Below are 115,343 nucleotides of genomic sequence, written 5' to 3' on the forward strand. Positions count from 1 at the left end.
AAGCCCTTTTCCAAGACTCGGAAAAGGGCTTTCTGTTGCTTATATTTATATGCGGATAGATAAAGGATAAATACTCCTTATACTATCAATCGGGTTTATATTTCCAGTTCGGGAACTTCGTCTTTCAGTTCCGTCGTTTTACCGTTGTCGCGTACCACCGTTGCACCGTAATCTTTATAGCTTACGCTTGCATCGCATCCTTTGCGTGTGTTCCGCACCTCGAAAGAGGGTTTCCCGCCGGTGGAGATATTCGCTTTGATATTCCAGTCACCTATCTGAATGCTACCGTCTTTCAGTCTTTTGGGGGCAACCTGTCCGGCTTCCGCATTCTTGTCTTTGGCATGCGTATACACAATCGTTGCGAAACGATACACCTTTTGCTTATCCGATGTGGCGGTGAAGTGCCAATGGTTGGGATAGGGCTTGAACCGGCCTTTCTCGTCTGCACGCAGCCAGTTGACGGCAGGCACGAAGAATTGGTCGGTGGTATCCGTCTTTACGGTTCCGGCCGAAAAGAGATAAGCGTCCGATACGCCGTCTTTGCTGGTGGCCTGTACGTGTACATACTCTTTGGTTTTATCTACATTCATCGGATTGGTGACAGTATGCAGCAAGTAACTCCAAGTTACGGGCTCGGCAGCTTCCAGTTCATCGTATATGAAAGAATACCCGCTTTTGCCCAGCGTTACGATGTGGCGGCGGAACGTTTTCAGTCCTGTATCGTCCCAACCGTTTTCCGGAGAATATTCCAGGTTACTTTGCTTGCCGCGCAGCAGCCATAGCGGAGAGATAACCTTTCCGTAAGCATTGGAAGCATCCCCCGCTACATAGCTGATATTGTCACTGACATAGTAGCGTGGAATCCAGCCGTAACCTTCCGTTCCTATACGTTGTCCCATGCCATTTACCAAGATAGTATTGTGGGCGCGGGTACCGCGATGGCAATAAATGCTGTGCTTATCGGTGAAACTGATGTGATGTCCGCTGCTGTAAAAGAGCGACTGACCGTTCCAGAAAGTATTGAAGGCATTCTGGTTGGCTATGGCGTGCGAAGTACTGCCGTAAGGGCTGCTGCGGAAACTGAGCATGGCGCTTTTGCCGGTGTCGTCCAAATCGGTGGAGAACGAAGCCAGGCCGCTTTGCGGGAATACATGTCCCATGGGCAGGTCTTTCAAGCCCGGTCCGTTTGGCAAAGGTTTGTCGCATTGCAGGCGGAACCATGCGAGGCCACCGGCTTTCGAGGTGCTTCCTTGTTCGAGTATATCGGGCTGACGGGCGCTGATATGGCGCACATAGTCTGCAGCATACGTATTTCCCGTCATACGTGCCAAAGCGTCGGCGTAGCCTACACGCGTACCGCCCGGAGTCAGGATGTTCTGATGCGAACTGCCGTTACCGCCCGATTTGGAGAATGGCGGTTGCTGGTAGATGACATACAGCGCATTTCCCTGATACCACGGATCGGAGAAGTAGTTATAACCGGTAAGACGGGTATAGAAATAAGGCACTTCTACGAGTGTACGGAGATTGACATGGAAGTATGAATCGCCGTTGTGCCAGGCTCCGTCCTTGTTCAGACCGGGGAAACGGGCGAGCCACAGGTTATAGCAGTAGTTCGTCCACTCGTCGGCTTCGGGCAATTCACCGTAAACGGTAAAGGCTGCCATGGTCAGGATACGGAAAGTCATTTGCCACACATGGTTGTCGGCAATGTGATTTTCCAGACGGTTGATGTCGTGCTTGTACATGCTGCTGCCGAAATCTTTTATTTCATTCAGCAGAAACTGGCGTGTGGCATCGTCCAAGACATCATACAGCGCATCGTATGCCATGGAGCAGAGAGACAGCAGGGTAGCCTCGTTGAAGTCGCCCACCACATTCTTGTTGTCTCCCCACGTAGCCATTTCCTTGACACGCTTCACGGCTTCATCGGCGTAGCGGCGGTCTTTGGTGAGCAGATAGGCTCGAATCAATACGTCTGTGTTGGCTTCTTCGCTGTCGATGATGCGGCGGCTTTCACGAGTGAGCATGGCATTCTTCTGCACTTCGTTGGTCAGTCCTTTCGCCAAGTCCGAATTGATGTCGTTTACGGACTTCATCGGCGTAGCGAGTACCCTGTCGGCACGTTTGAGGTAAGTCTTGCGTTCAATCTTTCCCTCGCTGCGCTTTATGAAACCGTCCCATTCATCCTTGTCGAGCCATACGCGGGGATGGTGGGCGGGTAGGTTTTTAAGTACGACTTTCAGAGCGGGCGGACAGAATTTATGCGGATTGGCTTCTACCGTAAATTGTAACGTATCGCTCCATTCGGTCTTTCCGTCCGTAACGTAGCCGTATTGCCAGTACCATGTACCCGGAGCCAAATCTTGTTCGGGATTGAAGAAAGGCCAGCGTGTTTCCGTTTGCACGGTATTTTCCTGTCCGAATGCCGGGCTTTGTGAGTAACGCAGGAAGTAGCGCAACTTACTCTTGTCTATTTCCTTTTTGGGAGTATTCTCTTCCGCGCCGTCCAATCCGCTTCGCAGAATGTTGAGGCTTGCGGGCAACGGCCATTGAAAAGATACGGCGCGATCACTGACCGTAGCGCCGTTCAGCGGTGAGGGAGTTGCGCGCATTTCGTGCATCAGCGTCGTGTCGGAGAGTTTGATTGTGGCCTTTCCGGCAGTTTGCGCCTGTGCGCAGAGGGGCAGAAAGGAGAGGAGAGTAATGGATAGAGTCTTGTTCATATAATCGGGTATTGCAAAAATGAGATGAGTGAAAGAAAATGTATGTTCTCTGTCATTCAGGGAAAACGCTGTGTCTCCGTGTCTCGCCATACGAACCATTATTTATACGCCGTCTGGTAATTGGCTGTTTTGGGAAGCACCTTTCCCGGTACGTCATGCAATTTGGGACGTGTCGGTCTGATTTTATACGTATTCATATACTTCTCGAGAATGTCACGATGTTGCTGCGCCACTTTCTCGTAAGCGTTTTCCATCATCAGGTTTCTTGTTTCGCCTCTGTCGTTCTTCATGTCGAACAACTGCTCGCGGTGTCTTCCCTTATCGTACAGTACATATTTGTAGCGCTCGGTACGTACCATCCAGCCTCGTGTTTTGCTTCCGTCGAAACGTGTTTCGGTAATGACATAATCCTGATGGGGAGCTTGCGGATTACCTTCTTCGGCTATTTTGCGGAATGATTTTCCGGCAGCGCTTTTGGGTAGTTTGGCTCCTGTCCAGTCGCAGATGGTGGCGAAGAAGTCGACGCCGTTGCTGATAAGTTGCGGCAACTTCCCGCCTGCGTGCTTCTTGCCGGGCAGGGTTACGATGAACGGAATGTTGACCACTTCTTCGTATAAGGCCGATTTCTGATTCCAGTGGTGAGCGCCTATGCCGTCTCCGTGGTCGCTGGAGAAGATAACGACGGTATTTTCCCACAGGTTGTTTTTGTCGATGGCATCGACAATCTTACCGATTTCACGGTCTACTTTCTCTACCAGGCGGTAGTACGTATAGCGGTACATACGCCAGTCTTCGGGAGTAAAGGTAGCGGTGGGGTACACGTTGAAGTTGTTGGCTCTTTCGTTTTCGATGACATCGGCGTCGTACGGATTCTTGGCGAAGTTGGGCGGAAGTCCCGGACAGTTACGCAGTTCCGGTGTGTCTGTATTGCCGTAAGGCAGGTTCTGGCTGCGCGCATATTCGCAGATGTTGTGCGGGTTATCGTACGACGCTACCAGAAAGAAGGGCTTGTTGTGCTTCTTGGACAGGAATTTCACGCAAGCTTCGGCCAGTCCGTCGTCGCTGTGCTTGTATATCTGGTCGAAACCGTATTGCTTGTCGGGAATATCGAGTTCGGGCACATGCCATTTGCCGCCGTATGCACACTCGTATCCGGCATTCTTGACGAGCGTACCCAGTGTCTGTGTCTTGAGAGAGTCGGGAAGCGGAGAGCCGTTAACCGACAAACCTACTGCATCGGGATAATGCCCCGTAAACATGGAGCCGCGTGAAGGACCGCTCAGCGGTGCGGTACAGTAAGCGTTCTGGAACATGATGCCGGCGGCAGCCAGTCTGTCCAGGTTGGGCGTGTGCAAATCCGGATTTCCGGCGCAGCTCATGGCGTTTGCCGTATGCTGGTCGGTAAAGATGTAAATGATGTTGGGACGTTCGGCAGCGTATGCCATTGATGAGCTGAGCAGGGATAGGCAGGCTATGTGCTTCATTGAGATTTGTTTTACCATATTATTAGTTTTATAATTGATTTCGGAGATTGTTTCCTCGATTGCTAAATTACGCCTTTTTCCATGTATCTGCGAACTCTAATGTTTTTTTTATGATGCGGAATGTTTATTTGATTGTCAATTTTGTACAGTCAGCTTTTAAATTTGTGCTAAATGCTCTTACAACCGCTTGAATCCGTCTCGTGAGATGGTTTTTTTCGTCTTGCGGGACGGTTTTATTCATCTCACGGGATGGATTTATTTATCTCGTGAGACGAATTTATTTGTCCCGCGGGATGATTTCATTTGCTTCTGCTCTCGGTTTGCATTATCTTTGCCGCACCTAAAAAGAAAAGTGAATGATAGTTTGTATTGCCGAAAAGCCTTCTGTGGCGCGTGACATAGCCGATGTACTCGGAGCGAAAGATAAGAGAGACGGATACATCGAAGGAAACGGATACCAGGTGACCTGGACGTTCGGCCACCTCTGCACCCTTAAGGAGCCGCACGAATACACGCCCAACTGGAAATCGTGGAGCTTGGGCAGCCTGCCTATGGTTCCGCCCCGTTTCGGTATCAAGCTTATCAGCAACCCTACGTACGAACGCCAGTTTCACGTGATTGAGAACCTCATGCAGCATGCCGACATGATTATAAACTGCGGTGATGCCGGACAAGAGGGAGAGCTGATTCAGCGTTGGGTGATGCAGAAAGCCGGTGCGCGTTGTCCGGTGAAGCGTCTGTGGATTTCCTCGCTGACGGAAGAAGCCATCCGCGAGGGATTTGCCAAGCTGAGGGATGCGTCCGATTTCCAGCCGTTGTACGAGGCAGGGCTTTCGCGTGCCATCGGCGACTGGCTGCTGGGTATGAATGCCACCCGCCTGTACACCATGAAGTACGGTCAGAACCGGCAAGTGCTTTCTATCGGACGTGTACAGACGCCTACGCTTGCGCTAATCGTAAACCGTCAGCTCGAAATACAGAACTTTGTTCCCAAACAATACTGGGAGCTGAAGACAGTGTATCGGGATACCACTTTCTCCGCCATTCTCCGCAAAAGTGATGAAGAACTGGTATTGGAAGCGGAAAAGCAGAAAGAGGGAACCGCCGCCAAAGCCGCAAAACCCGAAGAAAACCGGGGGATAGAACCCCTCACCGACCGGGAGCGCGGAATGGCTCTGCTGGAGCAGATAAAGGATTCTCCTTTTACCATAACGAACGTCACCCGTAAGAACGGCAAAGAGGCTCCGCCCCGTTTGTTCGACCTGACGTCCCTGCAGGTGGAGTGCAACAAGAAGTTTGCTTTCTCCGCCGACGAAACGTTGAAAACCATACAGTCGCTTTACGAGAAGAAAGTAACGACCTACCCGCGTGTCGATACTACTTTCCTCAGTGACGACATCTATCCCAAATGCCCCGGCATACTGAAAGGTTTGCGTGATTATCAGACATTGACCGCCCCGCTGGATGGAGCTACGCTGCCGAAGTCGAAGAAAGTGTTCGACAATTCGAAGGTTACAGACCACCATGCCATCATTCCTACCGGCCAGCCCCCTCAGAACCTGACGGATATGGAACGTCGCGTATTCGACCTGATTGCACGCCGTTTCATTGCCGTATTCTATCCGGACTGCCTGTTTGCGACGACTGCCGTAATAGGTGAGGTGGAACAGATTGAGTTCAAAGTTTCGGGTAAGCAGATATTGGAGCCCGGCTGGCGTGTGGTGTTCGGTACACTCTCGGAACGGTCGCAAGAAGAAAAAGAGGAGAAAGGCGGAGAAGATGAAAACGTGCTCCCTGCGTTTGTGGTGGGAGAGAGCGGCCCTCATCTGCCGGATTTGTACGAAAAGTGGACGCAACCGCCACGCCCTTATACCGAGGCTACCTTGCTGCGTGCCATGGAAACCGCCGGTAAACTGGTGGATAACGACGAACTGCGCGACGCTTTGAAAGAAAACGGCATCGGCCGTCCTTCCACGCGTGCCGCCATTATCGAAACGCTCTTCAAGCGTAACTATATCCGTAAGGAGAAAAAGAACCTGATAGCCACCCCTACGGGTGTGGAGCTGATTCAGATTATTCACGAGGAACTGTTGAAATCTGCCGAGCTGACCGGTATGTGGGAAAAGAAATTGCGTGAAATAGAAAAGCGTACCTACAACGCTTCGCAGTTTCTGGAAGAACTGAAGCAAATGGTATCGGAGATTGTGATGAGCGTCCTTTCCGATAACAGCAACCGCCATATCACCATACAAGCCCCTGCGTCGGAAAAGGGTGAAAAGACATCTGCCGCATCAGCTTCCGCTGCCGGTAAACCGAAAAAAGAGCCAAAGAAAAGAGCGCCGCGAAAGTCCGCGGCAAAGAAAACGGAACAAACGGCTGGTGAGAATCAGCCTGCCGATGCATTGGTTGGCACACCTTGTCCGCTTTGCGGAAAAGGAACGATTATTAAAGGAAAAACGGCTTACGGCTGTTCCGAATGGAAAGGCGGCTGTACATTCCGCAAGCCGTTTGAGTAGAGCGGTAGCCGGATTATAGTCCTTTCTCGGCTATATATTTCCACAATGGAGCGGCCATCAGCGCTTGCTTTATCTCTCCTTTTTGCAGCAGCTCCTTTACTTCTGCAAGCGTAAGCAGATGTACGCTGAGGCTTTCCGTATCTTCCAAATGCTGCTCCGAAATCTTTTCCACATCGGTAGCCAAAAAGCAATACGTAATATTGGTATGGGTACTCGGGTTGGGGGAGATTTGCATGTATTCCTGCCACGTACCGTTGCCGTAGCCGGTTTCTTCAAGCAGCTCCCGCTGTGCGGAAATCAGCGGAGAGGCATCTTCTTCCTCACATACGCCGGCACAAAGTTCATAGGATGTCTCTTGCAGGCCATGTCGGTACTGGCGGATAAAAACGAATTGCCCGTCGCGCGTGATGGCGATGGTATTTACCCAATCGGGATATTCCAATATGTAATAGGAAGGGATATGATTACCGTTCGGCAATACTACATGGTCTTTGCGTACGGTGAGCCACGGGGCTTTATGCAGGTACTCGCTGGAAATGATTTCCCAGGGGCTGTCGGAATCGTTCATAGGTTTCATGATTTTTATACTTTGAATAACATTCCGCCTATATTGTCCATCGACGCTCCGGTGACGAATGCAAGGCAGCCGGGTTCGTCTGCCATGTAGAGCGCACCGAGAAAGGCGAATATCAATGCTTCTTTATATTCTATAATCTGTCGGCCGGGGATTACGATTTGGCAGGGGCATAAGGCTTCAATCCGTTCTACGAGGAATTTATTGAATGCTCCGCCGCCTGTAATCAGCAGTTTGCCATTACCCGCTGAAGACGGATGGGCGTTGATGATGCGGAATATCTGGAAAGTGGCGTGCTCGTAGAAAGTACGCAGCTTGTCTTCCAAACTCAGTCCGTATCGTTCCAGCATGGGGTAGACTTGTGTTTCCACCCACTCGCGTCCCAATGATTTAGGGCCGGACTGGTGGTAGAATTCCATTCCGTTCAGTTCGTCCAGCAGCGGTCGGCAGATAGCGCCACGGCGGGCAATCTCTCCGTCACGGTCGAACTCCAGACCGATTTGGCGGCAATAGTGGTTGATTACGTAATTCACCGGGCTTATATCGAAAGCGATACGTTTGCCGTCTTGCTCGAACGAGATATTGGAAAATCCTCCGATGTTCAGGCAGTAGTCATAGTCGGCGAAGAGCAGGCGGTCGCCGATGGGTACGAGCGGGGCGCCTTGCCCGCCCAGCATGATGTCCAGCCTGCGGAAGTCGGATACCGTGGGAATACGGGTTTCGGCGGCAATGGCCGCACCGTCTCCAATCTGGTACATGATTTTCCTTTGCGGTTCGTGGAAGATGGTATGCCCGTGCGATGCGATGATGTCCGGCCGTACGCCGAACTCCTGCATGAACTCGTTGACGCGCTTCCCGAGAAATGAGCCATAGGCGCTGTGAAAGGTGATGAATTCAAGCGCGCTCATATTTTGCGCGCCTGTACCCAGTTTGTATTTCAGTTCTTCCGGATAGCCGTAACCTTGGGCGCAGTCGATGTGAAATGACCATTTGCCCGCTTTGCGGCGGAAGGTACAGCAGCAAACGTCCAGCCCGTCGAGTGACGTGCCGGACATAAGACCGATAGCTTGTATCTGAAAGTCGTCCATATCAATAGTTCAGGTGAAATTCAACAACTGCTTCAATGCCTTTGCGCAGAATATCCAACGGGATATTTTCGTTGGGAGAGTGAATGGCGTTGGATTCCAGGCCGAAGCCCATCAGTATGGTTTTAATTCCCAATACCTGCTCGAATGTGGAGATGATAGGAATACTGCCGCCGCGACGTACTGCCAACGGTTTCTTGCCGAAAGCTTTGGTGAAGCCTTTCTCCGCCGCCTGGTATGCGGGGAGCGTGATGGGGCATACATAGCCTTGTCCGCCATGCATGGGAGTGACTTTTACCTGTACGGTGTCGGGAGCGATAGCCATGATATAATCGGCAAACAGTTGCGAAATTTTATGGTGTTCCTGATGCGGAACCAGCCGGCACGATACTTTGGCATAGGCTTTGGAAGGGAGTACGGTTTTGGAACCTTCGCCCGTATAGCCGCCCCAGATGCCGCATACATCGAAAGACGGACGGCAACTGTTACGCTCCAGCGTGCTGTACCCTTTTTCTCCGAAAAGGGCGTTTACGCCGATGGCTTTTTTGTATTTCTCCTCGTCGAACGGGATGTGCGCTATCATTTCACGTTCTGCCTGCGGTACTTCTTCCACATCATCGTAGAAGCCGGGAACGGTGATGCGTCCGTCGGCGTCCGTTACTTTGCTTATCATCCGGCAAAGTACGTTGATAGGATTGGCTACCGCACCACCGAAGTGTCCGGAGTGCAGGTCGCGGTTCGGGCCGGTCACTTCTATTTCCCAATAGGCAAGTCCGCGCAGGCCGGTAGTCAGTGAGGGGAGGTCTGCGCCCAGCATGCTGGTGTCGGAAACGAGGACTACATCGGCTTTCAACAGCTCTTTATGCTCTTGGCAGAAGCCCTCGAGGCTGGGTGAACCAATCTCTTCCTCTCCTTCAAAGATAAACTTTACGTTGTGTGTCAGCAGGTTGTTCCTTACCAGATATTCAAACGCTTTTACCTGAATGAAAGACTGTCCTTTATCATCGTCCGCGCCACGTGCCCAGATATGGCCGTCACGTACTTCCGGTTCAAAGGGGTTGCTTGTCCAAAGCTCCAGCGGTTCGGCGGGCATCACGTCGTAATGTGCGTATATTAATACTGTTTTAGCTTCCGGGTCTACAATCTTCTGTCCGAATACGATAGGATTGCCCGCAGAAGGCATTACCAACGCTTCGTCCGCGCCCGCTGCGAGCAGCAGTTGGGCCCAGCGTTCTGCGCATGCCAGCATATCGTCGTGATGTTCGGGTTTGGCACTGATACTGGGAATACGGATAAGGCTGAACAGGTCTTCCAACATCCTGGACTCGTTCTCTGCAATATATTTCTTTATTTCCATATATAATGTAAAGCGGTATTTATTATAATTGCGTAGTACGGTCAATCAAGTAGAAATCGAGCAGGGTCATGGCGGCCATGGCTTCTACGATAGGCACGGCACGGGGCAATACACAGGGGTCGTGGCGTCCGCGGGCTTTGAGTGTGGTGTCTATGCCGTTCATATTTACGGTATGCTGCTCCATGAGTACGGTGGCCACAGGTTTGAAAGCTACGCGGAAGTAGATGTCCTGTCCGTTACTGATGCCGCCTTGAATACCGCCGGAGTGGTTGGTATGCGTTTCGATGCGTCCGTTGTTATTAAAGAACACGTCGTTTTGTTCGGAACCTTTCATCTTCAAACCCTTGAATCCTTCGCCGTATTCAAATGCCTTTGCGGCATTGATACTGAGCATGCCGGCAGCAAGGGCTGATTGCAGTTTACCGTAAATGGGTTGTCCCAGTCCGATGGGGCATCCTTTGATTACGCAAGTCACCACGCCGCCAATGGTATCGCCTTCGCCCTTTATCTTGAAGATAAGCTCTTCCATTTCTTTCGCTTTCTCCGGGTCGGGGCAGCGTACCGGATTGGTTTCAATCAGGTCGAGATCGTAAGCGGTATAATTTTCTTCCAGCTTGATGGGGCCTACCTGTGAAGTATATGCTGTGATGCGGATGCCAAGCTGTTTTAAAGCCAACTTGGCCAAAGCTCCCGCTACAACACGCGAAATGGTCTCGCGCGCCGATGAACGTCCGCCGCCACGGTGGTCGCGTATTCCGTATTTTACATTATATGTATAGTCGGCGTGCGAGGGACGGTATACTTCTTTCAGATTGTTATAATCGTTAGAGTGCTGGTTCTCGTTCCATACGATGAATCCGATGGGACATCCGGTAGATTTACCTTCGAAAATGCCGGAAAGGAATTCTACTTTATCAGATTCTTTTCGTGAGGTAGTGATACGTGATTGTCCCGGACGGCGACGGTCGAGCTCCGATTGCACGAAGTCCATATCGATGGTAATTCCTGCGGGGAATCCATCTATTACGCCGCCTATGCCTTTACCATGTGATTCTCCGAAACTGGTAAGACGGAGAATATTGCCGAATGAGTTGAACATATCAATTGCTTTAAGAGTTTATAATGAGGTTAATGCGCCAATTTGCCTTGCTATAAGAGGCTTTGACTTTTTAAAGGTAACAATTTTTTTTGTAAAACGTTTCAAAAATGACAATAAATCTTTTATTTCCGGGCTTTTGGTTACGCCGATTATCGGTTCAAAGCATGGATTCCGCCTTAAAATACATAGAAGTATTTAAGAATGTGAAGAAACTTTATAATTGTTCCTATCTGAAAAAAGGAACATCTATTTTATAGAAAAGACCTTGTTTAAAGGTTTTAAAAACTGTTATTTTGTGCCCTTGATAAAAAAGAGAGTATTATGTATCCCCTAACTATATGGGGAATTTATTAACTAAACAAGTACTTAGTATGAAGAAAAATTTGTTTTATTTATTTGCATTGATCTGTTCAATGAGTTTGTTTACTGCTTGTAGCGACGATGATGACGCACCGGATTACTCTAAAGCCATCGAAAGCGAAATAGCAGGTGATTATAAAGGTACATTGGATATTAAACTGGAAGGCACAACAATTGCTTCTGGCCTACCGAAAAATATTACTATTTCTAAGGCTGGCAATTCTACTATAAACTTGCTGTTGGCGAATTTTAGTTTGATGGGTATGGATTTGGGTGATATTGAACTGAAAGACTGCCAACTAAGTCAAAAAGATAATTTATATTCTTTCACTGGAACTCAATCTTTAAATTTAGCAAAGTATCAACTTACAGCGGATGTGAAAGCTGTGGGTACAATTGTGGAGGGTGAAATTTCTGTTCAGTTAGATATAGCTGCTAAGCTTAATGGTGCATCTCAGAATGTACAAGTGACTTATACAGGTACTAAGATGTCTGGTAATGAAAGTTCAGAAGCTTTAATTAAAACTTTTATTTTTGATAGCGAATTAGTAACAGAACAACCGATTATTAATAATGAAACAGGTATCATTACTTTTAGAGTGAGTGATGTGGCTACAGACAATGATTTAAAAGCTTTGAAACCTATATTTACAATTTCTGATAAAGCTACGGTGTCCCCTGCAAGTGGTGTGGAACAGAATTTTTCTGGTACTAATAAGGTAACTTATACAGTGATTGCAGAAAATGGGGCAGTTACAACATATTCTGTTTTTGTAGTAGGAAAGAATACTGTTTTATCTTATGATTTTGAGGAATGGGAAACTGTGGCTGGTTCAATGTACACAGATCAAATATATAAGTTGCCTATTGGTGGCCCTTGGGGGTCTACAAATGATGGTGTGACTTCAATAAAAGGTCTGATGGGGTATTCAGTGCCAGATTGGGCTCAATCTCTAAAATATGCTGTTGAACCAGATACTGATGCCAAATCTGGTAATACTTCTGTTGTAATTAGAACATTAGATACTGTGCTACCTGGTAATGCATCAGGAGTACAAGATATGTTCGGTATTCCTCGTAATACTGCAGGAAGTCTATTTTTGGGAACTTTTAGCACTGATATGGATGATAAGCTTGCTAGTACGAAATTTGGAATAGAGTATACTGGTGGTAAACCGTTGAAATTTTCAGGTTGGTATAAATATGTAGCAGGAGAAACTTATAGAAATGATAGGGGAGAAATTGTTGCAGATAAGATAGATAAGTGCGATATTTATGCGGTATTATATGAAGCTGTTGATGAAAATGGACAGGAGATAACTTTAATAGGTGGTTCTAGTAAAGAAGAAAACAAGAATTATGTAATAACAGATTCTCCATATGTTGTTTTGAAAGCTCAATTAGATGATAAGGGAGAACGAGCTGATTGGACATATTTTGAGATTCCTTTTTCAGAAATGAATAATAAGTCTTTTGAGACAAATAAGCAGTACAAGATTACTTTTGTTTGTACGTCAAGTGAGGAAGGGGCTACTTATAATGGCGCTCCGGGAAGCACACTATTAATAGATGATTTTAAAATATTGACAGATGTGAAATAATTGATTAGTATTGTCGTTTATTGAGGCTGAATGACTATCAATAGTTATTCAGCCTCTTTTTATTTATAGCACTTATTCTCTTTATTTTTGTTGTTATGGTACTTAGTGCTGTGTATTGACAAAAAGGATAATATCTCTCATTGTTTAGAACGCATATCCAAACCCTAAATTCAGATAAATGGGGTACATGTTAAACGTTATTGTATCAAAATCTTTCTGGAAGATATTATTCAGTCCCCATGTCAGGTCGGCATGGACGGTAAGGTGTTTGAATGCTTTCCATTCTCCACCGAGTTGTAAGCCCCATTGAAATTTTCTTAAATCATTGGAGAAGTCATAAGTCGCAATACTTTCACCTGTGAATTCCACTTTTGAACCTGTCTGGTCGGGAGTACGCAGATGTCCTTCGTAAACGTGTCCGGAGAAGTTACCTTCCAGCAGATAGGAGAAATAGGGGCCGGCGGACAATATCCAGCGTTTGCTGATGTGGTAGTTTGCCAGAATAGGAATCGTCAGATAAGAGTTTTTCACTTTGGTCTTGACACCGCCTGTCCAAAGACCTGCCAATTCTCCACCGTTGGTGTTGATGATTTTCATACCGTAGTTCTTTACGGTGGCTTCGGTAGTCATATTTTTATTCTCTAACCGCAGGCCTAATGTAAGTCCCCACTTCTTGTCTTTGTCAAACCACTTGGTGGCATTACCCTCGATGGCAATGGCTATACCCGGTGCGTAACTGTCTATTTTACGTATCTCTTTAGGCAGAGGGATGGGGGATGTACCGCCGATGTTGAATCCGGCCTTTATACCGTATTCCCAACCATGCAGATAGGAGTTGATAAGACTTTTGTTTCTTTCTTCTTGTGCCTGTACGCCGGTAACCATTGCCAGCAGAACGGCTATAATGCAAATAAAATGATACTTTTTCATACTTTATATTAGTTGTCTTGGCTTATAAGTTCTAATTCGTCTACATACAATGTACTGCCAACAGCTCCTTTGAAGTAAGCGCCGTCTACACTGGAAGAAAGGACAATACTTAATTTGTATTTACCATTCTGCAATTTGCCGGTATCGATACTTTTACCGTTTACCGCTTCAAAAGGCAAGTCGAATGCTGTCCATGTATCGGTTTCTTTAGCATCTGCTTCTTTGATACGGGCGATAGACACAAGTTTGCCGGAAGTCAAATCTAAGCTATTACCGCCATCCAGCATGAAAGTGTTATCATCAGCTTCATATAGTATGGCATAAATATCGAAACGGTCTTTTTTGTCTTTCTGGACGACGCCTTCATCGGTATAAACCTCTCCGGCTTTGAACTTATAGTAGCCTTTTAAAGATACGGGACGCTTATAATATTGTATACCGAATTTAGTGGCGCGTAACGGGTCTTTTAAAGCATTCGCCAAGTCGAAAGAACCGATAAACAGGTTCCCTGCCGCGATATACATTTTCACCATGGCACCGAAACTGCCGGTGTCGCAGGTTGTCAGCTTTAATCCTTTGCCACGATAGCCGTCGGTGATTTGCTGGGTAGGATAACCGGTACGGCCGCCGGCCATGCTGGTTAGCTTGAAACCGGGGTTGCCGCTTGACCATTGCAGAACGCGTGACACGCTGGTTGAAGTTCCGGGTTCGAACTCATAAAGAATATCGTATTCGGTATTGTTCGATGGAAGTAATTCCTCAAAATGAAAAGAACCGGGAACCTCGGTTGGTATAATCTTTACGGTATAAGTAGAATGCCATTCGCCGTCTTCGGAAGTTACGGTAAAGGTACGTGAACGCGACTCGTTGCTGAAGTCATAGGTATTCATTATGTCGTCCGGATAATGTTGGTCTGCGCTGAGCGTCGCACCGGCAGGCAATGTAAACGACAGTTGTTGTTTCGATAAATTCGCTCCTTTGTGCACATATATATTTATTTCTTTCGAGTCACTGTTGATGTGAGCTAATTGTACATCCGCGCCCGTACAGGCATCAATGGCTGCTTCGGAGTTAAGCGCTTCATCCTGTATACAGGACGAGACGGCTAAGGCAAGCATGAGGGCAGTAGTCCACTTCTTAAAGTTCATATACTTCTTTTTTGAAAGTTGATAATTTGATATAGTTTAGTGAGTTGCAAAAATACGCTATTATTTTGTAATAACAGATTCAAGATGAAAAAAGTGCGATAAAGTCTGTTATTTATTTGTTATTCCGTCTATCTTTGCATAAATATCGAATAAAATATATGTCTATAATATGACTGAAACAGAAAGGAAACAGATTATTGCCTTGGTGCAGCGTGAAGTAGTTCCTGCCATTGGATGTACGGAACCTATCGCCGTTGCTTTATGTGTGGCAAAAGCAACCGAAACCTTGGGCGCAAAGCCGGAAAAGATAGATGTCCTGTTGAGCGCCAATATTCTGAAAAACGCAATGGGTGTCGGGATTCCCGGTACGGGCATGATCGGGTTGCCTATCGCCGTAGCTTTGGGAGCGTTAATCGGTAAATCGGAATATCAACTGGAAGTGCTGAAAGACAGTAACCCTGATGCCGTGAACGAGGGAAAGCGGTTTATCGGTGAAAAGCGTATCAATATATCCCTGAAAGAGGATATCACGGAGAAACTCTATATCGAAGTCTGTTGCGAGGCAGCGGGTAACAAGGCTACCGCCATTATAGCCGGAGGTCATACCACCTTTATATATATAGCCCGTAACGATGATGTCTTTTTAAACAAGCAAAATACAAGTTGCGGAGAGACGGAAGAGCAAACCGTAGATTTGACCTTGAGAAAAGTGTACGACTTTGCCATGAATGCTCCATTGGACGAAATTCGCTTCATTCTCGAGACTGCCCGTTTGAATAAAGCTGCTGCCGAACGGTCTTTCGACGGGAATTACGGTCACGGACTGGGCAGGATGCTGCGTGGTACTTATGAACATAAGATATTGGGTGATAGCGTGTTCTCCCATATCCTCTCGTATACGTCCGGTGCATGCGATGCCCGTATGGCAGGTGCCATGATACCGGTAATGAGTAATTCGGGAAGTGGAAATCAGGGTATCTCCGCTACATTACCCGTTCTTGTCTATGCCGAGGAGAACGGTAAATCGGAAGAAGAACTGATTCGCGCCCTGATGCTTAGTCATCTGACCGTGATTTATATCAAACAAAGTCTGGGACGCCTGTCCGCCCTGTGCGGTTGCGTGGTAGCTGCCACAGGCTCCAGTTGCGGTATTACCTGGCTGATGGGCGGTACTTACGAACAGGTAGCCTTTGCTGTTCAGAATATGATTGCCAACCTTACCGGAATGATTTGTGACGGCGCCAAGCCCAGTTGCGCTTTGAAAGTAACTACCGGTGTTTCTACCGCCGTTCTTTCCGCCATCATGGCAATGGAAAATCGTTGTGTCACTTCCGTTGAAGGAATTATTGATGAAGATGTAGACCAAAGTATCCGTAACCTGACAAAGATAGGTTCTAAAGGAATGGATGAAACGGATAGACTGGTACTGGAGATAATGACGAATAAAAATTGAGAATTGAGAATTAAAAATTGAGAAATACTATGCAGCATATAGCGCAGCATTTATTTCTCAATTTTTAATTCTCAATTCTCAATTTATCAATGGCAGCATCCGTCTCCACATTCATGGTCGCCGCATCCGCCGCCGCAGTCTCCACAGTCGCATCCGCCACTGCATCCGCCGCCACTCATCATGCGTGCCATTTCTGACAATTCATCGTTGGTAGCCGGACGGTTTTCTGTGATTTCACCTACAAAGTTCAAATCGCAACCTGCCAAGGGATGATTCATGTCCATTACTACTACATCGTCTTTTACTTCTACTACACTTCCGTTGATGCGTTGACCTTCTGAGGTCATCAAAGGAATTACAGCGCCTTCTACTACACGTTCGCTATCGAACTTACCTTCTATCTCGAAAATATTCTTCGGGAGATCGATAACGTGCTCGTCGTCATATTCGCCGTAAGCCTCTTCGGCTTTGATTGTAAAGTCGAACTTGTCGCCTTTCTTCAAATCTTTCACTTGGTTCTCGAAAGACTCCAATGTCAGGCCTAAACCGGAGATGAATTGAAACGGATGTTCTGCAGGAGCTTCTTCTGTGAATTCTTTTTCTCCGTTTTCGATTGTGTACAACTTATATGCTAAGGTGATGTACTTGTTTTCTACTGTTTCCATTAATTTTGTTATTTCTATTGGTAAATACTGTTTTTGTCTTTACAGTGTGCAAAGATACGAATATTTTGCTTCGAGAGGGGGAAGCGTCCCGGTAATTTTCAGATTATTAAGTGCTTTGTAATTGATTAATACCTTCCTCTGAAAGCGTCCGAATGGTTTTATCTGAAACTAATAAGTGATAAAATAAGATTTTAAGGCACGGTTTCCTTACGATTATTCATGTTTATATCTTTTTTTTCTTCAATTTGTTTGGAGTTTATAAAAAAGCACTTACCTTTGCAGCATATTTATATGAAATAACAAATAAAAGAACAATAAAGATACTTTAGTTATGAATTTGCATACATCTATTAACCTGGCAGTCCTGCATATTATTCGCGTCGTGGTGGTGGCATCAAGAGCGTGAGAAAGGTTGTGTATGTATTCGTACGGTAAAGATATTTATAATAAGCCTTTCTCATTACGGTGAGAAAGGCTTTTTTCATAAAAGGAGACAGATAAGATGAAACATCAGTTACGCAGTTCGTTCAGTACACAAGGCCGCCGTATGGCAGGTGCCCGCGCATTGTGGGTAGCCAACGGTATGAAGAAAGAACAGATGGGTAAGCCCATAATCGCGATAGTCAATTCTTTTACCCAGTTTGTACCGGGGCATGTGCATCTGCATGAAATAGGCCAGTTTGTAAAGGCAGAGATAGAAAAGCAAGGTTGCTTTGCCGCCGAATTCAATACGATTGCCATTGATGACGGTATTGCGATGGGGCATGACGGTATGCTGTATTCATTGCCTTCACGCGATATTATAGCCGACAGTGTGGAGTATATGGTGAATGCGCATAAGGCGGATGCCATGGTCTGCATCAGCAATTGCGACAAGATTACTCCGGGTATGCTCATGGCTGCGATGAGGCTGAACATCCCTACGGTATTCGTTTCCGGAGGTCCTATGGAAGCCGGAGAATGGAACGGACAGCACCTCGATTTGATTGATGCTATGATTAAGTCGGCTGATGAGAGCGTGAGTGACAATGAGGTTGCCAAGATTGAACAGCACGCTTGTCCCACTTGCGGATGTTGCTCGGGTATGTTTACCGCCAATTCCATGAACTGTCTGAACGAAGCTATCGGGTTGGCGCTTCCGGGTAATGGTACAATTGTGGCTACTCATGAAAATCGTAAGGAACTGTTTAAAGATGCCGCCAAACTGATTGTTGAAAACGCTTATAAGTATTACGAGGAAGGAGATGAAAGCGTACTTCCCCGCAGCATTGCCACTCGTGAAGCTTTTCTGAATGCCATGACATTGGATATTGCAATGGGCGGTTCTACCAATACGGTGCTTCATTTGCTGGCGGTAGCCCATGAAGCCGGAGCGGATTTCACGATGGATGATATCGATATGTTGTCTCGTAAGACTCCTTGTTTGTGTAAAGTAGCTCCCAATACCCAGAAATATCATGTACAGGATGTAAATCGTGCCGGCGGTATCGTTGCCATTATGGGCGAACTTGCCAAAGGCGGCTTGGTGGATACGAATGTACGCCGTGTAGACGGAATGACGTTGGCTGAGGAAATAGACCGGTATTGCATCACCGGCCTGAATGTTTGTAAGGAAGCAATCAAGAAATATTCCAGTGCCGCTGCCGGAAAGTTCAATCTGGTACTCGGTTCGCAGGATGCTTATTATAAGGAATTGGACACAGACCGTGCCGAAGGTTGTATCCGTGACCTGCAGCATGCTTATAGCAAGGACGGCGGATTGGCTGTACTGAAAGGAAATATAGCGCAGGACGGTTGCGTGGTCAAGACTGCCGGAGTGGACGAAAGTATATGGAAGTTTACCGGTCCTGCCAAAGTTTTTGATTCACAGGAAGCTGCCTGTGATGGTATTTTGGGTGGAAAGGTTGTCAGCGGCGATGTTGTCGTTATCACTCATGAAGGTCCGAAAGGCGGTCCGGGTATGCAGGAAATGCTTTATCCTACTTCTTATATCAAATCCCGTCATTTAGGTAAGGAGTGCGCGTTGATTACCGACGGACGCTTTAGTGGCGGTACTTCCGGGCTGAGTATCGGACATATCTCTCCTGAAGCTGCTGCGGGTGGTAATATCGGTAAGATTCAAGACGGTGACATCATCGAAATAGATATACCGAACCGCTCTATTAATGTGAAGCTGACGGATGAAGAGTTGGCTGCCCGTTCTATGACACCGGTAACCCGAGACCGCCAAGTGTCGAAAGCGTTGAAAGCGTATGCCAGTATGGTAAGTTCGGCAGATAAAGGGGCTGTAAGGCTGATAGAATAATTTAGGAATCCGTGCCCGAAAACAATAATAAATAGATATGGAAAACTTAATAACAGGCGCAGAAGCGTTGATGTGCTCTCTGGAACATCAGGGAGTAAAGACCATTTTCGGTTATCCGGGTGGCAGCATCATGCCGGTATTCGATGCCTTATACGACCACCGAGAGAATCTGAATCATATCCTTGTTCGCCATGAACAGGGGGCTACTCATGCAGCACAAGGCTTTGCACGTGTATCGGGCGAGGTCGGTGTATGTCTGGTCACCAGCGGTCCGGGCGCAACAAATACCATTACAGGTATTGCGGATGCCATGATAGACAGTACACCGATCGTTGTCATTGCCGGACAGGTCGCTACGGGATTTCTCGGAACAGACGCCTTTCAAGAGGTGGATTTGGTAGGCATTACACAACCTATCACGAAGTGGAGTTACCAGATTCGTCGTGCGGAAGACGTTGCATGGGCTGTGGCCCGCGCTTTCTATATTGCACAGAGCGGACGTCCCGGTCCGGTTGTACTGGACTTTGCCAAAAATGCCCAAGTGGATAAGACGGAATATACTCCTACCAAAGTGGATTATGTACGCAGTTATCTTCCGGTACCCGAAATGGAACAGGAAGCCATACAACAGGCTGCAGATTTGATAAATGAGGCGGAGCGTCCGTTGGTGTTGGTGGGACAAGGTGTAGAGCTCGGCAATGCGCAGAACGAATTACGCGCTTTCATTGAAAAAGCGGGTATGCCTGCCGGTTGTACTTTGCTGGGACTTTCCGCATTACCTACGGACCATCCACTGAATAAAGGTATGTTGGGCATGCACGGTAATCTGGGTCCGAATATCAATACCAATAAATGCGATGTGCTGATTGCGGTGGGTATGCGCTTTGATGACCGTGTTACGGGTAAAATATCTACTTATGCGTCACAAGCAAAAGTAATTCATTTCGATATCGATCCTGCGGAGATAGATAAGAATGTAAAAACGGATGTGGCTGTATTGGGTGACTGTAAAGATACTCTTGCCGCAGTAACCGAATTGCTGAAACCCGCCGAACATAAAGAGTGGTTGGAAAGTTTCCTGCCCTACGAACAGATGGAGGAGGAGAAAGTAATCCGTCCCGAGCTGCATCCGACAGGTGATACATTGAGCATGGGAGAAGTAGTGCGTGCCGTTAGTGAGGCCACGAATAACGAGGCTGTTTTGGTAACGGATGTAGGCCAGAACCAGATGATGTCCGCTCGCTATTTTAAATATAGCAGGGAACGCAGTATTGTCACTTCCGGTGGTTTGGGCACAATGGGCTTCGGTCTTCCTGCCGCTATCGGTGCAACTTTCGGACGCCCCGACCGTACGGTTTGCGTCTTTATGGGTGATGGCGGTTTGCAGATGAACTTGCAGGAACTGGGTACGGTAATGGAGCAGAAAGCTCCCGTTAAGATGATTTTGCTGAACAATAACTTCCTCGGTAATGTTCGTCAATGGCAGGCTATGTTCTTCAATCACCGTTATTCATTTACTCCAATGATGAACCCTGACTATATGAAGATCGCTTCCGCATACGAAATTCCGGCACGTCGGGTATTTACCCGCGAAGAGCTGATGAAAGCCATTGATGAGATGATTGCGGCAGACGGCCCGTTCCTGTTGGAAGCTTGCGTAGAAGAAGAAGGAAATGTTATGCCGATGACACCTCCGGGTGGCTCTGTGAATCAGATGTTGCTGGAATGCTAATATAAATGAAGAATTGAGAATTAAGAATGAAGAATTCCGGGATGTATCTCTTTTATTCTACATTCTTCATTAAGGAGATATATACAAAATGTAATTCTTCATTTTTCATTCTTAATTAAAAAAGGTATGGACAAGACATTATATACAATTATCGTTCATTCGGAGAACTTTGCAGGTTTGCTGAATCAGGTAACGGCGGTATTTACCCGCCGACAAATCAATATCGAGAGTTTGAACGTTTCGGCATCCTCCATCAAGGGGGTACATAAATATACCATTACAGCTTGGACGGACAAGGATACTATCGAGAAGGTGACAAAACAAATCACCAAAAAGATAGATGTGCTGCAGGCGCACTATTTTACGGATGATGAAATCTATCAGCATGAGATCGCGCTTTACAAGATAACGACTCCCACCTTGGAGGAGAAGCCGGAAGTATCTAAAATTATCCGTAAATACAATGCGCGTATCGTGGAGGTAAATTCCGTATTCTCTATTGTAGAGAAGAACGGCATGAGTGAAGAGATAACCAATCTCTATGAGGAGCTTCGTGCGTTGGAGTGTGTGCTCCAGTTTGTACGTTCCGGCCGTGTGGCTATCACAACAAGTTGCTTTGAACGTGTAAACGAATATTTGGCGGATCGTGAAGCGAAATATCGCCGGAGTAAAGAACAACAAGAATAATGAGTGAGAATAACAAAATAGGAACTTATAGGTTTGTTGCGGAACCGTTTCATGTGGACTTTACCGGGCGCCTGACAATGGGTGTGCTTGGTAACCATCTGTTGAACTGTGCAGGGTTTCATGCTACGGAACGCGGTTTCGGTATCGCAACCTTGAATGAGGATAATTATACGTGGGTGTTGTCGCGTTTGGCTATCGAGTTGGACGAGATGCCGTATCAATACGAGGATTTCTCTATCCAGACTTGGGTGGAGAATGTATACCGCCTTTTTACCGACCGTAACTTTGCCATTATCAATAAAGATGGAAAGAAAATAGGGTATGCTCGTTCCGTATGGGCGATGATTAGTCTCAATACCCGTAAGCCTGCCGATTTGCTGGCTTTGCATGGCGGCAGTATCGTGGACTATGTGTGCGACGAACCTTGCCCCATCGAAAAACCTTCGCGCATAAAAGTGACTTCTATGGAACCGGCTTCTTCCCTGAATGCCAGATATAGCGATATTGATATTAACGGGCACGTAAACAGCATCCGTTATATCGAGCATATTCTTGATTTATTTCCGATAGAGTTGTATAAGGAGAGCCGTATCCGTCGTTTTGAAATGGCGTATGTAGCCGAGAGTTATTACGATGACGAGCTTACTTTTTATAAGGATTATGTCGGTGACGGCACGTATGATGTGGAAGTTAGAAAGAATGGTAACGAAGTGGTTTGTCGTTCTAAAGTGATATTTGTAGGAAAATAATTTATTAATCAATTAGTTGGCGTAAGCCATAAATAAAAATTAAAACAAAAAATGGCACAATTGAATTTTGGCGGTGTTATTGAAAATGTAATGACCCGCGAAGAATTTCCTTTGGAAAAAGCACGTGAGATTTTAAAGGATGAAACAATCGCAGTTATCGGTTACGGTGTACAAGGTCCCGGTCAGGCTTGTAACCTGCGCGACAATGGTTTCAATGTAATCGTAGGCCAGCGTCAGGGTAAGACTTATGAAAAAGCTGTTGCAGACGGATGGGTTCCGGGTGAAACTCTGTTCAGCATTGAAGATGCTTGCCAAAAAGGTACTATTATTATGTGTCTTTTGTCTGATGCAGCCGTAATGTCTGTATGGCCTACCATGAAACCGTTCTTGACACCCGGAAAGGCTCTTTACTTCTCTCATGGTTTCGCTATTACATGGAGCGATCGTACCGGTGTAGTTCCTCCTACGGATATCGATGTTATCATGGTTGCTCCTAAAGGTTCGGGTACGTCATTGCGTACAATGTTCCTCGAAGGCCGCGGCTTGAATTCTTCTTACGCTATCTATCAGGATGCTACCGGCAAGGCTTTGGACAGAACGCTTGCGTTGGGTATCGGTATCGGTTCCGGTTATTTGTTTGAAACTACTTTCATCCGTGAAGCTACTTCAGACTTGACAGGTGAACGCGGCTCTTTGATGGGCGCTATCCAGGGATTACTGTTGGCTCAATACGAGGTTTTGCGTGAAAACGGCCATACTCCGTCGGAAGCTTTCAATGAAACGGTTGAAGAACTGACTCAGTCATTGATGCCGTTGTTTGCAAAGAACGGTATGGACTGGATGTACGCCAACTGTTCTACTACAGCTCAACGCGGTGCGTTGGATTGGATGACTCCGTTCCACGATGCTATCAAACCGGTTGTACAGAAATTGTATCAGAGCGTTAAGTCCGGTAACGAAGCTCAGATTTCTATTGACAGTAACTCTAAGCCTGATTATCGTGAGAAACTGAACGAAGAACTAAAAGCGTTGCGTGAAAGTGAAATGTGGCAGACTGCCGTAACGGTTCGTAAACTCCGTCCGGAAAATAACTGATTCCTGATATAAATCAGAGAATAATAAAAACCTCTTTCAATTTATGTTGAGAGAGGTTTTTTCATTACTTGTCATTAATGGTTCTTACATATTCAAGCAGCCTCTTATAGAAAGTGTGGTGGCTTAGCGTCGTTGCTTCTCCCAGGATAACCAACTTCATGCGCGCCCTTGTTATCGCTACATTCATTCTGCGTAAATCGTTCAGGAAACCGATTTGTCCTTCTTCATTGGCACGTACCAAACTGATAAAGATAACGTCACGTTCCTGCCCTTGAAACCCGTCAACGGTATTGACTGTTATCAAACTGCGGTAAGGACGTAATGAAGCGCTGCTTTTTATTTTTCCCCGCAAGTATTGTACTTGTGCCTTGTAGGGCGAGATTAGTCCGAAGTCGATTCGCTCCTCGAGAATGCGGCTACCGCCTATTCGTTGAATGTAAGCTTCCAGTTCTTTTAGTAATAAGTGGGCTTCCTCTTTGTTGATACGTCCGAATGTTTCTCCGACAAATTCTTCCTTGAAATCCATTTCGGAGGTGTCAAGCCAAGTAATGGGTGTGTCCCAATCTAATATTCCCCGGTGGCGTATTTCGGGAGCCGCTTCCAGTGCTCCGTCATAAAACCAATCTGAGGAGAAACGCATGATATCCTCATGCATGCGATACTGCACTTTCAGTAAAGATACGACAGACGGTTTGTTGGCTACCACCTTTTCCATTAAAGTTTGTTCCAGTCCACTACGTGCGGCTTCATAACATTTGATGGTAGGAGGGAGCTGGCAGTGGTCTCCTGCCAACACTACCCGGTCTGACTTACGGATGGCTATCCAACAAGCGGCTTCCAAAGCCTGGGCGGCTTCATCAATGAACAGTGTACCGAAACGGCGCCCGTTTAAAAGGCGATGATTGCTGCTTACAAGCGTAGAAGCGATGACATGGGCGCTATCAAACAGTTCGGCATTGATTTGTATTTCCAGTGTTGTGGCACGGTCGCGCAGACGGCTCATGCGGCTGCGTATTCCTTCGCGTTCATCGTAACTGCCGTGGCGGGCTTTACCGCCCAATTGCCGTAGTTCTTTACGGATACTCCATAATTCAGGATAAAGCGGATGGTTTTCAAAACGGCGTTCGTACGTAAAAGACAGCATTTTGTCATTGACACGTGTGGGGTTGCCGATTCGTAGAACGTTTACGCCTCTGTCCACCAACTTTTCGGAAATCCAATCGACAGCCATATTGCTTTGGGCGCATACCAATACTTGAGGTTCACGATGTAGAGTTTCGTAGATAGCTTCTACAAGCGTAGTGGTTTTTCCTGTTCCCGGGGGACCGTGTACGATGGCTGTATCGCGAGCGCATAATACTTTGTTTACGGCAGTTTCTTGAGTAGAATTCAACCAAGGGAAACGTTCCGGGTAAAGTTCACGGAATCCGGCTCTGACCGTACCCAACAGAATATCCCGCAATTCTGCAAGACGATTGCCTTTTGCACGAAGGACATCTTCCAGCGCTTCGAACATCGTGCGGTAAGAGGTTTCGTCGAAATAAAGCTGAACTCCGAGATTATCGGCGGATTGTATATCCATGATAGTTCCCGCACCGGGCATAATCACTACCATGTGTGCCTCGTCTGCATAACTGACGGTGGCTGTAAAATTAAAGTAAGTGATTTTTCCATCGGCGGATTGGCGGAAGAAACAGACGGGACGTCCGAATTCAAAGTTATGTTCTATATCGGTATTCTTGGTATGTGTAATTTCTATTACTAATTGATTCAACGAATTATAGTAACTTCGACCCGGTGAGGCAGGATACCAGCAAAGTCCCCGTTTGATTTTTCGGGCGACACCCATATTCTCTGTCTGTCGTTTGAATTCTTCTTTTTCGTATTCGTATTCCATACGTAGCAGGAGCTGCTGCCGTTGGAGATGTATAATGGGACTGTTTGTATCTTGTTCTTTCATATCTGCAAAGGTAATAAATCTCAGTCTTTAGGGGAAGAAATGCTTTATTTTGTTAAACTTTTCCTTATTTTAATTTGTTTATTATATTAATTTGTAATCTTTACAATATTGAAAAACTAAAAAATAAGAGTGGTTATGGTATATGATTTAACAATGCTCAAAACGTTTTATGCACTTTATGAGAGGAAAATAGAACGTATTCGGACTATATTGCAACGTCCGTTGACTTTAGCGGAAAAAATTTTGTATGCTCATTTGTATGATGAGAAGAATGTGAAGAACTATAAACGCGGCGAAGACTATGTAAACTTTCGTCCCGATCGTGTGGCTATGCAGGATGCAACTGCGCAGATGGCTTTATTGCAGTTTATGAATGCTGGTCGTGATGAGGCGGCGGTTCCTTCGACCGTACATTGTGACCATTTGATTCAGGCTTACAAAGGGGCAAAAGAAGATATTGCCACTGCAACCAAAACGAACGAGGAAGTGTATAAGTTCCTTCGGGATGTTTCTTCCCGTTACGGTATCGGTTTCTGGCAACCCGGAGCAGGTATCATTCATCAAGTTGTGTTGGAAAACTATGCTTTTCCCGGTGGTATGATGGTAGGTACCGATTCTCATACTCCGAATGCCGGCGGTTTGGGTATGGTGGCTATCGGTGTAGGCGGTGCTGATGCGGTGGATGTAATGACCGGTATGGAATGGGAACTGAAAATGCCCCGCTTGATCGGTGTCCGTCTTACAGGAACATTAAACGGATGGGCGGCTCCTAAAGATGTTATTCTGAAGTTAGCGGGAATTCTGACAGTCAAAGGCGGAACGAATGCCATTATCGAATATTTCGGGCCGGGTACCGTCTCGCTTTCGGCTACCGGAAAGGCTACGATTTGTAATATGGGTGCGGAAGTAGGTGCCACTACCTCTCTTTTTCCTTATGACGATCGTATGGCTGCTTATCTGAAAGCTACCGGACGTGCGGAAGTGGCGGATATGGCTACTGCCGTTGCCGCAGGGCTTCGTGCCGATGACGAGGTGGTTGCAAATCCGGAGAAGTACTATGACCGTATTATCGACATAGACCTTTCTACATTGGAACCTTATATCAACGGACCGTTTACTCCGGATGCGGCTACGCCTATTTCTGAATTTTCCGAGAAAGTTTTAAAGAACGGTTATCCTCGTAAGATGGAAGTGGGGCTCATTGGTTCCTGTACCAATTCATCTTATCAGGATTTGAGTCGTGCGGTATCTTTGGCGCGTCAGGTAACGGCGAAACATTTACATGTGGCCGCTCCTTTGATTGTCAATCCGGGTTCGGAACGCATACGTGCGACAGCAGAGCGTGACGGTATGATTGACGCTTTTGAAAAAATAGGCGCTACAATTATGGCAAATGCCTGCGGACCTTGTATCGGACAGTGGAAGCGTGTGACCGATGATCCTACCCGCAAGAATTCTATCGTAACTTCTTTCAATCGGAATTTTGCCAAACGGGCGGACGGTAATCCGAATACATATGCGTTTGTAGCCTCTCCCGAACTGACCATGGCGTTGACTATTGCCGGGGATTTGTGTTTTAATCCGCTGAAAGATACATTGGTGAATGCCGACGGTGAAAGGGTTAAGCTCTCCGAACCCGTAGGCGAAGAACTGCCTCTAAAGGGATTTACGGCAGGAAGTGAGGGATATACCGCACCTTCCAATGTAAAGGCGGATATTGTGGTAGAGCCTCAGTCACAGCGCTTACAACTCCTTACTCCTTTCCCTGCCTGGGATGGCGCAGACTTATTGAATATGCCTCTGTTGATTAAGACGCAGGGCAAGTGTACTACCGATCATATATCGATGGCAGGTCCGTGGCTCCGTTTTCGCGGACACTTGGAGAATATCTCGGATAATATGTTAATGGGTGCTGTCAATGCTTTCAACGGAGAAACAAATAAAGTATGGAACCACTCTACAAACACGTACGGAACAGTTTCCGGTACGGCTAAATTGTATAAATCGGAAGGGATTCCTTCCATTGTCGTTGCCGAAGAAAACTATGGTGAGGGTTCCAGTCGTGAGCATGCTGCTATGGAACCTCGTTTTCTGAATGTACGTACTATCTTGGCTAAAAGCTTCGCGCGTATTCACGAGACGAATTTGAAGAAACAAGGCATGCTGGCGCTGACTTTTATTGATAAGGCGGATTATGATAAGATTCAGGAGCATGATTTACTGTCTGTTGTGGGCTTGAAAGATTTTGCTCCGGAACGTAACTTGACGGTGGTACTCCATCACGAGGACGGAAGTCAAGAAAGTTTTGAAGTACAACATACGTATAATGAACAGCAGATAGGCTGGTTTCGTGCCGGTTCTGCATTAAATGCACGATAGAATATGGAAAAGATTACTGTACCTTTTATTACAGGTGACGGAGTCGGGGCGGAGATAACCCCGTCTATGCAGGCTGTTGTGAATACAGCTCTGAAAAAAGCTTATGGAGACAGCCGGAGTATCGAATGGAAAGAAGTGTTGGCGGGTGAGCGGGCATTTAATGAAACGGGTTCCTGGTTACCAGAAGAAACGATGGAAGCATTCCGAACTTATAAGGTTGGTATTAAAGGTCCGCTGACTACCCCTATCGGCGGAGGCATCCGTTCGCTGAACGTGGCATTACGCCAAACGCTCGATTTGTATGTTTGTTTGCGTCCTGTGCGTTGGTATAAAGGCGTAGTCTCTCCGGTGAAAGAACCGCAGAAGGTAAATATGTGTGTATTTCGTGAGAATACAGAAGATATTTATGCAGGTATCGAATGGGAAGCCGGAACACCGGAAGCCGATAAGTTCTACCGTTTCTTGCATGATGAAATGGGTGTGACTAAAGTACGTTTTCCCGAAACTTCTTCTTTTGGTGTAAAACCTGTGTCTAAAGAAGGTACGGAGCGGTTGGTACGCGCGGCTTGCCTGTACGCACTCGAAAATAATCTGCCTTCTGTGACATTGGTGCACAAAGGCAACATTATGAAATTCACCGAAGGCGGTTTCAAGAAATGGGGGTACGAAGTGGCAGAACGTGAATTTGGCAAAGAAATAGAGGACGGGCGTCTTGTTATCAAAGATTGTATAGCTGATGCTTTTTTGCAGAATACGCTGCTTATTCCCGAAGAATACTCGGTCATTGCAACACTGAACCTGAACGGTGATTACGTTTCCGACCAACTGGCTGCCATGGTGGGCGGTATCGGTATCGCTCCGGGCGCCAATATCAATTATAAGACAGGTCACGCTATTTTTGAAGCTACTCATGGTACGGCTCCAAATATTGCCGGAAAAGATGTTGTAAATCCATGTTCTATCATTCTTTCAGCGGTGATGATGCTTGAACATCTGGGCTGGAAAGAAGCGGCTTTGCTAATAGAGAAAGCATTGGAGAATAGTTTTACGGAAGGTCGTGCCACTGCCGATTTAGCTCGCTTTATGCAGGGTGGTGTCTCATTGTCTACATCTGCTTTTACACGGGAAATTGTGGAAAGAATCGAAAAATAATAAAAAACATACATAATTATGAAGAAGGAATATTTGATTTACAAGCTCTCTGAGGACCTGAAAGAAGCGACCAGGATTGAGAACGAACTGTTCAAGAAGTTTGATGTAAAACGCGGCTTGCGTAATGAGGATGGAACGGGGGTATTGGTCGGATTGACCAAAATTGGTAATGTAGTAGGCTACGAACGTATTCCGGGCGGTGGGTTAAAGCCTATTCCGGGTAAATTATTCTATCGTGGTTACGACCTTGAGGATTTGGCGCATGCCATTCTTAAAGAAAAACGTTTTGGCTTTGAAGAGGTAGCCTATCTGTTGCTTTCCGGTCGTCTTCCCGATAAGGAAGAGTTGATTTCCTTTCGCGAACTGATAAACGATAATATGCCGTTGGAACAGAAAACGAAGATGAATATCATTGAACTCGAGGGAAACAATATTATGAACATTCTGGCACGTAGTGTGCTTGAGATGTATCGTTTTGACCCGAATGCCGATGATACTTCCCGCGATAACCTGATGCGCCAAAGCATCGAACTGATTTCAAAGTTCCCAACTATCATAGCCTACGCCTTCAATATGCTTCGCCATGCCACTCATGGCCGTTCGTTGCACATCCGTCATCCACAGGAAAATCTTTCTCTCGCAGAAAACTTCTTGTATATGCTGAAAAAGGATTATACGGAACTGGATGCTCGTACTCTCGACCTGTTGCTGGTGTTGCAGGCAGAGCATGGCGGCGGTAACAACTCTACGTTTACTGTACGTGTAACTTCTTCTACCGGGACGGATACTTATTCTTCTATTGCAGCGGGTATCGGTTCTTTGAAAGGGCCGCTTCACGGCGGTGCCAATATTCAGGTTGCCGATATGTTCCACCATTTGCAGGAGAACATTCAGGATTGGACAAATGTGGACGAGATTGATACTTACTTTACCCGTATGTTGAACAAGGAGGTTTACAACAAGACAGGGCTGATATATGGTATCGGTCATGCCGTTTATACCATTTCCGATCCGCGTGCCATACTGTTGAAGGAACTTGCCCGTGACCTTGCCCGCGAGAAAGGTAAGGAACGTGAGTTCGCGTTCCTGGAACTGCTGGAAGAACGTGCTATCGAAGTCTTTGGACGTGTGAAGAATAACGGAAAGACCGTTTCGAGCAATGTTGATTTCTATTCCGGTTTTGTATATGAGATGATTGGCTTGCCGCAGGAAATCTTTACACCGCTGTTTGCTATGGCTCGTATCGTAGGTTGGTGTGCACACCGTAATGAGGAACTGAACTTCGAGGGTAAACGTATCATCCGCCCGGCGTACAAGAATGTATTGGATGATGTGACTTATATTCCTATCAAGAAACGTTAGAGAATAACAGTGTTCGTAATCATTTGAAGATGGTTATGTATTTCATTCCTTTTTTCCTACGGGGAATTTGTCAGTGGTATAATTGACAAGTTCCCCGTAGAAAGTATAAGGCGGAAAGTTAGTGTATTTTGTTTGTAAATTATAAGCCTTCGGTTTCGATTATCAAAACTTTTGTTTCCGATTGGTGCAGATAATGCAATATTTCCTATTTGCTATCTGTTCTTTTCTATATTCAAGACATCTTCTTGCGGTAATAGTATAATTAGTTGTCTATCCATATTTCCATTGTCTATATCAGAAATGGATATAATTCATTCTCTTCTTTAATTCAACGATATTTGTGATATGAGATTCGAGTTGGTCTCATGTTACAAAATATGTTGAACTATGATGGTACAGAAATCTATAATAAATAAGAGTGTGATATTCATTTTATTGCTGGCGGCTTTGTCCTCCTGCATAGATGAAATACATACTCATGGTATAGACGTCTCATCTATTTCTGTGAGAGGGATGGAACTTATGAATACTACACATCCGGGTGAAGCGGATGATAATGTAGTCCGTTCTCTCCGTATCTTATCCTTTGAACGTTCCACAGGTAATCTTACTACTAATATTCGTTATAATGCATGGTTGGGTGATATCGTTCATCATGCGATTTCTCCGGGAGGCTACGATTTTGTGTTTTTGGTAAACGAGCCTGTACATCAGGATATTGTGAATACCTTGAACGGTATTGAGAAATATGCTGATTTGGATAGGATTGCTTATCCAGCGGAGTATTTCTCTTCGGAACAGATAATTCCAATGATACAGGAACTTAAAAATGTAACTGTCTTGTCCGGTAGAAAAGGAATCCGGTTGAGTGATGGAACGGAATTTTCCGTATTGGAACTGGCTCTTGACAGACTTGGAGTGCGGGTCGATGTTACAGTGGAATCTGCAGATAATTTCGATGAAACATTTAATGGTATCATTTTCAGTAATGTACCGAATTCAGTTCCTCTCACTGCCGGATATAGCGGTCCTGCAATTGAACGGACAGTAATACGCGCATTTACTAAAAATGAAGATGGAAATTATTTTTCGGATGCTGTACCTGTTACAGAGGGAGCCAATTGGGCTAAGAAAGTGAATCGTATCATACTGCCTTCCAGTGGACTGATGGAACAGGATGATAAGGGAAAGGCTGTGAACTTTATTATTGATATGGGGGACAATTACAGCCCTTCTTGTGAGTTGAAGATTAGTAAAGAACCACTTGATTACAGATTGCCGCTCAATACCAAACTGGATTTGACAGCGATTATCAAGGAACCGCTTGAAGTGAATATAAAAGCCTCCGAATGGGATTACATCGCCAATGATTGGGAGATAGCGGGAAATAGGATGTTGAATGTTTCGCATACGGAAGTCAGCATAACCGATTTTAATGGGGCACGTATTTCATTTTGGTCAAATATGCCGGTAGTGAGAGTTCTGGAAACCGTAAAAGTGAGAAGCTCCAATCGGCAGGAAGATACGAATGTAGTATTTAATGCATTGGCATCTCAAAGTTGGAATGTGAATAATGACGAGAGATTCTTATACAATCCTCAAACGGGAGCAGGTTATATGGACATTCTGTTGGACTGGCCTAATGAAATAGGGGAGGAAACTTATGAAATAACGTTGATGGCTGCGGAAGATTATGATGGAAAGAATAAGCTTTTAAAGACTGTTACCGTACATGTAAAGCAAGAGGGGAAACGCTTTGATTTTATTGCAAACTCGGAGAAATATCCCTGGTCCCAGCCTTATGTAGGCGCTTTCTATAAGAATAATGAAACGGGAGAGAGAGTGATTAGCGGCCTGAGATATACATACTGGCATCAGTGGACGGCAAAAGTTCCTGACGCTTATAAGGATTTTATTGTATTGAGCTCTACACCCAGTTTTGATCCGGGTATAGGTACGGCTTTACCGGGCGACCCGGAGAAATATCCGGTTATTCCCAATGAATATAGAGGTGAAACCGGAGACTTTGTACATGGAAAAGGGAGAATTTATTTCCGGATAGGACTCAAAAGTAGGAATACCGATATCGATAAACCGAGATACGGAGTCGTAGAACTTACCTATGAGGGTAATGACGATAGTGGAAACTTTCTTACCTACAAGACTAAAGTCTATGTACGTCAGGGGGAGGCTCCGGATTATCTGATGCGAAGCGGAAGTTCGGGGAGTTCTTTCGGAAGAAAGTTTTCTCCATATAACTTGACGGCTAAAGCATATAAAAACAACCCGGGCAGTATTGCCGAATGGTATGGAGTCGATATATCCAATCTCGGAAATGAAGTGGCGTTTGTGGATTATCCCACTCAAGCCGGCGCACATTTTCAATGGGGGCTTGCCAAAGGACATACCCGATTGGCTAATAGAGCCTATCATCCTACGAATAAGAACGTATCATCCGGTTGGAGCATACCCGATTGGCCGAAATTCTATACGGATAGTCCGCCTCTTTGGGATCCTGCTACAGGATTCAAGTATAAAGATTCGTTGGAAATATGCCCTCCGGGGTATTATCGCCCCACGGATGGTCCGATAAATAAAATCGCAACTAATAGTTTTGGCTACGATCAAGTGTATCAGTCCGAATGGAGAATGTCTTTGTTTAATGAGCCGATGAAGGGAGACGGAAGCCCTACGACTGTATATCAGCCTATCGATCCGACTGTAAAGACGGAACTGTACGTCCCTAAAATCCTGAATGAAGTGATGTATGGATTCTATGCGGATGGTTTTTTTGACAGACGTCCTATAAAAACGGAAGCAATGATAGATGGGCTGGATAGGGCGAACGGTACTGTTACCCGATATAAGGGAGTGGCTCTGAATAGTGCCGATGCGGCTTATGGCGGAACGCTTATCGTCAATTCGGCAACTGATGCGTCATTGTTTTTTCCATCGGCAGGAAGAAGATGGCATGATGACGGCAGTTTGGAGTTTGCCGGTGAAACAGGTTATTACTGGTCTTCTTCGGTAGCTCCGGGATGGGTGGGAAAAGATAATGAAGGTAATACGATAGGTACGCCTTATGCTAATATTTGGACTATGGAGTTCAATTATGTGGCTACCCAGGCCAAATCGGTTATAAATCAGTTTGCTCATTCAATTCGATGTGTAAAAAGATGAAGAAAGTTATGATACATATAATCCGTTTGCTCAGTCTGACTTTTCTCATGCTGACGGCATCATGTGAACATGAGACGCTTTTGGTGGAGAACCCGGAAAGGGAGACGGTTTCGGAAGAAAAGGTACAGATTGAAATCTTTACCCGTGTCAACTCATATCGACTTCCGGCGACAAGAGGATTGGAAGATGAGGAAACCGTTGGCAAAACCCCGTGGGTATTTGTGTTTAAGGGAGCAGGCGGAAATGCCCGGCTGATAGAAGTTGTACAAGCTTTTGAGATGATAAAGAAAAGATATGTACTCTTGACGAAACAAGCTGATGATAGTAAATATCAACTATTGATATTGGCTAATCCCCAGGTGGAGTTTTATTATGGTGATGCGGTGAACGGTTATGAGTTTAATATGGAAAAACTGTTAGGAAAGATGAAGCCGGGTGTTGTGACCTTGTCTGAGGTTTGTGAGAATCTGCTGACAGAACCATTGGCAACTCCTGCGCTTGCGGTTATGCCGTTTAATTATAGTGGCGCAACTATTCCGATGAGCTATTTACTGGAAGTAGACCGAGTGGATAATACGACCCAAATAGCCAATGCTGACGGAAGTCCGTTATTGCTTGTTCGTTCTATCGCTAAAATGACAGTTACCAATAAGGCCGTTAATTTTGAACTGAAAGGAATTACCGCAGTGGTCAATGTTCCCCGACAAGGGCAACTTCATAATTGGGGAAATTCTATAATGGACAATACTTCTAATCTGACCGAATACAGAGCTGATGCCGGCTACTCGGCTCCTTTGATAACGCCGGAAACGGTTAACGATTGGCAACATACGGAAAACAGTCCTGTTTATTTGTACGAGTCAGGTATACAAAATAATACTTATCTCATTCTTCAAGGGACTTACGAAGGTAAAGATTACTATTATAAAATGGCATTGATCGGTAGCGGCAAACATATGCTGGATATACTGCGTAATCATGCTTATGCATTCACAATTAATACAGTGAACGGACCGGGATATGATACGGTAGCGGACGCCAAGGCATCGAAAGCATCCAATGTCGATATTGATTATAGCATCTTGATAGATGATAGTAATACGTATGAGGTAGTTGCCAATAACGATTACTATTTGGGAGTAAGCAATTCGGTGTTCATTGCCTATACGGATGAGAATAAAGACCATGAGGCCTTCGAGTTTATCACTGATTGTAAAACTGATTTTCCGGAGGCAAAAACAATTCGTGATAATGAGAATATGCTGGCCGGCGGTGTATTCGGCTTGAGAAAACCGATTGACGGGCTTATACCTATCGTGAATCAAGAAACAACCGATCCGCGTAAAACGGCAGTGGAAGTATATGTTTCCAATTGGTTAAAATGGTATGAAGATACCCAATATTATCAAGGTGTGAGAAGAGATAACGCATATATAACGCTTAAGTTGGGTAATCTTGTAAAATCCGTTCATATCAGACAAAGGGATGCCCTTCCGGCAGGGGGAACGACCTTGAAATATATGCCGACCGGAAATACGGATGTTGCCGTGCATGAAATGAATTATTATTGTCTTTCAGCCTTTGTGGAGAAGGGTAGTGATAATCCGCCGGCTTGGATAAAACTCCGTCCTTCCACCGGAGCGGCAAGGGATGATACGGAAAGTATAACGGTGGATGACGGGAAGATACATATTGAAGTATTACCCAATGTAGCCTCTGCGCCGCGAACGGGTATTATATACTTGGTTACAATAAGAGATCCTGACGGATCGGTTGGAAGCCATGTTACTCAACGGATTAAAGTAAGTGTCACCCAATTAGGGAAAAGCATTTCATAACCTAATAAAAATATAAATGAAGAAAGTATTGATATTCATATTGTTGATGTCGGGATGCTTTATCTCGGAGGGTCAAGCGCAGAAAATTGCTTTGAAGAGTAATCTTCTATATGACTTTACCGGAACTCTGAATTTGGGAGTAGAGATAGGCTTGGGACGTAAATGGACATTAGAAGTGCCGGTTAATTATAATCCGTGGAAGCCGGATAGCGGTAGACGCCTGCGGCATTGGGGGATACAACCGGAAGCCCGTTATTGGTTCTGTGAACGTTTCAACCGCACTTTTGTAGGACTGCACGGACATTATGCCGATTTCAATGTCGGTGGCTGGCCGGACTGGTCTTTCATAAGCAAGAATATGCAACGTAACCGTTATCAGGGACATTTGTACGGTGGCGGTATCTCGATAGGACATTCTTGGATATTGAAGAAACGTTGGAGTATAGAGGCTTCTTTGGGGTTGGGATATGCGCATATTGTATACGAGAAATATCCGTGTGCTACATGTGGCACGAAGTTGAAAGATGGCAATAAAAATTATTTCGGGCCTACTAAGGCAAGTGTGGCATTGATTTATGTAATTAAATAGAATAAAAAAATGAAGAGAAATATACAATTTATCCTATTCGTATTCTTTGCTTTATGCTTGAGCCAAGCTGCAGCTCAGAAACGTCCTTACAGTGGAACTATAAATATAGAACCGGTGAGGTTTGAGCAGCATGGCGATTTTCTTCATATAGAAATAAATTTTATTACGAATGGTATGAAAGTGAAATCCGTACGCAGTGTGAATTTTACTCCCCGGTTGATTTCTTCGTCGGATACTTGTAATCTTCCGGAAGTCTCTTTTAAAGGGCGGAATGAGTTTTTGGCCTATGAGCGTACACTCGCCATATCGGCTAAAAAAAATGCGGACTTAAAGAAACCTTATGCTGTGCAAAGGGGCTATGGAATACGAAACGATACGCTTCGCTACCGATACGCGATACCTTATGAACCCTGGATGGCTGACGCCCGCCTTGACATCCGGAGTGAAGAATGCGGTTGCGGAGAAACAGTATTTATGAATATGCAGACGGTTACCGATAAAGTTGTGCTTGAGCGTTTGTTGACTCCGTATGTTGTAGTTCCTCATTTGACTTATGTGGAACCGGTAACGGAGAAAGTGAAAAACAGAGAAATACAAGTAGAGTGTTTCTTGGATTTTGAGGTGAACAAAGTGGACATCCGTCCCGAATATATGAATAATCCTGTGGAACTGACTAAGATTCATACGGCAATTGATGACTTGAAATCAGATAAAAGTATTGAAGTACAGCGTTTGGAGATAATCGGCTATGCTTCTCCTGAAGGGACATTGGCTGTAAACAAGCGGTTATCCGAGGGACGGGCGATGGCATTACGCCGTTATCTGACTGCCCGATATGATTTTCCACGAAATCTGTATCATATCGTTTTTGGCGGTGAAAACTGGGAGGGTTTGGTCAAAGCGCTCCATACCATTGACATGGATTATAAGGATGAGGTGCTGGAGATTATAAAGAATACGTCTGTCGAAGAAGGGCGGGAAACGAAATTGATGCGGCTGCATGGTGGAGTACCCTATCGGTATCTCCTGAAGAACATATTTCCAGGCCTTCGTGTAGCCATTTGTAAAGTGAATTATGATATTAGGAATTTCAGTATGGATGAAGCGAAAGATATGATAAAAAAACGTCCGCAGAATCTGAGTCTGAATGAATTGTTCTTGGTAGCTGATAGTTACCCTAAAGGTTCGCAGGAATTTATAGAGGTCTTTGAAACGGCTGTAAGGCTATATCCGGAAGATGAAGTTGCCAATATTAACGCAGCTTCTGCATGCCTTCTGCGTGGTGATACGCTTTCCGCGGAGCGTTATTTGAAAAAAGTGAAATCGAATAAGTATTTACCGGAGTATAACAATGCCGTGGGAGTACTTGCATTATTGAAAGGAGATTATGAACGGGCGGAAAAACATTTAAGGATGGCTGTAAAGCTGGGAATGGCGATAGCCGAAGAGAATTTAAAGGAATTGGCGGAGAAAAAGGCTAATGCCATTGAGATTGAATCCCGGAGAGGGAACAGATAGAATAAACGTAGATTGAATAGTATTAATTAAAATGTAGAAGAAATGAGAAAAAGAAATTATTTTTTGTTGGCACTTGCATCGATGGCATTTGCTGCATGTAGTAATGATGATTTTGTAGCGGATGTAGACAATGGAATCATTACTGAACCGACCGGTGATGCATGGGTGGCATTGAATGTCAGACCGCCGTCTTTGGCGTCTACTCGTGGATTGCACGTACCCGACCATGAAAATGGTACACCTGCCGAAACAGAGATTAAATCTGTTAGAGCCATATTTTTCACATCAGGAGCAAGCCCTACCGTGACTGCCGATATTGAACTTACTTTGTCGCAGGCGGGAGCAAACGCTTCGGGACAGCCCACCGGAAATGCCGGGGAAGCATTCAAAGTTCCGGCTGCTTCCAAACGTGTTTTGATTGTAGCCAACGCTTCCAAAGAGTTTAAAGACAAAGCGCCAAGCGGCTGGAGCGGTGGTACTCCTTACGCTACGGTTAACGATGCACTCGTTCTTAGCACCGGGAACGGAGTTTTAAGCTTTACCGATGGTTTTATGATGTCTAATGCCAAAGGAGGCTTGGAACCTTCCAAGACCGAAGAACCGGGATTGGGCGACCCGGTAGACCTGACCCTCTATAAAAATGCGACGGGAGCGGTAGCCAATCCGTTGGTTATTAATATAGACCGTGTGGTTGCAAAAGTCCGTGTTTTCATCACTAAAGCAAGTGATGTGGCTTCCATTGAAAATGAAGGTTGGCTTTTGAACGCTACCAATACGAAGTTCTATCCGACATCGGAAAGAATCTCCACTTGGTTTGAACTGAATCCGGCCGGTGGTTTCCGTGCGCCGTTCGACCAGTATAAAAAAGGTTCTTATAGGAAAGACCCTAATTATGACGCTCCGCATTCCGGAGTGGATTATACTTACATTACTACCGACCCCGGTACTTGGAATGTATCGAACACCAGTGAATACTGTCTTGAAAATACCCAGGATAAAGCAGGAAATGTACATGCTTATACCACCCACGTATTGTTGAGAGCCAAGTTTATACCTAAGAAATATAAGAAAGCTGATATGACGGACACCGATGTCCAGGATGCAACGGGAGACTGGATGCTGATTGATGGCGGTTACTACACTTTTGCCACTTTAACGGAATGGATTGAAGCCGAATTGAAATATAAATATAGCAAGGCTGTTCCAACCTCGATAACTACTCCGCTTACTACTGCATATAACAAGTATTTAGGAGCGGATGGAGTAAATGTCGGTGAGGTTACTTTGCCGGATGCCGCTGATGATACTGAAATAGGAGACTTGGTGAATAAGTTTACCGGAAAAAGGGCTTCGGTTATTGGCGTTGAGGACAGAGGAAAAACTGTAGGCAGCCTTACGTATTATAAAAATGCCTTCAATTATTACAAGATTATGATTAAGCATGATGACACCGACCTGGCGGTGAATGAGCTGGGAGAGTTTGGCGTTGTCCGTAACTCGGTTTACGATATTAATGTCAGCAAATTCAATAATCCTGGCTATCCCGACGTGCCCAAACCGGATCCGGGTGAGGAAGATGAAGACGAGGACGGTTGGCTGTCAATCAAGATTAATGTGAATCCTTGGACTTGGTATACTCAGACAGAGGAACTGTGACGACAGCTTGGTAAAGCAATCTTCATACTGTATAAAGGTAGGGAGGAGAGAACTTCTCCCATACTTTTATCTTGATGGGAAGGTTCTCGGAAGATTCTCAAGAAATTTGAAAATGGTAAAAAAGGAAAATATGAAACAGGGAATACTTGTGCGTTACATGGTTACCGGGATGCTTATCGTTACTTCGTGGATGATAACTTCTTGCAATAGCTTCAATGAACATTTGCCGGAATGCCGTTTGTTTGTCAAATTCAAATATGATTATAATATGCTTTTTACAGATGCGTTTCATACGCAGGTGGATAAAGTGGAGCTTTATGTGTTTGACAAGGAGGGGTTGTTCTTATTTAAGCAGATGGAAGAAGGTGATGCTCTGTCAACGGGTAATTACCGGATGGAAGTAGAACTGTCTGTCGGTGAGTACCAATTTATGGCATGGGCAGGCGCACGTGGTTCGTATGATATCGTTTCTTTGATTCCGGGAGTCTCTTCTATTACAGAGTTGAGATTACAATTAAAACGGGAAGAATCCTTGATTGTTCTGCATGAGTTGGAGCCGCTTTGGTATGGTGAGATTCATAATATTGCGTTTACAGGAACAGATAATCAGGTGGAGACTATTAATTTGATAAAGGATACCAATAAAGTAAGGTTTATATTCCAGGGGTACTCGGATGATAGCTGGAAACTGAATGTGGAGGATTATGATTACGAAATCATAGAATCCAACGGGCATTTGGGACATGATAATTCATTGTTGGATGATGATGTCCTGAGCTTCCGTCCGTATCATATGGAGCAAAGAAACCCTTCGGCGGCCGCTGTTGAGTTGAATACGATGCGATTGATGTCGGATCGTCAAACCCGTTTTGTCGTGACTGAAAAAAATACAAGGAAAAAGGTGTTTAACATAAATCTGATTGATTATCTGGCAATGACGGATATGGAAGGCAACAATTGGGGAGTGCAAGAATATCTTGACCGTCAGGATGAGTATAAAATAGTCTTTTTCTTTTCCGAACCATGGCATGCCGTCCAAATTAATATCAATGGCTGGACTCATTATATTCAGCCGGAGGAAGAGATGTAGATATGGGACAAGATGACTTATTGCTCAAAAGGGTAAACCGGCATATCCCGGTTTACCCTTTTGAATGTTTATTCGAGTGCAGCTATAAAGTTTCGATTATCCTCCTTTGCCTTTCAAGGAAAGCGATGCGTTGTGCTTCTCCGCTTCCAGAAATAAGTGTGGAATGCCTTTTCAAAGATTGTATCCAGTCCTTTTGCATTTGGCAGATATGCGGATTTTGCGAATCCATGAAATTGATGGAATATACTCTGAAGAGACTGATTTGGAAATCTTTTTTCGTTATATAGCTGTATGTTGCCTCAAAATTTATATTTGATAAATAGATGGAGGCTTCATGACCGTTGTTGAATTGTCCCTTGACGGACAGCCTTTCCAGTTCGGTGAGCAACTGTAACAGTTCCTCCTTTAGATGGATGCCGTCATTGGCGGAGATTAGGTTTAGTTCGGCAAAGTACTTTATTTCTTTCACGAGTGAATGGAATATGTCCGTATCCCATATGAAATAGGTCTTTCCGCATCTTTTCATGCTGTTGCTTAACTCATTATGAGCGGCCACGATTTTTTCCTGAACCTGCATTTCCGCTAAGGAATTCGGCGTTTTTATCTTTTCATACTGATACATCCAGCGGCATAACCTGAATTTGGAAAGATATTCATAGGAAGAGTAGAGAGTGAAAGGAATCGTGTTGGAAGCTGTATATATTTCGGTACTGCTATCTCCTTTTACGAAGTTGAAAACCTGCAGGTAATGTTCTATAATTTCATTATAGCTCTTAAACAGGTCCGGTGAGAGTAACAGGTTTACATCGAATGTGGCGCGGTTAGGAAGGTGATTTCCTATTATCTGGTCGATGGAAATCCCGAAATTACAGGAAATCATTGCTATCTCATCGAAAGTGAACGCGACTTCTCCGCGCAGCCTGCGGTAAACGGACTCTTTTCCCATACATAGGGTATCTGCCAGATAATTGGCCAAATTCTGTCCGTGGGGCATTCTCTCTTTCATTTCATCAATCAGGTTTGTTACAATATAGTTCTTATTCATAATTCACTTCCCATATTTAGTTATTAATTCAAGACTTGGCATAAAGATTTGTGGCATCTGCAAATATAGAATTAGATGATGAAACATTGGTGAACTATATCATGTATGGAGGATGGTGTCTTTTTCTATTTGAAAGGATTGGAAGGATAAAACATTGTCGAATGAAAAAGACAGGTAGAAATTCTATCTGTCTTTCATTATCAGACACATTTGAGGTTTGGTTTTTCAGATTTCGGCAAACAGGGAATTAAAGCGCGTTGATAATTTCCCTTTGCTTTTTAAAAAACAGGATACGCTGCATCTCACCGCTTTCCGATATCAGGGTGGAGAACTTCTTTAATGATTGAATCCATTCTTTGAAATCGCCGAACATTTCATTGTCTTGCGTTGTGATAGAATTGATGGCATATACTCTAATCATACTTAAGTGCATGGAAGTTGTTTCCAGATAACTGTAAGTCGCTTCAAAGTTTATATTGGATATATAGATTCTTATATCATTACCGGTCTCGGATTTTCCCCGGCCGGCGAGTTCTTCCAGTTCGTCAATCAATAAAAGCGTCTCTTCTTTGATGTTGTCTTTATTTTCCTCTGACAGTAAATGGATATCCGAGAAATACTGAATATCGTTTACCAGATTACTGAAAATCATTTTATCCCAGATGTAATCTCTGGAATGTATGTGAGATGTCATTCGGGTAAATTCTCTTTGTACGTTGATGAGCTTTTGGGGTATTTCCAGTTCATCGAAATGCTTGCATCTCATGCTTTCGTTTTGGTACATCCATTTGAATAGCCTGAATTTGGAAAGTATATCGTGCTTCATTGAAAGAGTCAGTGGAATGATGTTCGATGAAGTTCCCATTTCCGAACTCGTATCCCCTTTTATGGTATGGAACAGTTTCACGTATCGGTCGAGAATTGTGAAATAAGTCTCGAAAGGGTTCTGATAGTCTACGATATTCATGTCGAATACGGCATTTTCCCGGAAACTCGTTCCTATAATAGTATCCAGGGATATACCTAATTTCCTTGATAGGATAGCCGCTTCGGCCAACGTAAAGGGTACTTCGCCTCTTAAACGGCGATAGGTGGCTTCTTTCCCTATATAAAGAATATCCATTAAAGTGTTTGCCAAATTATCTTTTTGCGGAAGTTTGGTTTTGACAGCTTCAATGATTCCTGTGCTTAGCTCGTCTGTAATCATGATTTTTGTGAGTTATATATTTATATGATTATCCCTGTTTATACCTCTGGATGAGAACCGGTATGATTTAGGATGTTTCCTTTGCTGCATCTGCCAAGCTCTTCCCTATGGTGATTGACTGTTAAAAGGCTTTTAGATTGATATTAAAAGGCTTTCAATACTATATTATAAGGCTTTTAATATCATATTATAAGGCTTCTAATAATATCTCAGCCGTAAATGTATCTTATCTTCCATCTGCCTTTTTCTCGTTTAAGGGGTATTTACTGCGGAGAATCATATATGATTTATCTATTTAACACTTATCTCATCAGTCTTGTTTCGAAATATGCAACATATCTATTAAGTCTGACGAATTAATGAACTCCGGAATCAATATTCATGGAATGTTCGCTATCAGAAAAAAGAGAGGCTGGAAAGACATTCTTTTAGCCATAGAACTTTATCGGCTGTGGAGTAATTTTGCCATGCAGTCCGGAAGACCGTATAGGTGGGATGGGTATGGAAAATATCATTAAAGAGTGTGGTAAATATGGAAAAGATACTGAATACACCGTTTATAAAAGATATATATGATCCTTTGACAGGTTCTCACGACGGTACTATTACCCCGAGTGCGCCTATTGTAGTGACCGGTGAGAATTTGCGTTTATCCGCTTTGGAGGAAACTGTGTTAGGACTTGCCCCGCTTGAAAATAGCGGTTGTCTGATACAAATCAGTCATGTCTGTAAATATACGGATACGCAATTGTTGGTAGTTCTTCCCAATTTGGATCCGGGTACATATTCTCCGGTGTTACAAGTATATGAGGCGGGGAAGCTAGTGCTTGTTTATGTTTTTCCGGTGGTATGGAGAGTTTGCAGGGAGGGTGATGTTGATTATTCGATTAGATATTACCGCAATAAGATTATTTGAACGGCATTGATACCGGTTTCGTGAGTTTTCCGTATATTTGTTGCACTTAAATTGAATAATATGAGTCAACAAACATTTCAAGTGTTCCTATGTGCGATGGGCTTAACGGCTCTTTTCGTTTTTATTGCGCTTTATTTCATTAAGGCCGGTTATGGAATGTTTCGTACAGCTTCGTGGGGTGTATCTATTGATAACAAGTTAGCCTGGATATTGATGGAGTCTCCCGTTTTCTTTGTGATGTTGATTCTTTGGGCGTATAGTGGAACGGGTACTGCCGTACCGGAATTTATTTTTCTGTTGTTATTTTTGCTGCACTATTTTCAGCGTTCGTTTATCTTTCCGCTATTATTAAAAGGTAAGTCCCGCATGCCGGTCGCCATCATGGCGATGGGTATTGTTTTTAATCTGCTGAACGGGATAATGCAGGCGGGCGGAATTTTCTATTTCACCGTAGAAGGGCAGCAATATGCTGCCGGCTGGCACTATTTCCTTTCTTTTCGGGGGATTGGGGGATTATTGCTGTTTTTCATAGGAATGGGGATAAACCTGCATTCCGATTATGTGATACGCCATTTGCGTAAGCCCGGTGATACAAGACATTATCTTCCGAATAAAGGCCTTTATCGATATATCACGTCCGCCAACTATTTCGGTGAGTTGGTGGAATGGGTGGGATTTGCAGTGCTGACGGCTTCTCCGGCTGCCTGGGTTTTTGTGTGGTGGACATTTGCCAATTTGGTACCCCGTGCAGATGCGATTAATAAACGCTATCGTGCGGAATTTGGTGTTGAGGCCGTAGGAAAAAGAAAATGTATTATACCTTTTGTATATTAAAGATAAGGAATAATGGGAAACTCAAAATTATTCACACCGGTCACTTTCGGACCGCTGACTTTACGCAACCGTACCATCCGTTCGGCCGCTTTTGAGAGTATGTGTCCGGGCAATGCGCCTTCGGATATGCTGCTCGACTATCATCGCTCGGTCGCGGCGGGCGGTATCGGTATGACTACCGTGGCTTATGCCGCCGTTACCCGGAGCGGCCTTTCTTTTGACCGCCAGTTGTGGATGCGTCCTGAAATCATTCCGGGACTTCGCAAACTGACTGATGCGATACACGCGGAGGGCGCTGCTGCCGGCATTCAGTTGGGGCATTGCGGGAATATGTCGCATAAAAGTATTTGCGGATGTACTCCTGTCGGTGCAAGCGGTGGCTTTAACCTGTATTCACCCACTTTTGTACGAGGGCTGCGTGCCGATGAATTGCCGGAGATGGCGCGTGCCTACGGGCGTTCGGTGAATCTGGCGCGTGAGGCGGGGTTTGATGCTGTGGAAATCCATGCGGGGCATGGTTATCTTATCAGCCAGTTCCTTTCACCCTCTACCAATCATCGTAAAGATGAATTCGGCGGTTCGTTGCAGAACCGTATGCGTTTTATGGATATGGTAATGGAGGAGGTGATAAAGGCTGCCGGCAGTGATATGGCGGTACTTGTGAAGATGAACATGCGTGATGGATTCCGGGGTGGCATGGAGATGGACGAAACGATGCAGGTGGCCAAGCGTCTCGAACAGTCGGGAGCGCACGGGCTGGTGCTGAGTGGCGGGTTTGTAAGCAAAGCCCCTATGTATGTGATGCGTGGGGAAATGCCGATTCGCAGCATGACGCATTATATGACGTGCTGGTGGTTGAAGTACGGAGTACGCATGGCAGGTAAGTGGATGATACCCGCTGTGCCGTTTAAAGAAGCCTATTTCCTGGAAGATGCCTTGAAGTTCCGTGCGGAGTTGAAGATGCCGTTGATATACGTAGGCGGACTGGTGTCGCGTTCCAAAATAGACGAGGTTTTGGATGATGGTTTTGATGCCGTACAAATGGCGCGCGCGCTACTTAATGAACCGGGCTTTGTGAACCGTATGCGTGATGAGGAGAATGCGCGTTGTAATTGCAGGCATAGCAACTATTGTATAGCACGGATGTACTCCATTGAAATGGCTTGTCATCAGCATTTGGGCGAGGAGCTTCCGGCTTGCTTGAAGCGGGAGATTGAGAGAATTGAAGCGAAAGGATGATTACTGTCTTCTTGGATTTTGTAATTTATAATTTGTAACAGATAAACGTGAAACTTGCTATCATAACCGGTGCAGACGGCGGTATGGGAACGGAAATAACGCGCGCTGTGGCTAAGGCCGGATATAAGATTATTATGGCTTGTTACCGTCCGGAAAAGGCGGAGAAGGTGAGGGAAATGTTGGTGCGAGATACGGGCAATCCGCATCTTGAGGTATTGGGCGTAGACTTGTCTTCGCTTGCGTCTGTGGCGGCTTTTGCCGAAACAGTTTTGAAACGTGGCGATGCTGTCAGTCTGCTGATGAATAATGCGGGGACGATGGAAACGTGCCGCCGTATCACGGAGGATGGTTTGGAACGTACGGTAAGCGTTAATTATGTTGCCCCTTATTTATTGACACGCAAGCTTCTTCCTCTGATGGGAGAGGGAAGCCGTATCGTTAATATGGTATCTTGTACCTATGCTGTCGGATGTCTCGACTTTCCCGATTTCTTTCTTCGGGGAAGGAAAGGAGGCTTCTGGCGTATTCCTGTGTACAGTAATACGAAACTGGCGCTGACTTTGTTTACTCTTAATCTGGCTGCCCGTCTTAAAGAAAAAGGTATTGTGGTTAATGCGGCTGACCCGGGCATTGTTTCCACCAATATCATAACGATGCACATGTGGTTCGACCCGTTGACGGATATTCTTTTCCGTCCTTTCATCCGTACTCCCGGGAAAGGGGCCGCAACGGCTGTTCATCTGCTGCTGGATGAGGATGCGGGAAAACGTACGGGTACTCTGAATGTAAGTTGCCGTCCGAAACCGCTTTCCGGAAAGTTCACCGACCATGTGCAGATGCAGGAGTTGTGGGACAGTACGGAGAGGATTGTGGAGAAGTGGTTATAATGCAAAAGGCGCAAGAGTGGAATCTTGCGCCTTTTGCATTATATTTTACAGGTCTTTGTCAAATAGAAAGTGCTCTCAATACATTGACCAAGTCTTTCTTGATAGGCTTGTCGTTCTTGATGGCTTTTGTGAAAGGTACGTAAACCACTTCATCATGGTCTATGCCTATCATGACATTGCGCTGTCCTTCCATAATGGCATCTACTGCCGCCGCACCCAAACGGCTGGCAAGGATACGGTCGTGCGCCGTAGGACTGCCGCCGCGTTGTAGATGGCCGAGAATTGTAACACGTACGTCGTATTGAGGATATTCGTTTTTCACACGTTCGGCATAGTGCATGGCGCCGCCGGTTAATTCGCTTTCGGCAACGAGTACGATACTGCTGTTCTTGGATTTGCGGAAACCGTTCTTGATGAACTCTTCCAGTTGGTCTACTTCGGTGCTGAATTCCGGGATAATGGCTGCCTCTGCTCCGGATGCGATGGCGCCGTTCAGGGCGAGGAAACCGGCGTCACGTCCCATAACTTCAACGAAGAAAAGACGTTCGTGTGAAGTTGCCGTATCGCGAATCTTGTCCACAGCACCCAGAATCGTATTCAAGGCGGTGTCATAGCCGATGGTTGTATCTGTGCCGTAAAGGTCGTTGTCGATTGTTCCCGGTAAGCCGATGCATGGTACATCGAATTCCTGCGCGAAGATACGTGCGCCTGTCAAAGAACCGTCTCCACCGATAACTACCAAGGCGTCAATGCCTTCTTTCTTCATGTTGTCGTATGCAATCTGACGCCCTTCGGGAGTGGTGAATTCCTTGCAACGCGCTGTTTTCAGGATAGTACCGCCCAATTGGATGATATTGCTTACATTCTGGCTTTTGAATTCTTTGATTTCACCGGTTACCAAACCTTTGTAACCTCTATATATGCCTTTTACTTGAAGTCCGTTGTAAATAGCTGCGCGTGTCACCGCACGAATCGCCGCATTCATTCCCGGAGCGTCACCGCCCGATGTTAAAATACCGATACACTTAATTGTTCCCATAACAATCTCCTTGTTTAGTGTTAATAATTACCTTGAAAATCTGCTGGCAAAGATAACAAAAGCTTTTTAAATTCGTGATTTTATTGCCTTGGATATTTCTTCCATTAACCATTTGGGCGTGGAAGTCGCTCCACAGATGCCAATGGACTCTGCACCAATGAGTAACTGGTTGTCTATCTCTTCTGCACTGTCAATCAGATGTGAGTTCGGATTGACTTTCCTGCATTCGTTGAACAGGATTTTTCCATTGGAACTTTTCTTTCCGCTGACAAAAAACACCAAGTCGTGGGAAGCGGCGAATTTTCGAATATGAGGAATGCGGTTGGCAACTTGCCTGCATATGGTATCGTAATATTCGAAAGTAACGTCCGGAGATATATGTTCCTTTATATATTCCACTATCTTTTGGAACTCATCCAGTGATTTGGTGGTTTGGGAATAAAGACGGATGCTCTTGTTGAAATTTAAGCTTTTGGTTTCTTCGAGTTTCTCGATAACGATTGCTTTCCCTGTGGTTTGCCCTACCAATCCCAATACCTCGGCATGCCCGTTTTTCCCGTATATGACGATTTGTTTTTCTTCATTATCTTCCTGAGTATACTCCTGCTTGATTTTCTTTTGCAAGCGAAGAACTACCGGACAGGTGGCGTCGATTATTTCAATATTGTTACGTTTAGCGGTTATGTAGGTTTCGGGGGGCTCACCATGCGCCCGTAATAATACTTTAGCGTCGTGCAGGTGATTGAACTCCTCATGGTTGATGGTGATCAGCCCCATTGCTTTCAAACGTTCCACTTCACGGCTGTTATGTACAATGTCTCCCAAACAGTATAATGTTCCGCCTTTGGCCAATTCTTCTTCCGCTTTATTGATTGCGGTAACTACTCCGAAGCAGAAACCGGAACCTTCATCTATTTCAACTTTTGCCATATTGCAGGTTTTAGGATTATGATTTGCAAACCTTGTCGAATTGCTCGGCCAGCCATTCTTTTTGTTGAGAAATGGTCATGTGACTATTGTCCAGCAACAGCGCGTCATCTGCTTTGCGAAGCGGACTTACTTCTCTATTCTGGTCTATATAATCCCGTTGTCTCACATTTTCCAGAATTTCATCGAAACCTGCCTCTTCTCCTTTGGCTTTTAGCTCATCGTATCTGCGCTGTGCACGGATTTCGGGGGAGGCCGTTACAAAAATCTTAAGTTCGGCATCCGGAAATACGGTTGTGCCGATGTCGCGGCCGTCCATTACAATGCCTTTGGCTTTTCCCATCGCCTGCTGCCGGGCCACCATCGCTTCACGTACAAAGTCGAGAGCGGCAATGGGGCTGACGCGGGAAGACACTTCCATTGTACGAATCTTTTTTTCTACATTGGCTCCGTTCAGATATGTGTCCGGGCGTCCCGTCTCCGGGTTCAGTTGGAAAGATATATGAATATCCTTAATTTGCTTTTTCAGTTTCTCCGTATCGATGTCGTTACCTGTGAATATACCGTTCTCTATACTATATAAAGTAACGGCACGATACATGGCTCCGCTGTCTATGTAAATATAACCTATTTCACGGGCAAGGTCTTTGGCCATGGTACTTTTTCCGCATGATGAAAAGCCGTCGATTGCGATTGTTATCTTTTTCATATGAAATGATTTTATACTATATTTATATAGAAAAACTCTTCCTTATAGAAAATTTTGAATGTTTCATCTAAAATTCTTGCCAAAGATACGGTATTTTTAAAATATCTCGTTACATTTGTGGCACAAAAGCTGATGAGGGCTTTTGAAGAATTAAAAAAATGAAAATGCACTGCTTATTGTGTAAAAAAACACAGCTAAGCAAGAACAATCGTGGGAAAAGTACTATATTTGCCACAAATGAGAAACACTAAAATTATATTATAAATTATGGAAATTAAAAAAACACCTAAGGCAGACTTGGAGAACAAAAAGTCAACTTGGCTGCTCGTCGGTTACGTGATTGTGCTCGCGTTTATGTTCATCGCATTCGAATGGACCAAACGTGATATCAAGATTGATACGAGCCAGGCTATTACCGACCTTGTATTTGAAGAGGAAATCATTCCTATTACGGAACAACCCGAGCAGGTAGCTCCTCCCCCTCCCGAAGCTCCTTCGATTGCAGAAACTTTGACAATCGTGGATGATGATGCCGATGTGGAAGAAACTACTATCGCTACATCCGAGGAAACCAATCAGGCTGTAGAAATCAAGTATGTTCCCGTAGCTGTTGAAGAGGAAGAACCGGAAGAACAGACTATCTTCGAGGTAGTAGAGCAGATGCCGGAATTCCCTAACGGTGGCATGGCTGGCTTGATGCAGTATTTGAGCAAGAACATCAAATATCCTACTATCGCTCAGGAAAACGGAACTCAAGGCCGTGTGACCGTACAGTTCGTTGTTAACAGAGACGGTAGTATCGTAGATGCTAAAGTGCTTAGAGGTGTTGACCCGTATTTGGATAAGGAAGCTATCCGCGTGATTAGCTCAATGCCGAAATGGAAACCGGGTATGCAACGTGGTAAGGCAGTACGTGTGAAGTATACGGTGCCTGTAATGTTCCGATTGCAGTAATAAAATTATTTATAGCGTAAAGAGGCTGCCTAAAAGCAGCCTCTTTTCATTCTCCACCACTCCTAAATTGAAATACTTATGTTTACAGCTTCCGAGCTTCTCGAAAAAATAAATTCTCATATTGCGGATTTGCGATTTGTTCGCAGCCCGAAGGGCTTGTATGATCCTATCACCTATGTTTTGTCAATGGGTGGGAAAAGAATTCGTCCCGTACTGATGTTGATGGCTTATAATCTTTATAAGGAAAATGTTGAACCTGCGTTCTCATCGGCAACAGGTATTGAAGTATATCATAATTATACATTGCTACATGATGACTTGATGGATCGTGCCGATAAACGTCGTGGAAAAGAAACCGTACATAAGGTATGGAATGATAATGCGGCTATTCTTTCGGGGGATGCAATGTTGGTATTGGCCTATCAGTTCATGGCGCAGTGTCCGGTAGAGCATTTGAAAGAAGTAATGGATTTATTCAGTCTGACTGCTCTTGAAATATGCGAAGGACAGCAAATGGATATGGAGTTTGAACAACGGAATGATGTAAAAGAGGAGGAATATCTGGAGATGATTCGCCTGAAAACATCCGTGTTGTTGGCTGCGAGCTTGAAAATCGGTGCATTGTTGGGAGGAGCTTCTGCGGATGACGCGGCACGTTTGTATGATTTCGGAATGAATATGGGAGTGGCTTTTCAGCTGAAAGATGACTTGTTGGATGTGTACGGTGATGCTGCTGTCTTTGGGAAAAATATCGGTGGAGATATTCTGTGTAATAAGAAAACCTATATGTTGATTAAAGCTTTGGAGCATGCGAGTCAGGAGCAGGCAAGCCGGTTACAACACTGGATAACTGTTGTGGATTTTAATCCGGCCGAGAAGATTACAGCTGTAACCGATTTGTATAATCAGATAGGGGTTAAAACTCTTTGTGAGAATAAAATAACGGAATACAGCAATAGGGCGATGGATAGTCTGGTGGCTGTGAATGTAGCGGATGAAAAGAAAAAAGAGCTTGAGAAGCTTATAAAAGAGCTGATGTACCGGGAAGTGTAACTGATATTAATCCGATTAGCAAATGCCTTATAGGAGATTACCAAATACAGACCAAGCAAGAATACGGGCGTTAAAGGCCGTAGTTGCGAAAGGTGATATATATAACGTATATGATTTGGCAGTGTCTTTAAAGACTCTTACGGATGCCCGGAACTTCTTGATGAAATTTGAAGCTGCACAGGCTTATTATGCGGAATGTTTTGAACGTCAGGCAAAGGCGGGACGTAAGCATCAGTCGAATGTAAAGATTGCCCGTCTTTATATTTCGCATTTCATTCAAGTCCTGAACCTGGCCGTGATTCGTTCGGAAGTGCGTACCGCTCATAAAGAATATTACGGATTGGATATTAAAAATCATAATGTTCCGGATTTATCTACAGAGACAGCTTTGGCGGAATGGGGACGTAAGGTCGTTGACGGTGAGAATAGACGTACTTCTCAAGGGGGGATTCCTATCTATAATCCTACCATTGCTAAAGTCAGAGTTCATTATGATATTTTTATGGAGAGTTATGAGAAACAGAAGAATTTGCAGGCTTTGACAGCTCGCAGTCTGGAAACTCTTGCTTCCATGCGAGACGAGGCCGATACTCTGATTTTAGATATCTGGAATCAGGTAGAACGGAAGTATGCCGAGGTGATGCCGAATGAAAAACGCTTGGATTTGTGTCGCGGCTATGGTTTGATTTATTATTACCGTACCGGTGAAAAAACGAAAGAAGAGATAGCGAAATGAGGTTAGTAGATTCACATTCCCACCTTTTCCTGGAAGAATTTCAATCTGATTTGCCGCAAGTAATGGAGCGTGCTCAGGCAGCGGGAGTAAGTCATATCTTTATGCCTAATATCGATAGTACGACCATAGAGCCGATGCTTCGTGTTTGTTCGGACTATAAAGGTTATTGCTACCCGATGATGGGATTGCATCCGACATCTGTGAATGCCGATTATGAGAAAGAATTGGCCGTTGTGTCCGAATATTTGGTAATGCCGAATGACTATGTGGCAATTGGTGAAATCGGAATGGATCTGTATTGGGATAAAACATTTTTGAAGGAACAACAAATCGTTTTTGAGCAGCAGATACAATGGGCCTTGGAGTATAAGTTACCTGTAGTCATTCATTGTCGTGAGGCATTCGATTATATATATAATGTGTTGAAACCTTATAAGGCCTCTCCTTTGGCAGGCGTCTTTCATAGCTTTACGGGAACATTGGAGGAGGCCCTTCGAATATTGGAGTTTTCTAATTTCTTTATTGGTATCAATGGTGTGGTAACATTCAAAAAAACGGGCTTACCGGAAGTTTTGCGAAATATTCCTTTGGAACGGATTGTTCTCGAAACCGATTCTCCCTATCTTACTCCTGTGCCGAATCGGGGGAAGAGAAACGAGAGCGCAAATGTAAAGGATACTCTGTTAAAAGTAGCGGAAATATACGGTAAGTCGCCTGAGGAAGTAGGTTGTATCACTTCTGAAAATGCCTTAAAAGTGTTTGGAATACTCAAATAACGTTCCAAAGATTTTAAAGTTTATTAATTTTGAGATTTTATTGAGGATAAAACTTTGAGAATGCTGTGGAAGAACAAAAAAAAGAATACATTTGTAGCTGAAAACGCTTGTGGTTCGCATTTTTTTTGTAATTTGCACCCGATTTCAAGGAAGGCGTAGATTGGAGAGATGCTCGAGTGGTTGAAGAGGCACGCCTGGAAAGCGTGTATACTCCTAAAGGGTATCCGGGGTTCGAATCCCCGTCTCTCCGCAAGATTTAAGATAAGAGAAAAACAATAAATAAACATAATAAGTAATTTAATTAATTAATCTTAAAAATTAGACACACAATGAAAAAGTTATTTGCAATTGTTGCTGTGATGGGAGTCTTAACATTTGGCTCAACTCAACTTGCTCAGGCTCAAGATGCTCCTGCTGCTGAACAAACAGAACAAGCTGCTCCTGCAGCACAAGCAGCTCCTGCTGACGAAGCTGCAGCTCCTGCTACTATTGAAGAGGCAGAAGGTGGTATCCACAAAGAGTTGAAAACAAAGTTTATTGAAGGTTCTGCTTTCTTTATGAGTTTCGTTGCCATAGCATTGGTCATCGGTCTTGCTTTCTGTATTGAACGTATCATTTATCTGAGCTTGGCTGAAATCAATACTAAAAAGTTCATTGCTGCTGTTGAAGCTGCTTTGGAAAAAGGTGATGTTGAAGCTGCTAAAGACATCGCACGTAACACAAGAGGTCCTATCGCTTCCATCTACTACCAAGGTTTGATGAGAATTGATCAAGGTATTGACGTTGTTGAAAAATCAGTTGTTTCTTATGGTGGTGTACAAGCCGGTTACTTGGAAAAAGGATGTTCTTGGATTACACTGTTCATCGCAATGGCTCCGTCATTAGGATTCTTGGGTACTGTAATCGGTATGGTGCAGGCATTCGACAAAATCCAACAAGTAGGTGATATCTCTCCGACGGTTGTAGCAGGTGGTATGAAAGTTGCCTTGATTACAACTATCTTCGGTTTGATCGTTGCCTTGATTTTGCAGGTATTCTATAACTATATTCTGTCTAAGATTGAAGCTTTGACCAGTGATATGGAAGACTCTTCTATCACTTTGTTGGATATGGTTATTAAATATGATTTGAAATACAAAAAATAATTTATCTGCGATATGAAAGTAAGAATTCAAAAAGTTTCAGGTACTGTACTGTATGTGATGCTTGCCATTACATTGGTCATTCTGGGTATGTTCTTCTTTGGTGGAGAAACCCCGCTTGATCAGCGTTTGGTCGCAGATACTGCAATGGAGGAGCCTGCACAAACAGATGCTTTGATATACTGGATGTATATCCTGTTTGGAATAGCTGTTATTATTACAATCGCAGCTGCTATTTATCAATTTGTAACAGGATTCATTGATTCTCCTATGACTGCAATTAAATCATTGTTAGGCTTGATTCTCATTATCGTGGTATTGGTTATATCATGGGCTATGGGAAGCGATCAACCTTTGGTAATGCCTGGCTATGATGGTGCAGAAAATGTTCCGTTCTGGTTGAAGTTGACAGATATGTTCTTGTACACTATCTATATTATGATGGGTGCAATGATTCTGTTGATATTTGGTTTTGGTATAGCTAAAAAGTTTAAATAATAAAAGGAAACTGAGATGGCTAAAAAGAAAAGAGAAGTACCTGAAATCAACTCTAGTTCTACAGCGGACATTGCTTTCTTGTTGCTCATTTTCTTCTTGATTACAACGTCAATGGATACTGACCGTGGTTTGGCAAGACGTTTGCCGCCACCACCGGAGCAGAATCAGAAAAACAATGACGATGTTAAGTTGAAAGAACGCAACGTTTTGCAGGTCTTTGTTAATATGAACGACCAGTTGATGTGTGGTAACGATTATATTGGTGTAGACCAATTGCGTCAAAAGGCAAAAGAATTTATTGCTAATCCGTATAACGATGAAACAAAGCCTGAAAAGCACGCTAAAGATGTGCCGTTCTTTGGCAATATGATGGTTACGGAAAAGCATGTAGTATCTTTGCGATGTGACCGCGGTACCTCTTATAAAACGTATATAGCTGTGCAGAATGAGTTGGTTGCGGCGTACAATGAATTGCGCGACGAATTGGCTCAGGAAAAATGGCAGAAGAAATATGCGGATTTAGACGAGGCACAACAAGAAGCAATTCGTGATATTTATCCTCAGAAGATTTCTGAGGCAGAACCTAAAAAGTACGGAGAAAAGAAGTAATGGGAAAATTTAATAAAACCGGAAAGCGCGGAATGCCTGCGTTGAACACTTCTTCTCTGCCTGACCTTATCTTCACTCTGTTGTTCTTCTTTATGATTGTAACAACTATGCGTGAGGTAACATTAAAGGTTGAGTTTAAGGTTCCGCAAGGTACAGAATTGGAAAAACTTGAAAAGAAGTCTTTGGTTACGTTTATCTATGTAGGAAAACCTACTGCTGAATTCCGTAAGAAATTAGGTAATGAAAGCCGTATCCAGTTGAATGACAGCTATGCTGAAGTTGCTGCTATCCAAGACTATATTATTGGTGAACGTGCCAGTATGAAAGAAGAGGATCAGCCGCAAATGACAGTGTCTTTGAAAGTTGACCAAGATACAAAGATGGGTATCGTAACAGATATCAAAGAGGCTCTTCGTAAAGCTTATGCATTGAAGATTAACTATTCTGCGCAACCGCGCCAGTAAGAAGTTGATTCAGACTATATAAATAAAGGCCGCTTGCTACAAGCGGCCTTTATTTTTTACTGTACATTGTATACTTCCCGATAAATACGTTCTTTTACGTATTCAAAATCCTTTTCACACTCCAGATTGCCATAAGCCATTAACAGCATGGGAAGATAGCCATCTCCGGGCTTATAGGGAGGTTGCATATACGGTTTCTCCCATAAGGTAAAGCCATGCCGTTTATAGAAATTAATACGGCGTATTGCCATTTCCTCTTCCGGTGCCTCTACTTCCAAAATGATAGGTTTGTTTATCTGTTGGCACAAATGGCTTAGAACATTCTTGCCATGACCGCCATTGCGTTGGGACGGATCGATAGCAAAGTGCTCTACATAATAGAAATGTCCGAAATCCCAGTATGTAATCAAACCGATTGGATTGTCATCATGGAGAATGATATTGCAATAAAAATGCGGTTTGGCATCTGTATAATTACGTAGTTCTGCCAATGAGCGATATTCTTCCGGCGGAAAAGAGGTTGTCATCAGTTTTTCCATGTAATCATACAAGGCTGTATCCGAAGTTGCGATACGTTGAAATTTAATCATAGGGTCAGTCTTTTGAAGTTTGATTATTGTTATTCGGTATAAAATTCGATTATTCTACGCAGGGCACGTTGGCACACGGGACAGAAAGCAGGGTATTCGTTGGTACGCATGCGGCAATCATCGGCAGGACGGTAAATGCCCTTTGCCGAATAGCCGCCACCCTCATACACTCCAACCGGATATTTCTCACTGTTACCGGTTGGAGTAGGGATGGGAGTATCTTTGGCAAGCATATCCTTCCATTTTGATGTAAAATTCACTTGCGTACTGATATTTTGTTCCCATGGTTCTACATCCAGAGGATAAGTATCTGTCATAACATCATTGTCGTAGAAGTATTCATCGGCAAGTCCGCCGAAGCTATGTCCGAATTCATGTACCACTACCGGGCGGAACATCGGATGATGGGCCGTAGTGAGGGTATATGAGTTATAGATACCGCCACCGCCATATTCTTTTGTGTTGGCCAATATGATAATGTGTTCATAGGGTATTCCGGCTAAAGCATCATGAATTGTTTTTACGCGCGATGTAGTTAAATAACGATCGGAATAGAACGTACTGAAATGAGAACCGAAGGCGGTGTGTTTCCATTCGTTCAGCCTTGGTACGCTGACTCCGCTGTCGATGGAAGAGCTGGCTACAGCTACGATATTGAATCGCTCTTTCATAGATTTGAAAGGCTCATGCGCAAAAAGACTTTCACAGGCAATGCCGGCGTCTTCATAGAATGTCTGCATTTCTTGAGGAGTATATCCCTCTGCAAGAATGGCTACGTCAATACATTTTCCCGGGTTGCCATTTTGTAGCAGATACTTGTGCGGAGTGATATGCGAGATACCTTTTTGCGCTATTAAGACATCATCCGGGCGCACAATGTGCTTCATAGAGGCACGAACATTACGGCGTGGGTCGAGTAGGGTTATTTCTATTTCCACCGGCTGAAGCGGATAGGGAAGAAGGAACGTATTTTCAAATCCCTTGGTTATACTTTTGGCTTCATCGGTTTCCAGCCATTCCTGAAAGAGCGAAGAGAAGGATGTGGTATAAATAATCTTTCCATCGGCTATATTACGCATAACAATCTGTCCGTTGCCTTGCAATGGAAGCTCTGCCAGATGATGCTTTCGTCCTGCCCAGGCGGGAAGAGAAGATAATCCGTCCAGGCAGATACTTTGTTCGGATGCATTGCCGTTAAAGATATAATCTATACGAAGAGTTTTATCTGCAAAAAGGTCGGTGAAGACCTGTGCATAAATGGGCACGACAGTTATTAAACAGAGTAAGAGTACAATATACTTTTTCATATCCATTATAATTTAATCATTTCACAAAGATACGATTTTTGTCTGTATAACCCGGTATATGCGATTATTCTCTTTTTAGCAAGAAAAGTTATAATTCGTATTTTTATTGGAGAAAAAATGGCTAACTTTGCACATTGCCGTAGCGGAATACGGTGAAATCATTCATTTAATTAATTATTGAGATTAGAAATGGGACATCATCAATTGGATACTTTAGACGAGCAAATACTGCAGTTGATCGCCGATAATGCGCGCATTCCTTTCCTTGAAGTAGCCAGAGCCTGCAATGTCTCTGGAGCGGCTATTCACCAGCGCATCCAGAAACTCACCAATCTGGGAATATTGAAAGGCTCGGAATACGTTATAGATCCGGAGAAGATAGGATATGAAACTTGTGCATATATCGGAATCTATTTAAAAGATCCCGCTACTTTTGATGCCGTAACAAAAGCGTTGGAGGCTATTCCCGAAATCGTGGAGTGCCACTTTACTACAGGTAAGTACGATATGTTTATTAAACTGTATGCACGGAATAATCATCACCTGTTGAGCATTATTCATGATAAGCTGCAACCGTTGGGATTATCACGTACGGAAACGCTGATTTCATTCCATGAAGCGATTAAACGTCAGATGCCGATAGTAATAGACGATGAGGAAGAATAATCCTATCGGCGGATATAATCGACAAAAGCATAAGGGCAGGGATGCTTCTCGTCTATCGGATGAGCATCCCTGCTTTTTTCTTGCCAGATTTCGAGGTCTACGTCCGGGAAGTAAGCGTCTGCCCGGGGAGCTTCAGCATCTATTTCAGTAAGACAGAGTGCATCTGCCAGAGGGAGCGCCTGACGGTACACGCTGGCTCCGCCCATGATATAGACTTGCTCATCCTGCTCGCAGTTTTTCAAGGCTTCCTCAAGAGAGGGGAACACTTCTGCTCCCGGACATTGGGTGTCGGGATGCGTAGACAAGACGATATTGCGGCGGTTTGGCAAGGCGCCTTTGGGGAGTGACTCAAACGTTTTTCGTCCCATGATGATTGTATTTCCCGTGGTAAGCGCTTTGAAGCGTTTCAGGTCATTGGGGAGCCAGAATAATAACTTGTTTTCATAACCGATACCCATGCGGCGGTCTACTGCGGCAATAATGCTAATCATATATCTAATATAATCAAATGGTTTTCAATGATAAAGGACATCTTTTTATACCGCTACCTTTCCGGCGATATGCGGATGCGGGTCATAATTTACTAATTCGAAGTCCTCATACGTAAAGTCGAAGATACTCTTCACATCTGGATTGATTCTCATTTGCGGGAGCGTTCTCGGCTCACGGCTCAGTTGGAGTTTCACTTGTTCCAAATGGTTCAGATAGATATGCGCATCTCCTAAAGTATGTACGAAATCCCCTGCTTTCAGTCCGGTCACTTGCGCCACCATTTGCAGGAGCAATGCGTACGATGCGATATTGAAAGGCACTCCCAAGAAAATATCAGCGCTGCGCTGGTAAAGTTGCAGGCTGAGCCGTCCGTTGGCTACATAAAACTGGAAGAATGCGTGGCAGGGCGGCAGATTCATGTTGTCCAAATCACCGACGTTCCAGGCGCTCACTATAATACGGCGTGAGTCTGGATTGTGTTTGATTGTTTCCACCGCTTCACTGATTTGGTCAATTGTTCCGCCTTTGTAATCCGGCCACGAACGCCATTGGTAACCGTAGATATGTCCCAAATCCCCATTTTCATCAGCCCATTCATTCCAGATGCGTACCCCGTTCTCTTGCAGGTACTTTACATTCGTATCCCCCTTTAAGAACCATAGCAGTTCATGGATAATAGATTTCAAATGGAGTTTTTTGGTTGTCAGACAAGGAAAACCTTCGTCCATATTAAAACGCATCTGATGTCCGAATACGCTGATGGTACCCGTACCCGTGCGGTCGCTTTTCTCTATGCCTTCAGTCAGCACGCGGTTGAGCAAGTCTAAATATTGTTTCATGGGTTATTTATTAAACGCTTTGCCAAAGGTAGACAAAGTTCTCGGGAAATTAAAGATTCGGGATTAAAAAATAGTGGAACGGCTTATAGGAACGGGGTCAGCAAATTACCCACCCAACCGATAAACTTTTTCCAGCCGGAACGCTTCTTCCATATTTCGGGAGTAAGCAGGGTACTGTTCTTCTTGTCCCTTTCGAACATGCCGTTCAGTTGATACGTTGTCAGCGGGTCGAAGATGAAAGCGTTTGTCTCATAGTCGTAGCGTAAACTGCGGCTGTTGAGGTTTGCCGTGCCTACTGTGCAGAAAGAGCTGTCCACCATCATTACTTTGGAATGGTGGAATCCGTCCTTGAACAAGTAGATTTTTGCTCCTCGTTTCATCAGTTTGTGTGCGATGTAGAACGAAGCTTCGGGAGTAAAAGGAATGTCCGATACTGCCGGTATCATTATCTCCACTTCCGTACCTTTCTTTAACGCTTTCTTGATGGCTTTACGAATGGATTTCGTCGGCACGAAATAAGGATTTACTATCTGGATGTTTTTCCGGGCGGCTTCTATTGAAACGGCGTAGGCATGGCTGATGGAACGGGGCGTCTCCCGCGGAGTACGGTCTACTATCGAAATCTCCTCGGCTATGCTGTCCGGAAATTGGGGCAGGTCAGGGAAGTAGGCCGGACCGCCTATGTGTTGTCCGGTTTCCTGATTCCACATCGTCAGGAAGATACCTTGCAGATAGCGTACTGCATCTCCTTCTATGTGCATGTGTATATCGTGCCATTTACCGATTTTGGGCAGACCGTTGATGTAATAGTCGGCAATGTTCATTCCGCCTGTATAACCGATTTTCCCGTCGATGACGACAATCTTGCGGTGGTCGCGGTGCATGGCGTGATTGATATAAGGAAAGGTGATAGGGTCGAACTTGACAATTTCGATGCCGCGTGCCTTTATCGCTTGCAAATGACGCTTTTTCAGCGGTTGGTTGTTCGACCAGTTACCGAACGCATCGAACATGGCACGCACTTCTACACCCTCTTTTACCTTTTCCGCCAGTAAGTCAAAGAGAGCGTTGGCGATAGAGTCGTTACGGAAATTGAAATATTCCAGGTGGATGTGATGCCGGGCATGGCGAATCGTTTCAAATAAATCGGTGAATTTGTCACGGCCGGTCATTAACAGTTCAACTTTATTGTTGCAGGTTAGGGGGATTCCCATTTCCCGCATATAGCCCATTACAAGAGAGTCGCTGGTACTTTGCGCCCGGATGCTTCCAAAGAATAAAGTAAATAATATGATGAATAGAACCTGTCTCAAAACTTTGTAAGTTTATTTAGTTTTATGAGTTGGCAAATATACAATATATCATTGAGATATGTTCATTCGTTTATAAAAAATTAGCCCTTGCCTTACTGTAAATAAGGTAGGGGCTAAGTACATTATCCTGCGGGGAAGTTTATTTATCCTGCGAGGAAAATACGGTTCGCAATAACCGCGGCGTTTAAGCCAGCGAACATATTTTGCGATAGAGCAGGAAAAGCAACACTATGCCTGCGACCAATAGAGATTTGGGGCTGGCTTCGGTAACTCCGCTTTGGGTGGCAACGGTAAATGTTTCACGGAGCGTGCCCAGTACCAGTTGCAGACCGTCGAAAGCAAAGAACAGCACTAACGCCAGTGTGAAACAAAACGTTACCCATAATTGTGAAATCCGTCGGGTACGGTCGGGCAGATGGCGCATCACACGGCGGGTGAAACCATTGTCCGGTATTTCCTGCCGGTTTTCGTCAAAGAAAGCAACTAAGAGTTTATCATCGTTTTCCATCATAACCATTTTGTTTTAAGTAGGTAGCCATTTTTTCTTTGGCCCGTGACAGGTGGCTTTTTACAGTTCCTGCGGGGCAACCGGTAATACCTGCAATTTTCTCGATACTCTGGTCTTCCATGTAAAAGAGAGTGATGCAGGTTCGTTCCATTTCTTTCAGCATACTCAGCGCACGGTAAATATCCATGCGCCGTCCTATGTCGTTTTGCAGCGTACTGCATTGAGCATCCACTTGGCGCGTTTCCAGGCAGTCTGTCTCTTTACGGGTGCGAAGATAATCATAAAATACATTATAAGCAATACGGTAGAGCCAGGTAGAGAAACTGGATAAGTTTTTGAACGAGGCCAGGTTGGTGTACGCTTTAATGAATGTATCCTGCGCCAAGTCATCGCTCAATTCGCTGTCGCCGCAGGTCAGGTGCAGAAAGAATCGCCGTACGGACGACTGGTACTTTCCTACCAACTGGTCGAAGGCCCTGGTGTTGCGAAACACCACGACCTGTGCGACTAACGATATATCATTGAGCTGACTCATTTTTCTTCAATCTTTTCCGGAAAGGCAGTCCTCTCAGTATCGGCTTTCTCCTTGTTTTTAGGCGCTCTGTCCTGCTGCGTGTAGTAGATAACGAGCTGTCCGAAGCCTGTGAACATTATAAGCAGACCGATGCAGCCCAGTCCGAATTCGTCGGTAATGGCCCAAAGGAAGATGAACAGTCCGATACCGACAAACACGTTTTTGATTCCCTTGCTGCGGATATCTATCGAGTCGGTCTCTTTAAACAGGTTTTCCGGTAGCGGTTGCCCACTGGCCAGCGCTTGCTCTACCAGGCGGTACTTGGCTTTCCGGTTTTTATAGCGGAAGAAGAATATGATGAATACAATCACCAGAGGGAATCCGAATACGAACACGATGGCCGTAATGGCGATAGCCGCCTCTTTGGCGTCATGACCAAGGTTCCAGCCGAAATCGTAAGCACTGCTGTGGTGCTTGTAATCCTTATGGTTTTCCGTGCCGCTGCTTGGGCTGTTTTCGTAAGTCATGACGCTAAGGGTGTCCGTAACGGCTTTTCCGTCAATCATGGTGTCCCTCAGTTCTATAACTCTCTGCTTGTTTCCCAGACTGTCGTTTTCCGTAACGGTTCTGTTCTTTCCCTGTGCCAACGTGCAGAGCATCATGGCTGTCATTAATGCGAAGATGATACGTTTCATAATCATGTTATTTTTGTTTTTATTGGTTTCTTTATGTGTTAGACGCATCCGGATATCCGGAAAGTTGCAAAGAGACGATATTTTTTTTAGAATAGCTACTATCGGCCGCAAAATATTTATGTTACCTTTGCCGGCATAAAACAGTACGACACATGGAACTACCCGCTTCTTTCATAGACTATACCCGTTCCCTGCTGGGAGATGAGGAGTATACGGAATTAGTAACCGCTTTGGAGTCGGAGCAACCCGTCAGCATCCGGTTGAACCCGTTAAAGCCTTTTGGCTTTCAGTCCGGGGAGAGCGCGGTTCCCTGGTGTACTTCCGGCTTTTATCTTAAAGAGCGCCTGACGTTTACCTTCGACCCCTTGTTTCATGCAGGATGCTATTATGTGCAGGAAGCCTCGTCCATGTTTGTGGAACAGGCCTTAAGACAATATGCGGGCGAAGAACCGGCAGTGATGCTCGACCTCTGTGCCGCTCCGGGCGGTAAGTCGACGCATGTCCGCGGTATCCTTCCGGAAAATAGCTTGTTGGTAGCGAACGAGGTTATTCGCAACCGTTCCCAAATACTTGCCGAGAACCTGACTAAGTGGGGACATCCCGACGTTGTGGTTACTAACAGCGATCCGTCGGACTTTACACCGTTGGAAGAGTTCTTTGATGTGATATTGACGGATGTACCCTGTTCCGGTGAAGGCATGTTCCGTAAAGACCCTGTCGCCGTGAGCGAGTGGAGTTCGGAGAATGTGGAAATCTGCCGGCAGCGGCAACAGAGAATTATTTCGGACATCTGGCCTTGTCTGAAACCGGGTGGGATATTGATATATAGCACCTGCACGTATAATACGAAAGAGAATGAAGAAAACGTCCGTTGGATAAAGGACGAATTCGGCGCGGAAGTACTCCCACTCGATGTGGCGGAAGATTGGAATATAACGGGTAACTTATTGCAGGGAGAGCGGTTTCCGGTTTACCGCTTTTTGCCTCATAAGACAAAGGGTGAAGGCTTCTTTCTGGCTGTTCTCCGCAAGCCGGGGGCGAGCGTCCGTAAGCCCGGGGCTGAACAGGCGTTTGCCCTGGGCAAAGCTTCTGAAACTCCGGCTGTGAGAGAAGAAAACCCCAGGGGAAAGGGAAGGAAACCCCAGGGGAAAGGGATGAAAACTCCGGGGTTTTCTAAAGAGCAGCTTTCGGTATTGGAGGAATGGCTTCTTGCTCCGGATATATATGAGTTTATTCAAAAAGGCGGTAGTGTCAGCGCTTTCCCTAAACGCTATCTTCCGGAACTATCGGCATTGCAGTCGTCTGTGCGCATTGTGCAGGCCGGATTGGAGATTGCCGGACAGAAAGGTAAAGACTGGATTCCCGCTCATGCGCTGGCTGTGAGCCATGCATTGGCACCGGATGCTTTCCCTCGCGAAGAAATATCCTATGAACAGGCCATTGCCTATTTACGAAAAGAGGCTGTCACCCTTTCGGATGCAGCCCCTCGCGGAGTGGTTTTACTCACGTATAAGAATATGCCTCTTGGTTTTGTCAAGAATATCGGTAACCGTGCCAATAATCTTTATCCGCAGGAATGGCGCATTCGCAGCGGCCACTTGCCGGAAAAACCAAAAATAGTTATAAGTTATGAGTTATAAGTTACGAATCATAACTTATAACTCATAACTCCTACAACCTGCTCTTATATATCCGTGCCATTGCTTTTTGGTATTGATTTTCCAATTGCAAAAGGTTGGTTTTGCTTTGGAAAACAACGGAAACCTCTACGAAATACTCTATCATGCTGATTTGTCCGCCTGTAAGAGCCTGTTTCAGCAACGTCAAATCCTGTTGGTCTTGGAAGGTCTGTTTGTATTCTTGCATGGAGGCGTCCAGGTTGCGGGCTTCTTCATAGAGCTGCCATAGTTCGGAGCTTGCTTTTACTTTTGCGTTGTCTTTCTGGAAGTCGATGTTCATAGCCTGCGCTTTGGCTATCTTTACCTTTCCTTTATTTGCAAACAGAGGGAAGGAAAAGCCTACGACAACGCCGTTCAGCGGATGTCCTGACTCTGTATTGCGGCGATAGCCCAACTCCAGTTTCGGTAACCAGCCCTGCTTGCTTGCCGAAATAAGTTTGCGGGCTGCCGCACTCTCGTTGTCGAACGATTGCAGGGAAGGGTCGGCTGCCAATAGTTCATCGCATACCTGATGGAAATCGGCCGGCAATGGAATGGCGGGATACTCTGTCAGGCCGAGGGCTTGGGCGGTAGGTGTTGCCGTGCCGTCGGGAAAGGGGCGGCCGGGAGTAAGCGGCCGGTTGCCGTTAAGCACCAGCAATTCCTTGATTTTATTGTTCAGGGCTGTGCTGTTCGTACGGGATTCGGTACGGACATTCAGCAATTCCAGATTGATTTTATTTGTTTCCAGCGCATTGGCATCTCCTGTCGCCAATCGTTTGGCATACATGGCGGCCAGTTCCTCGGCGTTCTTCAATCGGGCGTCGAGCAGTTCCTGCTGATGTTGCAGCATGATGATGTCCAGGCACACCTCTTTGGCTTGCAGCAATATCTGTTGGCGTACGGTTGCTGCCTGTGCGTCCAGCGCTCCGGTTTTGAGACGGTTCATCTTTCCCCTTGTTACATACAACGTAGGGAAATCGAAACTCTGGGAAACAACCATTTCGCCTACGGTCTCACTGCTGTTCTTGGAGTCCCAAAGATGGGCGTACGAGAGGGTAGGGTCAGGCAGATTGTTCTCTGTCTTGTTTTCCAGCTTCTGTGAGGAGATAAGTTGTGCATTGGCTTGCAACTCCTTGTTGTTCGCCTCTATCTGGCGAAGTACGGAGTCGATGCCTGTATTTTGCGCCCTCATCCCTATGCAGGAGAGGAGGGCGGCGGCTATAAGTATATGTTTCATACATTCTGTTATTAAGTTATTTACTCGTTATCGTGTCCACCTGTAATTGCCGGTTTCTTGTGCATCATCAGATAAACAATCGGAATAATGAAACCGTTCAGGAAAGTGGAAGTCAGCAATCCGCCCAGAATAACTTTTGCCATGGGGCTTTGTATCTCGTTGCCGGGCAGGTCGCCGCTGAGTGCCAACGGAATCAATGCAAGCGCACTGGACAGGGCGGTCATCAGGATCGGATTTAATCTGTCCAACGAACCGCGTATCACGCTGTCGTACACTCCGTACCCTTCTTCCTGTTGCAAATGGTTGTAATGGCTTATCAGCAGCATACCGTTTCGGGTGGCGATACCGAATAGCGAGATAAAGCCGATGATGGCGGGAATGCTGACTTCACCCGTTGTGATGAGCAGGGCGAATACACCGCCAATCAATGCCAAAGGCAGGTTGATAAGGATAATCGCACTTTCCTTTACGCTACGGAACTCATGATACAGCAGCAGGAATATCACCACGATGGACATGAATGAAGTTAAAGCCAGCGTGCGGCTTGCGGCCTGTTCGCTTTCAAACTGACCGCCGTATTCGATGTGATAACCTTCCGGCAGTTTCACCGAGGCGTCCACACGTTCCTGTATGTCGTTTACCACGCTGCGCAGGTCACGGTCGGCCACGTTGGCGGAGATTACGATTTTCCGTTTCACGTTCTCGCGGCTGATGGTGTTCGGACCCATTGCCGAGCGGACTTCCGCTACATAGTTCAGCGGTATTTTCTGTCCGTTGCCGGTATCAATCATCAGGTTGCGTATCTTTTCCATTTCATCCCGCAAGTCGTCCTTTACGCGTACGGTCAGGTCGAAGCTTTTTCCTTTCTCATATACCTGGGATACGGACTCACCGGCAAGGCATACATTGACAAACTCCGAGAACTCCGGCAAGGAAATGCCATATTTGGCAAGCACTTCCCGCTTGGGAGCGATGATGAGCTGCGGACGTTCGATCTGTTGTTCCACGTTCAGGTCGGCAATGCCGGGAATGTCCTGAATGGTGTTCTTGATTTCATTACCCAAAGAGAACATACGGTTCAAATCGTCGCCGAACAGCTTGATGGCTATGTTGGCTTTCGTACCGGACAGCATGGCGTCGATACGGTGGCTGATAGGTTGCCCGATTTCTACATTGGCGCCCACAATCGTGCCCAGCTTTTCGCGCACGTCGGCCACCAGCTCGCTGCGCGAACGGTCTTTCAGTTCGAACGGAGCTTCTATTTCGGAGACATTCACGCCTAAGGCATGCTCGTCCAGTTCGGCACGTCCGGTTTTACGGGCTACGGTCTGTATTTCGGGGATGGAAAGCAGCAGCTCTTCGGCACGATGTCCTATCTTGTCACTTTCTTCCAGCGAGATACCCGGCAGGGACGATATGTTGATTGTGAACGAACCTTCATTAAACGGCGGCAGGAACGAACGTCCCAATGTGAAGAAGCAGGCAAGCGCCACCACAAACAGGCCGATGGTTCCGCCCAATACGCTCTTCTTATGCCCCAGCACAAAGGTAAGAGCCGTGCCGTACCATTCTTTCATTTTGCGCGCTACCGGCGAGTCACCGGTGGAACGTTTTTCATCTTTTATCTTTTCTCTTCCCAGCAGATAGGAACACAGTACAGGCGTCACTGTCAGCGCCACGACCGTGGAAGCAGCCAGCGCCACGATGAACGCGATACCCAGAGGTGCGAGCATCCGGCCTTCCATGCCGCTCAGGAAGAATAACGGAACGAAACTTACCACAATGATAAGCGTGGAGTTCAGGATAGGCATGCGTACTTCTTTGGAAGCGTTGAACACGACTTCCAGTATCGACAGGCGTTCCGCTTCCGGTTTCAGCCGGTTTTCCCGCAATCGCTTGTACACGTTCTCCACATCGACAATGGCGTCATCTACCAGCGAGCCGATGGCGATAGCCATACCGCCGAGGCTCATTGTGTTGATGGTGAATCCCATATAGTGCAACGCCAGCAGCGAAGCTATCAGTGACAAGGGAAGCGTCACCAGCGAGATTACGGTAGTCCGTACATTGGCAAGGAACAGGAACAGGACGATAACGACGAAGATACCGCCTTCAAACAGTGATTTCTGTACGTTACCGATGGAACTTTCTATAAAGCGGCTTTGTCTGAAAATGTCGGTGCTGACCTTCACATCGGACGGCAGGTTCTTCTGCAAGTCTTTCAGGGATGTTTCCAACTTGTCGGTCAGTTCCAGAGTGCTTGTGGCGGGTTGCTTGGTCACGGTCAGCAGTACGGCGGGTTTGCCGCGTTCGGAAGCCGTACCCAGTTTCGGAAGCTTGGCTCCGATACGTACATCCGCTATGTCTTCCAGTAATACGGGAGAAGCGGCGGCCAAAGGCCGGGCGTTGGCGGTTGCGGTCTGTGCACCGCCGTCCTGCAGCTTGACTACGGCTTTTGCCAGTTGTTCTACCCGGTCGGTGGAGATTACCCCGCGTACGATGTATTCGTTTCCGTATTCATAAAGTACCCCGCCGTTGGCATTCAGATTCATCTCGCGCGTAACGTTCATCACTTCGGTAAGGGTTACGCCGTAATGACGCATTCGTTCCGGGTCGAGTTGTATCTGGTATTCTTTAATATCGCCACCCAGCACGGCCACTTGCGCCACGCCGCCGGTAGAAAGAAGGCGCGGGCGGATAGTCCAGTCGGCTATGGTGCGCAGGTCGAGCATGGAAGTCGAGTCGGCGGTCAGTCCCACAATCAGCATCTCGCCTAAGATAGACGATTGCGGGCCGAGGGTCGGCTTGCCTACGTTAGAGGGAAGGGATTCGCTGACAACCGCCAGCTTCTCGCTTACAATCTGGCGTGCCAGGTAAACGTCCGTTTCCCAATCGAATTCAACCCATACGACGGAGAAGCCGTTGGTGGACGAAGAACGTACGCGACGTACTCCCGTAGCGCCGTTTACGGCTGTTTCCACAGGAAAAGTAACCAGTTGTTCCACTTCCTCGGCCGCCATGCCGTTGGCTTCGGTCATGATAACCACGGTCGGCGCATTCAAGTCGGGGAACACATCCACTTCCGTATGCATTGCGGTATACGTACCGCCAATCAGCAGCAGTACCGACGCCACCAGCACCAGTATGCGGTTCTGAAGAGAGAAATGTATAATCTTGTTTAGCATGATTTCTTTAGTTATGAGTTGTGAGCTATGAGTTATCAAGTTATCAAGTTACGCGTTTTTATCAGCAAATAGCTTATAACTAATAACTCATCACCGAATTAGTGTTCGTGGCTGTGCGCCGGAATTGCGTTGGTAGCGCCTGCAAGTTTCACCTGATAAGCGCCCTGGGTCACGACTTTGTCACCTGCTTTGACGCCGGAAAGGATTTGCACCTTCTCGCCGTTATCGGCTCCGAGAGTGACGAGTTGCTTTTTGTATCCTTCCTCATCCACTTGCAGATATACGAAGAAGCTGCCTTGTTCTTCGGTCAGAGCTGTATGGGGGAGTGAAATAACGTTCTCCATAGGAGAGGAGAGCAGGAATATTTCGACAAAAGAACCGGGAATGACATCTCCTTTGTTATCGAATTCAAAGGTAACGGGCACATAGTAGCCGTTGTCGCCCGATGCCTTTCCGTAAGAAAGCAGGCGGCCGTTCAAGTCCTTCAGTGTATATACCTTATTGTTGTAAGGAGTACGGAAGTTGGCGGAACCGATGGTGCGGAGATAAGGATAATACTTCTCCGAAACATCGGCGCGCAGGAACAGTCTGCGGTTTTGAGTGATGCTTACGAGCGGCTGGCCTACGGTGACATAGTCGCCTTCCTTTACTAACAGATTTTTCACATACCCGTTGATAGGAGAAGGCACGGCCTGTCCCTGAGCCGAATGGTTCTTGGCAACGGCCTCGTAGCTGATACGGGCGTTCTCATACGCCTGTCGAGCTTGGGCGAAGTCTTTCTCCGAAACGATTTTATTGGGGAGAAGCTCTTTCATCCGTTCGTACTCTTTCCTGGCTGTTTCGTAAGCGATGCGTGCTCTTTGTACGGGGTCTCCGTCTGCCATGTTTTTGGATGAGAGCACTACGAGCGGCGTGCCTTTGCTCACGCTCATACCTTCTACTACTTTGCCATGGAACGAAACTACGCCCGCCACCGTAGCTACGGCAACGCTTTCATCGCCTTGCGCGGCCATTACCTGACCGCTGGTTTTTATTACCTGATTGAATACGCCCGGCTCGATGATGTCCGCCTCTACTCCGGCAGCCTGCGCTTTGGCCGGCGGCAATATGATTTCGTCACTGTGCGCGGCGGCGGCTTCCGCACCGTGGTCATGTCCGTCGTCATGCTTATGGCCGGCGCCTTCGTTCGCATGGTCGTGCCCTTCGTGGTCATGCCCCGCATGAGCGTGTTCTTCCGTTTCGTGATTATGTCCTTCACCGGACTTGCTGTTACAGGAGCCTAACAGGAATAATCCTATAACTCCCATGAATATAAACTTCTTCATGATAATTGTTTTTGTTCTTAACTTGTTTCGGATTGCAAAATTAGGGAATGGACGGTGCAACCAAGTTGCATACATTCCGGTGCCGGCAGCATGGCCGCTTTCGGCGGCTGTCGGTCAGGCAAGAACAAAAGGTGGCGCGCGAAGCCCTGTGGCACGTGTAATGAACGTGCCATGAAGAGATTCCAAGTAGACGAACTCTTGCCTGATACCTGTTTCTTCGGGTAAAGTCAGGAGTTTGAGCAACGGTTCGGAAAATAAAGTATGTACCCACACGAAACAGGGCTGTAAGTTGCTGTTGTCCGAACTGGGCGTCTGTTGGTAGAAATGAGTGGTCATGCAGCCAGTGTCGCAGCAACAATGCTCGTTGCAAGGACCCTGATGATGACAGCATCCGTCGGACGGCAGGTCGTTTTTCATACAGATTGCGCCGTCTTCGTGGTGATGATGGGGAATGACAGGTACTATCAGCATAATCATGCTGATGAAGAACAGGAAATATGCGATGTACCTTTTCGTTTTCATTCTTCTCTCTTTGATTGGCCGCAAAGATAGAAGTTAATCATTTAACTGCCAAACGCAAGATGCTAAAAAGCCTTGAATAAGTCATTTAATCCTTCGCTCATGCTGGGATGCGTAAAGATGAAATCACGCAGGGCGCTGTAATGCAGGTCGTTCTTCATGGTCAGCGATACCAGATTGATGACTTCGGGCGCATCGACGCAAAACAGGGTACAGCCTATTATGCGTCCCGTATGCGCGTTGACGATGGCTTTCATCATACCGTCTATGTGCTGCAATGTACGGGCGCGCGGTATGGCGGCGGCAGGCAGCCGGGACACTTGGAGCGAATAACCGCGTTTCACGGCTTCTTCTTCGGTCAGGCCGATATGCGCCAGCGGCGGGTCTGTAAAAATTACATAGGGCACCGGAACCCTGTCATCGGTATTTCGCTTCTTGTTGCCGAACAATTGGTTGGCGATAACGCGGAAGTCATCGATGGATAAATAGTCGTACAAAGCGCCGCCTCTTACGTCTCCCATGGCCCATATGTGCGGGGAAGAAGTTTGAAGATGCCCGTTGACAATGACGGCTCCCTGAGCGTCGGTGCGTATGCCGGCCGCGTGCAGATTGAGCTCGTCGGTCATCGGCCTGCGCCCGGTGGCAAGCAGCAGGGCGTCTCCTTCCAAAAAGTAGGGAGTACCGTCGGCATTGTCCGTATAGGTCAGTGTCACGCCGTCGGCGGTATCGTATACGGACAGGGCATAGGCGTTCAAACGTATCTCGATGCCTTTCCTTTTCAGAGATTCCAGCATGGATTCCGCAATGTCCCGGTCTGATTTGGGCATGAAGCGGCTGCCCGATTCCAATAGCGTGACTTGGCTTCCAAAGCCCGCGTACATCGTGGCGAGTTCCATTCCGATGGCTCCGGCGCCGAGAATGAGCAGGCGATGGGGAAGCTTGCTCTGCCGGAGCAGCGTTTCGCTGGTGAACACATGCTTACTTCCGTTGATGCCTTCCACATCGGGCAGGATAGGGGTAGACCCGGTATTGATAAAGACTTCTTTCCCTTTGAGGAGAATTTCCTTTTTATCCCGGGAAACGACCTTTACCGTATCGTTGGACGCAAAGGATGCCGTACCGTCATACAAGGTAATGTTGGGATGGGCTTTTATATGTTCGTAATTCTTGTCCCGCAAGAATGACACGAGCTTGTTTTTCCGCCCGACGGCGAGCGCATAGTACTTGGCCTGATTGCTGTAATCGTCCCGGTAGAGCCGTTCGGCCTGTTCCGATTCGTGAATAAGCGTCTTGGTGGGAATGCACCCTGCGTTTACACATGTCCCCCCGTACATCTGCGGGGAACGTTCAATGATTGCCACTTTCCAGTTACGGTTGGCAAGTTCGGCTGCCAGCAGTTTCCCGCCTTTGCCGAACCCTATGATGATAGCGTCATATTGTTTCATTTAATTCGTAGTTAAGGATTTATGGAAATGAAACAACAGGAGCAATTTATTTGTTGCGGGAAGTTAGTTAATGAAAGTTTACCGTTCCAGTTCGCGAAGCGAATCCATTTTCTTCTTTTCAAGGAATTCATAGATACCGCTCAAATGCTCGGTTACCCGTTTGTTGCCGAACTCATAAACTTTGCTCACCAGCCCGTCCAGGAAGTCACGGTCGTGGCTTACGAGTATCAGAGTGCCGTCGAAATCCATGAGAGCCTGTTTCAGAATATCTTTGGTTTTCATGTCCAGGTGGTTGGTAGGCTCATCCAGAATCAACAAGTTTACGGGCTCCAGCAGCAGCTTAATCATGGCCAGTCGTGTACGTTCGCCGCCGGACAGCACTTTTACTTTCTTCATGGACTCTTCCGGACCGCCGAACATGAAAGCTCCCAGCAAGTCGCGTATCTTGTTGCGTATTTCGCCTTTGGCCACGTCGTCGATGGTTTGGAATACGGTCAGGTTCTCATCCAGCAAGGATGCCTGGTTTTGGGCGAAATAACCTATCTGTACATTATGACCGATGGTAAGCGTTCCTTCGTGTTCCAGTTCTCCCATGATGCACTTTACCAGCGTGGATTTACCTTCGCCGTTCTTGCCTACGAAAGCCACTTTGTCGCCTCTCTCTATGGTGAGGTTGGCATTTTTGAACACGACGTGCTCTCCGTATGTCTTTCCTACATTCTCCATAATGACCGGATAATTGCCGGAACGCGGAGAGGGCGGGAACTTCAGCCGCAAGGCCGAGGTATCTTCTTCATCTACTTCCAGCAGTACCAGTTTCTCCAACATCTTGACACGGCTTTGCACTTGCAGGGTTTTGGAATAGGTCCCTTTGAAACGCTCGATGAATTCTTTGGTTTCGGCGATGAACTTCTGTTGCTCGTCATAAGCCTTTTGCTGCTGTTCGCGGCGTTCTTTGCGGAGTTCCAGGTATTTGGAGTAGTTTACTTTGTAATCGTAGATGCGTCCCATGGTTACCTCAATGGTGCGGGTCGTGATGTTATCCACGAATTTGCGGTCGTGGCTGATGACGATAACGGCTTTCCCGTTGTTGATAAGGAAGTCTTCCAGCCATTGGATGGACTCGATGTCCAGGTGGTTGGTCGGCTCGTCCAGCAGGAGCACGTCCGGCTTCTGCAACAGTAGTTTGGCGAGTTCGATACGCATGCGCCAGCCGCCGCTGAAGTCGCTGGTCTGGCGGTTGAAGTCCTCTCTTGTGAATCCGAGGCCGAGCAATGCCTTTTCAACGTCCTCTTCGTAATTGGTGGCGTCGATGGCGTAGAATTTCTCGCTTAGGGCGGACACCTGCTCGATAAGTTCCATGTAGCTGTCGCTTTCGTAGTCGGTACGGGTTTCCAGCTCTTTGTTCATACGGTCTATTTCGGCTTCCATTTCATGCAGGTGGGCAAAGGCCTGCGCGGTTTCCTGAAAAACGGTGCGTCCGTCCTCTGTCATCAGGTGCTGGGGAAGATAGGCGATGACGCAATCTTTGGGAGCGGAAATTTTACCGCGGGTAGGTTGCCGCACCCCGGCAAGTATCTTTAACAGCGTACTTTTTCCGGCTCCGTTTTTGCCCATGAGGGCGATACGGTCTTTTTCGTTGATTACGAAAGATATGTCACTGAATAAGGTTGTGCCGCCAAATTCTACGGCGAGTCCGTCAATAGAAATCATTATGTCATTTTTAAAAATAAGGCGCAAAGATAATGCAAATATATTATTTTTTATATCTTTGTCTCGGACAAACAATAATATAGGTCATGGAAATCGGAAATCAATCAGTAGATTACCGCCCGCTCATTCTCGTCGCGGAAGATGATGATAGTAATTTTAAATTAATAAAAGCTATTATAGGAAAAAGGTGTGAGATAATGTGGGCGAAGAACGGTGAGGAGATCGTCTCTTTGTTTCACGAGAATCGTGACAAAACGGATGCGATACTGATGGACATCAAGATGCCTATTATGAACGGATTGGAAGCTACGCGGCTTATACGTGAGGAAGGCGGAACATTACCTATCATCATGCAGACGGCTTACGCGTTCTCCGCCGACCGTGAAAACGCCATCAAAAGCGGCGCTTCGGAAGTATTGGTAAAGCCTATTACGTTGCAGGCATTGCGCGACTGTCTGAGCAGTTTCCTGCCCAGGCTGAAGTGGTAGGCTCCCGACAGGAAAGGGACGGAATCCTCTTAATTGAATTAACAAGCGTATACGACGCGGATAGCGGGAGTGAAAAAAAATAGGCATAGCTGAACAAAGTTTATTTTCTTCTGTTAATGAAGTCTAACCAAACTTTAACGGAATGAATAGTAAACTGCGCTTTTTCTTAACCTCACTGTTTATACTCTTCGTGGTGACGTTATATGCCGCTCCGGGCGGCGATATCCGTGTATCGGGCGTTGTGATGTCGGAAGGGGAACCTTTGCCGGGAGCATCGGTATTGGTGAAAGGAACTCACAACGGAACGGTAACCGACGTCGATGGAAAATATACCCTTACCGTACCGGTGGACGCTACACTGGTCTTTAGCTTCATCGGGCTGAAAACCACCGAACAAAAAGTCAATGGGCGTTCGGTCATTAATGCGGAACTGATTCCGGATAGTGAACAACTGGATGAGGTAATGGTGGTGGCTTACGCCACTGCCAAGAAGTATAGCTTCACGGGAGCGGCTTCCACGGTCAAGGGGAGCGAAATAGCCAAGATGCAGGTATCCAACGTGTCGCGTGCGCTCGAGGGAACGGTGTCCGGACTTCAGGCAAGCGCGCCCAGCGGCCAGCCGGGTACGGATGCGGAAATACGTATTCGCGGCATCGGCTCTATCAATGCTTCGAGCGCTCCGCTTTATGTGGTGGACGGCGTACCTTTCGACGGCAGCATCAACTCCATTAATCCGGAAGATATAGCCTCGTTGACGGTTTTGAAAGACGCCGCTTCGGCAGCCCTCTACGGTTCGCGTGGGGCCAACGGTGTCATCATCATAACCACCAAGCAGGGACAGACCGACTCGAAAACCACGGTCAGCGTCAATGCCAGCTTCGGCGGCTCCAGCCGGGCTATCCGCGATTACGACCGTGTCGGTACCGATCAGTACTTTGAGCTCTATTGGGAAGCATTGCGCAACCAATATGCTCTGAACACGGATAAATATACTCCGCAGACCGCAGCCGCACAGGCCTCTAAAGACCTGGTGGGCAAGTTGATGGGCGGTGGACCTAACCCTTATGGCCCCAACTATCCGCAACCGGTGGGCACGGACGGCAAGCTGCTTGCCGGAGCCACTCCGCTTTGGAATGTGGACTGGCAGAAAGAAATGGAGCAACAGGCGTTGCGTACGGAAATCGGATTGAATGTTTCCGGAGGCGGAAAGACCAATCAGTACTATTTTTCGGCCGGTTATCTGAATGACAAGGGTATTGCCCTTGAATCCGGTTACCAACGTTTCAACCTGCGTTCCAATATCTCGAGCGAGATAACCGGTTGGTTGCGTGGCGGCGTGAACATGAGCTACGCCCACTCCATACAGAACTATCCGGTGTCGTCCGATACCAAGACAAGCAATGTCATCAACGCCGGACGTTTAATGCCCGATTTCTACCCTGTGTACGAGATGAACGCCGACGGCACATACAAGCTCGACTCGGAAGGAAAGCGGATTTACGATTTCGGTTCCTATCGGCCGTCAGGAGCCACGGCCAACTGGAACCTGCCCGCAACCTTGCCCAATGATAAATCCGAGCGTATGCGGGATGAGTTCTCCGGACGTACCTTCCTTGAGGTCACTTTCCTGGAAGGATTGAATTTCAAGACCAGCTTCAACTTCGACCTGATAGATTACAATACGCTGGATTATACCAACCCCAAGATTGGTCCTGCGGTCAATACGGGTGGCGGAGCAAGCCGCGAATATACCCGCACTTTCTCCTGGACATGGAATAATATTGTGACTTACGATAAGACTGTCGGCGAGCATCATTTCAATATCCTTGCCGGACAAGAGGCTTACTCTTACCGTTATGATGTGTTACAGGCCGCACGCAGCAACATGGCTGTGCCCGATATGCCGGAGTTGGCCGTCGGTTCGCTTGTAACCGCAGGTACGGGGTATCGCATTGACTATTCACTGTTGGGCTATCTTATTAATACCCGGTACGACTACCGGAGCAAGTATTTCTTCTCCGCTTCCTACCGTCGCGACGGTTCTTCGCGTTTCGCGCCGGGCACACGCTGGGGAAACTTCTGGTCATTGGGAGCTTCGTGGCGCATAGACCGCGAAGAATTCATGCAGAGCGCCACCGACTGGCTCTCCGCCCTGACCTTAAAGGCCAGCTACGGAGCGCAAGGCAATGACAATCTGGGTACTTACTATGCCAGCAGTGGGCTGTATTCCATCGTTTCGCAAGCGGGTGAGAACGCTTTGGTGTCCGACCGCCTTGCAACGCCCGCCTTGAAATGGGAGACTAATCTCAACCTCAATGTAGGCATTGATTTCTCATTGTTCGACAACCGTTTCTCCGGTTCGTTCGATTTCTTCCAGCGCCGTTCCAAAGACCTGCTGTATTCCCGTCCTTTGGCAACTTCCCTGGGTTATACCTCGATGGATGAGAATATAGGCGCATTGAAGAATACGGGCTTTGAGATAGACCTTAAAGGAACGCTCATACACACCCGTGATTTTATGTGGCGCATGGGCGTCAACCTTACGCACTACAAGAATGTCGTGACCGACCTACCGTTGAAAGACATGCCTGTTACCGGGGTTACCCGTTTGAAAGAGGGACGTTCGGTTTACGATTTCTATCTGCGCGAATGGGCAGGGGTAGACCCTGATAACGGTGATCCGTTGTGGTACAGGAATGTAAAGGACGCGCAGGGTAATGTTACCGGGCGCACTACTACCAACGATTACGCCCAGGCGGATTATTATTACGTGGATAAGTCCTCGCTTCCCAAGGTTTACGGCGGTTTCAATACGGCGTTCTCATACAAAGGCTTTGAGTTGTCCGCCATCTTCGCGTACAGTATAGGCGGCTATATCGTAGACCGTGACGTTACGATGCTGTGGAGCAATGGAAGCAATCCCGGACGCGCCTGGTCTACCGAGATACTGAAACGTTGGACACCGGAGAACCGTGATACGGACGTGCCGGCCTTGAAAACGGTGTCCAATAACTGGAACTCCAACTCTACCCGTAACCTGTTCAACAACTCGTACCTGCGGATGAAGAACATTACGCTGTCTTATAACTTCCCGCAACCGTTGATAAAGAAAATCAGCCTCAGCAGTCTGCAGCTCTTTGTGCAGGCGGACAATCTGCTGACTTTCTCCAAGAATCAGGGAATGGACCCGGAACAGGGTATTACAGGACTGACTTATTACCGTTATCCTGCCATGCGTTCCATTTCGGGCGGACTTAATGTTTCATTCTAAATCACTTGTTCACATGAATACTTCAATTAAAAATATAACAGTCTTTACACTGGGATTATTATCCGTCCTGTCTTCGTGCGGCGGAGATTTTCTCGATAACAAACCTACGGACGCCGTAGATTCGGGTATCGTCCCCGTACCTTCCAATGCCGGTCGGATATTTAACGGCGCGTGGTATAACCTGTTCGAGTACAGCAGCACCTATGCCAATATCGGTTATCGCGCCCTGATGCTGCAGGACGATATGATGGCGGACGATGTGGTGTCGCGTCCGATGTATGGCTTCAACTCGTCCTATCAGTTTAACGATGTGGGGATGCCTGCCAACAACCGTACCGCATTTGCCTGGTATCTGATGTACAAAACCATAGACAATTGCAATACGGCCATTTCCATTACCGCCACCGGTGACGATGATACGGCCGATTTCCGTCATTCACAGGGGCAAGCCTATGCTTTGCGGGCTTTCTGTTATCTGCATCTGGCTCAGCACTACCAGTTTACTTACCTGAAAGACCCTGCCGCGCCGGCTGTTCCGCTTTATACGGAGCCTACCGCCTCTACGACAGAGCCTAAAGGGAAGGCTACCCTGGAAGAGATATATACGCAGATATTCAAAGACTTGAATAAGGCCAAGGAGCTTCTTGAAGGGTATGTCCGTCCGGACGACAATTCCAAGTTCAAACCGGATTCAAGCGTCGTCAACGGATTGCTGGCACGTGCGTATTTGCTTACCGGACAATGGGACGAAGCCGCCGGGGCTGCTCTTGAGGCTGCCGATGGATATGCTTTGATGACGGACTCCAAAACGTATATGGGCTTTAACGATATATCCAATACCGAGTGGATGTGGGGACATCCTCAGTCCGTAAGCCAGTCCGATGCCAGCTATAATTTCTATTATATCGATGTGGTGACGCCCGACGCATATAACAGCTTCATGGCCGACCCGCACTTCAAGGACACTTTTGAAGCGGGGGATATTCGTCTGGATTTGTTCCAGTGGATGCGTGAAGGTTATTTGGGTTATCGCAAGTTCCGTATCCGCGCCGACCAGACCGGTGATATTGTCGTGATGCGTTCCGCCGAGATGTATCTGATAGCGGCGGAAGCGCTGGCTCGCGAGGGACGGTTGGAAGACGCCGTGAAACCGTTGAACACATTACGCAATGCCCGCGGACTTGCCGGCTATGACCTGACGGGGAAGACGCAAGACCGGCTTATCGATGATATTTTGCTGGAACGCCGGCGCGAACTGTGGGGTGAGGGATTCGGCATTACCGATATTCTTCGTACGCAACGTTTCGTAGAGCGTGTACCGTTGACGAAAGAGGAAGCGGAGCGGAAATACGATTGCTGGCAGCAAGGCGATACTTATAAAGAATATAATCCCGAAGGCCATTGGTTTACTTCCTTCCCCGACGGAACGAAGTTTGTACCGAACAGTGTGTATTATCTATATGCCATTCCGGAAAAGGAGACGAATGCGAATCCTCATTTATAAGAGAGGGGGCGGAACGCAGTGAAGCATCTGCTCTCTTTATGAGCGGGGAGTAGACGCTTCACTGTGTTTTGCGTAACGGGCTGTCATCAACTATGCTCGAAGCGTTATTTTATATCTTTGCTTGCTCTTTCCTGTATCTTGCGTTTCACGAACTCAATCTTCAGGTTGGCTTCTTTCATCTCTCTCTTGATTTCCGTAATGGAAGACAGTAACTGCGCCAGTTCATAAACAGCCGCCACCGCCTTGCGGTCGTTCGGTGTCATGACAGTGGCATAGGAGCGTTCGCCAAGATAGTTGACACGTATGTTCTTGTCTTTGTTCAGGTTGAGGAAAGCGATTACATTGCCGTCTTCTCCCAACTTATAATCCGCTTTTTCTATCTTCTCTCCCAAATCGGTCGTTTCATAGCTGTCTTTGGAAGCCGGAGTTTCGGCAAAGCTGCCGTCGGGCGCGGTAACTTTTACGGCTAAGTGATGAATGTTGTGCGGACCGCAATAGATGGAAGTCATGCTCATAACCCCTGTTTCATCTACTTGGAAACGCAGGTAAGAGCGGTGCAGGTTCTTTTCTATCACTTGCGAGGGATGCAGGTAATTGCCTGTCCGTTGATATTCGGCGTCTTTCTCGAAAGTATAATTCTTTTTGAGGGCGTCCACTTCTTTTTGCTTGTCTTGGAGCATGCTGTCGAGGTAGACAAGTGTTTTCTCCTGCTCTTTCAGCTCCACCTGTTGCATAAGCCCGATACCCTCGCGCCGTGTTTCAAAAGCTTTCGGATAGAGTATCTTGATGCTGTCAATCTGTATCTTCGCTTCGCTGTAATCTCCGCGTTGAAACGCTTCGCGGGCTGCCCGAAGTTTCTCGCCTGCTTTTTTCTCCACATTGCTGCAAGAGAAGAGCGTGCAGCAGAGGCACGCAAGGAACACTGCTTTCTTCATAATTTTCATTCTTGATGTTAGTGGGGACAAAAATAAAAAATAATATCCGTATCTTTGCACCCTCAAAATGATTTATTGGCAAATGATTGAATTGACGACAGAAGAACTGAAGCAACGTTTCAGTGACAACATATTTAAGCGGATTTCCGAAACGGCGGATGAGTTGGGGCTGGAGTGTTACGTAGTCGGCGGCTACGTGCGCGACATATTCCTGCAACGTCCTTCCAAAGATATCGATGTGGTGGTGGTGGGCAGCGGCATTGCGATGGCCGAGGCGCTTGCCAAGCGTTTGGGACGCGGCGCCCACCTTTCTGTTTTCAAGAATTTCGGTACGGCGCAGTTAAAGTATCACGGCACGGAAGTGGAGTTCGTGGGGGCGCGTAAAGAGTCCTACACGCACGACTCGCGTAAGCCGATTGTAGAGGACGGCTCGTTGGAAGACGACCAGAACCGTCGGGATTTTACCATCAATGCCTTGGCGGTGTGCCTGAACCGGGAACGCTATGGAGAATTGGCAGATCCTTTTGGCGGAATGGCGGACATGAGGGAGAAAACCATCCGCACGCCGCTCGACCCGGACATTACTTTCAGTGACGATCCCTTGCGCATGATGCGTTGCATCCGTTTTGCCACCCAACTGAATTTCTACATCGATGATGATACCTTTGAATCTTTGTGCCGTAACAAAGAACGCATCTCCATCATATCCAGAGAGCGCATTGCGGATGAACTGAACAAGATATTGCTGTCTCCCGTTCCGTCCAAAGGATTTATCGACTTAGACCGTTCCGGCCTGTTGCAACTTATCTTCCCGGAGCTGGTTGCCCTGCAAGGCGTTGAAACCCGCAATGGCAGAGCGCATAAGGATAATTTCTACCATACGCTCGAAGTGCTCGATAACATCAGCAAAAAGACCGGTAACCTCTGGCTGCGCTGGGCGGCTCTGTTGCACGATATAGCCAAACCGGCGACCAAACGTTGGGAACCCCGTGCCGGATGGACATTCCATAACCATAATTTCATCGGCGAGAAGATGATACCCGACATCTTTCGGAGAATGAAGCTTCCCATGAACGAGAAGATGAAATACGTGCAGAAACTGGTGGGGCTGCACATGCGTCCCATCGTGATAGCGGACGATGTGGTGACCGACTCCGCCGTCCGCCGTTTGCTGTTTGAGGCGGGAGACGATATAGACGACCTTATGACGCTGTGCGAGGCTGATATCACTTCCAAGAACATGGAGCGCAAACAACGCTTTCTGAACAACTTCCAACTGGTGCGCCAGAAACTGAAAGACTTGGAAGAACGCGACCGTATCCGCAATTTCCAGCCCCCTGTCAGCGGTGAGGAGATTATGAAAACATTCAATCTGCCGCCCTGCCGGCAGGTCGGGGCATTGAAAAGCGCCATCAAGGACGCCATATTGGACGGCATCATTCCCAATGAGTACGAAGCCGCCCGCGCGTTTATGCTGCAACGGGCGGAAAAGATGGGGCTGAAATAGGCTTTGACATGTTTTTTCTTAACAGGACGTTTACCGGAGAAGGAGAAAATCACGGGAAATCCGGGAAAATGAGTGGTGAAAAGATAAAACGGCGGATGTAGCCCATCTGTTTGGTAATTAGTGCTTTACCTTGCGTTTTTATCGATATGTCCGAAGTTTTAGGGTTCATTTCGGGGTCAGGTTCACTTTGAACCCCTTTACCCCCCGAAAATCACTTCCATGCAAGTATGGAATGACTTGTTTTTTTACTATATCCTGCTGATTATCCTTTTTGTGTATATCCTACAATCGGCGGTAATGGATATATCCTTACAATGCGGTAAATCCGCATGAGAACGGAAATTGATTGAATTAGGGATTGTTGAAATAGTCAATATGTTGTAAATCAAATAAATGTCTTCAAAAGGGGCCCTCAAATAGGGTCATAGTGAACCTTTGAACCTTCTGAACCCTAAAGCGGGTTTTATTGGGTAAAAATAATATATAATACTTGTTCTGTTTGTCCCTTTTTACGAAAAAAATGAGTCTGCTCCGCAGCATAAAGATATTCGTTCCGCAGGACGGAAATATTCCTTTCACGGGATGAAGACATTCGTCCTGCGGGATAGAATAAATCGTCCCGTAAGACGAAATAAAACATCTCACGGGACGAACTGAACGGGTTTCGGTTATCATTCCGTCATTCTGGACGGAGCGATTTTCATTTTGATATACTCTCTTGGCTGCTTTGGCTACTCTTCCGCCTGGAACTTTCTGCTCACCTTCATCAGGTTGATGGAGTAGGTCACTATATTCTGCGCTTCCTGTATCATCGTCAGATATACCATGCTGACCTTGATGCTGCCGGATTGGCTTTGAATACGCTGCAATTCTTCACGTTTCAGGTGAGCAAGCTGGCCGTTCAGCTCGTTGGCTTTGTGTATATCTTCCTCGAAGTTGCTGTAATCGTTATTCTCCAGCTTGTGACGGCAGACTTGAAGCAGGTACACGATATCTTCCGTTACGTCTGCGAATTCGCCTTTCTGGATTGTATCGAGCGGTTTGAAGTTGTTGTCAATGTGTTCCAGACACGGTTCGCAAAGACGTCCTACACTGTATACCAACTCACTGGCGAAGTCATTGCCCTGATAGTAATAAAGTCCCTTTTCGAGAACGGTATTGTTGTCCAGGCGGCACATGGCGAGCGTTCCGGTACGCTTCATCTGTTTTACCAATTGCTTCTCGAACTTCACGGAACCCATTGCACGACGCAATCCGCGCAGGTTTTCGTGCAGGAAGGCGGTAACCGTACGTTCAAAATTATCTTCGGTGAATTCCAGTATTCTGCCAAGTTCCTCACGGGTATGCTTGCGCAATAGTTCCAGAATCTCCATATTGTCCGTGCTCTGCATCAGTTGCTTGATGGTGGCGTTGCCTTTTTCTTTCTCTTTACGCTTCTTGTACATTACCTGGCTGCGTATCAGCATGAATACGGCCAGGCCGATAAGGGCGACGATAGCGATTGTTCCGCCGAAATGGATGACGAAAGTAACGAAGAAACAGATGGTGAACGCCGCTCCGGCAGTAATGAACCAACCGCCGATAACGCTCAGCACACCGGTGATACGGAATACGGCGGAGTCGCGTCCCCAGGCACGGTCGGCGAGCGAGGTACCCATAGCTACCATGAAAGTGACGTAAGTGGTGGAGAGCGGAAGTTTCAGCGAAGTACCCAAGGCAATCAGCAGGCCGGCGAGTACCAGATTGACGGAAGCGCGTACCAAGTCGAATGCCGCACCGTCCGCGATAATGGCTTCGTCCTTTTGGAAACGGGTGGCAACCCAGCGTTTGCCGCTTTCGGGCATTACCTTGGAAAGCCCGTTGGCCACCGTCATGCTGAAACGCACCAATGTACGTGCTATGGGGGTGCTGCCGAAGCTTTCTTCGCCTTCATCCTGACGGGAAAGGTCTACGGAAGTTTTGATTACATTATGGGCTTTTTTGGATGTGCACAGCGCATATACCATGATGACGCCCGCGCCGATAAGGAAATACCACGGCGTTTTGGCGGGGCCGAGCAGCGAGGTCATCAGGAAGCCGTCGGGTCCGGCAGCAGTGCCGTTGGCGGTATAGTCGATGAAAGAGGAGTAACCGGCGAGAGGCACACCGATAAAGTTCACCAAGTCGTTGCCGGCAAAGGCGAGGGCAAGGGCGAAAGTTCCCAAGAGCACGATTATCTTGAACACATTTACTTTGCACCAATGCAGCACCTGCATCAATATGGTAAAGAATACGAAGAAACAGCCGATAAGCATGGCGGTGTTGTCTTGTATCCAGTGCTTGTTTTCCGGTGTCATGAACGAGCTGTCCTTCAAGCCTTTTATCAGCATGAAGTAGACGATGGAAGTAGCCGCGATACCGCCGAAGATACCGATGCTGTACTTCATCTTCCCGGTGTAGTTGAAGGTAAAGACTATACGCGCCAGCCATTGTACCAGCATACCGAAGAAGAAAGCGATGGCTACCGACACGAATATAGCCATGATGACGGACAATGCCTTGTCGGTGTTGATAAGGTCTCCCAGTCCGAGAGTGTCGCTGCCGTACACTTTGATAAGCGCGAGGGCGAACGTACCGCCCAACAATTCAAAGACCATGGACACGGTAGTGGATGTCGGCATTCCCATGGTGTTGAATACATCCAACAGCACCACGTCCGTCAGCATCACGGCCAACAGGATACACATGATTTCCGCGAAATAGAAATGCTCCGGCTGGTAGATACCGTGGCGGGCGATGTCCATCATACCGTTGGATAGGGAAGCGCCGATAAATACGCCGATACCCGCTATGAACAGTATGGTCTTGAACGATGCTGCTTTTGCTCCGACAGCAGATTGTAGAAAGTTAACCGCATCATTACTGACACCCACCACAAGGTCGAAGACCGCGAGGACGAACAGGAAGATGACAATGCATAAGTAGATAGTTTCCATAACATGTATTTTATTTCCGGCTGCAAAGGAACGTTTTTCGTGTTGCAAGGAAATGTCATATATGTTACAGAAATGTTACATCGGCGAATAGAGGGTTGTATAAATGGTCTGCTTGTTGTTAATATTATTTTTTGTACTTTTGTTCATTATAGTAAAATATAATATAAGATAGATGTAAATTAATGTGATACATTTTTTTATGATGAGAAGGATATCGGCACTATTGTTATTGCTTGTCGTCTCTGGAACGCTTTATTCCAGAAGTAACGAAATGAGTTTGCTGCTTGCCAGACTGGATTCGGTATTGGCAAACAGCGGAAAGTATGTTTTGGAGAAAGAAGAAAGGATAGAAGAACTGCAGGGCAAGCGGGCTTCGGCATTGAAACTGGAAGACAAACTGTGGATTAACAAAATGTTGTATGATGAATATTTTGTCTATAATGCAGATTCGGCTATGGCGTATGTGGATGATAATATAGAGATAGCGGGTTTGTTGGGGCGGAAAGACAAGAAGCAGGAGTGGATATTGAATAAAGTTTTTCTTCTTACGGCTCAAGGTCTGCTGCACGAAGCCGAAAAGGAGCTGCAACATGTGGACATGGCTTCGCTGGGTGAGGAGACGATATTTCAATATTATGATACGAAAATATACTTGTACTCGCACCTGGTGCAATTTATCGGGAGCCGTCTGGAACTGGTAAACTCTTATCATACTCTTGAAACGGAATTAAAGCATGAGGCCAAACATCACATTACGCCTGAACATCCTTCGTATTATAGCTTTTGCGCATCGCTGCACAAGGAGTATCCCCGTTCCGCGGAAGGCGACAGCATAAAAGCGAAGCTAAAGGAGATAGTGGATAAGTCGTTGCTTGCCACCCGGACTGACGCTATCAACGCCTATGCGCTTGCCGTTATGTATTATAATGAGGGCGATGAATATAATTACGAAAAGTATCTGGCCTGCTCGGCGATAGCGGATATAAAAAACTGTAACCGCGATATAGCTTCTTTGGAAGAACTCTCCAATATGCTTTACCTGCAAGGAGACATAGACAGGGGGTATGTCTATATAAGCCATTGCCTGAAGGCGGCCTTGTTATATCCCAACAGGGTACGTGTGATAAATATTTCGGCGGTAATGGACAAACTTCAGCATGCTTACAGCCAAAGGAATGAAATGCAGGAAGGCAAACTGCGTAAGTCGCTCCGCATTGTCAGCATCTTGTCCGTCGTTCTGTTCGTATCCGTATTGTTCATCTGCCTTCAGTTCGGGAAATTGTCGCGTTCCCGCAAAAAACTGGATGAAGCGAACCGGCTTCTTAACTTGCACGTTGGAGAACTTTCCGATGCCCACAGGATGCTGGCGGATGTAAACAAGGAGCTCAGCGAGATAAACGAGCGGTTGAAGGAAAGTAATAACAGGTTGCTGGAATCCAATTATGTAAAAGAGGAATACATAGGATATGTGTTTTCTCTATGCTCCAATTATATCACCAAACTCGAGGAGTATAGGAAAAACATCGGCAGGAAGCTTAAAGCAGGTCAAATAGATGATATAAAATCACTGGTTTCGGGCAATACCATTGTACAGGGGGAACTGAAAGAGTTTTACCATAGCTTCGACGCTATTTTTCTTCATGTATATCCGGATTTTGTGGAGGACTTCAATTCTCTTTTGCGTGATGAAGAAAGAATTGTCCTGAAAGAAGGCGAACTCCTGAATACAGAGTTGAGAATATATGCTCTCGTCCGGCTCGGAATAAACGACAGTGTAAAGATTGCGGAGTTTCTCCATTGCTCTCCGCAGACGGTTTATAACAATCGGCTGAAGACCCGGAATAAGGCGGCTATCCCTAAAGACGAATTTGCCGAAAGAGTGCATTTGTTAGGGAAAATGCAGAAATAGGACAGGTGTCTTTATCATTTATCATCGGAAAAAGTTTACTCTTTGTGTTTGTTATGTTGCTGGTAATCAGTGAAGTGATATTAACGCTTATTTACTTCTACTGCTTACTTGCGCATACATGGTATGTACTGCCATGTTATCTTTGTTTCAGAAAATTAAAAATAGTGTTACCTTTTAAATTTAATTTATGAGACAAGAAAAAAACAATTCACAGAGTGCTAATTTGTTATCTTTTTACTAATTATGAAAAATGCATTATTATTATCTTTATTAATTCTTCTGGCAGGTCCTCTGCGGGCACAGCAGGAGAAAGTTTCTGTATTGAACGACCATACGGGAGCTAAACTGCTTGTAGGCGGCAAGCCTTTTATGGTGAATGGCATGAACTGGGATTACTTCCCGATAGGGACCAACTATTCGTATTCTTTATGGACCAGACCGGACGACGTGATTAAAGCCGCGTTGGATATCGACATGTCTTTATTGAAGAATATGGGAGTAAACGCCATCAGGCAGCATATGGGTGTGCCTGCCAGGTGGATACAATATATTTATGAGAAATACGGTATCTATACCATGATATACAGTTCTTTCGGACGTTATGGAGTGACGCTGAACGGCGCGTGGATGAGCAATACCGACTATTCTTTGCCTGAAGTGCGGAAAGTCCTGTTGGATGAGGCCAAGGAACTGGTGAAAGAATATGATAATACACCGGGATTGCTCCTCTATCTGCTCGGTAATGAAAACAACTACGGTTTGTTCTGGCAGGGAGCCGAAACCGAAGATATTCCGGTGGAAGACCGCAAATCTACCATTCAGGCAATTCATCTCTATAAATTGTTTAATGAGGCGGCGGTAGAAATGAAGAAGATGAACGCATCCTATCCCATAGCCATTTGTAACGGCGACCTTTTGTTCCTCGACATCATAGCCCGGGAGTGCAAGGATGTTGATATCTTTGGCGTGAACTGCTATCGCGGCGACTCTTTCGGTGATTTGTTCAGCAGGGTAAAGGCGGAATATGGAAAGCCGGTACTGTTTACCGAGTTCGGTTCGGACGCCTTCAATGCCGTAACGATGAAAGAAGCCCAAAAGGAACAGGCGGATATATTGTTCAAGAACTGGGCGGAGATATATCTGAATGCGGCCGGAGTAGGCAACAACAATAACTCCATCGGCGGTTTTACCTTCCAGTTTGCCGACGGATGGTGGAAATCAGGGCAGACGACCAATCTGGATGTACACGACACCGAGGCTTCGTGGAGCAACGGCGGATATTTGTTCGACCACGTGGAGGGAGAAAACAATATGAATGAGGAGTGGTTTGGCATATGCGCCAAAGGAACGCCTGACAACAGGGGGATATACGAGCTTTATCCGCGTGCCGCATACTATGTGCTGCGAGATATACATAAGATTAATCCTTATGTTTCGGGAACCAATACTTCCTCAATCCTGAATAAGTTTTCCGATATAAACGTAATGTCTTCTGTCTTATCCGCCCGTAGCGACAAGGCTGCCTTGCAGGGTGAAACCACCCGGTTGATACGGCTCAGCGAGCTTAGAGGAGAATTTTCGACTTACAATACGGGAGGGACGCACACGACTACTCCAAGCTCCAAACCGGATGTGCCTACCGAATTTCCCGCTTTTAAAGGTTTCGACCATACGGAATCTTTCTATGTAGGCGTCGCTTCGAATCCGACGGAGAATGTGCAGGCGGAGGTTACCGTAAACTTTCTGGGAAATGTAGCCGAGAACCCGATAGATGAGATATTCTATGAGAACAGGGGACGTTCCAGATATATAGTGGACGGAAACGGCGAGTATGTGGATTTAGGTCCGTTGGAACGGTTTAAACTTTATAGCGCGGGCTTTGACTGGAACGGCAAACTCTTTAACCTGAAAACATTCTTCCGCAAAGGGCACTATCATTGGGGATACGAAGGAGACTTCTTCGGGTTTTATCCGGAAGCCAATTATGGCGACAATATGGACATTTATGGCGGTGAAGCCCCTTTCGGGACGGAAATCGAAGGTAAGGGATTCTTTAAAGGCTTTAAAGCGGCCTTCGGTCCGGAATTGTGGTGGGGAGCGAACCCGGCTCTGCTCGTCAAGTATCAACGGAATATAGGCAAGTTCGATGTAGCCGGTATTTTCCATTACGACTTATCGCAACGCAGAGGCTCTACTACGTCATACGCCATTCCTTCGCCCAAGAACACCAGGGCTTCCCTTATGGTAGGACGGACATTCGGACGTTTCAACATCGTGGCCGGCGGTTTATGGTCGGGAACGACGTTGGTGGGACGTACATTTCAGGCTACCAAGGAAGATAAGGCGGATGCCGTTGTCTATTCGGACGTAGTGAAGACCTCCGATACGTTTGGCGGCAAGCTGAAGCTTACTTATAGCGGCGGCCGGTTCAACGCCTATGCGCAGGGTGCGATAATGGGATTGGTGGCCGAAGGTGGAACGGACTATACCCGTACGCTTACCGGGTGGCGGCTGAAAGATAGCGGCAGCGGAAACCAGTCCAATGTTCTTGCGGGTTTTACCTATAATATAGGCAATTTCCAGATAGCGCCTAATTTCTTATGGCAGAAACCGCTTGTAGGTCCGATGCCTAATGGCGTGAATGCTCCCGGCCGACCCAGAAATATCCTCGATGACCCCTTTGCCGTGAGAGATAACAGGGAAACGACTGCGGGCGAGCTTCTGTTGACCTACGACCCTACACCTGCCACATGGATGTACGACTGGGAGAATGAGAACAACGAAGACGCTCCGTTTGCCGCTTCATTGGGCTTTATTTACCGTCATCATCCCACTTCACAGGATGCGGCGATAGGTATACAGGCTAACGGACGTTCCACTTTTGCCTTTGGGGGAGCTGCCCCGGCGCACGATCTCTGGGAGACGAACCTTAAAATAACTTCGCGCATCACCAATGATTTCGGAATAATAGGAAGCGCATACTACGGAACGGGTCAGGCTAATGGAGACGATGCGCGCCTTATCAGAAGGGCCGGTGCCGAAGTGAGAATGATTTATAAGAAATTAAGACTGAACATGGAGGCAAAGTTCAACGACTGGGGGCCTTATGACTACCACAAGGATTTTAACCTGACTTTCCCTTTCCAGGGTATGCTGGACTTGTCCACCAACCTCGCGCAGCCTAAATGGCTTGGCAAGTTGTCTACCCGTGTGGGTATCAGAGGTACGTACAGAACATTGGACCAATACTCTCCCCGCTATGTCGCCGGATATGTTGCGGACGGAGTAGGCGGCTTTGAGTCGAGTACGGATATCATCGGTGCGGGACGCGGCAACGAATGGGAAGTGAGAACTTACATAGCATTCAGTCTTTTCTAATCAACGGATAAATAAATACGATACTTATGAAATACAAAAACAATATATCAGCCAAACTTCTGGTTGCGGTGGCTGTGCTTTCGCTGTCCGGATGCACAAGGGAGATAGATACGGATGTGTTGGCGACTTACCCCAATCTGCCGGAGGTATTTATCGACGGATTCTCGTCCGATTTGCAGTATCAGGCATGGGGAAAAGTAACAAATTTCGATACGGATACGGATACCAAATACAGCGGTACTACATCTATAAGGGTGGAAGTGCCTGTTCCGAGCGACCCGATGGGCAACTATGCGGGAGGTGTCTTCTATTCTTCTACCGGCAGAAATCTTTCGAAGTATGACGCGTTGACATTCTATGCCAAATCTTCCGTGCCGGCTAAAATGGAAGTCGGGATAGGAAATTATGACACGGAAGACTATTTGGTAGGATTACAGGACGTAAAGCTGAATGCCAACTGGAACAAGGTTATTATTCCTATTCCCAACGCGGCGAAGCTGCTTTCGGAAAAAGGCTTGTTCTATTATTCCGCCGGCGCGGTGGATGGCGAGGGCTATACGATATGGATTGATGAGGTTAAGTTTGAATACCTCGGTACGTTGGCTCATGCCCATATAGAGGATGTGGAACGACCCGGCTTCCCCGGAAAAGTGAATATAGGGACACTTACGGAAACCATAAACCTGCCGAATGGAGTAAACCAGACGATGCAGGTTTCCTCGAAGTTCTTCACCTTCGAATCTTCCGACCCGGATGTGGCTTCTGTGGCAGATAACGCCATAACGGTTCATAAAAGCGGAGAGGCGGTTATTTCTTTGAAAGAGGCGGGCGGACAGATAAAACTGCACTGTTATGATTTCGCTCCTACACCCGAAAGAAATGAATCGGAAGTACTCTCTTTGTTCAGCGATTCTTATAGGAACAAGATTACCGCCAACTGGAATCCCCGGTGGCAGTACTCCACAGCGGAGTATGAGGATATGGATACCGGCGACAATCATATCGGATATTACAGCAATCTGAACTTTGTGGGCATCGTATTCAATTCGGTTGCCGATTGCTCGGCGATGACACATCTTCATTTGGATGTATTGAGCATGGACGAGATAGGTACAGGCTCTGAATTCAAAGTCGAGATACACGAAAGTAACAGCAATAACAATATTGTCTATTTGGCTACAAAGGCCACGCATCCCGATTTCAAAGCGGGGCAATGGCTTTCGCTCGATATTCCGCTGAACGATGCGGGCAAGCAGATAACGCAACTGGTTCTGGGATGTGACAGTAATACCAAGAACATTCTTTTGGATAATATTTATTTTTATTAAAGATGATGACTTATGAAACATTATAGAATCGTATTATTGGGCTTATTTACCATTTCCTTATCATTGTTGCTGGGTAGCTGCGAAAAGGATGAGGAAATCATCGAGCGTACGGAATGGGTACTTTCCTGGTCGGATGAATTTGATACGCCGACCGAAGACGGTAAACCCGATCCTTCGAAATGGGTGCACGAAACGGGCGCTACGGGAAACGGCAACCAGGAACTGCAAAACTACACCGACAGAGTAGAGAACGCCTCTTATGTAACTTACAACAACCTGGGATGCCTGAAGATAACCGCATTGGAGGACAACTATGAGGGGATAACGTATTCTTCCGCCAGAATTAAGACGGAAGGACTGTTTGAACAGAAATACGGACGCTTTGAAGCGCGTCTGATGTTGCCGTACGGTCCGGGCATCTGGCCTGCATTCTGGTTGCTGGGCGCCAACTACGCTACGGACGAATGGCCTGCATGCGGCGAGATAGACATTATGGAGAACAAGGGATACCAGCCCAATATCGTATCGAGCGCCTTGCATCTTCCGGGGCATTCGGCGGGAAACGCCATAACCCAGACGTTTGGATACGAGAAACAGCGGTTTGACACCGACTTCCATGTGTTTGCGGCAGAATGGGATGAAACTAAAATAGACTTCTTTGTGGATAATGTGCTTTATAAAAGAGTAAAGGCTGTTGATGTAACCGATGGCGAATGGGTGTTCGACCACCCGTTCTTCATTATCCTGAATGTGGCGGTAGGAGGAACTTTCGGCGGCAATCCTACGGAAGACACCGTATTTCCCCAAAGCATGTATGTGGATTATGTAAGGGTGTACCGCAAGTCGACAAGTCCCGAACAACCCGGTGCCGCGGGAGGCGACGTTTCTTCCAACGGAACGATAGGAAGCTGGGACTTTAACGGAGCAGACTCCGACAAAGGACTTTTAGAACCCGACCTTAATTAAATTGTCAATCTACTTTTAAAGAATCAGAATTATGAATCTAATAAATATACACAACTGTTATATAGGACTTATGGCGGTTATGTCCCTTGTGCTCGTTTCGTGCGCGGATGAAACCGGATTGGATAACAGCCGGGAGAGAGGTGATATTGTTTTCTCCGCCCAGATAGGCAAGGCGGTAAGCAGAATAACAAATAATCAATGGGACGGTGACGAACTGGTAGGCATAAAAGTAGGCGAAACCGTGAAAACCTACAAAGTGGCAGCCGACGGAAAAATGTCTACCGAGGATACGCCTTATGTGTGGGACGGAACAAGCTACGACGTGTTGGCATGGAGCCCGCTTACCGATGAACCGATAGACCTGACAGACCAGACTACGGAGAAGAAACTCTTTAAATGCGATTTGCTGGTAAGTACCGCCAAAGTCAATTCCAAAAATATGCGCCTTGTGTTTAAGCACCGGATGACCCGGATGTGGTGGGAGCTTCAGAAGTTTGAAGGGTACACGGAAGAAGAGGTGAACAGCGCGAAGATTTCGTTTGTAGGCTATGGAGCGGTAATGTACACGGATGGTGAGGTGACACCGGTAGGCGAGGCAGACCAGCTGATTGCTACTCACAATACGAGAGGAGAATATTACAGAAACGGAGAAGCCATGCTGGTGTCGGGTGATATGTGGGGAAAGCCTCTGATACGGATAGAAATCGGAGGAGACGTATATACGTATACCCCGAGCAAGGACGATGCGAACGATGTGGCGAAGAAGACGGGTGACTTGCTGCCTAATGTATGGCAGCGGTATTACTTATCGGTCAGCAAACAGGGATTGAAAGTGGATATGGAGTCCGGTGAAATAGGTTGGAGCAATGGGAATATCGATGGTGGTGATATTGTGGATGCTAATTTTAAGGTTGTGATTCCTGAAGAAATAAAAGAAATGGATGGTTATGGATATGATGGCTTGGATGATGAAGGCTTTATAATCAATACTGATAATAGTTTCTCCATAACTTATAAGGAGAGTAAACCGAGCGGTGGTATCAATTTCGAAGGTTTATGTGACCGGGTACGTACGGTAGCTCAGAGTAGTGGTATGGTTACGTTTACTTTCAGCAATATCCGTTCAGACATAAAGTTGGCATATACTGAGGAGTATATGGAAATAGGTTATTACTTCTATGATGACGGAAATTTCGGTACGGAGCCTAAAGAGAATGCAATAGGTATAATATATAAGGTAGGCAAGCATGCTACGGATGATATTGCAAATTATGCAGGTTCAAAACTTGAAGACAATATCCGCGGCTATGTAGTGGCTTTAAAGGATGAGGTAAATGATGAAGATGATACCTTCCAATGGCGAACAGGAACTGATAGTGAAGGTTTATCCGGGGATGACTATCCGGAGAATGGAGTAGGAGATGGAAAAACCACTAAGTATTTGGGATATCCTAATACGAAATATCTTATAGCGAAAGCTAAGGAAAAAAGGATAGAAGTGCCGGCGGCATCGGCTTCTACCAGTAAGGATGCACCGGAGAATACATCCGGTTGGTATTTGCCTTCTCACACACAGTTGAAGGACTTGGCTATTCTTGCGAATGCTTCATACCTCAATTACATTCCGTTGAACGGTACTTATTGGGATAGTTCATTCGATGGCGGGAATACCAATGCTTACGTTGTAAACTTCAATGCGAACGGAGCCATAGGCAGTACTATTTTTTGGGAGCCCGTAGGTAATGAACATAAAGTTCGCCTTATCCTAACTTTCTAACTAATCACTAAAAAATAAACTATTATGAAACAACTATATTTATATATCAGACTGGCATCTGTGTTATTGTTGCTCTCGGCTTGCGCACAAGATAATATGCCGGGCTTGGACGAAGAAAGTGCAACGGGTGCTTCTGATGACATTCTCACTATCCATACAGTAGAGCAAACCGGTTTTAGAGCAAATCAGAGTACGCGTTCATCCTATACGGGCTATGCCATAAAGTTTGAGAACGATGATAAACTCGGGCTTATACTGATAGATGATAATGAACAGATAGGCAACGTTCCATTCTCCTATACGGAAGCCGGAGGCTGGGTTGGCGGTGATGACGCATATTATACTTCTGCCATAAGCAAGATTATCGCTTACTATCCGTATAACGAGAGTCTCCCAACGAATGTAGCTTCTTTAGAAGCCTTGAAGAATACAGTGGAGATAAAGGCCGATCAAAGCTCTTTAGACGATTTTAAGCAAATGGATTTGCTGGTATGCGAGATTGCCAATCCTACTCCGGAACTGGATATCAACTTCGAGCACGCTTTTTCCCTGATAGAGCTTTCGGCTGAATCTGTTGTAGATGTGGACGGGGAGGAGTTCACATACAATGTGGAAATGTCCGATGTTGGATTATCCATAGGTGATGCCATGTACACTCCGGCTACTCTAAACGGTACTTATGTTTGTCTGATAAAGGATGGTGTACAGTTGGAGCAGAACGAATTCAGATATTTCTATACCATATCGGGCAACGTATCGGCAAAGACGATAAGCAGCACTACTTCTATGGTATCCGGTACGCAATATACTTTCCCGTGCACGATACCGTCGGCGGGTGGTGATGAGGAAACTGTGGCAGCAGGTGATTTTTATTGCGTATCCGACGCTACCAATAATGTGGTTATCATTCCGGGTAGCGCCGCTGCTATTCCTGCCGGACTGACATGTAAAGGTGTTGTGTTCCATATACTGGATGATGATTTCAATGCCTTTAAGGAAATGAATGATTTGGACGGTGAGACTTTGGACGGATATAAAAATAAGCATGGTTTGGTGGTCTCATTGAAGAAGGGGCAAGTCTTCGGAAGCGGAGACGTAAATGCGATAGAAGCTGCTTTGCAGGCGATAGATTCGGACAATTATACAAGTATGGACGTATCCAACGGCTATAAAGCGACACAGGGCTTATTGGCACCATCAGAGGGGGTATCTTTCACTGCTTTGGCAAACCATAAGGAAAACATACCGAATGCCACTTCCTGGTATGCTCCTTCGTTCAATGAACTTAAATATCTTATCAAGGGGGAAGATGCGGTATCAGAGGAGGCTTCTACTTCAGGGCAAGAACGCATCAATAAGTCATTGAAGAAAATCGGGGCGGATGAATTGTCAGGTGCTATTCCTTCCGTTACCTTTTATAATGGTACAGGCGGCCATGGTTTGTGCCTAATGGAAGCAGGAACAGAGAAAGACTGGCATGGTGTGCCCGGTGAAGTCTTTTATCCGATTTGTGCTTTTTGATGTAACCGCGTATAATTTAATGGCAGATACTCTTGCTGTAAACTAAATTTTAATCTTTATATATGAAACTGACTAATACATTATTTACCGTAGCCGTTGCCGCCTTGTCGCTGACAGCCTGCGGTACAAAAGATACAAATTCTGACTTGGAAATAGAGAATAAAGTGGAAGCCTTGCTCGGCAAGATGACTCTTGAAGAAAAGTTGGGACAGATGAACCAGCTAAGCCCGTGGGATTTCGACGAGCTGGCAGGCAAGGTGCGTAAGGGCGAGGTAGGCTCTATACTGAACTATACCGATTCGGCATTGGTGAACAAGATACAGAGAGTGGCGGTAGAGGAGTCCCGTTTGGGCATTCCCCTGTTGGTATCCCGAGATGTGATACATGGCTATAAGACTATCTTCCCCATTCCGTTGGGGCAAGCCGCCACATTCAATCCTCAGATAGTAGAGCGCGGTGCACGTGTAGCTGCCGTGGAAGCTTCTGCCGATGGTATCCGCTGGACGTTTGCGCCTATGATAGACATTTCACGCGACCCGCGTTGGGGACGCATCGCCGAAAGTTGCGGAGAAGACCCTTATCTGACTTCGGTAATGGGTACGGCAATGATAAAGGGCTTTCAGGGAAGCTCACTGAACAGCCCTACTTCAATGGCAGCATGTGCAAAGCACTTTGTGGCTTATGGCGCTTCCGAAGGCGGTAAGGATTATAATTCTACGTTTGTTCCCGAAAGAGTGTTGCGTAATGTGTATCTTCCCCCTTTCAAGGCCGCAGTAGATGCGGGATGTGCCACTTTCATGACTTCGTTCAATGATAACGACGGCGTGCCGGGTACGGCAAACAAGTTCGTACTGAAAGACATCCTGCGCGATGAATGGAAGTTCGACGGAATGGTAGTGACAGACTGGGCTTCGGCTGCCGAAATGATAAATCACGGCTTCTGCGCAGACGGTAAGGATGCCGCCGAGAAGTCGGTCAATGCCGGGGTGGATATGGATATGGTGAGCGAGACCTTTATCAAGAACCTGAAGCGGTCTTTGGAGGAAAATGTAGTGTCCATGCAGGCGATAGACAATGCGGTGCGTAATATTCTCCGCCTGAAATTCCGTATGGGCTTGTTCGATAATCCTTATATCGCTACACCGCAACGTGTGAAATACGCGGAGGAACATCTGAAGGCCGCAAAAGAAGCTGTAGAACAATCGGTAATTCTCTTGAAGAACAGTAACGGGACACTTCCGCTGACGGATAATGTACGTACGATAGCCGTCGTCGGTCCTATGGCGGACGCTCCGTACGAGCAACTGGGAACATGGGTGTTCGACGGCGAAAAGGAACATACCGTTACCCCGCTGAAGGCCATTAAGGAGATGTACGGCGACAAGGTGAATGTCATATTCGAACCTGCGCTGGCTTATAGCCGCGACAAGGACCGGAGCGGTATTGTGAAAGCCGTAAGCGCGGCACGCCGTGCGGACGCGGTAATTGTTTTTGTAGGAGAGGAGTCTATTCTTTCGGGTGAAGCGCATTCTCTTGCCAACCTCGACCTGCAAGGAGCGCAGAGCGAGCTTATAAAATCATTGTCTGCTGTCGGCAAGCCGTTGGTGACGGTAGTCATGGCAGGTCGCCAGCTCACTATCGGTAAAGAGGTGGAGGCTTCGGATGCTGTGCTTTACTCATTCCACCCGGGTACAATGGGCGGCCCTGCCATTGCCGACATTCTGTTCGGAAAGGTCAATCCCAGTGCAAAGACTCCGGTTACTTTCCCGCGTATGACGGGACAACTACCTATGTATTACGCGCATAATAATACCGGACGTCCTGCCAATCCTACCGAAATGTTGATAGATGAAATTCCTGTTGAGGCGGGGCAGACTTCCGTAGGATGCCGTTCATTCTATCTTGATGCAGGTGATACGCCGTTGTTCCCGTTCGGTTATGGCTTGTCTTACACGACGTTTGAGTATAGTAATCTGAAGTTGGCTTCGGACATGCTTACCGTAGGCGGTGAACTGCTTGTAACAGTGGATTTGAAGAATACGGGGCGGTATGACGGTGTGGAAGTTGTCCAACTGTATATCCAGGATAAGATAGGCTCGGTGACCCGTCCGGTAAAGGAACTCAAGGCTTTTCGCCGTGTGGCACTTAAGGCAGGAGAGTCTACGGTCGTTTCATTCTCCCTGCCTGTTTCCGAGCTTGCCTTTTGGGGGTATGACATGACTTACGGCGTGGAACCGGGTGACTTCAGGTTATGGGTAGGAACAAGCAGTGCCGAGGGGTTGTCTGCCGACTTTACCGTAGCGGCTCGTTGACACGCGCATCGTAGTTCAGGATAACAATAGATAGCACGGTATATGTGCAAAATACAAGTAGCCCTTTACGCTTCCTGAAGTAATATTTTGGAAGCCTGAAGGGCTACTTTACAATGTTGAAGGGGTATGTTATGAGGGGGATTGTCGTTGCTTGTCCCTCAAGTATTCGTAGAAAGTATATTGCGACCGTATCTTCTCCTTTTGCGGACGGGCTGATTTCCAACGGTTATGCAGGCGGTCGTCCACAAAACAGGCCTTGCGCTTGTCCGATAGCTGAATGGAGAGCATATCAGACAGCTCCCGTTTCAAGTCCGGGTCTAAGATAGGAGTTACGGCTTCGATGCGGCGGTATAGGTTGCGGCGCATCCAGTCCGGTGAGCCGAGAAAGAGTTTCGGTTTTCCGCCGTTCCCGAAGTACCATACGCGGGCATGCTCGAGGAAAGTGTCTACGATACGTGTTACACGGATGTTACGGCTGAATTTCCGTCCGGGAATCAGGCAGCAGATACCCCGTACGATAAGGTCTGTCTTGACTCCCGCCTGCGAAGCCTCGTACAGCCGCTCTATCATGGCGGGGTCTTGCAGGGCGTTCATTTTGAGGATAATCCTTCCCTGCTTTCCGCTTTTTGCCAGTTCTATCTCATGGTCGATGAGGCGGTTCAGTTCGGGTATCAGATTGAAACGCGCTACCAGCAGACGGTGGAATACGGGATTTTCCTTACCCTGAAAAGTGCGGAACAGGTTGTGCAAGTCGTTTACGAGCACCGGGTTGCAGGTGAACAGGCCGGAGTCGGCATAGAGCGTGGCTGTTTTCTCATTAAAGTTTCCGGTACTTATATAGGCATAACTGGGCAGTTTGTGTCCTTGCCTGTCGCGGCGCAGCACAAGGGCTACTTTGGCATGTACCTTCAGTCCGGGCAGGCTGAACAGGATATTGATGCCGGCTGCTTTCATCATCTCGGCGGTTGCCAGGTTGTTCTCCTCATCGAAGCGGGCTTTCAGCTCCACGAAAACGGTTACTTTCTTGCCATTCTGCGCAGCGGCTATCAGGGTGTTGATAACAGCGGAGTTTTCCGCGACACGATACTGGGTGACCATAATCTCGCGTACGGTAGGCTCGTGTACGGCTTCGTACAGGAAATGGATGAAGTGCTCGAAAGAGTGGTAGGGATAGTGCAGCAGCAAATCCTTTTTCTCCACATACCGGAAGATGGACTCCCGTTCGTCCAGGCAAGTCAGCTTCATGGGCTGGGGCTTGCGGATGGGGCGTACGGCACTGTTCGGGTTGGGCAGATGCCGCAGGTCTTCCATGTTGAGGTGCTTGTCGCCGGGTACCAGCTCTTGACGGTTGATGCGGAAAGCGTCTACCAGAAAGTCCAGAAAATCGTCGGGCATGGCACGGTCGTATACAAAACGGCAGACTGCTCCTATCTTGCGCTTTTTAACCTTACTCTTTACCTGCTCTATAATCTCGGATGTATTGGCCGATTCATCTATCAGTATATCCGCATCTCGTGAAATCTTGATGCAATAACTGCTGTCTACGTCATAACCGGGAAAAATCGTATCGATATTGGCCTTGATAATGTCCTCGATGAACATCAGGTAATAGTTCTTTTCATGCTTGGGCAGTTCGATGAAGCGGGGCACTTTACTGTAGGGCAGCTTCATGACGAAGTATTGTATACGGTTGGGATCGTCCGAGGGCACACCTTTTAAATAGAGGCGTACGGCCAGATACAGACGGTTGTCGCGCAAGAATGATATGACTTTGTCCTTGCTGACGGGCACGGGAGTGAGATATGGAAAGATTTCTTCCCGGAAGAAGCGTCTCAGGAATTCTTTATGGAAAGGCTCTACGTTACGGCTCTGATAAAAAATGATGTGCTGTTGCCGCAGTGCGGGCAGTATCTTCTGTTCATAGATGCGGATACGCTCTTCCAGCTGGCGGTTTACTTCCTCGTTGATTTCGGCTACCAGCTGCATGGCAGACTGTACGCTCTCTTCATCGCTATGCGCGGCGCCGGTGGCGATGGCCTTATGGTCGGCTACACGTATTTTGTAGAACTCTTCCAGGTTGGACGAGTATATGGATATAAAGTTGATGCGCTCGTACAGCGGCAGTGTGTCGTCTTCTGCTTCCAGGAGTACCCGGTAGTTGAATGACAGCCAACTGATGTCGCGCTTGAAATATCTGCTCTCCATAAGATTAGGTTTATTTTCCAAATATAGCTACCTTTGCAGATATAAACAAAGGAAAGATGACAAAAGTTGGTTTACTGTCGGATACGCACGGATATTGGGATGAGAAGTACTTGCAATACTTCGAGCCGTGTGACGAAATATGGCATGCGGGTGATATCGGTACATTGGAAGTTGCGCGGAAACTGGCGGCTTTCCGTCCGTTTCGCGCGGTGTACGGCAACATAGACGGACAAGACCTGCGTCAGCTTTATCCCCAGGTGCTCCGTTTTACGGTAGACGGTGCCGAGGTGCTGATGAAACATATCGGCGGTTATCCCGGCAAGTACGATCCGTCCGTACAGGGAAGCATTCTGGTACGTCCGCCCAAGCTGTTCGTCAGCGGGCATTCGCACATATTAAAGGTGAAGTTCGACAAGACACTGGGCATGCTTCATATAAACCCCGGTGCGGCAGGTATTTACGGTTTTCACAAGGTGCGTACGATGGTGCGTTTCGTTATAGACGGCGGTGTGTTTAAAGACCTTGAAGTCATAGAGCTTGCAGGCTGATTTTGACTGTATAATTTTGCCATGTCAGAACTTTTTCTGAACTTTGCACCTTGAATAGCAACGAGAGCCGTGGGGCATTGTCCTCCTTCTTATTTTATTCTACATTTGAAGTCAATCCAATAAAGAACTGAAATATGAAAGGAATTATTCTTGCAGGTGGCAGCGCCACTCGTCTCTATCCATTGTCCAAGGCTATCTCCAAGCAGATTATGCCTGTCTACGACAAGCCCATGATTTACTACCCCCTTTCCACTTTGATGCTGGCGGGAATACGTGAAGTGCTGATTATCTCCACTCCGCGCGACTTACCCATGTTTCGCGATTTGTTAGGAACGGGCGAGGAGCTTGGCATGTCTTTTTCTTATAAGGTACAGGAGAATCCCAACGGATTGGCGCAGGCCTTTGTGCTCGGAGCGGAGTTTCTGAACGGTGAGCCGGGATGCCTTATTCTGGGTGACAATATGTTCTATGGTCAGGGCTTTTCCGCCATGTTGAAGCGTGCCGCTTCCATCGAGAAAGGCGCGTGTATCTTCGGTTATTATGTAAAAGACCCGCGTGCGTATGGCGTGGTGGAGTTCGATGCCGACGGTAAGGCCATTTCTTTGGAAGAGAAGCCTGCACAGCCCAAGAGCAATTATGCGGTTCCCGGTTTATACTTCTATGACTCCACAGTGACGGAAAAAGCCGCCGCTTTGAAACCGTCCGCCCGCGGTGAATATGAAATTACCGACCTCAATCGTCTTTATCTGGAAGAAGGTACGCTGAAAGTAGAGCTTTTCGGCCGTGGTTTCGCCTGGCTTGATACGGGTAACTGCGACAGTCTGCTCGAAGCCAGCAATTTCGTTGCTACCATACAGAACCGTCAGGGATTCCGTGTGAGCTGTATCGAGGAGATAGCATGGCGCAAAGGATGGATAGATGTAGACCAGCTCCATCGCCTCGGTGAACAACTGGGCAAGACGGAATATGGCAAGTATTTGATGGAACTTGCGGACTCGTACCGCTGACAAGAAGCATGTGACTTCTCTATTTCTTAATTTTTAATTCTCAATTTTTAATTTATGAAGACTTATCTTGTAACCGGCGCTGCCGGATTTATCGGAGCTAATTATATAAAGTATATTCTGGCGAAGCACGATGATATAAGAGTTGTGATATTGGACGCCTTGACTTACGCCGGAAATCTGGGTACTGTTGCCAAAGATATTGATGATGAACGTTGTTTTTTCGTTAAAGGCGATATCTGTGACCGCATTCTTGCCGATGAACTGTTTGCGAAATATAAATTCGATTATGTGGTGAACTTTGCAGCAGAAAGCCATGTAGACCGCAGTATCGAGAATCCTCAGCTTTTCCTTATGACTAATATTCTGGGTACTCAGAATCTGCTGGATGCCGCTCGTCGTGCGTGGGTAACGGGAAAGGACGAATCCGGTTATCCTATCTGGCGTAACGGAGTGCGCTATCATCAGGTGTCTACGGACGAAGTTTACGGTTCACTGGGAGCGGAAGGTTTCTTCACGGAGAATACGCCGCTGTGTCCGCATAGTCCGTACAGTGCGTCTAAGACCAGTGCCGATATGGTGGTGATGGCCTATCATGATACCTATAAAATGCCGGTTACCATTACCCGCTGTTCCAATAACTACGGCCCGTATCACTTCCCCGAAAAACTGATTCCGTTGATTATAAAGAATATCCTTGAGGGTAAGAACCTTCCTGTATACGGTGACGGCAGCAATGTACGCGACTGGCTGTACGTGGAAGACCATTGCAAAGCCATCGACCTCGTTGTGCGCAAAGGCGTAGAGGGTGAGGTTTATAATGTAGGCGGCCATAACGAAAAGACCAATCTGGAGATTGTGAAACTGACTATCGCCACTATCCGCCGTCTGATGGAAGAAGAACCGAAATATCGCGCAGTCTTGAAAAAACAAGTGAAAGACGCCGACGGACAGATTGACATCAGCTGGATAAACGAAGAGTTGATAACGTTCGTGAAAGACCGTTTAGGTCACGACCAGCGTTATGCCATCGACCCCACCAAGATAACGGACGCCTTAGGCTGGTATCCCGAAACAAAATTTGAAGTCGGTATCGTTAAGACCATCGAATGGTATCTGAATAATCAGGACTGGGTGGAAGAGGTGACCAGCGGCGATTATCAGAAGTACTACGAAAGAATGTACGGAAAGAAATAATCGTTACTGAATAAAGGCAAGGCTCAGCAGCAGGCCAAAGAACAGCATATTACGTGAGGTCTCACCTAATATGCTGTTCAGTTTTTTACCGCTTCGTATTGCTGCCATTTTACGCCATGTCAGTACGTGCAGGTACAGGTAGACACAGGGAGCCCAGATGAAAGCAAGCGGTTCTATTTTATCGTTGTAAACAAACCACAGGCTGAGCAAGGCGGTTGCTATGCCTAATCCCAGATACAGGTAACGGCCGAAAGGTTCGCCGAAGCGGACAATCAGTGTGCGCTTGCCGCTGAGAGCATCCTGTTCCCGGTCGCGGTAGTTGTTTACGACCAGTAAGGTGTCTATTACCAGGCCGCAGATGAGCGAGGCTACCCATACGTCGGCCGTAATGATATGGGCTTGTACGTAGTAAGTTCCGCCTACGGGGATGAAGCCGAAGAAAACCAATACGAGTAGGTCGCCCCATCCTTGATAGGAGAGGATGGTGGTATATAAGAATGCGAATATTACGCAGAGCAGCCCTAACAGTATCAGTTCCCAGCCGCCGTGGGGTAAGCGTCCCCAACATTGTTGCAGCAGGGCGCAACCCATGAGGCAGGAGAATATAAGCGTTCCTGCTATTCCTCGTTTCATGGCTATGGGGGTAATCCAGCCTTGTGCACAGGCGCGTTCGGGGCCGAGGCGGTCTGCACGGTCGCTGCCTTTCAGATAATCGTAAAGGTCGTTGATGAAGTTGGCGGCAATCTGCATGCCGCAGGCGAACAATACGCATAGCAGTGCCGGTATGATGTCGAATTTTCCATCGGCGAATGCCAGTGAAGAGCCTATCAGTACGGGAATGACAGCTCCCGTCAATGTCTTGGGACGGGCGGCGAGTATCCATGCGTAGAACGAGTTGGTCGTTATTGCTTTCATGTTGTTCTTTTAGAAAGTTATACCACAAAGATAGTTAAAGGATTTGTTATCTTTGCACTACTGTTCGGGTAAAATTATTCATTGTATCAAACAATAAAGATAAGTCTATGGGTCAGGTGTTGTGTTATAGAGGGTGTAAGAGCCTGTTGTTTTTTTCTGTTTTGGGATTGCTGTTCTTTTCTTCGTGTCAGTCTACGCGGAGTTTTACCTCACCTCTCCCTGAAGAGTATTCCATTCGGATGTCCAAGTCTTCGGCATCCGGATATAAGAATGTGAAGCGTGTCAGGAAGTATGAGTTTGCACACCGTGATGTACCTGCCGCGTTTGACGGATGCAGGCTGGGGTTTGTTTCCGATTTGCATTACCGGAGTTTGTTGAAGGAGAAAGGATTGAGGGATATAACCCGCCTGCTGAATGATTTGCGTCTCGATGCTCTGCTGATAGGCGGTGATTTGCATGAAGGTTGTGAGTATGTTCCGGATGTCATTGCGGCATTGGGAGCTGTGAAAACGCCTTTGGGGACTTATGCCGTTCTTGGAAACAATGATTATGAAGCTTGTTATCATGATATCCTGAAGGAAATGGAACGTCAAGGTATTCACTTACTGGAGCATAAAGCCGATACTCTGAAACGAAACGGTGGGCGGATTGTGATAGCCGGAGTACGCAATCCTTTCAACCTTGGACAGAACGGGCAGTCGCCTACGCTTTCGCTCTCTCCCGATGACTTCGTTATATTGCTTTCGCATACTCCCGACTATGCCGAGGATGTTCCTGTTACCAATACCGACCTCGTGCTTGCCGGACATACGCATGGCGGACAGGTTACTTTATTCGGACTGTATGCTCCTGTCATTCCGTCTCGTTACGGGCAGCGTTTCCTTACCGGGTTGGGGTATAACTCAAATAATACGCCGATTATCGTTACTAATGGTATCGGTACATCCCGTAAGAACGTACGTTTGTTTGCGCCGAGCGAGGTGGTGGTGATAACGCTGCGGCGGTTTGTTAATATAGAACACACCATGCATTATGAGTGAATACACGGTGTGTTTATTTAGTAATCGTATTCTAAACTGAAATCGTCTACATAAAGTAAAGCTCCAGGTCCACCTACAAAGAAATCACCAAATTTACTGGCAGAGCAAACGAGAACTAAATAAGTAGGAACCCGACTTGTGTCCCGATAGTCCAAAGTCAGTTCGAATGACTTATATTCTGTGACTGTTTCGCCACTATAAAATTCTGCATAGGCAATGACACCCGGATCATTCTTGTTGAATACAGATAAATCAGAGGGTTTGGTACGTATCTCTAAAGGTTCTTTCCAATCTGTCAGCGCTATATAGATAGCACAAGTGTCCGGCTTTTCTTTCAAATGTTCATATCCGGAAGATACATAAGATATTGGGGCTGTAGAGTATTTGTAATGTCCTTTTAGTTTGGTCGGCCGAGCTGTAAAAGGTTTCCCGAAATCAAGTACTCCATTCGTTCCTTCAGTTCTGATATATTCTCCAATGAATAAATTACCGGCAGCAAACTTGCCAATACTGCCGAGACCTATAAATTTGGATTCAAGTCTGGCCGCTTTTCCTTTACCATTCCAAGTGTCATCAGTCGGTTGAGTGTTACTATCTCCCATTGTAGTGGCGCCTTTATTTCCAGTATCCCAAATAGGAGTACCGTTTATAGCCCAAGGATTCCAAACTTTATCTACTTGATGCCATTCGTCGAAAGAACCGCCCGGCAGTGTAACGGGTTCACTTGTAGTAAAAGATACTTCTTCTCCGTAGTCACTACCCGAATAAGCACGGTAAACATAGGTTGTGTTAGACTTCAATCCTGAAAGACGTGCAGTTAATTCTCCGTCATCGTCGTTTACATTTTCGGCTGCTATGACCTTCCATTCTGAAGAATCTGCAGGTTTATATTCAAATCCATTGTTGGCGCCTTCTTCACCATTACCATGAAGCCATGCCACATTGACCCATGCGTCAGCTTCGCCGGTTGCCACACTTTTATCACTTCTAGATATGGAGATAGTCCATTTCTCTTCAATGTCATGGTAGCGTACTATCACGGTCTTTGGAAAAGAAAAATCAAGGGCAGTGTTTAATGGAATCTCTACCTCGTTTCCTGATGGATCTAAGAAAGTCTGGGTTGAGATTTCGGCCGGACCTAATTTGATATCTGATATATATACGTTCTTTTGGCTGGCCGTTTTAGCAACTTCGGCAGTGATTTCATGTGTCTTGCTATTGATTTTAGGTTTACCGAACTGATTCTTGATTGTCAATTTTCTTTCAATTGTCTGACTTGCTTGGATTGTCCATTCATAGTCTTGATATAAAGATATAGTATACTTCTTGGGTGAAGATAAGTCAATAACTGTTGCAGAGTCCAATGGAGCTTCTACACCTTCGGTCACCTTACACTGTTTGACTACTACCTCTTTTAAATTGATAGTCTCTTTTAACGGTACAGTGACAGTACGAGTTACCTTATCGATAATTGTACTTCCTTCCTGTCCTTCTACTTCAAATGTAAGTATCTGAAGTGAGATGACCGGGTAGGGAATATCATTGCTGATACAGGAAATATTGATTTGCATACAAGATAGGAAACAAATCAATATGAGGCTGATATTTAGAATTCTTCTCTTCATAATTATAAATATGCAACAATACCTATGCTTATATTCAGTATATTAATTTTGAAATTCGCGCCACTTGATTTTCTCCAACCGGAACTTTCTCCATTGGTGGTTTGATTTTCTTCCCTATATTTGAATCCTGCCACTCCGAATGAAAGTTCTGCACTGATATTCTCCATAATAAATACTGTAGCTCCCGGATTTAATCCGATGTGCACTTCACGAATACGTGTTTGAGTATCTTTAAAATTTTCTTCACTACCACGTTTGTAACGTGAACTGCCTGTGTTGAATGAGAGAGAGGTTTCATTGAAAAGCCCAAAACGTTTTCCCCTGTCCAGCCCTACGTATGAACGATAGAAAACGGTGGTACTTAGCAAGTGCTCGTCAAAAGACATGTTTTTTAGTGAGAAGCTTAAGTCATCATCTATATCCAAACTTATATTTCCTAAATTGGCGTATACGTTTTGGTATCCAAATTTAATACCGATACAAATGTTTTCTTTAATGAAGTAGCCAACAAAAGGATTGATCGTGAATAACTTCGCTTTACAATCAAAATCTTTCAATAGTGATAAGAATTGAGTATCTTCACTGTCGTATCCGGCATAGGATACGGTTAAGCCAGTCATCCATGTTTTTCGTTTCACGAACAAATGGTTCACAATTCCTCTGTCGAACCTTCCTAAAAATCTCTTTTCAGAGATTGTATCTGATACATTGGTTATCTTATGGTCATCTGCTATCCTTAAAGTGTCGGTTTGAGCATATAAAGGAAAAGCAAGACAGACTAGGCAAGTGCAACACAATATTCTGATATATGTATTCATTGGCTGTATTCTTATAAATAAAAAGCAATCCCCATTCCAATAGAGAATATATTGATTCTAAAATTGATGGAACTGGAAGATTGATTAGCGATATGTATCTGATCGGTTACCTGACGGGTATGCCCATAATTGAGACCTAATACACCAATATTCACTTCCACTGCCGTATAATTGTTTATGAAAGCTACTAATCCCGGAGCTACTCCTAACTCTACACTGTACTTTTTACTGAATGTACCGGTAAGATCATCTCCTTTACCATTTATGAATTTAGACTGTCCGCCTTCAAACGTTAGCTGGGTTTCTGCAAATAAAGCGAATCGTCTGCTGTTACCCAGGCTGATATAATTTCTAAACATAGCCATACCGGAATAACTGTGGCTCAAAGAATAAACATCGTTCAAGTTAAAACTTAAGTCTTCACCTATTTCCAAATCCATCTGGTTGATTTTGGTCAGCGAACGTTTATAACCGAAACGTCCGCCTGCAGCCATATTATCTGCAAAAGCATAACATAATAATGGACTGATTTTGAAAGTGTATCCATCTCCAGACACAGATTCTATTACAAGAAAATTATAATCTTTCTGTTCGGACTGTGAATAAGAGATTGAACTGCCCACGATCCATTGACCTTTGGGTACAAACTTATGCATCGTTATATTTCTCATTCCCTGAGCATTTATTGTCGGAATTATGCTACATAGCAGACCAATGAGAAATATAAACTTTATTATTAGTTTAATCATTATTATAAATCAATTCTAAGTCGTCTAACCATAATGTACTACCGGTACCACCGGTAAAGTAATCACCGTATCGGCTGGAAGTTGCTACCAGAATGATATATTTGGCTTTACGATTTGTATCTTTGTATTTTAACTCTATTTCAAAAGGTATCATACCATCCCCCTCTGTTGCTTCCGGGAAAATAATCTCTCCATAGGCAATGACATTTGGCCCTGTTTTGTCGAAAAACTTTTTAGCAGAAGTGTCTACCAGAAATGGAACATTATTGTCACCGGTTCCGTCTTCCGGCCAGTCACCAATAGCTACATAAACATATCCGTTGTCCATATCGCCTTTTTTTACATAATCTAAATCGGAATAATTTATGGCAACGGGATTGTATTTGGCATATCCTACTAATTTATCCGGGCGGGCAGCGTGTGGACGCCCAAAACCTATTTGCGCACCGCTTGTTCCGATAGTTTTGATATATTTGCCCACAAAGGCATTACCAGCTGCAAATTTGCCGATAGAACCTAAACCGACAAAGGCGGATTTCATCTTGATAGAACGTGTGCCGGTTGTTCCCGGTGCTCTCAACGACTCGTCATAAGTAGTGACATTATCGTTAGCAGACAGGGTTGTGGACCCCCAGTTACCACTATCCCAATACATATCGTCTCCACTTTTGTATAAGAGTAGGGGCTTGTCCGGTTGCGACCAATCCTCAAAGCCGGAGTTCTTAAGTTGGATTGTTCGTTCCGTGGTGAATGTATAGGTTGGCGATTCACTGCTTTGACCTGAGCACCATGCTCGATATTCGTAAGTTGTACCAGGGGTAAGTCCTGTGATAAGTGCGGACATTTTACTTTGGTTGTTTTCTTCAATTGTGGCAACAGCTTTATCCCATTCATTTTCACTGCCTAATACTCTATATTCAAAAGCCAAATCTTTTGATTCCGCTGCGTCATAGGCCGTTTTGTTGACATTTGCTTCTACTGTAACTCTATGTGCCCAAACGGCATAGTCATTTACCAATTCTGTGGTTACAATAGCATTCGATACTAAAATACGTAAATTTGCCGTACGATATTTACCATTGGCATCGGTTGCTTTTATAACTACCAGATAATCTCCCCCTTTGTCTTCTTCTCCTTCTTTTTTTGCGAAAGCGGCAAAAAATGCAGCCTTAAAAGTCATTTTAACAATAGAGTTGGTAGTCTCTTCGTCATAGTAATTTGCAAAAGTAACCTTATCTTTGATAGTTTCTTTGACATTATCCGCCATCGTCAGTACGTCAATAGAGCTTGATTTTAAGCCTACCTTTGAAATAAATTCCGGGCATGTTAGTGTTAAACTTTTAAGTTCCGAAGTAGTAAGAACAAATACGTCTACATCTTTTCCGGAATCGTCAAGAGCAAAGTTAACAGGGTCATTTAAGGAGTGAAAAACACCATTTTCATATCGTTCTATACGAGGTTGCCGGCTAATCCCTATATTCCATGCTTTTAACATAGGCTCTTCGGCTACATTCAAGGTTATGGCCATACCGCCATCTTGTGGGTCTAATTCTTCGTAATCAAAAGTCAGAGTATATTTGGTAGATATTTTTATATCTTTCAATGTGCCTTCTTTAGTGTAGGAAATATCATCTACTGTCACTGCTTCGACTTTCCAGTCCAGTTCCGTTTCTCCTGTAGGAAGCATAAAATAACCAGTCAGTTCCGGATGCTCTTTATCAAATTCCAAAGCTCCTCTTGACATGGATACGGTTACTTTACTGCTTTTAAACTTTGCAGCAGCTACTTCTGTATAAGCTGTGGTTACCACAGTGTTCTGTACATAGAGAGGAAGAGTAATGGGGGTCGTTTGATTTCGTTTAATCTCAAAGTCCATAGAACCACTATAATAAGGTGCATCATATGCCGCATCTACTTTGATGCCGGCTGACCCGCTTATTGTATACATGCCTGTGACTAATTCTAGACTTGAAGGTACAGTGCTGATTCCTTCGTACTCCCGGATTAGTTTACTATCGCTATTACGAAGTTTGACGACACAGCCGTTATTGAGTTCATCAAGCGTTGGCAGAGTGCGGGTAGTAGAAGGAACACTTGCCCCCATCTTAACCGATAAGGCTAAAATTCCATTGCCGTTCAATTCTTCTTCACTACAAGAAGTCAGACAGCATAGAACGCATAATAAGATATATAAAAATAGCTTTTTCATATTTTATTAGTTGCCGGTAATCAATGTCAACGTTTCTTCTGTTACCACGTTGTTTTGATCAACTGCTTTGATTATGAACTTGTGCGTACCGGAACCTAAACCGGCAAGCAATGGAACGAAAGTTGTAATATTGAATTCTAATGATTTCTGTCCGATTACCTGATCTGCAACAGGGAATCCTAAACTACCTAATCCTTCTTGCAATTCTTCCGGATAAGCAAGATCAAAGCTCTTTTTCAAGCCTACTCCGGCCAATTCGTCTTCGGTAAGAACTTCCGAGTCAATCGTCACATACAAATGTGTCAAACGATTAGAAGCAGTAATATCCACTACACACGTCAGTTGGCCACTGGAAGGAACTTTTTGGGCTTCTTTTATATCAAAACCACGCCCTGTAATAGTAGGCTTAGTTTTATCTTCTTCTTCATCTTCATCATCAGGGATTGTTTCCTCACCAGCTATGATGTTATAATTTTTATCAATAATTGTCACACTTAAATCTACTTTCATTTTTAAAGATACCAAACCGGAATCTTCGATAACATCTTCACTCACATTTGTTAATGTAAAGTTAATGTTCACTGCACTGCCTGATGTCGCAGAGTATGTTTTAGTAAAGTTTTCTTTATAGGTATCCACTGTACCGTCAAAGATTACATAGACCACTGTAATTTCACCTTTTGCAGGTGCAAAATAGATAGGATTGTTGATGGCCTCTTCAATATCTGAATAAGTATGGGAGTTCTCTCCAACAACTATGGTAACGGTAACATCTGTCCCCAAAAATTTTTTAAGGGCTTCATCGAAAGTAACCACCGCTTTTATGTTTTTCATTTCACATGTAATCGGTTTTACTTCTGTAATAGCACTTGGCTTAATACTGAAGACTTCCGAAGTCCCTTCAAAATATGCTTTCGTATCCACCTGTTTTAATTGATGGGACATTGCTTTGATATAATAATCACCGGATAATACACTGATTAAGTCCGGCATATCTTTATAAGTCCATGATTCTACTAAACTATTGTCTTTTGTGTATAATGAAATAATATATTCATCGGTATTTGTAACAGAACGTGCTGTAGGAGCTTCTGTTACTTGTACGTTTAAAAGTTCTTTTAAACGTATATCCACCATTTGAGGATAGCCTCCTTCTGTATATTCTACTTTTTCTCTATCACATGCAATAAAACTGATTAGAATACAGCATAAATAAAAAAAGGTGTATAGTTTCTTCATATCTATATAATTAATAGATTAATTCAATATCGTCAATATATAATTCGGAGCCGGTAACACAGGCTTGGTTTTTATATTCTAAATATCCAATATCATAGTGGCTAATATTGGTATTCTCGTAATTCTGATCCATATTCTTTCCAGCAATTGAAGAGCAAAACATGACGCAAATTGATGTTGGCTTTTTGCAATTATTAGGGTATGAGAATGGTATAGTCATAGTCATGGTATTGGCGCTTGTTGAGGTGTCATCTATGTCTTGTTCTTTCTCAAAGAGAATCTCATCATTACTTTTTAAAATAATTTTGATATACCCTTTGTCTTTTGACGCATCTGTTTTAGCGATATATTTGTATTTGAAAGTCATCTTTGCAGGACGGGCTGTAAAAGTATAACCTTCTGTGTATATTTCGTTCCCAGAATTATAAGAATAACTTCCTAGAAATAATCTGCCAGCAGAATATTGTAATGTTCCTGGAGATTGTAATTTTGCATAACCGGGAAAATCTTCATAAGAGTTGGTATTAGAAACGCCTGTACCTATTGTTCCTGTAGGGTTAATTTTTGTTCCATTATCATTCCAACCAACATTTCGTAGCAAAACACATGTATTTGCTAAAGTAGATTGAACTGTTGAAGGAACAATGTACCATGTATTACTTATAGTAGGAGAGGATGGCATTGTTTTACTATTAACACTGCACCAACCTTGTGGCTCTTTTGTAGATATTGTAATGCTTTGGTAGGTTTCCTTAGTTGTCCATGCACCATTTCCCCAAGGGACTCCTATTGTTCTTTTTGCCCAAGCTCCGCCTTTATTAATAGTTGTACCGTTATATAGACCTGAACTCCATTCTCCTTCAAAATTCCAATTCGGTAACTGCTCTGCATATTCAGTTATTAACCGATAAGATGTTTGATAAGTGATTTCACCGCCTTCATTGCAAATACCTACTATATTATACTCCGTTCCGGGCTCTCGTTTTGTCCACAAATAAGTATTCTCTTTCTTTGTGGTTTCTATTTCCGAATCATTGTATTTAAGTGTTAAGAATTTTAATACAGCATTTTGTTCTTCTTGAGTGTTGGCTTTTACCTGTAAAGTTGCTTTCCGTGCCCAGATGTCATTCTCATCAGCCGTAATAGTAAATTCCGGTATATGGTAGCTCAATGTCTGTTCTTCAGAGATTTTACTACCATATCGTGCGCGTACTACTAAGTTTCTATGTACTTCGGGCAACTTCTTGATTTTTACTTTATGTTTTTTGACCTCTTCTGTATTATCGCTTACCCATTCGGTGGTAGCTTTTACCCATTCGCTCGCTTCATTTTTGTATTCAAAGATAACATTATTAACATCCTGTTCTCCTGTAATGCCGGATGTTAAGAGGTTAATTTCTGCTTCGGCTTCAGTGCTTCCAATAAGTACCGTTTTGGCAATCGCAGGGAATGAGAATTGATTGCTTTGCAAAGTAGTAGTAAAGGAAAGTTCCGTTTCATGTACTACACCTCGTTTATCCACCGCACGTAGAGTAAACTTACTGGATTCGTCATTATCTCCGGTACATACCATATTCATTATTAATTGTGTAAAATCAATCAATGCCAACCGTTCTATCTTTCCATCCTCCAGTCCGAGAAGACGTAGTCCTTTGTCTACTACTTTCTGTTTCATCGCTTTGGCGGCATCACTTGTAGGCACAAGCTTCACTAAACCATCTATTCCTACTGCTTCAGAATTCAAATAAGGAGATTCTATAAGTAAATCACACTCTCTGATACCTGCACGGGCATTTAAAGTAACTTTCATTGATTCCGGCTGAGAACCTTCACGTAAGGTAATAGTTTGACCGTTATCAAAACCTTGCGCAGTAAATTCCGGAGCTTTTAAATTGAGCGATGCGTCCGAAATATCTATTGTTACAACCTCTTCGGATTTGACGGTATTATAGATAATGTTCAATGTTCCACTTCCCGTATCACCACCATTTACATCGACCTGAATAATGTAGTGCTGGCGTGCTTCGGTCTCATCAATATCCAGTAGTCTTAAAGTTTGTCCTATACCATTTTGTTTTTTTACTTTTGCTTCAAGTTGTAAACTGCCGGGCTTTAAATAGACAGGCCGTTGGTCGTCTTTTGCAATATCAATAGTTGTGCCGGTGTTTGAACGGGCCTGCATCTCAAATGTTGTAAAATACTTCTGAACAGCTTCTGAACAAATCACGGTAAGCTGTACATTGGCTATGTAGCAGGTGATGTCAGCAGTGGTATTCTGATTCTCAAGGATCTGGATATTTGTACTTCCTTCATAGTAGGCAGCATTAAATCCTTCTTTCTTTTCGTCACCATAGTAGGCCTTCAGCGTGTAATTGCCAATAGCTATTTTTTCTCCTTCTTTAAAGTCTGCATAAGAATCCCAATGCTTCACTTCTGCCTTTTCATTGGATAAAGATAATGAAAATGATGACGCTTCCGGTACTTCTTCCATACGGGTGGTCGTAATAGCCGATTGCTTATCGGATTGACCGCGTGTATCGGATGAACTGCCTACTTCTATCATGCTTGGATTAGCGGATAGTTGTATGTTCATTGTGCCATAACCTGTAGCATGTCTTTCGTCTTGTTCGCATCCCGCGAATAAAACTGATATTATGGCAAACAGAGTTAAAATAGTTGTGTATTTTTTGCCCATTGACAATACTTAATTATCTTTTTTACCTATTAAAACTTGAAACTGGGTGCAAAGATACTGTTTTTTGGCAATAAAATAACCGTGTAAAGCTCTATTTTACAGCGATAAATGAAAAATGGGACATCATTTGTCCCATTTCCTACAAAAAAAGAAAAGTTGATTAATGTACTTTTTAGCTTATTTTTAATTATAAAATGTTACGGTTCGGGTAGTAATACTATTCCTTGCTTTTTCTTTCCGTCCATCTTAGCTGTTATCGGATGTTCAAAGTGTACATGACGCAGGTATTTGGTCTCATGTACAGCAGGTTGCGCATTCAGAAAGTTTTGATTATATACACCGTCATTCATAAACGCGTTGATTGTGAAATAGCCGACACCGAAAGAAGTCAGGTTCTGAAAAAAGTGCGTTCCCTGGCTGGGATCGACACGATAGTTTGTCAGCCCGGCTTCTACAATAATACGTGCTGCACTGATATGAGGCCATTTTACAGGAATGCCGAGCCATGTATCGCTACTGCCCCAGCGGCCCGGGCCTATCAGGACGTAGTTCTTTCCTTCGTTCAAGAATTGCTGGTTCAGCTTTTCTATCTCCCAGGCTATTTCCTGATTGTGGGAAGCGCTGTAATCATCGGTTTTTACGTAAATTACATCCTGCAATTCATTCATTATTCCATGTCCTAATGAATTGTTGGAACGGAGCAATAGTTGTTCATCGGGAATGGCTGTAAGGTCTTCATCAAGCATTTCCTTACTATCGACAATCGGACGGATTTGTAACAGATAGAATGTGCCGGTCTTGTCTTTTTCCCGGCTCATGGTAGCTGCGAATTCGATTTCAACAGGGCGGCGCATTTCCTGCTGTCCGTATTTCAATGCCAATTGTAAGATACGGGGTAGTGGGAATACATCATGCTGCAAGATATTGGCAAAGGTGATCACTTTACGCCCACCCGGATATAAACCGTCACGGATTATCTGGTCGTAAGGGTCATAGGTGGAAGCTATATAATTGAGGGAACCGTCTTTCTCAGCCTCTTTAACATGTAATTTCAATAGGTTGAAACCGTCATCAATGGAGAAGTTATGACCGGCATTACGCAGGTCGAGCGCATAAAAACGCGTTTGGGTTTCTTTTAGTGCAATCTCCATCTCGCTGGTTTGCAAGACCTGGTTGGGGTGATAGGGAGAGAAGCGAAGTGTCATACCGCCGTCTACAATATATTTACCCAATCCGAGCGCCAGATTGACAATGCCCTCTTCCGCCTTTTCATCCCCGATAGGGTAGTAGTTGAGCGAGCGTGCTACACCTGACATGGATGGATAGTAACGGTCGCCATACTGATTACCAACTACCTCTTGCAGGATGACTGCCATTTTCTCCTGGTCGATAACGTTGCTTGTTGCTTGCATATAGGCTTTTGAATCGCGGAAATATACAGAAGCGTAAACTCCCTTGATGGCATCGCTGAGCATGCGGAGCATTTCATACTTGTCGTCCAGATAAGGAATCATATAAGTATTGTATATTCCGGCGAAAGGCTGGTAATGCGAATCTTCCAATAGCGAGGAAGAACGGATAGCGATAGGGGATTTTACTACATCAAAGAAAGTGAAAAAGTCCTCAACCAAGCGGTCGGGCAGTTTGGCTTTCAGGAAGTATCGTAAAATCAAATCATCATCCGCATCAGAGAGGGCTATTTGATACAGATTGTTGGTATCCATGAACTCGTCGAATACATCCGTACAAAGCACTACCGTTTTGGGTATAGCGACGCGGGCATTCTCAAATTCGTCGAATTCCGGATGGTGCTTCACCATATTGTCAATGAATGCCAAGCCACGTCCTTTACCACCCAATGAACCGTCGCCAATGCGGGCGAAGTTCGAGTAGC

86 protein-coding genes and 1 tRNA gene (1 of these 87 running past the window's edge) are annotated in these 115,343 nt (G+C 45.7%); 47 read left to right on the forward strand and 40 right to left on the reverse strand.

Annotation, left to right across the window (positions count from 1 at the left end):
- Positions 1-95: 95 nt before the first annotated feature.
- A complete protein-coding gene (locus tag I2F54_RS11540; RefSeq protein ID WP_195501286.1) occupies positions 96-2,726 on the reverse strand; it encodes a DUF4962 domain-containing protein in 2,631 nt (876 codons plus the stop codon).
- Positions 2,727-2,824: 98 nt separating this feature from the next.
- A complete protein-coding gene (locus tag I2F54_RS11545) occupies positions 2,825-4,228 on the reverse strand; it encodes a sulfatase family protein (protein WP_050792292.1) in 1,404 nt (467 codons plus the stop codon).
- Between the two features lie 338 nt (positions 4,229-4,566).
- Here I2F54_RS11545 and I2F54_RS11550 point away from each other — a divergent pair, with 338 nt between their 5' ends.
- Positions 4,567-6,726 (forward strand): DNA topoisomerase 3, encoded by a 2,160-nt coding sequence (locus I2F54_RS11550; protein WP_195501287.1) that lies wholly within the window; start codon positions 4,567-4,569, stop codon positions 6,724-6,726.
- A 13-nt stretch (positions 6,727-6,739) separates the two neighbouring features.
- On the opposite strand, the gene I2F54_RS11555 is transcribed toward I2F54_RS11550, so the two are convergent.
- From I2F54_RS11555 to aroC, 4 genes are read right to left on the reverse strand one after another with little or no spacing between them, the layout of a single operon-like run.
- Positions 6,740-7,303, reverse strand: coding sequence for an NUDIX hydrolase (locus tag I2F54_RS11555; RefSeq protein WP_009123156.1), 564 nt, complete (start codon positions 7,301-7,303; stop codon positions 6,740-6,742).
- Positions 7,304-7,308: 5 nt separating this feature from the next.
- Positions 7,309-8,388 carry an anhydro-N-acetylmuramic acid kinase gene (locus I2F54_RS11560; RefSeq protein ID WP_195501288.1) on the reverse strand — a complete coding sequence of 360 codons (1,080 nt, stop codon included), beginning with the start codon at positions 8,386-8,388 and terminating at the stop codon, positions 7,309-7,311.
- 1 nt (position 8,389) lies between these two features.
- Positions 8,390-9,742, reverse strand: coding sequence for a dipeptidase (locus tag I2F54_RS11565; RefSeq protein ID WP_195501289.1), 1,353 nt, complete (start codon positions 9,740-9,742; stop codon positions 8,390-8,392).
- Positions 9,743-9,764: 22 nt separating this feature from the next.
- Positions 9,765-10,841, reverse strand: a complete 1,077-nt coding sequence (aroC, locus tag I2F54_RS11570; protein ID WP_009123159.1) for a chorismate synthase — start codon at positions 10,839-10,841, stop codon at positions 9,765-9,767.
- Positions 10,842-11,212: 371 nt separating this feature from the next.
- On the opposite strand from aroC, the gene I2F54_RS11575 reads away from it, so the two are divergent.
- Positions 11,213-12,802, forward strand: a complete 1,590-nt coding sequence (locus I2F54_RS11575; protein WP_195501290.1) for a PCMD domain-containing protein — start codon at positions 11,213-11,215, stop codon at positions 12,800-12,802.
- Between the two features lie 144 nt (positions 12,803-12,946).
- Here I2F54_RS11575 and I2F54_RS11580 read toward each other — a convergent pair whose 3' ends face one another.
- Together I2F54_RS11580 and I2F54_RS11585 are read right to left on the reverse strand one after the other, a co-directional pair.
- Positions 12,947-13,732 (reverse strand): porin family protein, encoded by a 786-nt coding sequence (locus tag I2F54_RS11580; protein WP_009123162.1) that lies wholly within the window; start codon positions 13,730-13,732, stop codon positions 12,947-12,949.
- A gap of 8 nt (positions 13,733-13,740) precedes the next feature.
- Positions 13,741-14,880 carry a PCMD domain-containing protein gene (locus I2F54_RS11585; RefSeq protein ID WP_195501291.1) on the reverse strand — a complete coding sequence of 380 codons (1,140 nt, stop codon included), beginning with the start codon at positions 14,878-14,880 and terminating at the stop codon, positions 13,741-13,743.
- A 169-nt stretch (positions 14,881-15,049) separates the two neighbouring features.
- Between I2F54_RS11585 and I2F54_RS11590 the strand changes: the two genes are divergently transcribed.
- Positions 15,050-16,333, forward strand: a complete 1,284-nt coding sequence (locus tag I2F54_RS11590; RefSeq protein WP_087412635.1) for an L-cysteine desulfidase family protein — start codon at positions 15,050-15,052, stop codon at positions 16,331-16,333.
- Positions 16,334-16,419: 86 nt separating this feature from the next.
- Here I2F54_RS11590 and I2F54_RS11595 read toward each other — a convergent pair whose 3' ends face one another.
- The gene (locus I2F54_RS11595; protein WP_009123165.1) at positions 16,420-16,998 is read right to left on the reverse strand and encodes an FKBP-type peptidyl-prolyl cis-trans isomerase; all 579 of its coding nucleotides are present in this window, start codon (positions 16,996-16,998) and stop codon (positions 16,420-16,422) included.
- Between the two features lie 502 nt (positions 16,999-17,500).
- Here I2F54_RS11595 and ilvD point away from each other — a divergent pair.
- The 5 genes from ilvD to ilvC all read left to right on the forward strand — a co-directional run bounded on the left by ilvD (position 17,501) and on the right by ilvC (position 23,566).
- The gene (ilvD, locus tag I2F54_RS11600; RefSeq protein ID WP_195501292.1) at positions 17,501-19,303 is read left to right on the forward strand and encodes a dihydroxy-acid dehydratase; all 1,803 of its coding nucleotides are present in this window, start codon (positions 17,501-17,503) and stop codon (positions 19,301-19,303) included.
- 37 nt (positions 19,304-19,340) lie between these two features.
- Positions 19,341-21,035, forward strand: a complete 1,695-nt coding sequence (ilvB, locus tag I2F54_RS11605) for a biosynthetic-type acetolactate synthase large subunit (protein ID WP_195501293.1) — start codon at positions 19,341-19,343, stop codon at positions 21,033-21,035.
- A 126-nt stretch (positions 21,036-21,161) separates the two neighbouring features.
- The gene (ilvN, locus tag I2F54_RS11610; protein ID WP_009123168.1) at positions 21,162-21,722 is read left to right on the forward strand and encodes an acetolactate synthase small subunit; all 561 of its coding nucleotides are present in this window, start codon (positions 21,162-21,164) and stop codon (positions 21,720-21,722) included.
- Positions 21,722-22,471 carry an acyl-[acyl-carrier-protein] thioesterase gene (locus I2F54_RS11615; RefSeq protein WP_087412639.1) on the forward strand — a complete coding sequence of 250 codons (750 nt, stop codon included), beginning with the start codon at positions 21,722-21,724 and terminating at the stop codon, positions 22,469-22,471. Before ilvN ends, I2F54_RS11615 begins: the two co-directional genes overlap by 1 nt.
- 51 nt (positions 22,472-22,522) lie before the next feature.
- Positions 22,523-23,566: a ketol-acid reductoisomerase gene (ilvC, locus tag I2F54_RS11620; RefSeq protein WP_009123170.1), complete on the forward strand. Its 1,044-nt coding sequence runs from the start codon at positions 22,523-22,525 to the stop codon at positions 23,564-23,566.
- A 64-nt stretch (positions 23,567-23,630) separates the two neighbouring features.
- On the opposite strand, the gene I2F54_RS11625 is transcribed toward ilvC, so the two are convergent.
- Complete coding sequence (locus I2F54_RS11625) at positions 23,631-25,526, reverse strand: AAA domain-containing protein (protein WP_195501294.1); 1,896 nt, start codon at positions 25,524-25,526, stop codon at positions 23,631-23,633.
- Between the two features lie 135 nt (positions 25,527-25,661).
- Between I2F54_RS11625 and I2F54_RS11630 the strand changes: the two genes are divergently transcribed.
- From I2F54_RS11630 to I2F54_RS11670, 9 genes are all read left to right on the forward strand, one after another.
- Positions 25,662-27,905 (forward strand): aconitate hydratase, encoded by a 2,244-nt coding sequence (locus tag I2F54_RS11630; RefSeq protein WP_195501295.1) that lies wholly within the window; start codon positions 25,662-25,664, stop codon positions 27,903-27,905.
- Between the two features lie 3 nt (positions 27,906-27,908).
- Entirely contained in the window at positions 27,909-29,057 is a 1,149-nt protein-coding gene (gene icd, locus I2F54_RS11635) for an NADP-dependent isocitrate dehydrogenase (RefSeq protein WP_087426209.1), read from the forward strand.
- An 18-nt stretch (positions 29,058-29,075) separates the two neighbouring features.
- A complete protein-coding gene (locus I2F54_RS11640) occupies positions 29,076-30,419 on the forward strand; it encodes a citrate/2-methylcitrate synthase (protein ID WP_009123175.1) in 1,344 nt (447 codons plus the stop codon).
- Positions 30,420-30,839: 420 nt separating this feature from the next.
- Positions 30,840-33,599, forward strand: coding sequence for a fibrobacter succinogenes major paralogous domain-containing protein (locus I2F54_RS11645; RefSeq protein ID WP_338083444.1), 2,760 nt, complete (start codon positions 30,840-30,842; stop codon positions 33,597-33,599).
- Entirely contained in the window at positions 33,596-35,437 is a 1,842-nt protein-coding gene (locus I2F54_RS11650) for a DUF4906 domain-containing protein (protein ID WP_195501297.1), read from the forward strand. Before I2F54_RS11645 ends, I2F54_RS11650 begins: the two co-directional genes overlap by 4 nt.
- Before the next feature lie 16 nt (positions 35,438-35,453).
- Positions 35,454-36,026 (forward strand): DUF3575 domain-containing protein, encoded by a 573-nt coding sequence (locus I2F54_RS11655; RefSeq protein ID WP_009123178.1) that lies wholly within the window; start codon positions 35,454-35,456, stop codon positions 36,024-36,026.
- 9 nt (positions 36,027-36,035) lie between these two features.
- Complete coding sequence (locus I2F54_RS11660; protein WP_195501298.1) at positions 36,036-37,544, forward strand: DUF3868 domain-containing protein; 1,509 nt, start codon at positions 36,036-36,038, stop codon at positions 37,542-37,544.
- A gap of 42 nt (positions 37,545-37,586) precedes the next feature.
- Positions 37,587-39,200 carry an Mfa1 family fimbria major subunit gene (locus tag I2F54_RS11665; protein WP_195501299.1) on the forward strand — a complete coding sequence of 538 codons (1,614 nt, stop codon included), beginning with the start codon at positions 37,587-37,589 and terminating at the stop codon, positions 39,198-39,200.
- 130 nt (positions 39,201-39,330) lie between these two features.
- Entirely contained in the window at positions 39,331-40,290 is a 960-nt protein-coding gene (locus I2F54_RS11670; RefSeq protein WP_039951163.1) for a FimB/Mfa2 family fimbrial subunit, read from the forward strand.
- 82 nt (positions 40,291-40,372) lie between these two features.
- Here I2F54_RS11670 and I2F54_RS11675 read toward each other — a convergent pair whose 3' ends face one another.
- Positions 40,373-41,335: a hypothetical protein gene (locus I2F54_RS11675; RefSeq protein ID WP_118468171.1), complete on the reverse strand. Its 963-nt coding sequence runs from the start codon at positions 41,333-41,335 to the stop codon at positions 40,373-40,375.
- A 247-nt stretch (positions 41,336-41,582) separates the two neighbouring features.
- On the reverse strand, positions 41,583-42,542 hold the full coding sequence (locus I2F54_RS11680; RefSeq protein WP_009123184.1) for a hypothetical protein: 960 nt from the start codon (positions 42,540-42,542) through the stop codon (positions 41,583-41,585).
- Between the two features lie 532 nt (positions 42,543-43,074).
- On the opposite strand from I2F54_RS11680, the gene I2F54_RS11685 reads away from it, so the two are divergent.
- From I2F54_RS11685 to I2F54_RS11700, 4 genes are read left to right on the forward strand one after another with little or no spacing between them, the layout of a single operon-like run.
- Complete coding sequence (locus I2F54_RS11685) at positions 43,075-43,458, forward strand: DUF4469 domain-containing protein (RefSeq protein ID WP_195501300.1); 384 nt, start codon at positions 43,075-43,077, stop codon at positions 43,456-43,458.
- Between the two features lie 60 nt (positions 43,459-43,518).
- Positions 43,519-44,292, forward strand: coding sequence for a DUF1295 domain-containing protein (locus I2F54_RS11690; protein ID WP_195501301.1), 774 nt, complete (start codon positions 43,519-43,521; stop codon positions 44,290-44,292).
- 12 nt (positions 44,293-44,304) lie between these two features.
- Positions 44,305-45,531, forward strand: coding sequence for an NADH:flavin oxidoreductase (locus I2F54_RS11695; RefSeq protein ID WP_195501302.1), 1,227 nt, complete (start codon positions 44,305-44,307; stop codon positions 45,529-45,531).
- A gap of 47 nt (positions 45,532-45,578) precedes the next feature.
- A complete protein-coding gene (locus tag I2F54_RS11700; RefSeq protein WP_195501303.1) occupies positions 45,579-46,418 on the forward strand; it encodes an SDR family oxidoreductase in 840 nt (279 codons plus the stop codon).
- Between the two features lie 58 nt (positions 46,419-46,476).
- Here the strand turns inward: I2F54_RS11700 and pfkA are convergent, their stop codons facing one another.
- From pfkA to cmk, 3 genes are all read right to left on the reverse strand, one after another.
- Complete coding sequence (gene pfkA, locus I2F54_RS11705) at positions 46,477-47,457, reverse strand: 6-phosphofructokinase (RefSeq protein ID WP_009123190.1); 981 nt, start codon at positions 47,455-47,457, stop codon at positions 46,477-46,479.
- Positions 47,458-47,523: 66 nt separating this feature from the next.
- Complete coding sequence (locus I2F54_RS11710) at positions 47,524-48,387, reverse strand: 4-hydroxy-3-methylbut-2-enyl diphosphate reductase (RefSeq protein WP_195501304.1); 864 nt, start codon at positions 48,385-48,387, stop codon at positions 47,524-47,526.
- A 16-nt stretch (positions 48,388-48,403) separates the two neighbouring features.
- Positions 48,404-49,093 carry a (d)CMP kinase gene (gene cmk, locus I2F54_RS11715; RefSeq protein ID WP_009123192.1) on the reverse strand — a complete coding sequence of 230 codons (690 nt, stop codon included), beginning with the start codon at positions 49,091-49,093 and terminating at the stop codon, positions 48,404-48,406.
- Positions 49,094-49,360: 267 nt separating this feature from the next.
- Between cmk and I2F54_RS11720 the strand changes: the two genes are divergently transcribed.
- The 9 genes from I2F54_RS11720 (at position 49,361) to I2F54_RS11760 (ending at position 55,325) form a co-directional block, all read left to right on the forward strand.
- The gene (locus tag I2F54_RS11720; protein WP_009123193.1) at positions 49,361-50,047 is read left to right on the forward strand and encodes an energy transducer TonB; all 687 of its coding nucleotides are present in this window, start codon (positions 49,361-49,363) and stop codon (positions 50,045-50,047) included.
- A 78-nt stretch (positions 50,048-50,125) separates the two neighbouring features.
- Positions 50,126-51,100, forward strand: coding sequence for a polyprenyl synthetase family protein (locus tag I2F54_RS11725; protein ID WP_195501305.1), 975 nt, complete (start codon positions 50,126-50,128; stop codon positions 51,098-51,100).
- Between the two features lie 22 nt (positions 51,101-51,122).
- Complete coding sequence (locus I2F54_RS11730) at positions 51,123-51,836, forward strand: hypothetical protein (RefSeq protein ID WP_022219504.1); 714 nt, start codon at positions 51,123-51,125, stop codon at positions 51,834-51,836.
- Positions 51,833-52,612 (forward strand): TatD family hydrolase, encoded by a 780-nt coding sequence (locus I2F54_RS11735; RefSeq protein WP_195501306.1) that lies wholly within the window; start codon positions 51,833-51,835, stop codon positions 52,610-52,612. The genes I2F54_RS11730 and I2F54_RS11735 overlap by 4 nt, the downstream gene beginning before the upstream one ends.
- 162 nt (positions 52,613-52,774) lie before the next feature.
- A tRNA-Ser gene (locus tag I2F54_RS11740) sits at positions 52,775-52,862 on the forward strand.
- Between the two features lie 79 nt (positions 52,863-52,941).
- Positions 52,942-53,757, forward strand: coding sequence for a MotA/TolQ/ExbB proton channel family protein (locus I2F54_RS11745; RefSeq protein ID WP_087412657.1), 816 nt, complete (start codon positions 52,942-52,944; stop codon positions 53,755-53,757).
- A gap of 12 nt (positions 53,758-53,769) precedes the next feature.
- Positions 53,770-54,252, forward strand: a complete 483-nt coding sequence (locus I2F54_RS11750) for a hypothetical protein (RefSeq protein WP_022218968.1) — start codon at positions 53,770-53,772, stop codon at positions 54,250-54,252.
- Positions 54,253-54,267: 15 nt separating this feature from the next.
- On the forward strand, positions 54,268-54,861 hold the full coding sequence (locus I2F54_RS11755; RefSeq protein ID WP_022218969.1) for an ExbD/TolR family protein: 594 nt from the start codon (positions 54,268-54,270) through the stop codon (positions 54,859-54,861).
- Positions 54,861-55,325, forward strand: coding sequence for an ExbD/TolR family protein (locus I2F54_RS11760; RefSeq protein WP_018666314.1), 465 nt, complete (start codon positions 54,861-54,863; stop codon positions 55,323-55,325). The genes I2F54_RS11755 and I2F54_RS11760 overlap by 1 nt, the downstream gene beginning before the upstream one ends.
- A gap of 56 nt (positions 55,326-55,381) precedes the next feature.
- Here the strand turns inward: I2F54_RS11760 and I2F54_RS11765 are convergent, their stop codons facing one another.
- Entirely contained in the window at positions 55,382-55,915 is a 534-nt protein-coding gene (locus tag I2F54_RS11765) for a GNAT family N-acetyltransferase (RefSeq protein WP_009123200.1), read from the reverse strand.
- 29 nt (positions 55,916-55,944) lie between these two features.
- Positions 55,945-57,222, reverse strand: a complete 1,278-nt coding sequence (locus tag I2F54_RS11770) for an IgA Peptidase M64 (protein ID WP_195501307.1) — start codon at positions 57,220-57,222, stop codon at positions 55,945-55,947.
- Positions 57,223-57,411: 189 nt separating this feature from the next.
- Between I2F54_RS11770 and I2F54_RS11775 the strand changes: the two genes are divergently transcribed.
- Positions 57,412-57,888, forward strand: a complete 477-nt coding sequence (locus I2F54_RS11775) for an Lrp/AsnC family transcriptional regulator (protein WP_009123202.1) — start codon at positions 57,412-57,414, stop codon at positions 57,886-57,888.
- A gap of 2 nt (positions 57,889-57,890) precedes the next feature.
- On the opposite strand, the gene I2F54_RS11780 is transcribed toward I2F54_RS11775, so the two are convergent.
- From I2F54_RS11780 to I2F54_RS11805, 6 genes are all read right to left on the reverse strand, one after another.
- Complete coding sequence (locus I2F54_RS11780) at positions 57,891-58,346, reverse strand: dihydrofolate reductase (protein ID WP_373129858.1); 456 nt, start codon at positions 58,344-58,346, stop codon at positions 57,891-57,893.
- Between the two features lie 78 nt (positions 58,347-58,424).
- On the reverse strand, positions 58,425-59,219 hold the full coding sequence (locus I2F54_RS11785; protein ID WP_009123204.1) for a thymidylate synthase: 795 nt from the start codon (positions 59,217-59,219) through the stop codon (positions 58,425-58,427).
- 83 nt (positions 59,220-59,302) lie between these two features.
- Positions 59,303-60,484: a cardiolipin synthase gene (gene cls / locus I2F54_RS11790; RefSeq protein ID WP_338083445.1), complete on the reverse strand. Its 1,182-nt coding sequence runs from the start codon at positions 60,482-60,484 to the stop codon at positions 59,303-59,305.
- Positions 60,485-60,716: 232 nt separating this feature from the next.
- Positions 60,717-61,043, reverse strand: a complete 327-nt coding sequence (locus I2F54_RS11795) for a DUF5056 domain-containing protein (protein ID WP_022218975.1) — start codon at positions 61,041-61,043, stop codon at positions 60,717-60,719.
- Positions 61,027-61,575, reverse strand: a complete 549-nt coding sequence (locus I2F54_RS11800; protein WP_009123207.1) for an RNA polymerase sigma factor — start codon at positions 61,573-61,575, stop codon at positions 61,027-61,029. Before I2F54_RS11800 ends, I2F54_RS11795 begins: the two co-directional genes overlap by 17 nt.
- On the reverse strand, positions 61,572-62,255 hold the full coding sequence (locus I2F54_RS11805) for a DUF6249 domain-containing protein (RefSeq protein WP_195501308.1): 684 nt from the start codon (positions 62,253-62,255) through the stop codon (positions 61,572-61,574). The genes I2F54_RS11800 and I2F54_RS11805 overlap by 4 nt, the downstream gene beginning before the upstream one ends.
- Before the next feature lie 146 nt (positions 62,256-62,401).
- On the opposite strand from I2F54_RS11805, the gene I2F54_RS11810 reads away from it, so the two are divergent.
- The gene (locus I2F54_RS11810) at positions 62,402-63,889 is read left to right on the forward strand and encodes a methyltransferase RsmF C-terminal domain-like protein (RefSeq protein WP_195501309.1); all 1,488 of its coding nucleotides are present in this window, start codon (positions 62,402-62,404) and stop codon (positions 63,887-63,889) included.
- A gap of 31 nt (positions 63,890-63,920) precedes the next feature.
- Here the strand turns inward: I2F54_RS11810 and I2F54_RS11815 are convergent, their stop codons facing one another.
- From I2F54_RS11815 to I2F54_RS11840, 6 genes are all read right to left on the reverse strand, one after another.
- A complete protein-coding gene (locus I2F54_RS11815; protein WP_009123210.1) occupies positions 63,921-65,147 on the reverse strand; it encodes a TolC family protein in 1,227 nt (408 codons plus the stop codon).
- A gap of 20 nt (positions 65,148-65,167) precedes the next feature.
- Complete coding sequence (locus tag I2F54_RS11820; RefSeq protein ID WP_195501310.1) at positions 65,168-68,332, reverse strand: efflux RND transporter permease subunit; 3,165 nt, start codon at positions 68,330-68,332, stop codon at positions 65,168-65,170.
- Between the two features lie 98 nt (positions 68,333-68,430).
- Positions 68,431-69,657, reverse strand: coding sequence for an efflux RND transporter periplasmic adaptor subunit (locus I2F54_RS11825; RefSeq protein ID WP_118046287.1), 1,227 nt, complete (start codon positions 69,655-69,657; stop codon positions 68,431-68,433).
- Between the two features lie 114 nt (positions 69,658-69,771).
- A complete protein-coding gene (locus I2F54_RS11830; protein ID WP_039951117.1) occupies positions 69,772-70,179 on the reverse strand; it encodes a DUF6769 family protein in 408 nt (135 codons plus the stop codon).
- Between the two features lie 62 nt (positions 70,180-70,241).
- The gene (locus tag I2F54_RS11835; protein ID WP_195501311.1) at positions 70,242-71,621 is read right to left on the reverse strand and encodes an FAD-dependent oxidoreductase; all 1,380 of its coding nucleotides are present in this window, start codon (positions 71,619-71,621) and stop codon (positions 70,242-70,244) included.
- A 78-nt stretch (positions 71,622-71,699) separates the two neighbouring features.
- A complete protein-coding gene (locus I2F54_RS11840; RefSeq protein WP_022218983.1) occupies positions 71,700-73,334 on the reverse strand; it encodes an ABC-F family ATP-binding cassette domain-containing protein in 1,635 nt (544 codons plus the stop codon).
- Positions 73,335-73,420: 86 nt separating this feature from the next.
- Here I2F54_RS11840 and I2F54_RS11845 point away from each other — a divergent pair, with 86 nt between their 5' ends.
- From I2F54_RS11845 to I2F54_RS11855, 3 genes are all read left to right on the forward strand, one after another.
- Positions 73,421-73,822 (forward strand): response regulator, encoded by a 402-nt coding sequence (locus I2F54_RS11845; protein ID WP_009123217.1) that lies wholly within the window; start codon positions 73,421-73,423, stop codon positions 73,820-73,822.
- A 142-nt stretch (positions 73,823-73,964) separates the two neighbouring features.
- Positions 73,965-77,093 (forward strand): SusC/RagA family TonB-linked outer membrane protein, encoded by a 3,129-nt coding sequence (locus I2F54_RS11850; RefSeq protein ID WP_195501312.1) that lies wholly within the window; start codon positions 73,965-73,967, stop codon positions 77,091-77,093.
- A gap of 13 nt (positions 77,094-77,106) precedes the next feature.
- Positions 77,107-78,597, forward strand: coding sequence for a RagB/SusD family nutrient uptake outer membrane protein (locus I2F54_RS11855; RefSeq protein ID WP_195501313.1), 1,491 nt, complete (start codon positions 77,107-77,109; stop codon positions 78,595-78,597).
- A 104-nt stretch (positions 78,598-78,701) separates the two neighbouring features.
- Here the strand turns inward: I2F54_RS11855 and I2F54_RS11860 are convergent, their stop codons facing one another.
- Positions 78,702-79,532: an outer membrane protein assembly factor BamD gene (locus I2F54_RS11860; RefSeq protein WP_195501314.1), complete on the reverse strand. Its 831-nt coding sequence runs from the start codon at positions 79,530-79,532 to the stop codon at positions 78,702-78,704.
- A gap of 82 nt (positions 79,533-79,614) precedes the next feature.
- On the opposite strand from I2F54_RS11860, the gene I2F54_RS11865 reads away from it, so the two are divergent.
- Positions 79,615-81,039 carry a CCA tRNA nucleotidyltransferase gene (locus I2F54_RS11865; RefSeq protein ID WP_039951124.1) on the forward strand — a complete coding sequence of 475 codons (1,425 nt, stop codon included), beginning with the start codon at positions 79,615-79,617 and terminating at the stop codon, positions 81,037-81,039.
- Positions 81,040-81,770: 731 nt separating this feature from the next.
- Here the strand turns inward: I2F54_RS11865 and I2F54_RS11870 are convergent.
- On the reverse strand, positions 81,771-84,014 hold the full coding sequence (locus tag I2F54_RS11870; protein ID WP_195501315.1) for an inorganic phosphate transporter: 2,244 nt from the start codon (positions 84,012-84,014) through the stop codon (positions 81,771-81,773).
- Between the two features lie 199 nt (positions 84,015-84,213).
- Between I2F54_RS11870 and I2F54_RS11875 the strand changes: the two genes are divergently transcribed.
- From I2F54_RS11875 to I2F54_RS11905, 7 genes are all read left to right on the forward strand, one after another.
- On the forward strand, positions 84,214-85,923 hold the full coding sequence (locus I2F54_RS11875) for a DUF6377 domain-containing protein (protein WP_039951125.1): 1,710 nt from the start codon (positions 84,214-84,216) through the stop codon (positions 85,921-85,923).
- A 243-nt stretch (positions 85,924-86,166) separates the two neighbouring features.
- Positions 86,167-89,301: a glycoside hydrolase family 2 TIM barrel-domain containing protein gene (locus I2F54_RS11880; RefSeq protein WP_195501316.1), complete on the forward strand. Its 3,135-nt coding sequence runs from the start codon at positions 86,167-86,169 to the stop codon at positions 89,299-89,301.
- Positions 89,302-89,327: 26 nt separating this feature from the next.
- Positions 89,328-90,629: a carbohydrate binding domain-containing protein gene (locus I2F54_RS11885; protein WP_195501317.1), complete on the forward strand. Its 1,302-nt coding sequence runs from the start codon at positions 89,328-89,330 to the stop codon at positions 90,627-90,629.
- A gap of 12 nt (positions 90,630-90,641) precedes the next feature.
- The gene (locus I2F54_RS11890) at positions 90,642-91,595 is read left to right on the forward strand and encodes a glycoside hydrolase family 16 protein (protein WP_009123229.1); all 954 of its coding nucleotides are present in this window, start codon (positions 90,642-90,644) and stop codon (positions 91,593-91,595) included.
- Positions 91,596-91,626: 31 nt separating this feature from the next.
- The gene (locus I2F54_RS11895; RefSeq protein WP_195501318.1) at positions 91,627-93,372 is read left to right on the forward strand and encodes a fimbrillin family protein; all 1,746 of its coding nucleotides are present in this window, start codon (positions 91,627-91,629) and stop codon (positions 93,370-93,372) included.
- Between the two features lie 24 nt (positions 93,373-93,396).
- Complete coding sequence (locus I2F54_RS11900) at positions 93,397-94,893, forward strand: fimbrillin family protein (RefSeq protein ID WP_195501319.1); 1,497 nt, start codon at positions 93,397-93,399, stop codon at positions 94,891-94,893.
- 62 nt (positions 94,894-94,955) lie between these two features.
- Entirely contained in the window at positions 94,956-97,205 is a 2,250-nt protein-coding gene (locus I2F54_RS11905; RefSeq protein ID WP_195501320.1) for a glycoside hydrolase family 3 N-terminal domain-containing protein, read from the forward strand.
- Positions 97,206-97,334: 129 nt separating this feature from the next.
- Here the strand turns inward: I2F54_RS11905 and I2F54_RS11910 are convergent, their stop codons facing one another.
- Complete coding sequence (locus I2F54_RS11910) at positions 97,335-99,410, reverse strand: RNA degradosome polyphosphate kinase (protein ID WP_118046278.1); 2,076 nt, start codon at positions 99,408-99,410, stop codon at positions 97,335-97,337.
- A gap of 56 nt (positions 99,411-99,466) precedes the next feature.
- Between I2F54_RS11910 and I2F54_RS11915 the strand changes: the two genes are divergently transcribed.
- The 3 genes from I2F54_RS11915 (at position 99,467) to rfbB (ending at position 102,159) form a co-directional block, all read left to right on the forward strand.
- Positions 99,467-99,958, forward strand: a complete 492-nt coding sequence (locus I2F54_RS11915) for a metallophosphoesterase family protein (protein WP_009123234.1) — start codon at positions 99,467-99,469, stop codon at positions 99,956-99,958.
- Between the two features lie 134 nt (positions 99,959-100,092).
- A complete protein-coding gene (gene rfbA, locus I2F54_RS11920; RefSeq protein ID WP_009123236.1) occupies positions 100,093-100,965 on the forward strand; it encodes a glucose-1-phosphate thymidylyltransferase RfbA in 873 nt (290 codons plus the stop codon).
- Positions 100,966-101,019: 54 nt separating this feature from the next.
- A complete protein-coding gene (gene rfbB / locus I2F54_RS11925; RefSeq protein WP_195501321.1) occupies positions 101,020-102,159 on the forward strand; it encodes a dTDP-glucose 4,6-dehydratase in 1,140 nt (379 codons plus the stop codon).
- A gap of 3 nt (positions 102,160-102,162) precedes the next feature.
- On the opposite strand, the gene menA is transcribed toward rfbB, so the two are convergent.
- Positions 102,163-103,074, reverse strand: coding sequence for a 1,4-dihydroxy-2-naphthoate octaprenyltransferase (menA, locus tag I2F54_RS11930; RefSeq protein WP_195501322.1), 912 nt, complete (start codon positions 103,072-103,074; stop codon positions 102,163-102,165).
- A gap of 107 nt (positions 103,075-103,181) precedes the next feature.
- Between menA and I2F54_RS11935 the strand changes: the two genes are divergently transcribed.
- On the forward strand, positions 103,182-104,114 hold the full coding sequence (locus I2F54_RS11935; RefSeq protein WP_195501323.1) for a metallophosphoesterase: 933 nt from the start codon (positions 103,182-103,184) through the stop codon (positions 104,112-104,114).
- Positions 104,115-104,131: 17 nt separating this feature from the next.
- Here I2F54_RS11935 and I2F54_RS11940 read toward each other — a convergent pair whose 3' ends face one another.
- From I2F54_RS11940 to I2F54_RS11970, 7 genes are all read right to left on the reverse strand, one after another.
- Positions 104,132-105,739: a PCMD domain-containing protein gene (locus tag I2F54_RS11940; protein ID WP_229097177.1), complete on the reverse strand. Its 1,608-nt coding sequence runs from the start codon at positions 105,737-105,739 to the stop codon at positions 104,132-104,134.
- A gap of 2 nt (positions 105,740-105,741) precedes the next feature.
- Positions 105,742-106,377, reverse strand: a complete 636-nt coding sequence (locus I2F54_RS11945) for an outer membrane beta-barrel protein (RefSeq protein ID WP_139259680.1) — start codon at positions 106,375-106,377, stop codon at positions 105,742-105,744.
- A 191-nt stretch (positions 106,378-106,568) separates the two neighbouring features.
- Positions 106,569-107,306, reverse strand: a complete 738-nt coding sequence (locus I2F54_RS11950; RefSeq protein ID WP_195501324.1) for a hypothetical protein — start codon at positions 107,304-107,306, stop codon at positions 106,569-106,571.
- Positions 107,299-109,515: a DUF4493 domain-containing protein gene (locus tag I2F54_RS11955; RefSeq protein ID WP_195501325.1), complete on the reverse strand. Its 2,217-nt coding sequence runs from the start codon at positions 109,513-109,515 to the stop codon at positions 107,299-107,301. Before I2F54_RS11955 ends, I2F54_RS11950 begins: the two co-directional genes overlap by 8 nt.
- Positions 109,516-109,521: 6 nt before the next feature.
- On the reverse strand, positions 109,522-110,754 hold the full coding sequence (locus I2F54_RS11960; protein ID WP_118468128.1) for a DUF4493 domain-containing protein: 1,233 nt from the start codon (positions 110,752-110,754) through the stop codon (positions 109,522-109,524).
- 10 nt (positions 110,755-110,764) lie between these two features.
- Complete coding sequence (locus tag I2F54_RS11965) at positions 110,765-113,449, reverse strand: DUF4493 domain-containing protein (RefSeq protein ID WP_195501326.1); 2,685 nt, start codon at positions 113,447-113,449, stop codon at positions 110,765-110,767.
- A gap of 197 nt (positions 113,450-113,646) precedes the next feature.
- A protein-coding gene (locus I2F54_RS11970; RefSeq protein ID WP_195501327.1) for a PEP/pyruvate-binding domain-containing protein crosses the window boundary here: on the reverse strand, positions 113,647-115,343 show its 3' portion. The gene runs 1,273 nt beyond the window's last position; the window shows 1,697 of its 2,970 coding nt (coding positions 1,274-2,970); its start codon lies off the right edge, out of view — the gene reads right to left on this strand; it ends in the stop codon at positions 113,647-113,649.

The sequence above is a fragment of the Bacteroides clarus genome (genome assembly GCF_015555825.1).
GTDB classification, from domain to species: domain Bacteria; phylum Bacteroidota; class Bacteroidia; order Bacteroidales; family Bacteroidaceae; genus Bacteroides; species Bacteroides clarus.

Bases quoted from the DNA above. Each gene is read 5' to 3' on its own strand.
- I2F54_RS11655 (WP_009123178.1), top strand. From the start codon at position 35,454: ATGAAGAAAGTATTGATATTCATATTGTTGATGTCGGGATGCTTTATC.
- I2F54_RS11905 (WP_195501320.1), top strand. From the start codon at position 94,956: ATGAAACTGACTAATACATTATTTACCGTAGCCGTTGCCGCCTTGTCG.
- I2F54_RS11785 (WP_009123204.1), bottom strand. From the start codon at position 59,219: ATGAAACAATATTTAGACTTGCTCAACCGCGTGCTGACTGAAGGCATA.
- I2F54_RS11560 (WP_195501288.1), bottom strand. From the start codon at position 8,388: ATGGACGACTTTCAGATACAAGCTATCGGTCTTATGTCCGGCACGTCA.
- I2F54_RS11910 (WP_118046278.1), bottom strand. From the start codon at position 99,410: ATGGAGAGCAGATATTTCAAGCGCGACATCAGTTGGCTGTCATTCAAC.
- ilvN (WP_009123168.1), top strand. From the start codon at position 21,162: ATGGACAAGACATTATATACAATTATCGTTCATTCGGAGAACTTTGCA.
- I2F54_RS11830 (WP_039951117.1), bottom strand. From the start codon at position 70,179: ATGAAAACGAAAAGGTACATCGCATATTTCCTGTTCTTCATCAGCATG.
- ilvD (WP_195501292.1), top strand. From the start codon at position 17,501: ATGAAACATCAGTTACGCAGTTCGTTCAGTACACAAGGCCGCCGTATG.
- I2F54_RS11550 (WP_195501287.1), top strand. From the start codon at position 4,567: ATGATAGTTTGTATTGCCGAAAAGCCTTCTGTGGCGCGTGACATAGCC.
- I2F54_RS11955 (WP_195501325.1), bottom strand. From the start codon at position 109,515: ATGAAAAAGCTATTTTTATATATCTTATTATGCGTTCTATGCTGTCTG.
- cmk (WP_009123192.1), bottom strand. From the start codon at position 49,093: ATGAAAAAGATAACAATCGCAATCGACGGCTTTTCATCATGCGGAAAA.
- I2F54_RS11640 (WP_009123175.1), top strand. From the start codon at position 29,076: ATGAAGAAGGAATATTTGATTTACAAGCTCTCTGAGGACCTGAAAGAA.
- I2F54_RS11730 (WP_022219504.1), top strand. From the start codon at position 51,123: ATGCCTTATAGGAGATTACCAAATACAGACCAAGCAAGAATACGGGCG.
- I2F54_RS11960 (WP_118468128.1), bottom strand. From the start codon at position 110,754: ATGAAGAAACTATACACCTTTTTTTATTTATGCTGTATTCTAATCAGT.
- I2F54_RS11855 (WP_195501313.1), top strand. From the start codon at position 77,107: ATGAATACTTCAATTAAAAATATAACAGTCTTTACACTGGGATTATTA.
- I2F54_RS11845 (WP_009123217.1), top strand. From the start codon at position 73,421: ATGGAAATCGGAAATCAATCAGTAGATTACCGCCCGCTCATTCTCGTC.
- I2F54_RS11585 (WP_195501291.1), bottom strand. From the start codon at position 14,880: ATGAACTTTAAGAAGTGGACTACTGCCCTCATGCTTGCCTTAGCCGTC.
- menA (WP_195501322.1), bottom strand. From the start codon at position 103,074: ATGAAAGCAATAACGACCAACTCGTTCTACGCATGGATACTCGCCGCC.
- I2F54_RS11940 (WP_229097177.1), bottom strand. From the start codon at position 105,739: ATGAAGAGAAGAATTCTAAATATCAGCCTCATATTGATTTGTTTCCTA.
- I2F54_RS11670 (WP_039951163.1), top strand. From the start codon at position 39,331: ATGAAACAGGGAATACTTGTGCGTTACATGGTTACCGGGATGCTTATC.
- I2F54_RS11965 (WP_195501326.1), bottom strand. From the start codon at position 113,449: ATGGGCAAAAAATACACAACTATTTTAACTCTGTTTGCCATAATATCA.
- I2F54_RS11625 (WP_195501294.1), bottom strand. From the start codon at position 25,526: ATGAAAGAACAAGATACAAACAGTCCCATTATACATCTCCAACGGCAG.
- I2F54_RS11615 (WP_087412639.1), top strand. From the start codon at position 21,722: ATGAGTGAGAATAACAAAATAGGAACTTATAGGTTTGTTGCGGAACCG.
- I2F54_RS11780 (WP_373129858.1), bottom strand. From the start codon at position 58,346: ATGGGTATCGGTTATGAAAACAAGTTATTATTCTGGCTCCCCAATGAC.
- I2F54_RS11660 (WP_195501298.1), top strand. From the start codon at position 36,036: ATGAAGAGAAATATACAATTTATCCTATTCGTATTCTTTGCTTTATGC.
- I2F54_RS11850 (WP_195501312.1), top strand. From the start codon at position 73,965: ATGAATAGTAAACTGCGCTTTTTCTTAACCTCACTGTTTATACTCTTC.
- I2F54_RS11695 (WP_195501302.1), top strand. From the start codon at position 44,305: ATGGGAAACTCAAAATTATTCACACCGGTCACTTTCGGACCGCTGACT.
- I2F54_RS11870 (WP_195501315.1), bottom strand. From the start codon at position 84,014: ATGGAAACTATCTACTTATGCATTGTCATCTTCCTGTTCGTCCTCGCG.
- I2F54_RS11865 (WP_039951124.1), top strand. From the start codon at position 79,615: ATGATTGAATTGACGACAGAAGAACTGAAGCAACGTTTCAGTGACAAC.
- rfbB (WP_195501321.1), top strand. From the start codon at position 101,020: ATGAAGACTTATCTTGTAACCGGCGCTGCCGGATTTATCGGAGCTAAT.
- I2F54_RS11750 (WP_022218968.1), top strand. From the start codon at position 53,770: ATGAAAGTAAGAATTCAAAAAGTTTCAGGTACTGTACTGTATGTGATG.
- I2F54_RS11890 (WP_009123229.1), top strand. From the start codon at position 90,642: ATGAAACATTATAGAATCGTATTATTGGGCTTATTTACCATTTCCTTA.
- aroC (WP_009123159.1), bottom strand. From the start codon at position 10,841: ATGTTCAACTCATTCGGCAATATTCTCCGTCTTACCAGTTTCGGAGAA.
- I2F54_RS11935 (WP_195501323.1), top strand. From the start codon at position 103,182: ATGGGTCAGGTGTTGTGTTATAGAGGGTGTAAGAGCCTGTTGTTTTTT.
- I2F54_RS11820 (WP_195501310.1), bottom strand. From the start codon at position 68,332: ATGCTAAACAAGATTATACATTTCTCTCTTCAGAACCGCATACTGGTG.
- I2F54_RS11755 (WP_022218969.1), top strand. From the start codon at position 54,268: ATGGCTAAAAAGAAAAGAGAAGTACCTGAAATCAACTCTAGTTCTACA.
- I2F54_RS11725 (WP_195501305.1), top strand. From the start codon at position 50,126: ATGTTTACAGCTTCCGAGCTTCTCGAAAAAATAAATTCTCATATTGCG.
- I2F54_RS11540 (WP_195501286.1), bottom strand. From the start codon at position 2,726: ATGAACAAGACTCTATCCATTACTCTCCTCTCCTTTCTGCCCCTCTGC.
- I2F54_RS11835 (WP_195501311.1), bottom strand. From the start codon at position 71,621: ATGAAACAATATGACGCTATCATCATAGGGTTCGGCAAAGGCGGGAAA.
- I2F54_RS11580 (WP_009123162.1), bottom strand. From the start codon at position 13,732: ATGAAAAAGTATCATTTTATTTGCATTATAGCCGTTCTGCTGGCAATG.
- rfbA (WP_009123236.1), top strand. From the start codon at position 100,093: ATGAAAGGAATTATTCTTGCAGGTGGCAGCGCCACTCGTCTCTATCCA.
- I2F54_RS11860 (WP_195501314.1), bottom strand. From the start codon at position 79,532: ATGAAGAAAGCAGTGTTCCTTGCGTGCCTCTGCTGCACGCTCTTCTCT.
- I2F54_RS11915 (WP_009123234.1), top strand. From the start codon at position 99,467: ATGACAAAAGTTGGTTTACTGTCGGATACGCACGGATATTGGGATGAG.
- ilvC (WP_009123170.1), top strand. From the start codon at position 22,523: ATGGCACAATTGAATTTTGGCGGTGTTATTGAAAATGTAATGACCCGC.
- icd (WP_087426209.1), top strand. From the start codon at position 27,909: ATGGAAAAGATTACTGTACCTTTTATTACAGGTGACGGAGTCGGGGCG.
- I2F54_RS11685 (WP_195501300.1), top strand. From the start codon at position 43,075: ATGGAAAAGATACTGAATACACCGTTTATAAAAGATATATATGATCCT.
- I2F54_RS11950 (WP_195501324.1), bottom strand. From the start codon at position 107,306: ATGATTAAACTAATAATAAAGTTTATATTTCTCATTGGTCTGCTATGT.
- I2F54_RS11760 (WP_018666314.1), top strand. From the start codon at position 54,861: ATGGGAAAATTTAATAAAACCGGAAAGCGCGGAATGCCTGCGTTGAAC.
- I2F54_RS11595 (WP_009123165.1), bottom strand. From the start codon at position 16,998: ATGGAAACAGTAGAAAACAAGTACATCACCTTAGCATATAAGTTGTAC.
- I2F54_RS11895 (WP_195501318.1), top strand. From the start codon at position 91,627: ATGAATCTAATAAATATACACAACTGTTATATAGGACTTATGGCGGTT.
- I2F54_RS11575 (WP_195501290.1), top strand. From the start codon at position 11,213: ATGAAGAAAAATTTGTTTTATTTATTTGCATTGATCTGTTCAATGAGT.
- I2F54_RS11650 (WP_195501297.1), top strand. From the start codon at position 33,596: ATGAAGAAAGTTATGATACATATAATCCGTTTGCTCAGTCTGACTTTT.
- I2F54_RS11815 (WP_009123210.1), bottom strand. From the start codon at position 65,147: ATGAAACATATACTTATAGCCGCCGCCCTCCTCTCCTGCATAGGGATG.
- I2F54_RS11885 (WP_195501317.1), top strand. From the start codon at position 89,328: ATGAAATACAAAAACAATATATCAGCCAAACTTCTGGTTGCGGTGGCT.
- I2F54_RS11590 (WP_087412635.1), top strand. From the start codon at position 15,050: ATGACTGAAACAGAAAGGAAACAGATTATTGCCTTGGTGCAGCGTGAA.
- I2F54_RS11900 (WP_195501319.1), top strand. From the start codon at position 93,397: ATGAAACAACTATATTTATATATCAGACTGGCATCTGTGTTATTGTTG.
- I2F54_RS11840 (WP_022218983.1), bottom strand. From the start codon at position 73,334: ATGATTTCTATTGACGGACTCGCCGTAGAATTTGGCGGCACAACCTTA.
- pfkA (WP_009123190.1), bottom strand. From the start codon at position 47,457: ATGGGAACAATTAAGTGTATCGGTATTTTAACATCGGGCGGTGACGCT.
- I2F54_RS11805 (WP_195501308.1), bottom strand. From the start codon at position 62,255: ATGATTATGAAACGTATCATCTTCGCATTAATGACAGCCATGATGCTC.
- I2F54_RS11565 (WP_195501289.1), bottom strand. From the start codon at position 9,742: ATGGAAATAAAGAAATATATTGCAGAGAACGAGTCCAGGATGTTGGAA.
- I2F54_RS11810 (WP_195501309.1), top strand. From the start codon at position 62,402: ATGGAACTACCCGCTTCTTTCATAGACTATACCCGTTCCCTGCTGGGA.
- I2F54_RS11690 (WP_195501301.1), top strand. From the start codon at position 43,519: ATGAGTCAACAAACATTTCAAGTGTTCCTATGTGCGATGGGCTTAACG.
- I2F54_RS11770 (WP_195501307.1), bottom strand. From the start codon at position 57,222: ATGAAAAAGTATATTGTACTCTTACTCTGTTTAATAACTGTCGTGCCC.
- I2F54_RS11545 (WP_050792292.1), bottom strand. From the start codon at position 4,228: ATGGTAAAACAAATCTCAATGAAGCACATAGCCTGCCTATCCCTGCTC.
- I2F54_RS11775 (WP_009123202.1), top strand. From the start codon at position 57,412: ATGGGACATCATCAATTGGATACTTTAGACGAGCAAATACTGCAGTTG.
- I2F54_RS11710 (WP_195501304.1), bottom strand. From the start codon at position 48,387: ATGGCAAAAGTTGAAATAGATGAAGGTTCCGGTTTCTGCTTCGGAGTA.
- I2F54_RS11880 (WP_195501316.1), top strand. From the start codon at position 86,167: ATGAAAAATGCATTATTATTATCTTTATTAATTCTTCTGGCAGGTCCT.
- I2F54_RS11765 (WP_009123200.1), bottom strand. From the start codon at position 55,915: ATGATTAAATTTCAACGTATCGCAACTTCGGATACAGCCTTGTATGAT.
- I2F54_RS11745 (WP_087412657.1), top strand. From the start codon at position 52,942: ATGAAAAAGTTATTTGCAATTGTTGCTGTGATGGGAGTCTTAACATTT.
- I2F54_RS11825 (WP_118046287.1), bottom strand. From the start codon at position 69,657: ATGAAGAAGTTTATATTCATGGGAGTTATAGGATTATTCCTGTTAGGC.
- I2F54_RS11675 (WP_118468171.1), bottom strand. From the start codon at position 41,335: ATGAATAAGAACTATATTGTAACAAACCTGATTGATGAAATGAAAGAG.
- ilvB (WP_195501293.1), top strand. From the start codon at position 19,341: ATGGAAAACTTAATAACAGGCGCAGAAGCGTTGATGTGCTCTCTGGAA.
- I2F54_RS11680 (WP_009123184.1), bottom strand. From the start codon at position 42,542: ATGATTACAGACGAGCTAAGCACAGGAATCATTGAAGCTGTCAAAACC.
- I2F54_RS11875 (WP_039951125.1), top strand. From the start codon at position 84,214: ATGATGAGAAGGATATCGGCACTATTGTTATTGCTTGTCGTCTCTGGA.
- I2F54_RS11800 (WP_009123207.1), bottom strand. From the start codon at position 61,575: ATGAGTCAGCTCAATGATATATCGTTAGTCGCACAGGTCGTGGTGTTT.
- I2F54_RS11555 (WP_009123156.1), bottom strand. From the start codon at position 7,303: ATGAAACCTATGAACGATTCCGACAGCCCCTGGGAAATCATTTCCAGC.
- I2F54_RS11795 (WP_022218975.1), bottom strand. From the start codon at position 61,043: ATGATGGAAAACGATGATAAACTCTTAGTTGCTTTCTTTGACGAAAAC.
- I2F54_RS11630 (WP_195501295.1), top strand. From the start codon at position 25,662: ATGGTATATGATTTAACAATGCTCAAAACGTTTTATGCACTTTATGAG.
- I2F54_RS11720 (WP_009123193.1), top strand. From the start codon at position 49,361: ATGGAAATTAAAAAAACACCTAAGGCAGACTTGGAGAACAAAAAGTCA.
- I2F54_RS11665 (WP_195501299.1), top strand. From the start codon at position 37,587: ATGAGAAAAAGAAATTATTTTTTGTTGGCACTTGCATCGATGGCATTT.
- I2F54_RS11735 (WP_195501306.1), top strand. From the start codon at position 51,833: ATGAGGTTAGTAGATTCACATTCCCACCTTTTCCTGGAAGAATTTCAA.